This window comes from Natrinema sp. H-ect1 (genome assembly GCF_041821105.1).
GTDB classification, from domain to species: Archaea; Halobacteriota; Halobacteria; order Halobacteriales; family Natrialbaceae; genus Natrinema; species Natrinema thermotolerans.
Map to the genome: position 1 here is coordinate 555,771 of NZ_JBGUBA010000002.1, position 110,367 is coordinate 666,137.

The following is a 110,367-nucleotide window of genomic DNA, read 5'->3' on the forward strand; positions in this document are numbered from 1 at the left end:
ATGTAAACATCGCGGAGAGCCGAGTGTAATCGACGAACTCGGGTCCTTTCTCGAGCATAATTCCCGTCGTCGCCGTTGGTGTCCATTCCGTTTCATCACCGGTAGGACCGTTATCGTAGGCCATGTGGTAGCCATCGACCTCGATACCGACTCCCTTGCCCGAGTAGGTGCCTCCGATGAACCTCGTGTACGGCTTCTCTTCGGCGATCGCACACGGAACTGACTCGCAACCTTCCCAAGGAGGCATGTACGGCATCAGTCTATCGCCGTCATCCCAGGCTAATGTGAGGACATCCGTCGGCCATCTGGGCCCAATATATTCTTCATATGCGTTAGAACTTCTCCACAGACGGAGGTAGTCTTCCGGATCCTCGGGGTGATAGCCACTTTTGTAGTCTGACCTCCATCCATAGCGGTACTTCGTGTAAAACGTATAATCGAAAATCTCCCCTCTGGGGTTGTACGTCAACTGAAACTTGACGTCGATATTCGCATCCTCGCCACACACACGCGGTTTAACGCAATAGTTTGGTTGTGCTTCTTGACCACTTGTTCCGCTATGTTGAGCTTCGATACCCGTACCAGCACTTCCTACACCACTGTTCTGTATTCCTCCAATCTCATCGTCGTTCGCTAACCCGACTGTACCTTCGCTGTGTGGCAACCCAAGGCTATCGAGATAGTCATCCCGTGCATCCATACCTTCCTGTTTACCGATCCGTCTCGCTTCGTCCATTTGCCGTGCGAACTGTCGCCGTGGGTCCTCATCGTCGGTGGCGACTACTTGACCACTGGCCGAGAGCGCAGTAAGTGTAACACCTGTCGATCGAAGTATCGCACGTCTACTTGGTCTTTTTCTCATCGCATTCATACAAATAGTTAGTAATTATATAATAGTATCTATCTTATATTATAACACAGAATGAAATATATGAAGGTGAAAAACCAATTCTTATAGGTTTGGTGACCGTTTGGTTGCTAATGTCCCATTCGTTCTAGCTATTTCTAATCATGATAATTTCTGGTTGAGTGCGATGAAACAGTAGAGGATATCTACAACCGAGGCCCACTGATTCGTGACGACGCCCACAGCAGACATCGCTCGACGACTGTGCCGACCGACGAAAAGAGCATCGGTACCCTGGCGACACGTGGATATGAACGGACATGCTCGAGACGTTCGATCTCGATCATGAGCTGGCGCTGGTGACCGCTCTTTCGACGTCGTTCCGCAGTTATGGTGCCTCGAGCGTGATGAAACCCATCGGCCGGTGGAGACTCAGAATGATCACGGGGCATGTGATTTCGAGTCGGCTTGCCGGCGGCCGCCGCGGACAACACATATCTGTGGTGATCGACGGCACGTCTTCGATCGTAATACCCATAGTTACGGAATCGTGCATATCTGTATGAACAGAGCCGAGAAAGCAGCCCTCCAGTTGCGGGCCGTCGACGTGTTACGCATGTTGAAAGAGACTCGGACCTACGACGAACTCGCCGAGACGACCGGGCTTCCGGCGGGCGATCTCAATCGGTACGTCAACGGGCACGTTCTCCCCGGAACCGATCGCGCGCGCGAGGTCGTCGAGGAACTCGGTCGGGAGGCGCTGGCGGCGGAACTCGACGCGCGAATCGCCGTCGACGACGAGGGGTACGTCGACAACAGCGCGACCGTCTTCGACCAACCGTTCCTCGATCTGGCCGCGCCCGTCGTGGCCAACGGGTTCGACTTCGATCGACCGGACGTGGTTCTCACCGCCGCGACTGACGGGATCACGCTCGCGGCCGCGCTCGCGAGTTACTACGGGGTCCGCTGTGCCTACGCGAAAAAGAGCAAGGAGACCGCCGTCGAGGAGTTCATCGAGGCCCGCCAGCGCCTGCAGTCGGGGATCGAACTCACCTACTACCTGCCCGCCTCGGCCATCGATCCCGGCGAGTCGGTGCTGGTCGTCGACGACCTCATCCGTTCGGGCGAGACGCAGGAACTCCTGTTGGACATCGCTCACACCGCCGAAGCCGACGTCGCCGGCGTTTTCGCGCTCATCGCCGCCGGCGAGGACGGTATCGAACGCGCCCGCGGTCGGACCGACGCGCCAGTCGGTGCGCTCACGAGCGTCGCCCCGACGACGGACCGGGTAACGAACGACTGACCGCCCGCCCTGCATTTCGTCCGTCGACGGAACGAACGCGCAGTGTTCCAGACCGGAAACGTGAAAGCGTTGTTTTCGACGCCGCGTTCGTTAAAACGCCTCGAGAAACCGCCCGAGGGGAACCGTGTGAACGATTGGCACATTATTAATCATTAGGTTTATGGTGGTCCCTCCAGTTTGTGGTGGTACGCACATGACCGAGACAGTCATCCTCGGCGTGATCGGTTCCGACGCTCACGTCGTCGGGATCACCATCCTGGAACAGGCGCTGGAGGCAGCCGGATTCGACGTCGTCAATCTGGGGGTTCAGAGTTCCCAGGAGGAGTTCGTCGAAGCCGCGTCCGCCAACGATGCCGAGGCTGTACTCGTCTCGTCGCTCTACGGCCACGCCAAACAGGACTGTGAGGGCTTCCACCAGCGAATCGCCGAGTCCGATCTCGATGTCACGACCTACATCGGCGGCAACCTCGCCGTCGGACAGGACGACTTCGAGGAGACCCGCAAGTTCTTCCGCGAGATGGGGTTCGATCGGGTCTTCGACTCCGAGACCGACCCCGAGGAGGCCATCGACGCGCTGATGGCCGATCTGGATATGCGCTCGACCGAGAGCGAACAGGAAAGTCAGACCATCTCGGCGTAAGCCGACCGATCACGTCTTCTCCGCTGTCGCTATCGTACCCACTGAGCCGACGCTATCGTTCGGTAGTGGCCACTGTTCGTTCGATTCGTCTCGAGCGAGCGGCGGCCGGATCAGCGAACGATCGTCACCGGGACCGGCGACCGCCGAGCGACCGTCTCGGCAACGCTCCCGAGTAAAATGCGGCTCGCGCCGGTCCGACCGTGACTCCCGATCACGATGTGGTCCATGTCGTGTTCGGCCGCGTAATCCACGATCGTCCGCGAGACGCCGCCGACGACGTGGTCCGTCTCGATCTCGAGCCCGTGGTCGGCAGCCTGTTCTCGCGCCGTCTCGAGGATGTTCTCGGCCCGTTCCTCGTGGTGGTCCTGTATCTCGTCGTAGTTGGCCATCGCGGTCCCCTCCACACCGGTCACGGCGTAGAAGTCGCCCGGATCGAGGACGTGAATCGCGGTGATCGTCGCCTCGGGATACTCGCGACAAGCGAACTCGAGGGCTTCCGTCGATTGGTTCGAGTCGTCGACCGCCACGAGGACGTTGTCTGCCATGCGCGCTGGTACATCGGCCTACCGAATAAGTCCACCTCTGAATCCGACGGTACGGGAGTTGCCGCCAGCGTCCGTTCGGTCGCTTTCGGTGGGACTCGAAATCGTGCCCACCTCGTCCGCGCGGGCGGCCTCACGTGGACACGGCAGCGCAGCCGCTGTCGAAGTCGGTCGCGAAAGAAACGTGTTTGTTTACCGTCGTGACTGCGCGTTACTTCGCGCGTCCCTGACCGCCGGTGTTGGAGGGACGGACCTTCTCCGCGCCCTTGCCACGGTTGTTGAGGCCACGGTTGGCCTTGCCGGCGTTGGTGAGGCCGCGGAACGCGCGGTTGGTGTGATCGTCGTCACAGATCCAACTGAGGTCGTCGTCGTTCTCGATTGCGGGGTGGTTCGGATCCACGAGGATCGCTTCGAACCACTTCTGCGAGCCGTCTTCACCGACCCAGTAGCTGTTGAGAACGCGCAGGTTGGGGTACTTCCGGGAGACGCGTTCCTCGCCGATGCGCTGGATGTTCTTGCGCCGCCCGATGCGGTTGACACCCTGGCGCTTCGAGCGCCGACCGGCGGTGAACCGTTCCTTCCGGGCGGTCCCTTTGCGGACCGAGACCCGGACCACGACGATGCCCTGCTTGGCCTTGTAGCCGAGTTCGCGTGCCTTGTCCAGTCGCGTCGGGCGCTCGATGCGCTCGATAGCGCCCTGATCGCGCCACTCCTGTTTGCGCTGCCACTGTAGCTCCCCGAGCTTGCCGTCGTCGGGGTCCTTCCATGCGTCCTTGATGTGGGAATAGAAGCTTTCTGCCATTGTATTCACCCGCGGGCGTTTGCTGGTTCAATCCCGACCGGGGCCGAGCCCCGCGGATCACATCCCGACCTGTGACGCGGCGTCGTGCAGGTGCCCGCTGATGCCCGCGAACCAGCGAGTCTACCCTCTCTTCCCGGCTCTCGAGTATAAGCGCTTCGAACTCCGGGAACGCGGCGATCACCCCTCGAGAGCGGGCCTCGCGTCGCCGACCGATCACGTGGTATCTCTGCCGACGAGGACCCCAATTTCATATACCGAAATCTGGTTTATTCGGGACACGCTCGAGACGAATCGCCGGTCGCACCGGATCAGGGGACGACGGCCGTCGCGACGACCCGTCCGACCGCTCCCGTGGACGGTTCGAACGTCGGGTCCGCCGATCCTCGTCCGCGAGGAGCCGCCCGCTATCCGGGCGTTCTTCCGCGACCGGCTGGTACCGATCCATACCATCCGAGGCAACTCTATAGGGGTGCGCTCGAGGCGATGACAACGAAAATAGATCGTTCGACGGGCCGATCAAATCGCCGTGAACCGCGTTCCGGACTGGCAGTCCTCCGGTACCCGCGGCTACGCGTCGACCTCGAGCGAGTCGAACGCGCCGGCCTCGATCTCGCGAGCGAGATCGTCGGCCTCGAGGTCGTCGGGGACGTGCTGGGGGTACTTCCGCCGGAAGTAGCCCACGATGTTGGTCAAATCGCGCCGAAGGAACTCGCCGGCGTTCTCGTGGTCGGTCGGGACCGCCTGGGGCCAGTCGAAGATCGTCACGCCGCCCTCGTCGACGAAGACGTTGTACTCGCTCATGTCCGCGTGGACGTAACCCGTCTCGTAGGCTTCGGCGATCTCGCTGACGAGCAACTCGAGGACGCCCAGCACCTGCTCGCCCTCGAGTCGGGTCCGCGAGAGTTCGACGCCGTCCATCTTCTCCATGACGATGGCGTGGCGGTTCTGCCCGATCGGCTGGGGGACCGCCACGTCGGGGTAGAGTTCCTCGAGGATGTCGTACTCGCGTTCGGCCGCCTTCCGGGCGGTGTACATCCACGAGACGTGGTCGTTGTCCGAGGTATAGTCGCGTTCCTTGTGGACCTCCCGGAAGTTCGTATACCCCTCGCGGTGGTATTTCAGGGCCAGGGGCTTGTACGAGCGGACCTCGTAGACGTCGCTTTCCTTGCCGACGCCAAGCGGCGAGCCGAATTCCGAGATCGTATCCTGTTCGACCAGCGCCCGCAAGGCGAGGGTATCGTAGCCCTCGAACTGCAGTGTATACCCCTCGTACTGGATCGTCTTTCGCTCGACCAGCCCGCGCTTGAGACACCGCTCGAGGCGGTACTCGACCTCCTCGTCGGGCAGGTCGGCGAACTTCGGGAGCTTCTCCCGCTGGACCCACTCGGAGAAGCGCATCCCCTGCTCGACGCCCGAGAGGAGATAGAAGTCCTCGTCCTCGAGTTCCGGGAGCAACCCGGCGACGTTGCGCACCATACGCGCCGATAGCCGGCGTGTACGTAAAAACGGCGTGACGCGGCTCCGGTGTCGGCGACGCGACTCGGGCTGGTGATGCCGACTGGGACGGGATCGGCGCATGGGGTGGCTCGGAGCCACGGTGCCACCGCGGTTCGACCCGACGCTCGGCCGGGATAAATCGAATACCGATATACGAAAACCGAGGTACGTCGGAATCGATTTCCATCTCGTCCCCATTGCCTCACGTATGACCGACCGCACCGATCGGGACTGGCGGCTAATCCGGGACGAGCCCCGCGACGGGGCGACGCAGATGGCCCTCGAGGAGATCGCCGCGCGGACGGCCCTCGAAGACGGCCTGCGAACGGTACGGACCTACTCGTGGGAACCGAGTACGCTCTCGCTGGGATACCGACAGGACGCCGACACCGTCGACTGGGACTTTTGCGAGCGCGAGGGGATCGACGTCACCCGCCGACAGACCGGCGGCGGCGGGATCTATCACGACCGTTACGCCGACATTTCCTACACGATCGTCGCGCCCGCCGACGAGGTCCCGGGGGATCTGATGGACTGTTACGAACTGTTCTGCAAGCCGATCCTCGAGGCGTTCGACCGACTGGGCGTCGACGCCGACTTCGCCGCGGCCGAGCAGGACGCGATCTATCACCCGTCCTGCTATCTGCGCGATATCAACCCGGCCCACGACATCGTCGCGCCCGCCGGTGCGGGGGCGGACGCGAGGAAAATCAGCGGCAACGCCCAGTACCGCCAGCGCGACGTAGTCATCCAGCACGGCTCGATCAGCTACGACCTCGAGCCGCAGGCCCACGTCGGCGTCTTCGACACCGACCTCGCGGAGTCGACGTTCACCGACCGGGTAACGAGCGTCCGCGACGAAGTCGGGGTCGATCGCGAGGCGGCCGTCGACGCGATCGCGGGCGCGCTGGGTGACTGGTGTGACGCCGACGAATCGACCTGGCGCGAGGGCGAACTCGAGGCGGCCCGCGATCTCGCCGCCCGGAAGTTCGGGGCCGACGAATGGGTCCGTGATCGGGAGGTCCTCGAAGTGGGTGGGCAGTGACGGAAAGACGCCAAGCACGGCTCGAGCGGGCGGTTCGGTAGCGCGTGCCGTACCGCGATGGCCGACAGTAGATCGCAGGAGAACACCGCGCGACGGTTCGCTACCGGTGAACCGTCGCACAGCACGCGCCACGGCAGGTCCGGCGGCCGGTCGGAGCGACACCGTCAGTCGATCGAATCGGGGCGGTCCGTTATACCTATCACGGCCCGGTACTGACCGGCAGGCATGACGATGAAGGTCGGCGCACACGTCTCGATCTCCGGCTCGCGCGTCTCTTCCGACGACGAAACACCGCCGTACGACGATCTCCGCAACGCCGTCCACCGCCAACTCGCTTTCGGCGGCAACTGTGGCCAGATCTTTACCACCTCGCCACAAGTCTGGCAACAACCCGAAATCGGCGACGAGGCCGCTGACGGGTTCCGGGAAGAGACCGACGAGGAACTCGAGGGGCCGTGGGTGATCCACTCCTCGTATCTCGTCAATCTCTGCACGCCAAAAGACGACCTCCGCCGGAAGTCCAAAGAGAGCATGCAGGCGGAACTCGACGCCGCCGAGCGACTGGGAATTCCCTACGTCAACGTCCACCTCGGGGCACACACCGGCGCGGGCGTCGAGGGCGGCCTCGACAACGCGGCGAGCCTGATCGACGACCTCGAGGTGCCCGAGGACGTGCAGATCCTCATCGAATCCGACGCGGGCAGCGGGACGAAACTCGGCGGCGAGTTCGACCATCTGGCGGGGATCATCGATCGCACCGAGACCGATATCGGGATCTGTATCGACACCGCCCACACGCTGGTCGCGGGCAACGACCTCACGACGCCCGAGGCGGTCGACGAGACCGTCGGCCGGTTCGACGACGTGGTCGGCCTCGAGTACCTCGAGTACATTCACCTCAACGACTCGAAACACGACGTGGGCACCCACAAGGACGAACACGCCCACATCGGCGAGGGCTACATCGGCGAGGACGGAATGAAAGCGATCGTCAACCACCCCGACCTGCGGGAGCTTCCCTTTGCCCTCGAGACGCCGACCGAGGACGGCCGCGGCTTCGCGTGGAACATCGAAAAGGTCCGGGAACTGCGCGACGACGCATAGGCCGACGCTTCGCGAAACCGACCCGTTTTTACTCGAGACACCGCTATCGGGGCCCGTGCGCGAGTTCTCCGAATCCTACCTCAGCCGGACCCGCGAGGGGATGTGGGCCGACTCTCGCGAGGCCCTCGAGCCGCTGGCCCTCGACACCCGCGACCGGATCCTCGACGTGGGCTGTGGGACCGGCGAACTGAGCCGGGTCCTCGCGGCGGAGTCGTCGGGCGAGGTGATCGGCTGCGACGCCGACCCGGACCTGCTTTCGGCGGCCGACGCTCACATCCCGGTCGTCGCCGGCGACGCCTTCCAGCTGCCGTTTCCGGACGACACGTTCGACCTCGTTGTCTGTCAGGCGCTGCTGATCAACCTGCCCGATCCCGCGGCCGCAATCGCCGAGTTCGCTCGCGTCTCGACGGACCTCGTCGCGGCCGTCGAACCCGACAACGCCGCGGTCGAGATCGACTCGAGCGTCGACGCCGAAGGTGACCTCGAGCGGCGGGCACGCGGGGCCTACATCGATGGCGTGCCGACGGACGTCGCGCTCGGGGCTGACGCCCGCGAGGCGTTCGACGATGCAGGGCTCGCGGTCCTCGAGACGCGCCGGTACGATCACGTCCGGACGGTCGAACCACCGTACAGCGAAGGCGCGCTGCGGGACGCTCGCCGGAAAGCGACCGGTGCGGGGCTGGCAGACGATCGGGAGACGATGCTCTCGGGCCCGTTGACCGAGGCGGAGTACGACGACCTCCGCGGCTCGTGGCGGGAGATGGGACGGACCGTCATCGAGCAGATGGAAGCGGAGGAGTATCGCCGGATGGAAGCGGTCCCATTTTTCGTTACCGTGGGCAGAGTCCCCCGTTCGTAGCCACTGCCGGTCACGACGGACTGTTTCGCGCAAGGCGTTGCGAGTCCGAGTGAACCGTTTCGGTGGCGAGGATTGTCACCCGCGACGGCTGTGGCTGCGTTTGCGAGTCCGGATGTCCCGAGTGCCGTTTCTCACCACGGAGAGAGCGCCCGCAGTCCGCTGCCGACCAGTCCGCCGACGAGGCCGTCGATGGCAGTCAGCAGCGAGAAGGCGACGGCGAGTAGGACGACGCTCGGAAGCCCGAGCCCGGAGAGCCCCGGACTGACCGGCCCGACCGAGGAGAGGACGAACAGCGGCGGTTCGGTGTACAGCCCGGAGAGCGCGCCGAGAAACGCCATGAAGAAGCCCGCGAGGCCACCGACGAGCGCGCTCGCGACAACCGCGTACGCGAGGCCGGTCACGACCCGCCCGGCGGCGTACGCGGCGATAAATCCCGCGACGATACCGCCCCCGACCCGCGTTAAGACCGGTACCAGAAGCGAGGTAAAGGAAACGAACACCCCGACGGCGGCGGCTCCGAGGACGATCCGCGAGTCGATCGCTGCCAAGGACGGCGCGTACTCCTCGACGTCGTTCGTCTCGTGATCGCTCATGGTTCGCTTTCCCGCTCGTCACTGACTCCGTCGTCCGTCGATCGATTTCCAGTCTGCGCTGGCGTCTCCGTGTCGTTCTCGTCAGCCTCAGGGGAGGTCGGGGTTGCCGTCTGTTCATCGCCGTTCGGACGCTCGCTACCGGACTCGTTCGACGGCAAGTCGCCAGCCGAATCGCTCGTGGTCCCGTCGCTTTCGTTGGTCAGGCCGTCACTTTCGTTGTCCAGCCCATCGGTCTCGTTCCCTCGAGTTTCGGTTTCGTTGTCTCGGATATCACCGCCGTCGTGGCCGTCGTTTTCATTGTCTCTGCTATCGCTTTCATTTCCTCCAGCGTTCTCGGTTCCTTCTCCAACGCTTTCATTTCCTCCAACGCTCTCGTTTCCTCCTCCAACGCTTTCATTCCCTCCAACGCTCTCGTTGGCCGAACGGTCGGTCTCGTTGCTTCGGCTCTCGGTTTCGTCCTCTCGATCACCACCGTCGTTCTGCCCACCGATGTCGTGCGGTGGGTCGAACGGGACGGGTGCGGGGACGTCGCGTTCCGGGCCGACCTCGACGGTGTACCCGGTAACGGAGAGGTTTCGCAACTCGACCGAGTGGGCGTCGACGACGACGTCGGTCTGTTGTGCCGTGAAACACTCATCGGCCGCCGCGAGATCGTTGAGTGCCTCGTTTTGTCGGTCCGTTCGTAACACGATCTCTCCCTCGGCAGATCGCGTCTCCTCGAGTTCGACGCGTCTGGTTTCGTCGAAGTGAATCGTGACGTTTCCGTCGTCGCCTCGAACGACAATCCGGTTGGTGTCCGACGAAAGTTGCTGGACGCAGACGGTCGCGCCCTCGACCGTACCGAGGTCGACGGTGATGGCTTGCTCGTCGGCCTGCCCGGCCACGTGGGACGGGCCGACCATGACACCACCGAGGGCGACCGCGACTACGACGACGAACGCACCGGCCCGGGTCATACGTCGTGGCGGTCCCTCGGTCGGGTTCGTCTCGTCGTCACTCGTCGGTACCCCACCGTTTGATTCGGTCGATGCCCGCACGGCAACTCAGGAGTAGCCGTCCGACGAGACGACCGAACCCCGCGTCGATCCGGGCCGCCGCCTTGTCGACGACGCTCGGCTCCGAGACGGCGTCGTCGACGACTTCGTCGCGTGGCTTCCAGGCGAGACAGAGGTTCCCGCCTAGAATCCCAAGCAGCATGCCAACCAGCAACCCGCCGAGGGATCCGAACAGCGAGAAGATCGACAGGACGGTCCCGACGACGCCGGCGACGTCGGCGTGTGCCGGCTTGACCAGCACGTAGATCCCCGTCAGAAAGACGAACACGCCGAAGAGGGCACCGATCGCGAGAAAGCCCGCCATCTGCCCGCCGATAAAGGCGAGATCCGGCAGGATCTGCATCGGTACCCAGGTGATCAGGACCCCGGCCAGACACAGCAAGAGCCCACCGAGGAACGGCCGTCCGGCCCGCCAGGTGTTGAACCGGCCCCATCTGGTCCCGCTCCACTGGCTGACCCTGCTCCACCGGCTCCTGGCCCGTGCGGGAAGCGTATCGGTCTCGTCCTGCTCGTTTTCGGGCGACATGGGTGATCACCCGTCGGGGTGGTACTCCACGTCGACGTCGAGACCGGGGAGTGAGATCTCGTTCGAGGCGAGATACACCGCTTCCATCTCGACGTTTTCCTGCACCATTCCGGGCTGTTCCCCGGAGATGTTCGTGAGGTAGCCGTCCTCGGGATCGGCGTTGCCACCGGCCGTCTGCTGGAACTGCTGTTCCGGGTTGTCGGTCGCCTGTGCGTTGACGACCTGTCCGTTGAATTTCGCCTCTTCTGCCTTCAGGTCGGTGAGCTTGATGTACTGCTCGTCCGCTTTGACCGTCCCGTCGGCGGCGAAGGAAATCTCCATCGAGCCGTCGATCATGGGTATCGACTTCTCGCCGCTCAGTACCATGCCGTCGATCTCGACGCCGCGTTGTTCGACGACGGCGACCGGCGTCGTCCCCTCGGTGTCCTCCCCGATGCTGGGATAGAGGAGGAAGTCGTCCGATCTGATCTCGTCGGCCGTGACCGTAAAGCCGCTGCCACTGGCGGTAGCCATCGCCGTCGCGTAGGCCGTCCCCGACGAGAGGACGACGAGACCGACCAGGGCGACGACCAAGAACGACGCGACGGTCCCGGTCGCGAGTCGCTTTCGGCGGTACATACTACACCCACCTCCGAACGATCGGTTCGGCGGCTTTCGTTCTATTCGCTGCTCCCACACCGTTTCCGCTCCGATATCGCGGCCTCATTTCGAACGTCACAAGTCCACACCCAACACGATGTCCAATCATTTTTCCTCCTTGGATGCGGGGGCATTTATAACCAATTCGGAGAAAATATTATAGCAACGATGGATGTCTGCCGGCCGGGACGTATCGAACCATCGTCGTCCCGAACCGGCATAAAAGACCGTGGAAACGCGGGAAAACGTCTACTCGAGCGTACCGCTCGTATCGGAGCATGCGACCGAAACGGACTGGAATCGACGAACGCAACGACACCTGCTCCGAGTTCAACCCCGGCTCTCGTAACCCCCGAATCGGTGTCGGTCGTCGCGAAGCCGTTGTCAGTGGTCATACCGCCGGCGCGGTGGCTGTGACGGTCACGTCGGGGCTCGGCTCGAGACCGTCCCACCGAACTTCTATACTAACAATCGATACTGAAAAATACCTGTACGATGTCGTGACTGTCGAACGATGAGATACGCGAAATGTGTTATCATTCCCGATGAGGAGGGATTGCATCCGCTCGATCGACGGATCGCCGAACACCCGGACGTGACGCGTGAACTACTCCACAACGTCAACCTCCTCGTCGACGAGACGATCGTCGCGCTCTATCAGTTCTCGGGCGACAGAAACGCTCTCGAGTCGATTCTGTCGGCGTCGTCGATGGCTAATCAGCACCAGCTCTCGAGCGCCGACGGCGAACACCACGCCTACATCCACCTCGAGGCCGACGACCGGCTCGTCGGGCTGTTGAGCATGCTCAGGGAGTTCGAGTTCATCTACGATACCCCCCTCGAGTTCACGCGCCGTGGCGGCCTCCGGGTCACGATGATCGGTGACGTACAGAGCTTCCAGAAGGCCGTTCCGGACGTTCCCGACGGGATCAGGCTCAAACTCCTCAAGACCGGCCGGTACGAACCGAACACGGACCGGCTGTTCTCCCAGTTGACCGCTCGCCAACAGGAAATTCTGCGGACCGCCGTCGAGATGGGATACTACGACGTTCCACGGGCGGTGACACACGAGGACATCGGCGAGGCGCTTGGCTGTACCGGGGGGACGGTCGGCGGCCACCTGCGACGAATCGAGGCGACGCTGCTTACCCAGATCGTCCCCTGATGCGGTCGCGGGCGGTGTAAACGGTGAAACGTCCATCGTGACAGTCCGGCTCGAGTGGCGACTAGACTGACCGTCATATTACATAGGGATGGCTGCCGAGGATGCCGGTATGGCAGCAATCGAACTCGAGGGGCTCACGAAAGATTACGGCGAGGTACTCGCCAACGACGACGTGACGTTTTCGGTCGAGGAAGGGGAGATTTTCGGGTATCTCGGACCCAACGGCGCGGGGAAAACGACGACGATCCGGACGCTGCTCGGGTTCCTCTCGCCGACCGCGGGGACGGCTCGGTTGCTCGGCAACGACGTGACCGACGAGGCGCAACTGCTCGCGGCCAAACGCCGGCTCGGCTACCTCCCCGACGATCCGGGGTTCGACGAGACGGCGACCGGCCGGGCGGTCCTCGACCTCCACGCATCGCTCAAGGGCGACGAGCGAAGCGCGGAGTTGCTCGAGCTGTTCGATCCGCCGCTCGATCGCGAAATCAGGGAGTACTCGCGCGGCAACGTCCAGAAACTGGGGCTGGTAACGACGTTCATGCACGATCCCGACCTGGTGATTCTAGACGAGCCGACCAGCGGGCTCGATCCCCTCCTCCAACAGCGGTTCAACGAGTTCGTCCGGGCCGAACGGGAGCGCGGACTGACGGTGTTTTTCTCCTCGCACATCCTGAGCGAGGTGCGGAAGCTGTGCGACCGCGTCGGCATCATCCGTGACGGCCGGCTCGTCACGGTCGAGCCGGTGGAATCGCTGCTGGACAGGAGCGGCAAGTTCGTCCGGTTGCACGCCGCGGAGTCGATCCCGGTCGACGCCCTCGAGATCAACGGGGTCCACGGCATCGAGTCCGAGACGGAGCCAAGCGACGGGACCGACTACGCGTTCACGTTCACCGGCGATGTCAACGACCTGCTCGCGGCCCTCCGGGAGTACCGGTTGCACGATCTGTCGATCGAGGAAGCGCCACTCGAGGAGGTTTTCATGCGGTTCTACGACGATACCGACGGGAGCGAACGGAACGGGGCGGATCTGACCGTCGGGCCCGGTGCGGCGAGTGGGGGTGAAGACGATGTTTGAACTGACTGCCTACGACGGCCGCCGGCGGGTCCGGGGCAGCGTGTATCTCTCGATCGGGCTCTCCTTGCTCGCCGCGATGGTCATCTGGGTCTACCCCTCCTTCGAGGCCGAAATCGACCTCGAGGGGCTGCTGGCGGCCTATCCCGAGCCGATCCTGCAGGTGATGGGGGTCCAGACGATGACGAGCCTGGCGGGCTTTCTCTCGTTCGAACTCTACACCTTCGGCTGGATCATCATGCTGGGGCTGTATCTGGCCTACAGCACTGCGGGGACGATCGCCGACGACGTCGACCGCGGGCGGATGGACGTGTTATTGTCGATGCCGATCTCCCGACGGCGACTGGTCGCCGAGCGGTTCGGGGCGATGGCCGTCCCGATCGTCGGTGCTAACCTCCTCCCGCCGCTTGTCGTCTACGTCGGTGCCGAACTGATCGATTATCCGATCGCCGCCGCCGACGTCCTCGCGGTCCACCTGCTCTCGATCCCGTATCTGTTCGCCTGCGCCGGGATCGGCCTGTTCGCGTCCGTGATCGTCGACCGGGCGGCGATCGCCCAGCGGGTCGCGCTGGGCGTGACCTTCGCGCTCTTTCTCTCCGAATCGTTGCTGTCGGGGACCGACGCCGAGGCCGTCGGCGCGATCGCACCGATGCGGTACTACGATCCCAACGCCGTCCTGCTCGAGGGGAGCTACGACCTCATCGGCGCGGGGATCTTGGTGGCGATGACCGTCACGTTGCTGGTCGCGAGCCAGGCCTGGTTCCGCCGGCGCGACGTCTGAGGCGCGGTCATCGCTCTGGGTTCGAGTCGGGCCTCGAGCGCGACGCGCGGCTCCGCGCGCCCACAACGCCTTCGCTGCCCTATTCCGTGCCGGGGCCCAAGACCACACGATGTCACAGGAGTGGCTGCAGCGCCACCAGATCGCCGTCTACGCGGTCGCGGTGGCGGCTGCCGTCGGGATCGGGCTGGGCCAGCCGGCGTCGGCGTCGGTCTTCCAGCGACTCATCACGCCAGTGCTGGCGGTGTTGCTCTACGCGACCTTCCTCGAGATCCCCTTCGTCCGGTTTCGCGCGGCGATCACCAACGGCCGGTTCATGGCCGGGGCGCTCGTGTTGAACTTCCTCGTCGTCCCGATCGTCGTCTACGGACTCACCCGGTTCCTCCCGAACGAGCCCGTCGTTCTGGTCGGCGCGTTCATGGTGTTGTTGACGCCGTGTATCGACTACGTGATCGCGTTCACCGACCTCGCCGAGGGTGACGCCGAGCAACTCACTGCCGCGACGCCGGCCCTGATGCTCCTGCAACTGCTGTTTCTGCCCGCGTACCTCTGGCTGTTCATGGGCGAGCGGATCGCGGCCGTCGTCGAGCCCGGCCCCTTCCTCGAGGCGTTTCTCCTGTTGATCATGCTGCCGCTGGCGCTGGCGTGGGTCACCGAGATCGGGGCGACCCGCTCGCCGACCGCCCGCCGCTGGCAGTCGGCGATGGGGTGGCTGCCGGTCCCGATGATGGGCGCGACCCTGTTGGTCGTGATCGCCTCGCAGCTCCCGCGGGTACGGGACTCGATCGAGGGGATCGCGGCCGTCGTACCCGTTTACGTCGCCTTTCTGGTCGTCATGCCGCTTCTCGGCCGGCTCGCGGCCGGGCTGCTCCGGCTGGACACCGGCGCGAGCCGTGCGCTCGTCTTCACCGCCGTTACCCGGAACTCGCTGGTCGTTCTGCCGCTGGCGCTTGCCCTTCCGGCGAGGTACGAACTGGCACCGGCGGTCGTCGTCACCCAGACGCTCGTCGAACTGGCCGGGATGGTCGTCCTCACCCGCGTCGTGCCCGCGTGGCTCGTGCCCGACACCCCGGATCCGATCCCCGTCCCCGGCGTCACGCCCGAGGAGTGAGGTGGGCAAGACGGTCTCCGTCCCGGATCTCGCCCGCCTGACCCCGACTACGGCGACCGGTCGTCGTACACCGTGTTCTCGACGAGCGTCTCGACGCCGCGACGGAACCGCTCCGACGCCGCGTTCTGTGAGATGCCGAGTCGCTCGCCGAGTTCTGCCAGCGTACAGGACCGCGGAATATCCAGATAGCCCGCCTCGACGGCGGCGACGAGTGCCTCGCGCTGCCGGCTCGTCAGGCCGAACTGGGACCCGGCGTCCCCACCGCCGGCGGATTCGCGGGTGTCGCGGAGTTTCCGGACGTCGACCTCAAAACCGCGCTCGAGGAAGAACCCGTGGAACCGCTCGAGCGCCTCGTCACTGGGGAAGGCGACGCGAAAGAACCAGCCCTCGTGGGTCACGGACGCCTCCTGTAAGACGCCGCCCTCCTCGATCACGGTCGGATAGACGCTCGCCTCCGTTCCTTCGGGCGTCAACTCGAGTTGGTAGAGCCACCGGTCGTCGAACGCGGCCGTCTGCAGGGACGCTGTGACGGTCGGGTCCGCCTCGAGACCCGCCTCGAAGGCCGCCCGTTCGTCGTCGTCGCCGTCGATCCAGACGAGCATTCGGTGGTCGCCGTCCGCGGTGAGATCCGACTGCTCCCACGTGGCGGTCACACCGGGAGCGTGCGATAACGCGTTGCGAAGAATGGGGTAGTCGATCAGCAGCGTCGCGAGTAGCATCCGAGATACCGACGTAAGACACCGTGCCGTTTCTCGGTTTCGGCCGAACGCACGCCAGGGACTGATAAATAGCGTGAATACTGCCGCGCCGCAACTATCCGACGGGCTGTCCCAGTGACGGACGATGACTCACCGGGACGGGGCGAGTAGCGAAGCACAGCCGTTGATCGATCGGTCGCTCGCCGCGTTAAGCGATCCGTACCGCCGATCCGTCTGCCGGTACGCCATGCGAACGCAGACGACGCATCTCGACCACGCGGAGATCGCCGACTACATCGTCGACCGGGCATCGGCGGCGGACGACCTCGATCGGCGGACCGTCGCGACGGAACTGCGCCACCTCCACCTGCCGAAACTCGAAGACGCCGGGCTGCTCGAGTACGAGCGGGACAGCGGCGTCGTCCACGCCGACCGCGAGCGGATCGCCGACCGACTCGAGTTGCTCCGCGAGACGGTCGCTGAGATACAGGGCGCTTCGATCGATCGCTAACGGTCGTCAGACCACGTCGCCACGAACCGTCACGCCGTCCTGTTGCTCTCGCCACGCGTGGAGTTCCCGCGCCGCGGTCTCGGCCTCGGCGTCGTCCAGTCCGAGCATCTCGAGGGCCGCCGATAGCGTCGGCAGGGCCAGTTCGCCCTCCCGGAGCTTCCGGAACGCCTCGTCGCTTCGCGTGCCCTCGGCCCAGAGACAGACGCCGCGGGGGTCGAGCAACTGCGTGTAGTCTTCCCGCAGGCGCGCGCCGCGCAGCCGCTGGGTGACGTTGTCCTCGAAGGCGGCGTTACAGACCTCGAGATGGACCGGTTCGTCCTCCTTGAGGAGGTGGGCGGCGAGACACTGCTCGGGCGCGGCGTGGCCGTTCGCGTTGGCTCGCAGATACTCGGGGTGGTCGGCGGCCCAGTCGGCCCGGACCGACTTGCCGATCCCCTCGACGCCGTATTCGGCGGCGATCGCGTCGGCGTCTACCGCCCCGTTGTCGCTGTCGTCGCGCATGAGGACGTCCTTGGTCACGTAGACGTCCAGCCGCTCGACGGGATCGAGACCCAACGCGACGTCGCCGAACGTCCACACCTCCCGGACCGGGACCGGCATTCGCTCGTTCGCGACGGTCTCCACGAGGTCCTCGAGACGGTCGACCGCTCTCGCCCGATCGAATCCACTCATCGGTCGCCGTTGGGACCGGACGCGCAAAGTCGTTTCTCAGTCGCGACCGCATCGTTGTCCGGACCCGCGACCGACCTGCGGTCAGCGGCCACGACCGTCACGAGCGGTGGCCCGAGAGATCAGGTTTTTTACCGGTTCGCGGCGAACGCAAACCCATGCGACACCGGATCTTCAACGAGGACGGCGACGCGGAACTCGTCTTCGTCATGGGCTGGGGCAACCGCTGGACCCACGAGAACGTCAGCTGGCTCATCGGACAGCTGACCGCGGCCGACTATCGGGTCCACGCGTTCGAACTCCCGACGAACATCGACGATTTCAAAGCCGACTGGCTCGAGCCCGTCGCCGAGTACGTCCGCGACCTCGAGGGCTATCAGTTGCTTGGCCACAGCGCCGGCTCGCTGGTGGCACAGGCCCTAGACGGCGCGGACAACCACGTCTACCTGAGTCCGTGGTGGGGGTACGGCGAGGGCTTCCCGGAACCGGTGTTAGAGGCAGTCTCGAAGCTCCCGACGGCGTTCCCCTGTCTTCCGACCGGCGGCTTCGACCGCGAGGACCTGGGTCAGGAGGCGACCGATCACCAACTCGAGACGACCCCGTCGTGGGTGTCGCCGGCTTTCATTCGGGAGACCCGCCGCGCACAACGGGAGCTGCTGACGATCGATCACGACGCCGTCGTCTTCTGCTCGCTGCGCGATCCCGTCATCGACCTGCGACCGATCGGCGAGCGGGTGCCCGCCGACCACGTCGTCCTCTACGACGGCGGCCACGAACTGTTCTCCTCGCCGGGCCGCGACCGGTACGTCGACCCCCTGCTGGCCGCACTCGAGGACGGGGCCGATGCCGTCGAGGACCGGGAACGAGTTCCCGTCTGATCCGGTCGACGGAACGATCCGGATAGGTCGCGACGTGTGTCGACCGAGACGGCTGCCAGAAGCGGCGGTGGGACGGACGCCCGCTCACCGCCCGAGACGGCCGCCGCGCTCCGGCAGACGAAACCGTGATTGGCGGCGACCGACAACGGGCCGCTAATGGACTGTACCCGATGCGACGAGGACGCGGTCATGCACGCCGCCTACTCCGGCTCCCATCTCTGTGCGGATCACTTCCGCGAGTCGGTCGAAAAGCGGGTTCGGCGGCGCGTCCGACGGGACGATCTCGTCTCACACGACGCGACGCCCGAGGACCCCGAGACCTGGGTGATCGGCCTCTCCGGCGGGAAAGACAGCGTCGTCCTCACGCAGATCCTCCACGAAACGTTCGCCGAGGACCCCCGCATCGAACTCGTCGGGCTGACCATCCACGAGGGCATCGAGGGCTACCGGGACGAGTCCGTCGACGCCTGCGTCGAACTCAGCGAGGAGTTGGGCATCCGCCACGAACTCGTCAGCTACGCCGAGGAGTTCGGCGTCCGCATGGACGAGGTCGTCGAGGACGACCCCGAAAACATGGCCGCCTGTGCCTACTGTGGCGTCTTCCGGCGAGATCTCCTCGAGAAGTACGCCGAGGAACTCGGGGCCGATCTCCTCTTGACGGGCCACAATCTCGACGACGAGGCCCAGACCGCGCTGATGAACTTCCTCGAGGGCGACGTCGAACAGATCGCGAAACACTTCGACGCCAGCCTCGGCCCCCTCTCGGAACGGGGCGACCAGGAGGAGTTCGTCCCGCGCGCGAAACCGCTGCGTGACGTTCCCGAGAAGGAGGTCGCCCTCTATGCCCACATCAACGACCTGCCGGCCCACATCACCGAGTGTCCCCACGCCAGCGAGGCCTATCGCGGCGAGATCCAGCAACTGCTGTACGATCTCGAGGAGAACCACCCCGGTACCCGTCACTCGATCCTGGCTGGCTACGAGGATCTCGCGTCGATCGCCGCCGACGAGTACAGCGGCGACGACGGTGCCGACCTACAGGAGTGCGTCGAGTGTGGCTCGACGACGACGCGCGAGGTCTGTCGGAAGTGTTCGCTGCTCGAGTCGCTGGCCTGACTCGAGTCCGCCGATCCGTTCGTCGCGTTCGCTCCGTATACGGCCGTAAACAGCGGTTGTGGACGACGAAAGCCGATACGTTGTGCTGAGACTGCGATATCCGTCGCCACTCCCCGTGAGAATCGGACGCGAAGCCGGTCAAAAACGGAACCGATCGGCGGTGGTGTGTCGGTCGTGGTCCCGTCGCGATTACCGGATGACGTCGACGCCGTTCTGGCGGTCGACTTTCTCGCGGCCGCCGTCGCTTTGGGCACCGAAGCCGGAGCCGCCGGCTTCGACGTTGTTGCTCGCGTCGAAGTCAGCCTCGTTGATGCCCTCGATGCTCGCGCGGGACTTGTCGGCCTGCTTCTGGGTGGTGGGACCGAGTACCTGCGCGCTCTGGACGCCGGTCATGATCGCCATGACCCGGACCTTGCCCTTGTAGGACTCCTGGATGCGCGCGCCCCAGATCACGTTCGCCGAGGCCTCGAGGCGCTCGGTGATGTTGTCGGCGATTCCCTCGGCCTCTTTGAGCGTGAGGTCGGGGCCGCCGGTGATGTGGACGAGCCCGCCGCTCGCGCCGCGGTAGTCGACGTCAAGCAGTGGATGGTTCATCGCGTCCTTGACGACCTCGTCGGTCTTGTTCTTGTCCTGGGTCTCGCCGACCAGCATGACTGCGACCCCGCCCTGGTTCATGATCGTGGACATGTCGGCGTAGTCCAGATTGATCAGGGACGGTTGGGTGATCGTCTCCGAGATCCCCTTGACGGTCTCGGCGATGATCTGATCCATCACCGAGAACGCCTTCCCGATCGGCAGATTCGGGACGTAATCGAGCAGCCGGTTGTTGTCCAGCACGATGATCGAGTCGGCCTGCTCGCGCAACTTCTCGAGGCCTTCCTCGGCTTTGACCGTGCGGGCACGTTCGACGTTGAACGGCGTCGAGACCATGCCGACGACGATCGCACCCTGCTCTTTGGCGATCTCCGAGACGACGGGGGCGGCACCCGTGCCGGTGCCACCGCCCATCCCGGCGGTCACGAACACGAGGTCCGCGTCGCCGAGGACGTCCTTGATCGTCCCCTGGGCCATCTCGGTGGCGCGTTCACCCATCGAGGGGTCGCCACCGGCACCGAGCCCGTTGGTGAGGGATTTGCCGACGAGGATCTTCGTGTCGGCCTCGATCATCTTGAGGTGCTGTTTGTCCGTGTTGATCGCGATCGTGTCGGCACCGTCGACGCCGATGTTGTACAGGCGGTTGATGGTGTTGTTGCCGGCACCGCCACAGCCGACGATGACGATCCGTGGATCGCCGAACTCGTCGTCGTCCATCGAGACGTCCATCTCTCGGGCCTCTTCCTCCGCGTTCTCTAAGGCGTCCTGAACGATATCCTGCATCGTTACACCTTGGCCCAGTTGCGTTTGCCGGACTGCTCGTTGGGAGCCTCCCGCTGTTCGTTGATCATCTCGCGGACGGCCGACCGGATCGCCTCGCTCCGGTTCGGGAACTCGCCCGCGTCGACCAGTTGCTCTACTTCCTCGATCTGCTGTTTCGGGATTCGCAGTGTCACACGCTCCATGGTTGTATTCCCCGTTGGGGGTAAGACGGTGGCGCGCCCCTGTCAGACGCGGCGTGTCTTACGTCGAAACCACCCGAAGTCGGGCGATTTCCCGTCTTGTCGACGGGTGTAAGACAATCCGTCTTACGCGACTAAGTCGATGTTTGGCACAGATAATAAAACTTTCCCCGAGACTGACGTTCAGTGTCTTACACCGGTCAGCGCTGGCGAGTGTCCGCCTCGAGAACGTCCGCTGCCGGCGTCCGACGACCACAACCCGGACAGAACGACCAGTCCGAGCGGACCTCGTCGCCGCAGTCACAGAACAGCCGTCGGGCGGCCTTCTCGCCGCAGTTCGGACAGTAGACGTGATCGCCCTCGAGCGTCTCCCCACACTGGGTACAGGCAGCGTCCGTCTCCTCGCGTGGCTCCAACTGTCTGTGTTCGGCGTCGTCCGACGCCGGGTCGCGCGATCGGTCGGCCTCGAGTCGGACGTCGTCGACCGACTCGCCGTGAGCGCCCGTCAGCGAGACCGAGACGGTCACGTCCCGGTGGCCGTCGGACACGCGCGAGCCCGCGGCCTCGAGCCCCAACTCCCGCAGTCGGGCGTCGAGCCGTTCATCCACGCGTGCGCGAACCAGGTCGTCGATCGCCGTCTCCCCGTCACGTTCCGACGCCGACTCGCTCCCAGCTCCCTCGAGGTACTCCCGGAGCGCCTCCCGCATCGCCTCGCTCTTGGAGATCTCGAGGGCCTCGAGTCGATCGACGAGGTCGTCGTCGGCGCGGAACGTGATCTTGCTCATGCTCGAACTACCTCCCTGTTGTCACGCATCCCATATCAATCATGCTGCCGTTCACGCTCGTGACACGCCACAGCCGGTGCGAATAATAACCCTTATGTGTACGAGGGCGGCTACGTTGGAGTGCCCGCCCTTAGCTCAGACTGGTAGAGCAGTCGACTGTAGATCGACTTGCCCCCCGTTCAAATCGGGGAGGGCGGACTCGGATTCTCGCCGAAGCACAGTCGAACCGGATACTGACGTTTTCGTCACTCATAGCGACCTTACTGCTGATTTCGCGTTTCCAATATCGGAGGCCAAATTCGGAGTGGAACTTGGTTCCGGTGCCGGGTAGACGCCTGCGGGCGAATTTTGGAGTCGTCGGGGTGGTCAGCGTGACGATCATGCCAGGGCACTCGATAGCAGCGTCATCGACGCCCGTACAGAGCGTCGCATTTCGGTGGCGCCCCTTCCACTCGAGTTCAACGCGGCGGTCGCGTTCGGGGGAGTCCGACTGTCTGACGACCGCTTTCGGAGACGGATACCGGGGCTGCCCGTCGCGAAACGTGAGACGGGTTAGCGTCGTCTCCGCAGGAGGACTGCACCGATAACGGTGCCGAGACCGAGTCCGGCGAGAGCGATACTTCCGGAACCGAACCCGGCTTCGTCGGGCTGCTCGTCGTTGGGTTGGGAGTCAGTACTGTTGCCGGCGGCTTCCGATTCGCTGGCCGGGTATTCCAACTCGGCACGATCGGTGACCGTCTTTTCGAAGTGAGTGTGGACGTCGACTCCGTCGAGATGTCCCTCGAGGTGGACGACGTAGTCGCCCGGTTCCGCGAAGACGACCGGTGCTTCGTACACGCCGGGCTCCCCGTGTTTTTCGCTGAGGTCGAGCGGGGTTTTCTCGGCCTCGGACGTCTGGACGGAGACGGTTAGGTTCTCGGCGTGGCCCGCCGCTGGCGCGCCGGTCTCGGTGTCGACGATCTCGAACTCGAGCCACATCCGTTCGTCGGTGATGAGGGGTTCGTCCGCCCCACCGAAGGTGACGTCGTACCCGTCGACGGCCTGTGTTTCGTGTGCCAGTACCGGTGTGGCAATACCGGTGAGTAACACACTGAGTGCTACGAGCGCGAACAGCGGCTTTTTGATCGACATTCATGAATCGATTCGCCGAGTAGAGGTATGTACTATCTGGCCCATACGTCGAAAATATGGTTTAGTACTCGAAAGGAGGTGTGAATACCCGAACACGACTCGCGTATTTTGCAGATGTGGTCAGTTCTGTTACGGACGCAGTCGGTGTCGCTCCTACGGACCCGAGGAGCGGACGGGTGGTACGAGACGGAATCAGTGTCCTGATAATCCGGGGTGAGGGGACGGGTTCCACCGAAACGCGATCGACGTGGATCGAACACACCGCCATCCATGGGACGATATCGAGGTCCCGTGAGCGCGACGATTGAATCGCGGCCGCAAACGTCAATCGTCACTGATCTGTACGGCACCCTTTCGCGGGGTCCCGCCCACACAATCCCTGCCTACGGGTCGGTATCGTCGGCCGATGCGGGTCGATCGCGGATCCGATTCCAACGGCCCGGACAGTTCCCGAGCCCGGACACTCGAGCGACCCCGAGGCCCGCTCGTGTCGGCGAAAATTCCTGTAACACGGGGCTGACTGGGGTAGACGGGTCGAAACAATGAGCCGGGACGGCGTCGCTGTCGGTGAGATCGCCGAGGATGTCAAACCAGTCAGTACGCGGTTCGCGATCGTCGGTGAGGGATCGGACGGACGACCGCGAATCGGCCAGCGCCGTTCGCCTCGCGGACGTCAGACACGAGTACGGCTCGACGGGGGGACGGTTCCGCTCGGGCGGGGACCGGACGGTGACCGCGCTCCGGGGGGTATCCATCGACGTGCCGCGGGGAGCGATCGTCGGCCTCGAGGGGCCGAGCGGAAGCGGGAAGTCGACGATCTTGCACGCCGTCGCGGGGCTGCTGGTCCCGACGGCGGGCCGGGTCGAGGTCGCGGGAACCGACCTGACGGCGCTGTCGGACGCGGAGCGGACCCGACTGCGACGGCGCCACATCGGGATCGTCTTCCAGCGATTCTATCTCCTGCCGTCGCTGTCGGCCCGCGCGAACGTGGCCCTGCCGCTCGTGCAGGCGGGGGTTCCCCGCGCCGATCGCCGGGATCGGGCGGAGTCGCTGCTCGAGGCGGTCGGGCTCGGCGATCGGGCCACGCATCTGCCGGGGGAACTCAGCGGCGGCGAACGCCAGCGCGTGGCGATCGCGCGGGCGCTGTCGACCGATCCCGACGTGATCGTGGCCGACGAGCCGACCGGCGAACTCGACACGGCGACCGGTCGGACCGTCCTCGAGCTGTTGACCGATGTCGGGCGCGATCGGGCGGTGATCGTCGCCTCCCACGACGAGGGGGCGCTGTCGGTCGCGGACCGGATCGTCTCGTTACGCGACGGACGGGTGGACGATGTCCGATGAGGGCGACGACGTGTCGCCGGACGGATCGCGGCGACGGACGCGCTGGCGGGGACTCGTCGGTCTGACGGCCACGCGGTGGTGGCAGCGGGCGACTCGAACGACGGGCGGTCGGATCGCGTCGACGATCGCGACCGTCGCGCTGACCGTCGCCTTCCTGCTCGTCGTGACCGGCGTCGCGCTGGCGCTGGCCGACGGCGGGACGGCGAGCGACGACGACGCGACCGTGCGGATAACCGCCGAGGACGGCAGTACGCTCTCCGCGGTCGACGGAGTCGAGGGGCTGCGGCTCGGGGTGAGCAACGATCGCGCCCGCGAGCTTCGATCGGCGCCGGGGGTCGATCACGCCTCGCCCGTGCTGGTCGAGACGGTCCGCCTCGAGTCCGACGAGGGCGAGCCCCGACCCGTCCGGGTGGTCGGCGTCGTCCCCGACGGGGAGTCCCGGACCGTCGCCGGGCTGCCGACGGCGGCCTTAGAAGCGGGCGATCCCCACTACGCCAACGGCTCCTACGACGGCCCGCGGGCGGGCGGGATCGTCCTCTCGCCGACCGCGGCCGAGCGCCTCGAGGCCGCGGAGGGCGACGAGGTGGCGGTATCGATGCCGGGGCAGGATCAAGCGAACACGACCGCGTCCGCCCCGACGGTGACCGTGGCGGCCGTCGCCAACGACGGTGCCGACGGCGACGCGCCGGTCGCGCTCGTCCACCTGAGCGAACTGCAGTCGTTGTCGGGTGCCGACGACGGCCAACTCGCCGATCGGGTCCTCGTCTGGGGCGAGCCCGCCGCGGCGGAGTCGGCCGCCAGCGACGCCTATCCCGACGCGTCGGTGACGGTGGCCGGACAGACGGATCCGGCCGCGCTGTTCGACGACGGGCTGGCGTTCGCGGCGAGCGCCGTCGCGTTGCTCGTCGGCCTGACGATCTGTGCATCCTTCGTCGCGACGACCGCGGGAATGGCCGTCGACGAGGATCGGCGGACGCTTGCCGTCCTCGAGTCGGTCGGGGTCCCCGTCGGCGGCCGGCTGGCCGTCGTCGCCGTCTCGACGGGGCTCACCACGCTCGTCGGGGCACTCGCGGGCGTCGCGCTCGGCGCGGCCGGAATCGCCGGCGTCAACGCCGTCGCCGGTGCGACCGTCGCGCCCGGCGCGGTTGCGCAGTTCCATCCGCTGTTCGTTCCCTACGGGATCGCCGTGGCCCTCCTGGCGGGGCTGGTCGCGGTGCCGTACCCGCTCGCGGTGGCCGCGCGGACCTCGGTCTTGGCGGAGGTGGGACGATGAGCGTTCGCGGGGCGATCGTCCGGCTTCGGGCTGTTACGGGACTGGCGCTTGCACAGCTCCGACGCGCGCCCGGCCGGACGACGCTGACCGTCCTCGCGGTCACGCTCGCGGTGCTGTCGGTGACGGTCCTGGCCAGCCTCGGCGTCGGCGTCGTCGACAAGGGAGAGCAGGGGCTTGACAACGCCGGACGGGACATCTGGATCTCGCGGGAACCGGTCGATCCGTCGGCCAGCGGGACGGCGAACCCGATCTCGGGGGCACACGCGAGGGCGGCCGAACTCTCCGCACGGGAGGACGTCGACGCCGCGTCGCCGATCGCGATGTACGACGTCTACGTTGGAACCGAGCCCTCGAACTTGCAGCGCCACCCCGCGGTCGGCGTCCAGGAGACCCACGACGGGTTCGACTTCGAGGCCGGCAACGGGTTCGAGGTCGACCCGGAAACTGCGGCGACGCCGCCGCCCGACGACCCCCAGCGCGAGGAAATCGTGATCGACCCGCGGGTCGCCGAGGACCTCGGCGTCTCGGTTGGCGACACGATCCACGTCGGCACCAGCCGGGAGACGGCGGCGAACCACGAGTTCACGGTGATCGGAATCTCCGGCTACTACTCGCAGTATCTGGGCTCGCCGGCCGTGACGGCCCCGCTGGGCGACCTCCAGGCTGTCGCCGGCACCGAGGGGACCGATCGGGCGACGTTCATCACCGCCGACGTGGCGGACGATGCCGACCGCGAGACCGTCGCCGCCGACCTCGATGCCGAGTACCCCGAGTACGACGTTCGGACCAGCGATAACCAGATCCAGTCCGTCCTCGAGGAGCGATCGATCGTCCTCGCCAGCGGGATCACGCTGGTCGGGCTGGCCGTCCTCGGCGGGGCGGTCCTGACGGCCAACCTGTTCGCGCTGGTCGCCCACCAGCAACGCGAGCAGCTCGCGGCGCTGCGGGCGATCGGGCTCTCCCGCGGGCTGCTCGCCGGGGTGATCGGCACGCAGGGGCTGTTGATCGGGCTGTTCGGCGGCCTCCTCGGACTGGCGGCGACGCCGCCGGCCGTGATCGGACTGAACCGGCTCTCCGCGTCAGTGCTGGGCTTCGAAGAACTGCTCCGGACGCCGCCCGCGGTCTACGCTGGTGGCCTCGCGCTCGCGCTGGCCGTCGGGACGGTCGTTGCGCTCGTTGCCGGCTGGCGGGCCGGCCGCTACGCCCGCATTGAACACCTCGAGGCCTGAGTGCCGGCTGGAGTCCGACAACCCTGCCGGCGTATCCACGCCGAAGCCACTTGGGGGCCGGAGCCGTACGGGTCGCGATGCGAGTACGCACACCCGATAGCGAGCGACAGCGGACGGCCGGCGCGGGACCGACGACCGCGTCACGCCTGCGGGGGCTCGCCCGCCATCTCTTGACCGCAATCGGCCTTCTCACGGTCACGTACGCCGTGTTGCGACTACTCGGGCCACGAGACGACGTCCCGATCCAGTCGGTCGACGAGGCGAAGGAGGAAATGGAGGAGGTACTCCCCGAGGGGGTCACGGACCGCGCCGCCGATGCCGTCCCCGACGACCCGTCGGTCGACACGATACGGAGCCGCCTGCAGGCCACCGATCGCGACATCACGCCGACGACGATCGACGGCCCTCGAAGCGAGGCCTCGGCGTTCGACCCCGGCGTCACCCCGTCCGAAGAGGAACAGGGAAATGACGACGTGACCGGGTTCGAGGGCGACAGCGAAACCGAATCCGGCGGCTCCGAGACGGACTCGAGCGGCGCCGCCATCGACGACGGCGAGGCAACGGCCGACTCCACCGACGGCGATCTCTCCGACGCGGGGATCGCCGAACGGATCGAGCCCGATGCTGGGGACGAACCCGCGGAACCCGGCGAGATGGCGGTCGACGAGGGGGTCGTAGAGAACCTCGCCGACGAGATCGACGCCGACGAACCCGAAGAGTGAGACGGCCCTCGAGGGGCCCTCGGAGTCACCGGAAACGTGGTGCTTATCCGCCGCTCGTCCCTACCGTATTCCGATGACTGACGGGGACGTCGCGGCGTTTACGCACCTCGGAGCGACGGTCCGCGGGGCGCTCTCCGAACGCGGCTTTTCGCAACCGACGGCACCACAGCGGCTGGCGATCCCGCCGCTCGCCGCCGGCGAGAACACGCTGGTGATCGCGCCCACCGGGAGCGGCAAGACCGAGACGGCGATGTTGCCCGTCTTCGATCATCTGGTCGCCGAGGAAGGACCGCCGGAGGGGTTGGGCGCACTCTATATCACCCCGCTGCGGGCGCTCAATCGCGACATGCGCGAGCGCCTCGAGTGGTGGGGCGAGTACCTCGACCTCGCAGTCGACGTCCGCCACGGCGACACCACCGACTACCAGCGGCGCAAGCAGGCCGAGGACCCGCCGGACGTGCTGATCACGACGCCCGAGACGGTCCAGGCGATGCTCACCGGCGAGCGGCTGCGCGAGGCGCTTTCCGACGTCTCCCACGTCGTGATCGACGAGGTCCACGAACTCGCCGCCTCCAAGCGGGGCGCACAGTTGGCGATCGGCCTCGAGCGACTGCGCGATCTCGCCGGCCCGTTCCAGCGGATCGGACTCTCGGCGACGGTCGGCGATCCCGGCGAGGTCGGGCAGTTCCTGACGGGGGGACGATCCTGCGAGATCCGGGAGATCGACGTGGGGAGCAACGTCGACGTGACGGTCCGCGAGCCCGCGGTTACCGACGAGGACGAGCGGCTGGCCGGGGAACTGATGACCGAAGCCGATACCGCCAGCCACGTCCGGCTGATCCGCGATCTGGTCGCCGATCACGAGTCGACCCTGATCTTCGTCAACACCCGCCAGACCGCCGAGGCGCTTGGGTCGCGATTCAAGGAACTCGACCTCCCGATCGGTGTCCACCACGGATCGCTCTCGAAGGAGGCCCGGATCGACGTCGAGGATCGGTTCAAGGCCGGCGAGATCGACGGGCTCCTCTGTACCTCGTCGATGGAACTGGGCATCGACGTGGGACAGGTCGATCACGTGATCCAGTACAAGAGCCCCAGACAGGTCACCCGACTCCTCCAGCGGATCGGCCGCGCGGGCCATCGACAGGACGAGGTCTCGAGCGGGACGATCGTGACGACCCGCCCGGACGACACCTTCGAGGCGCTGTCGATCGCCCGGCGGGCCCGCGACGGCGAGGTCGAACCGGCGGCGATCCACGAGGGGAGCCTGGACGTGGTCGCCAACCAGTTGCCCGCGATCGTCCAGAGCCGCGGGGATACGTACCTCGACGAGGCGCTCGAGACGATCACTCGCTCCTATCCGTTCCGAAACGTACCCGAGGTGACGATCCGCGAGATCGCAGGGGAACTGGACCGCAATCGAATCCTCTGGTTCGACGAGGGCGAGGACCGCATCGAGACCACCGGCGGTACGTGGCAGTACGTCTACGCGAACCTCTCGATGATCCCCGACGAGGAGACCTACGAGGTCCACGACATCGCCTCAGGTGGCCAGATCGGGACCCTGGACGAGCGCTTCGTCGTCAACTTCGCCCAGCCCGGCGAGGTGTTCATCCAACGGGGCGAGATGTGGCGGATCGCCGAGATCGACGACGAGGAGAGGACGGTCAAGGTCAGCCCGATCGAGGATCCCGCGGGCGAAGTCCCCTCGTGGATCGGCCAGGAGATCCCCGTCCCCGCCGCCGTCGCGGGGGAAGTCGGCGAGATCCGGGCCGTCGCCGAACCCCAGTTCACAGCCGGGGCCGACGCCGCCGCGGTCGCCCGGGAACTCGCTCACCGGTACCCCGCGGACGAGTACACGCTGACCGAGGCCTGCACGCAACTCGCACAACAGGTCGAGGCCGACGCGCCGATGCCGACGGCCGACCGGTTGGTCCTCGAGCGCCGCGGGCGGACGATCGTCCTCAACGCACCGTTCGGCCACACGGCCAACGAGACCCTTGGCCGGGTGCTGTCGGCGCTGCTGGGCCAGCGGGCCGGCTCCTCGGTGGGCCTCGAGACGGATCCCTACCGGATCGAACTCGAGGTGCCGAACTCGATCGCGACCAGTGAGGTACTCGAGGTCATCGAGGAGACCGACCCGGACCACGTCGAGGCGATCGTCGAACTCGGACTCAAAAATTCCGACGCGCTCGCCTTCCGGCTGGCGCAGGTCTCGGCGAAGTTCGGCGCGTTAAAGCGCTGGCAGGGCTCGGGCCGACTCTCGAACGATCGCCTGCTGGCGGCCCTGGAGGACACCCCCATGTACGAGGAAGCGATCCGGGAGGTGTTCCACGAGGACCTCGATATCGAACGCGCGAGTGCGGTCCTCGAGCGGCTCCAGTCGGGCGACCTCGAACTGGTGACCCACCGCGGCCACACGCCGATCGGGAAGGGGGGCCGGTCGTCAGGCGGCAAGGAACTGCTCGCACCCGAAAACGCTGACGCCAGCGTCATCGAGACGGTCCGGGAGCGCCTGCAGAACGATCGGGTCATCCTGCTGTGTACCCACTGTACGGAGTGGAAGGTGAAGACGAAAGTCAAGCGGGTGGCCGACCAGCCCGAGTGCCCGGAGTGTGGCTCGACCCGGATCGCCTCGCTGAACCCGTGGGCCGACGAGGTCGTACAGGCCGTCCGAGCGCAAGAAAAGGACGAGGAACAGCAGAAGATGACCGAACGCGCGTTCCGGGCCGCGAGCCTCGTCCAGAGTCACGGCAAGCAGGCCGTGATCGCGATGGCTGCCCGCGGGGTCGGGCCGCACAACGCCGCCCAGATCATCAACAAACTCCGCGAGGACGAAGCGGAGTTCTATCGCGACATCCTCTCGAAAGAGCGGGAGTACGCCCGGACCCAGTCGTTCTGGGACTGAAAGCCCCTTCGTCTGTACCCGCTGTCCGGCTCGTGCCATCCGTAACGGCCATACGAGTCGGTCGCCTCAGTTCTCCCATGAACGTCGCGCCGGGGGCCTGGAAGTACGCTATCGTTCCGCTACTCGCCGCCCCGTTCGCACTCGTTATCAGCGTCACCGCGAGCCTCGTCGCGCTCGCGGTCGGCGCCGGTACTCTCGCCTTTTTCCGCGATCCCGACCGTACCCCGCCGCCGACCGGCGTCGTCTCGCCGGCCGACGGGAACGTCTCGGTCCTCCGGGAAGAGGGCGACCGCGTCCGGCTGGGAATCTTCATGAACGTCTGGCACGTCCACGTCGTCCGCGCCCCCTTCGCCGGCCGCGTTACCGATGTCGAACACGTCTCCGGTGCCAACCGCCCCGCCTTCTCGAAGGAGTCCGACCGCAACGAACGCGTCCACGTCCGCCTCGAGACCGATTCGCCGAACCTGCCGTCCGCGGCAGACGCCGACTCCGCTGCGGTCGAGACCGACGGGTCGACGTCTCACCCCGACGAACCCGACTCCGACGCCGAGGTGACCCTGATCGCCGGGGCGTTCGCCCGTCGGATCTACCCCTACGCCGAGCGTGGCGACGCCCTCGAGCGCGGCGACCGCATCGGCCATATTGCCTTCGGCAGCCGCGTCGACCTGCTCTTTCCGCCGACCGTCGACATCGAGGACGTTGCCGTCGATATCGGCGACTCGATGACCGCCGGCGAAACCGTCGTCCTCGAGTCGGGCCCCGGCGAACTCGGCGAGGGGTTCGACCTCGAGGTCGGTTCGGGCTCTGGCTCAGACGGTCGGGACGAGTAACGACTTCGCGGCCGCGCCTGCACCGATCCCGCTCGGCCGCGACCGGGAGCGGACCTTTATCCGACAGCGAGCGGCCAACGCGGCCGTGATCGACCTCGACTGGGAGATCGACCGCATCGACGGCGTAACGCTCGTGTCGGCGACGATCGAAACCGCCGCGACGACCCCACAGCGGGTCCGACTCGAGAGCCAACTCGACGGCCCCGTCTGGCCGCCGACGGACGGCGATCGGACTGCGGCGTGGACCGATGCCGTCTGGGAGGGCGTGATCGAACCCGACCGCCGTCACGGAATCGGCTTCGCGAGCCCGGCGTCGCCGGTCGAGCCGCCGCTCGCCGTGACCGACAGCCAGCGGGCCTCGAGCGACCGCTCCCCGCGGCCGGCGGCCATCCTCGCCTCGCTGACCGAGTGGAAACCGACACCGACCGTCGTCGGACGAGAGCGATGATCGTCGCGATCACCGGCGGGAAAGGGGGCGTCGGCAAGTCGACGCTCGCATTGAACCTCGCGTACGAACTGGACGGGGTCGTCGTCGACGGCGACCTCACGACTCCGGACCTTTCTCATGGCGGCGGCCCCGATCTACACGACGTCCTGGCCGACCGTACCGACCCGCTCGAGGCGGTCGACCGACGCGGTCCGGTTCGGCTGCTTCCCTGCGGTCGAACGCTCGCCGGTGCCCGCGCGGCCGATCTGTCGGCGTTCCCGCGGATCGTTCGACGGCTCGAACGCGAGTTCGGCCGCGTCGTGATTGACTGCCCCGCCGGGCTGGCACGCGACGTGGGCCGACAACTCGCGAGCGCCCACGCGGCCGTTCTCGTCACGACCACGACCGAACCCGCACTCGCCGACGCCATGCGAACGCGACAGGTCGCACTCGACCTCGAGACGCCGGTCGCCGCCGTCGCCCTCAACAGGACGTCCGGAGCGGTCCCCGACGGCATCGCCGAGCGCATCGAACGAACCGTCAGCGCCCCGGTACGCACCCTTGAGGAGCGGTCGGCTGTCGCCGACGCACAGCGGCGCGGACGTCCCGTTGCCGCCGTCGCTCCCGACTGCCCGGCGGTCGAACCCCTTCGGGCCCTCGCCCGGCGGCTCGAGCGCTGTACGACGCACGATCCCGATCGGAGCGACGCTCACGATCGATCGCCGGCCGTGCTGGACTAGCATAACCCGATACCGACCGTCCAGCCGATAACTGGACTCGGCTCTCAGGATCGGCTGTCGGTCGCCTCGATCGACGCCGGCGACCGGCCGTCGAACGCGAGCCGGATCCGTTCGGTCCCCGCGTTGTCACCTCTGAACTTCGAGATCGACAGTGTATGGTCGGTCCCATCCGCTGCCGGCTCCGACTCGAGTTCGAAGACCGCGTCGGCGGCGTGAAGCGTCGCCGTCCGATTCGCCGGCACCGCCGGCCCCTCGAGACAGTGCAACAGGCCGATGCTCTCCGTCGCGACCAGCCGTTCCGTGAGCGCGTCGAGAAAGGAGACGTACGTCGCCCGGTCCGTGGTCTCCATCGCATTCGTCGGATCGACGATGAGCGTCGACGACGCCGGCAGCGTCTCGAGCAACTCCGCCGCGTCGTCGAGCCCAGTCTCGCCACCGAGGCGGCGCACCGTCGGGTTCCCGGTCTCGATCGCCGCGGCCTCGAGCGCCCGCGAGACGTTCGCCGTCGACCGCTCGGTCGACAGATAGAGCGTCCCGCGGACGGCGGTCGTTCCGTAAAGCAACTGCTCCGACTGACTGGCGGGCTCCGCGACCACCGCGACGAGTGATCCCGGTTCCAGTCCGCCCCCGAGCGCGCGATCGAGCGCGTCGATCCCCGTCGGCAGCAACTCCTCGTCGTACGCTACCGGCGTCCGATCCGGAGCCAATCGTCGCTCTATCGTCCGTGCGATCCCCTCGTAGGCCTCCCGCGTCGCCTCGTCAGTCAGCGGTGCTTCCCCCTCCGGAACCCGCCCCAGAACCGGGACCCGCGTCCACGAGTCGACCGCCTCCGGCACGCGGTCACACCGATTCACCACCGCGCCGAGTATCGGCACCTCGAGCCGGCGCGCCATCTCGATCGTCGTCTCGGCGGCCGTGAGACTGCGTTCCGTCTCCGTCGTGACCACGATCACCCCGTCGGCGGCCGACAGCGCTTCGACGACGTCCGGGCCCGCACCCGACGGGCAGTCCACGAACGCCCGCTCGGCCGCCCTCTCGAGCCGATCGAACGCTGCCTCGAAGTCGACCCGGTCGGACGGCTCCGGTGCCGCGACCAGCCCCGCGTCGTCCGTCCGCGGGCTCGACTGGACGACCGTCTCGGCGACGGCCGACTCGGACTCGAGCGCCGCGAGCGTCGGCTCCCGATCGACACCACCGGCCACGTGGAGGTTCGGTAATTGGCGGTCGGCATCGACCGCGATCGCCGTCGTCGTCTCCCGTGTGACCGCCTCCGCGAGTCCGATCGTCGTCACCGTCTTTCCACAGCCGCCTTTCGCTCCTGCGATAGCGATCATAGCGACAGTCCCGCGGCTTCCTTTTTGAACGTCCGCCCGCTCCGTCTCGCCGTTCTCGAGTTGGTTTCGGTCGCTCGCTCAGTGCTGCCGGATCCGCGTATCATCTGTCGGTCCGTCACGGGCTGGTGTTACCTCTCGGAAATCACAGTCCGGATAGAGGATAAAGATTTTACAGTATGGGTTTAATTTTGAGATCATACTATGGGTTGGAAACCGAACCGAACTCGCCGGACCTGGCTGGCGAGTTGTGCCAGTACCGTTGCCGGCGTTTCGGTCCTCGCTGGCTGTACGAGCGACAGTTCCGAAACGAACGAGGACGAGCCCAAGGACGACGACGCGCTTTCAGCCGACACGTGGCCCATGTACGGCGTCGATCCACAGAACACGGGGTATCATCCGACGGCGACCGGCCCGACTAGTGAGGATGTTACAGCTAAATTATTATTTGAATCAAATGGAACAGTTAGCGATAGTCCAGCTGTTATTGGTGACACTCTCTACACCGCTGCTGACAACCAATTATATGCGATTAATACAGAGACTGGAGAAAACGAATGGCGGTCCGACTTCCCTGATATACGTGGTACCTACCCAGCCATCTCTGATAACCGCATATATGTCGGAATGAATGAGGGGATTGCTACAGTTAATCGAAATAACGGAAATCTCATTTGGCAAAATAGCGTTGGTATCAGTAATGTTTGTCCAGTAGTTGATAGCGGCGCGGTTATTGGTTCTGAAAACCTTTTGTTATATAAATTCGATACTAATAATGGTGAAGAAACAATCATTCATAACTTCAGAGATGAAAATCTTGGGCGGCCATATACAAGTATCCCAGCATATGACGACGGGAGTGTATACTTTGCGGGAGAACATGTTCTACACTCAGTAAATGCCAAAAACAGTTCTGTAGAGTGGACTTTTGAAAACCCTGAAGGAAAATCCATGGGAGAATGTAATCCAGCAACTGATGGTGAAAACATCTATATAAGCGGTGCGGACAAACGACTGTACGCGATTGATACTAAAGATGGCACACAAAAGTGGTCAATCAAAACAAAAAGTGAAACTCCTCAAAACCCTTCTCTCGCAAATGGGATTCTATACGTAGTCGCAAGTGATAGTGTCCTGTCAGGTGGTGGCAGTTGGCTACTCGCTATTGACACTAAAAAGGAAGAGGTGATTTGGGAAGATAGTTTGCAATCGAATATAAATTATAAGCCAGTTATTTCCAATAGTAGTGTATACTACGCGAACAGCAGACAGGTATTGGCATATGATAGGGAAACAGGAGACAGACGGTGGAAAATTGACGAATTCAATGAACCAATCGCTGGACCACCAACTATCTCTGATGATCATGCCTTTATATCTCTTAAGTCAGGAGAGATATATTTGATAACGTAGTGGGCCCAGATTTTGTGTCTATTTCACTGGAAGTGGTTGGGTAGCGTCATCTGATATGCACCCTTGTCCATTATTCATATCATATTTTGTGCCAGCATTTTTCCAACCTTCTGAACAATGTTCTCGAGGTGAATTTATATTTCTATAGCGCCACATGTCTCCAACACCCGGCGAACCCTTGGTTACCAATTGTGGACTTGGAACAATGACTGGCACTACAAGTTCATTCTCAAACGAGATCGGTTCGACAGAACCAACTGTAAGCTCGTCTTGTGCTGCCCGCGTAGGTGTCTCGATTGTTGTCTCAGTATCTTGCCGGACATACGTTAATCCAGTAGCGCTCGTTGGGTCACCGTCGGTAGCTCGCACCTCGAACCGGGCGTATTCGCCCTGGACACCAACATAATACGCGTCAAGTTGGAGGTAGAATAAAGGTGGCCACGGCATGAGAGGGAATCCGGGATAGCCGATTCCATCGAAATATCCGGCACCCATGGGCGCATGTTCCGTACTGTTACTGTCGTCGATTGAGAGCGTTTCACCACCGTCCGGACGCACCGCTGGAACGTCGGTGCGATTGACGGGTTCCAAGGTGAGGTAGGTCGGTGATGCTTCGACTTGATAGTTCACGTCCTCCATCAACGGCGAACTCTCGAGCGACCCCTGCGTCTTCTCGGGTCGCGTTTCGGGATCCATCATCCGATCGACGAAGTCCATCGGTCCGCCGAGAAGATCGTTACTTGTGTCGAGAAGTCCACCGAGGAGATCATTGAGTATGGCGCTACTCTCACCAAGTGTCGTGTCGTGCCATCTGCTAACTTTGTCGATGTTATCGTACGTATTCTCGAAGTACTGTTTGCGAACTTCCGCTCGAAGGAGATCTGCAGTGTTGGCGTATGGTTCGGACGCGTTTTGATACACTAGTTCGAGTTCGACATCTCTTACGTTGCTCTCGGCGTTCCTGAGCGGACTCGGTCGTTCGACCATATTCCAGAGGTCCGTTCGATGTGGCTCGACACGCGTGAGGACTTCGTAATGGGTATGGTTGAGTTCGGAAAGCGCCCATTCGTAGAGTTTATCCTCGTTTCGTGGGCTGACATCGATATCGGGATCCGCTGAGTAGGGTATCTCCTCTTCGAAGTCACGTTCCGTGATTATCGAAGTACTCGAGGCTTCAAGCGCTCGCTCAAGTTCCCGTTCTTGGGCGTGGAAAGTAGTCGAGTCGAGATTGAAGGTTTCGCTGACCGCTTTCGTCTTGACACCCTCAAAGTTTCCGACGAACTCATAATCTTCGTCCCAGGAGTCTGTTTGGAACGGGGATTCGATTCCACGACTTTCCCGCTCCACATCGATGTCATCAGAGACGAGATCGGTACTGATCGTATAGCTCGCGCTGTATGTGATATTGTCTTTCCAATTCCAGTCCGTATGAGGGGATCGGTTCTCGTCTTTATGTTCCCACTCAGTACTAACTCCGATAGAGTTCTCATATTCAACCTCAATTTTGGCGACATTACGATCATCAAAACTTGTATCCTGATCTTCTGTGAGGCTATCTATCGAAACGTCCGCATCGGCTTGAGATGTACTAGCGAAATATGTTGTATTATAAGGTCCAGACCAATTCCCCGGGTCTTGTGCCCATTCAGTAGGAGAAGAGGGGTTCGGTAAACTCCGATGCTTGTGTGGTCCAGACTCTCTCGTAGATACCTCAATATCATACACCTGTTCTATAATATCATTAATATCGTTTTCTAGCCTAACATCCTCATATAGCTGAGCTAGCCCTTCCAGTGGGTTATTACCGTCTGTAATTGATCCAATATCACCAGCTACGTCTTGATTACTCAATTTATTTGAGAAATAATGGTCCAGATATTGATTGCTGAAACGATTACTTTCTCCAAGAGACTGATTAAACTCCGCTTCTATCTGCGCCATATCCATCCCAGCCGCCATCTGCATATACCCCAAATCGGCGAACGGATGGGCCTGAATCTCGACATCGGTTTCGACGTTGTCCTCGAGCATCGTCAGTGCAATCTCCTGAACGGTCGGCGGATCAGGTAGCGCACCGTCTTGATCGAGTAGGTCGGTGTTACAGAGGTCGGTCTCGTTGGCGAGGGCACTGTCGTTAGCGACGAAGTCCTCGGTCTCGATGTCGCCCGCGTTCGAGGTGAGATCGCCGGCCATACACAGCGTCGGTTGGAGCATGGCGCGGTCCTTGTAGGGGTCGGTCGTGCCGAAGGTTCGCTCTTGCAGGCCGAAGATAGCGTCGTTGACCATGACCTCGGTGTGGTCGTTGGGCGTCAGGTTATCGAACGCCGGCTGGCCGCTCGAGAGGCGGTCGTAGTAGGCCTTGCCCCAGGTGTAGGGAAACAGCCGGGCAGCCGTATATCGACCGAGGCCGTCGTACTCGTCGGTTTCGAAAAAGCCGGTGTTGAGCTGGCGCTGGAACTCGTCGGTTCGGTCCTTGAGCTGGTAGAGCGGGGTCGCGACCGAGACGGTCAGATCGCGGCGTTCGGTGATCGGTTCGCCGTCGCTTTCGTTCCCGATGAGTTCGACGTCTGTGACCTCGACGGTAAGGACGCCGGTGTCGGGTCGCTCGAGCGAGATACGGTCGATCGCGGCTGCGAGATCGTCGCTGTCGTTCCAGTCGATACGGTCGATGGTGACGCCAGCGGCGGTATCGTGGCCGACCTGTTGCGGAGTGGTCGCGAACGATTCGGCTACCTCCCGGTAGACGAGGAGCTTGAGGTATTGGTCGAAGACGGGTTCGTCATCGTCGAACGCTGCTTCGACGGTCGGGCTCGCACCGTCGGTCGACGTGACGGGTGCGCTTGCGGCTGCCTCGGTCGCTCGGAGGACCGATCGCCGCAACTCCGAGACGGCGACCGATTCGGCGCGGTCGATGGCCACTGCTTGTTCGGTCTCGACCTCGGGTGTGTCTCTGGAGCCGAGGACGCCGACGATGGCGATGCTGCTGATCAACAGGAGAACTGCGATCAGGGCGAACGGAACTCGGGCGCGGTCGTCTGCTGCGATCGAAACTGTGGGTTGACTGTCGGTCATCTTACCAAGTCTGAATCGTGATGGTTACCTCGGCGGTCGATACCTCGTCGGCGAGCAGCGCTGCGATCCGCTCGTCGCGGGCGGCGCCGCTGTATTCGTCGTCGATCGTCGCGATTTCCTCGGCGAAGGCGTCCTGCAGGTCCTCTGCGAGCCACTCTCCGAGCCCGTCCCGGCCGAATCGGTCCGCGTCAGCGATCCCGCGGCGAACCTGTGCGTTCGCCTCGAGAGCGTCCGCTTTCTCGCGTTTGAGCGGGCCGTGATGGGCCGGGTTCGTCGTCCCGGTAAAGTCGTACTCGAGTGGCGCGACCATGCGCTCGTACTGGAAGACGGCGAGGTCGTGGGACAGCCCCTGACTCTCGAGTGCCAGTTGCGTCTCCTCGGGTGGGAAGTAGCCGCGAACGATCGCGTCCCCGAGGACCATACCCGCGGCTTCGAAACCGGCCGAGTCGGAATCCGCAACGAGGTCGGTTCGATCCCCAAGGCGGTCGTTCCAGTCGGTCCCGCCCTCGAGGGACGCGCGTTCGATCTCGTCGGCGTCGACGGCCGGCAGTCCGCTCGAAGCGGTCAGCGTCACGCTCGAGACGTCCGCGGTTGGTGGTGGCCGTTCGCCGGCGGTCGCCGTCCCGTTGATCGAGGCGTTCTCGTAGGGTTCCCACTCGGCGACGGCGTAGAACTCGCGGTCGGACCCGATCAGTGCGCTCCCGATGGCGGCGTCGACGGCGGCCTCGAACTCGTCGCCCGTGGGGCGGATCGGCGTCCCGTCGATGCGGGCGTTCGCGACGGCCGCGTCCGCGAGCAGGCCGGTCGCGGACCCGTACTCGGTTCGGTGGTATTCGCCGGGTCGTTCGGCGACTGGATCGGCGTCGGCGAGGCTGTACTGGACGCTGATGGTCGTCGCGCCGAGTACCGCGGCCGTGTGGTCGGCCCGGTCGCCGTCGGGGTCGGGCGTGGTCCCGTACAGGTGGGTACCGAGCAACAGGACGCTCGCGCTGACGAGCAGCAGCGCCATCGCGACGTCCATGACCGTACTCACCGCTCGATCCGACCTCATCCGTCCCACACCCCCACGAGCAGCGTGCCGCCGCGTACGTCGCCGGGAGCAGTCGACACGGCGACCGAGCGCTCGGCCACGCCGGCCTCCTCGGGCGGACCGTCGAGTTCCGCCTCATCGATCGCGTCCGGGCTCGACGTTCCGTCGGTTCCGAACACGGCAGTTCCGACGACGGTTTCGCGACCGTCGGCGACGATCGTGAGTCGGACGTAGACGTTCCGGCCGTGTGGCAAGGATCCGGTCTCGATTCCGTCCGCGAGATCGCCGTCGTAGGCGCGAACGACGCCGTCGCTCTCGAGGTCGTCGGCGATCCGCTCGAGCGCCGTCGTTTCGGTGGTTCGATCGGTCGTTCCGGGAAGGGTATCGGTGAGATAGAGCCCGTAGAGACCGATCCCGGCGATAAGCGCCGAGACGGCGACGAGTGCGGCGAGGGGGTCGGTTTGTCCCCGGTCAGACATCGACGAGCGTGACATAGAACGAATCGGCCTCCGTATCGCGACTCACGTAGCCTCGGTCGTCGAGATCGCTCGTCTCGAGGGTCTCCCCGCCGGGCGGACAAACCGCGACGGTCTCGTCTCCTCGCTCGGTGCGAACGGTTTCGGTACACAGTTCGGTACCGCCGGCCTCGACCCGCACGTCGATCGGAAACGACATCGAAGTAGTCTGCTCGAACTCGTCGTGGACGATCGTCTCGGTCTTCCTCGTCGATGTCGCGGTGACCGTTTCGTCGATGCGTCCTCGATCGCCACTCCCGTCTGCCCGCAGTCGTATCCCGGTTTCCGCGGTCGATTCGTACTCGATGGTTACTTCGTGGGTCTGGTCGCCGGGGACGCGCTCGATATCGACGGCAGCACTGACTGTCGGGAGCGGTCTCGTCGCGACGGTCCGGGTCCGTAACGGCCCGTTCGCGGGCCGCCACTCGTCGCCGTTCCTCTCGTATGCCGATTCGACGTCCGCGAGAAAGGCATCGATCGCGTTCCGACTCGGATCCCGGACTGCCGCCGCGTACTCGTCCTCGACGGCACGGCCGGCGGAGACGTTCTCGAGCCGTTCGTTCCCCGTGACGGGGACCACGTGGCCGTAGGTGAGCGTCGCCCGCGTCGTGCCGTGTTCGTTTCGCATCGCGACGGTGCGGCCGGTGACCTTGATCGCGGTCGCGTCGTGGTCGTAGGTCGAACTCGCCTCGTAGGGACTGCCAGCCGTCTCCTCGATGGCGTTCGCCGCTCGGTTCGCGTCCGGTGGCGGGCCGGTCGGTAGACCGAGCGCAACGGTACCGACGGCGGCGCTGACGATGGAGACGGCGAGCCAGACGTACCAGCCGTCGATCGGTGCTTCCAGGTGCATGCCCTCGCTGGCCGCGTGTTCGTATTTAAACCTCAGCCGCGGTGGGGAGCCGACCCGGGCCGGACGGAAGTGGGAGCGAGCGGTCAGAGGACGGCACCGATGAGGGCCACCGTCACGACGTACAGCACCATCGCGGAGACGAGCGTCCGACCGACGTGATAGCCGACGAGGGCACGGTCGACCCCGTGACGCAGCGCGATCGAGAGCGGCGTGATGATGACACACAGCAGTAGCAGGTAGACCCCGATGACGATCCCCAACGACTCCGTGGGGAAGGCGGCCGCGTCGACCTCGCCAGACGCGACGAGCGCGTCGCTGGCCATCATGTCGGCCATGCCGACGGTGGCACCGGCCACGAGCGGCGCGAAGTACGCCGCGGTGTTGTCGAGGGTCCCGGTCACCTGTTCGAGGTTCCGCTTGGTCTCGGCCTCGACGGTCTCGAGTTCCTCGAGGTGGTCGGCCATGGAGACGATGGCGCGACCCGCTGGTTTCCCCTCGTCGGCCGCGATCGCAAGCAGGGCGGCGGTCCCGCGAGCGCGCGGGCTGGGAACGTATCGGAGCGCGCCGTACTCGCCGAGGAAGGCCTCCCTGACGCCGGTCTGAAGCCGTCGCTGGAGGCCGGCCGCGCGCTCGAAGACGGCGCCGGTTTCGCCGGGGACCCGGTCGCCGGCGAGTTCGACGGCGGACTCGACGGACTCGCCTTCGGCGACCTGTTGGCCGACGACGTACAGCGCGTCGGTGAGGTGGGCCTCGACGTCGCGGACGTGGTGTCTGACCGCGAGGATCGGCCGGTAGGTAACGAGCAGCGCGACCCCGAGCCCGAGACCGACGGCGGCGACGGGCGCGAGGTGTGTAGGACCGACCGCGACGAGAACGGGATAGCTGCTGCCGCCGGCGGCGACACCCCAGAGCGGCCGCAGTCGGAGCCGATCGGGGAGCGAGGGGTGGTCGTGACCGATCGTCGGCGGCGGAAACGCGACCGGCCGGCGGACGAGCAGCCAGAGGCTGGCCCCGACGAGCCCACCGGGCAGCACGACGTTGTACAGGAGGACGACGAGCCAGATGTTGACGGCATAGCCGACCATCGGCACCGCCGGGACCAGCGAAACCAGCGCGAGCGGGAGCATGATCCCGAAGGCGAACAGTCCGGTCGCCGGCGCACGAATGGCCGACGTGAACTCGGCCATCTGGCTACGCGTGCCGTCGAGGACGGCCGACAGCGCGCGATCGAGCGTCCGCAACCGCTCGGCTTCCGGAGCGTCCTGGGCGGTCGCGAGTAGGTGTGCTGACCGCCGTAACGCCGGGAACCACTCGGCCCACTCCTCGGCGAAGGCCAGCAGCCCCGTCCCCGCGGTGCCCATCGTTCGATCGATGTGCGCGTCGAGACTCCGCGACAGCGGGCCCGAGCCGGTGTCGGCTGCGAACCGGATCGCGCTCTCGAGGGCGGGCTGGACCTGCATGCGCAACACCGCCCGGCCGATCAGGTTCGGGGTGTCGCCGAGGGCTTCGGTCCGTCGAAACGCCGCCCGCAGATGGGGGATCGAGTGAACCGTGTGGATCGCCGCGATCGGGGCCACGAGGACGAAAAACGCCACGAACGGGAGCGGTGCCGGCGTCAGCAACAGTCCCAGCGGGAGGACGGCAGCGATGATTCCGGCCCCGTACCCCGCTCTGACGACCGTCTCGGGGTCGTGGGGCGAACCGGTAAACGACAGCGACTCCGCGAGGCCGTCACTGGCGTCGACCTCGGCCGGGTACAGCGCCGCCAGCGTACGAACGACGGGCACGGACGTCATCGCGAGATCACTCGTCGGTCCGGTCCGCGTAGGCTCGCGTGACCGCGTCGGGACTCGTTCGGCCCTCGCCGGCGAGCCGCGAGAGCAGGTCAGTCCGGGCCGCGATCGCCCGGCGTACGTCGGCGTAGGACTCGGTCGGTCCGGCGAGCCGGTCCACCAGCCGGCTCTCGCCGCGGTCGATCCGACCGGTCGCGACCGCGTCCTCGCCCTCGAGTTCGTACAGCGGTTCGAACCGGTGGGTGTCGCCGTCGTCGATCACCTCCTCGATGGCGGCGAGGCGGCGGGTTCGGCCGTCGGGGGTCCGGTGGGTCTGGACGGTCACGATCAGATCCGTTGTGGCGAACGACGAGGGTTCGACGCCGAGGTCGGTGACGACCCGTTCGGCGACATCGTCGGCCCCGTCGCCGTGGATCGTACCGAGGACGGCGTTGGCGTTGGCCCCGACTCGCATCGCCTCGTAGAGAACTCCCGCCTCATCGCCACGGATTTCGCCGACGACGAGTGCGCCATCGCCCAGCCGGAGGGCCGTCCTGAGCGCGTCGTCCGGGGTGATCTCGGGACCGTCGCCGGTACCGGTCCGGAGCGCCTGTACGTCGCGACCGACCGACTGTAACGTGTCGACGGGCAGCTCCGGCGTGTCCTCTATCAGGACCGTCCGCGTCGCCGGCGGAAGTTCGTACAGCAGCGTGCCAAGCAGCGTCGTCTTGCCGGCCCCTCTCGTACCGGCGATCAGGGCGGCGGCGTTTCGCTCGACGGCCACCGAGAGCAACGCCGCGGCCGCCGCCGATACCGTTCCGTTCGCGACCAGCGCAGGGAGGGTGAACCGCTCGTCCGGCCGCTCCCGGAACGCGAACGCGATTCCGTCGGCGACCGGTTCGGTGACGCCGGCCACCCGGATGCCGGTCCCGTTCTCGAGCGCGGCCGTCGCGTCGACGGTCGGGCTCGCTCGGGAGAAGGCCCGGCCGCTGGTGCGTCGAACCCGGGACGCAAGCGCCTGTGCGCCCGCTCGAGTGAGCGAAACGTTTGTCGGCATCGACTCCCCGTCGACGACGACCCGGATCGGGTTCGCCGAGACCGGCGAGGTGACGAAGACGTCGGTCACGCGCGGGTCCGCGAACAGGTCCTCGAGGACGCCGTAGCCGGCCGTATGCTTCGTGAGAACGCCCGCCAGCTGGGGGGTGGCTGGCTCCCCGCTCGCGCGTTCGATCGCCCGCGGTCCCGCCCGGTCCCCCTCGACGACCCCCTCGGCGATCGCCTCGTAGCCCTCGAGGAGGAGCCGGCGGTCACTCTCGGAGAGAGTCGTATCGACGATCTCGAGGGCGTACTGCGGCGTCTCGTCGGGGCGGTCGTAGATCCGCGCCTCGCTGCCGGTCGACAGTGAGCGCGCATCGACGAGACGCGCTCCGTCGGCGATCGACCGATCGACGAAGTAGTGACCGATCGTGAGTCCGACGGTCGCGGTCAGGGCCGACTCGTAGCCCTCAGCGCGCTCGGCGGCCGCCACGAGTCCCGATTCGACGCCGATGTCCGCGACCGGACCGACTCGGGTCCGGAGTTCCTCGCCGACGGCGAGCGGGTCCCGAGCGGCGGCCGACGCCAGCCGGTCGTCGCGATGGCCACGCAGCGCGACGAACCGGCCGGCCGAACCGAGCAGGGCGACGCCGCAGTCTGCGTACCGGCGCTCGAGGCCGTTCGATCGCACGACGATTGCGTTCGCTTCGCGGTCGGCGAGTGCCTCGATCGCGGTCCGGCGACAGGGGACGGCCGACTCGAGGCGGCCGTCGCAGTCGCTCGCGTCGATCCGGAGCGTCTCCGCTTCGACGGCCGTTCGACACGTACACCCGGTGTCCGGTTCGTCGCTCCAGTTGTCGAAGAGGCCCCCGAGACCGAGCCGCGTGCCGTCGACGCGATCGACGACCGAGCGGAGCCGCTCGGGTGGGTTCTGTAACATACCGGCGCTGGCCGCGGCATCCGATTTAAACTCACAGGCGGCTCGCGACGACGACCGGCTTCCCGTCCGCGTCGGTCCGAAGCGTCAACGCGAGCCTGTTCTCGCCACGCTCACGGACTACGAACGGCTCGGTGTCGTCGGGATCGCCCCCGACGATCCGTTCGTCGATGATCGTCTCACGGACCCGTCCGTCCGCGAGCGCGTACCGGACGACGGTGGCGCGTCGGTCGGCCCGCGGAACGATCCGAACGTGGTCGACGGCGACGGTCGTAAGCGAGCGACGCGGGAGCGTCAACTCGACGACTCGTCGGGGGTTCGGGTGGCCGTCGGGCGACGGCTCCTCAGTGGCGACGAGATCGGTCGCGGCGTCGTCGACCGATGCGATCCCGGTCTCGACCTGCCGGTGCGTGTTCATCGTCGCACCCCGCTCGATCGCCGGTGCGGCGAGCGCAGCGAGCGCGACCGTCAGGACGGCGGCGACGACGTAGCGGTTCACGGGAGTCTGTCCCGGAGCGATCCGAGGATGCCGGTCGTCCCGTCCGCCTCGTCCGTGGCTGCCGCTCCGTCCGCGGCCGCCGCTCCGTCCACCTCGCCCTCCGACAGCGGGTCGCCGCTCGAGCGTCCGTCGTCGTCGGCCGTCGACACGATCGCCTCGACGGTCCGTTCGACGCCGGGGCGTTCACCGCTTTCCCCGGCCGCGTCCGACGACGCGATGGGCGGGCTCCCCGACTCGCGTTCGTCTCGAGCGTCGGCCGTCGATTTCGGCGCTGCTCGCTCGGCCGCCCCCTCGTCTCCCGGTTCGGAACCGGACCGCGAACCGTTTCGATCGTGGTGGCTCTCGAGGGCTCGCTCGAGGCCGTCGATGCGGAACTCGAGCCGGTCGACCGCCGCCACGGCCGCGTTGGCCCGCCGTTCGACCGCGTCGTCAACCGATTCGACGCCGCCGACGGCACCCTCGACCGCGTCGACGCGTCCCTCGAGGTCGGCGAGCCGTCGGTCGTGTGCCTCGAGGCGCTCGACGGCCGTTTCGAGGTCGGCGGCGAGCGACGCGCGGTCCTCGAGCGCCGGTACCTCGGGGTTGCCGTCGACGACCGCGCGCTCGAGCGCCGACAGCCGCTGTTCGATCCGTTCGATGTCGCTCATGGCGAGCGTTGCCCCGCGATCACGGATAAACCTCCGACCGAGTTCGTTCGGCACCGCCCGCTGGATCGATGAACGAGTCGTTTCCGTCGGTAAACAGACCGTTCCGTCGGCCGAGTCCGGCTGAATCCGGGGTAACCGACGAAACGGTCGACCCGGTATATACACCGCGGCGGGCAACGATCGATCGACGAGTTCGATGGCGAGTCCTCCCTCCCTCGACGACCGACGATCCGCGGGCCCGAACGCGCCGGACGGCCGCTCCGACGAGGACCACGGCCTCCTCGAGCGCGCCGTCCCAGGACTGGCGACGCCGATTCGCGCCGTCGGGTTCTGGGCGGCGATCGTTCTCCCCGCAGCCTACCTCCCCCTGCTCGCGACCGGTCTCTCCTCGGCGCTCGAGGGCGGGCTCTTTCTCGGCCTGCTCGCCGGCAACTTGCTATCGCTGTACGTCGGTCACGCCCATCGCCGGTAGGGGCCGCCTACTCGCTCGCCTCTCGGGACCGGACCTGCCCCAGCTCCCGGCGGATCGCCCGGCGTTTCACGAGGAGGAAGCCGACGACGATGACGCCGAACCCGACCAGTGCGGCGTCGTCGACGACCTCGCCGAGGTAGAGCCAGCCGACCACGGCCGCGACGATCGGAGCGACGTAGGACACCATGTTGATCTCGACGGCACCCAGCCGCTCGAGCAGTTCGAAGTAGATGAGGAAGCCGACGGCACTGGCCCCCACCGAGAGGTACGCGAGCGCGCCGATCGCCTCGGGGTGGATCCAATCGGCCGGCACGATCGGTTCGCCGAGCGCGAGACTCACGAGATGGAGCATGGCCGCGCCGCCGAGCATCGACCAGGCCTCCATCGTCTCGATCGGGAGGTCGGCGTCGATGCGGCGGGTGAGGACGCTACCGAGGGCAAAGGCCAGCGCGGCACAGAAGACCAGTCCCTTGGCCACGGCGTCCGCCGCGAGCAGGCTGCCCGGATCGGGGCGGACGACGATAGCAACGCCGACGAGTCCGACGACGACGCCGACGAGACCGACGGGAGAGAGGGCATCCGTGGGGACGAGCGCCCGAGCGAACCCAGTACTCAGGACCGGCGAGAGACTCACGACGATGGCGGCCGCCGCGGCGGTCGTGTGCAGTTGGCCGACGAACAGGAATGCGTGGTAGGCCGCGATCAGGAGCCCGGCACCGACGAGGACCTGCCACCAGCCGGCCCGATCGCGCGGTCGCCAGTCGGCGACGGCGGCCGCGTAGCCGAGCATCAGGAGCCCGGCGATGTCGTATCGAAGCGCCGCAAACAGTATCGGCGGGAGATGCGACAGCCCGGCACTGATCGCGACGAACGCTGCTCCCCACAACGCTGCAAGCACCAGAAAGAGCGAGAGGGTCTGATATCGGCTCACGGTGACTGTTCCGTGAGAAAGTGCCTATGAATTTCGGTTCGAGTCGACGCCAGCGGCGACTCCGGCGGTCGATCGGCCGCCACCGGGACGGGGTCTCAGAGCGAGGGCAGTTCGCGGATCTCGACTTTCTCCTCGGTCTGTTTGAACTGCTCGAGCAGGGGTTTGATGTCGTCGAACCCGTCATCGAGGACGACGTCGCCGCTGCGGAGGTCGTAATCGATGATATCGTAGTCGGCGAGCCGCGGGAGGTGGTTGTGGACCAGCGAGACGTAGATCCGCTGGCGCTGTTCCTTCCCGATCGTCGCGGGACGGGCGTCGAGTTCCCAAGCGGCGACCTGCGTGACGACGTCCTCGAGGTTCGCGGTGGTGTCCTCGGCCAGCTGATAGAGGAGATACCGGCGTTCGGACTCGGCGAGAAGGGAACAGGCCGCTTCCATCCGGCTCGCGTTCGTCTGGTTCATACGTCGAGCAGGCACCCAGTGGTATTACACCTACTGCCAATACAGATTGGGTCCGCTCGAGTCCCGATTCACCCTCGATTCCGGTGTCGGTCGTACGAGCCACGTATCGGACGATACCGCCGAATTAGCCGTTCGTACACCGTTTCGTGACAGTCTCGATTTCGAACGTGCAGCAATACCATCCCGATCGGCCGGGGTTCGACTGTCGTCGTCGCTCGCCCAGCTCGTCGCGACGAAGAACACTCGAGTGTGACCCGAGAACGACGGTTCGGTGCCGATTCGTCTCCGTATGCGTCTGTTTGGCACATGTTATCAGGGACAGAATAGTTAAGTCGGCGACCGGCCTACGTGGGCGTATGGCCGCTCACGGCCGGCCCGCACTGCGGGACCTGTTCGACGAGTCGCCCACGCCTCACATCGCCCACCCCCCGCGGACCCACCACCGAGACTTCTACGTCGCCACCGACGGGTCCTTCCGGGAGGCCGGTGGCGGGCTGGGTGCCGTTATCGAAACCCGCGACGGTACCCGCGTCGCACGGATCGCGACCGCGGATACGCCGCCGGACAACAACGTCGCGGAGTATCGGGCGTTGCATCTCGGGCTCGACGTACTGGCCGCTCGAGCGCCGCGGGACGCCTCCGTCGGCGTCCTCCTCGACCACGACGCGCTCGCCAGCAACGTCAACAGCACCATCCTCGCGACGCGCCATCCGGACGGGAAATCGCCCCGTCCCGTCTCCGTCCCGACCGCAACACAGTATCACTGGCGTGGCATCCGCGCCCGTCTCAACGGGTTCGACGAGGTGCGGGCCGCCCGCATCGACAGCGACCAGAACCCCGCCCACCCGCTCGCGAACGCGCCCGACCAGTACCGCCACGTCAACCGCGAGCCCGCCCGCTGCGTGCTTCCCGAAACGTCGGAGTCGACCGCCGGCGAGTTCCCGCCGCCGTCCCGGGCCGACCGCAACAGCAGTGGCGGCGGCCGCGCCTCCGACTGATCGCCGGCGACCGCCCGCGAGCGCGGACCGTCCGAACCGTCATCGTTTTCTCGCCGCTCGAGCAAGTCGTCGCCGATGAGTCTCCGCGTCGCGGTCGCGGCCCCGTTCATCCAGCACGGGAGCCGCCGGCTCGAGGAAAACGAGTTCGTCGTCGCGCTCTCGCTCGATCGGGACTGGTTCTCCCCCGATCAGGCCAAGCGACTGATCGACATCGCGACGGAGGAGGGGCTGTTGGACCGAACCGACGACGGACTCGCAGCGACCTTCGAGCCGGGCGAGGTGACGATCCCCGAGGAGTTCGACCCTGACGAGGACCTCCTGCGGAAACGGTCGGCGTTCGAACGCGTCCTCGATTCGCTGGTCGCCGAGGGCATGGAGAAACACGAGGCCGTCGGGGCGATCAACACCCTCCAGGGTGAACTTGGGCTGACCATCGAGGCCGCCGCGGTGGTCTACGCCCGCCGCGAGGGGATCGACGTCGACGACCTCGCCCCGGTCGCCCGCGAGGCCGTCCTCGACACCGAAGGGGACTGTTAGTACCGACTGAAAGTCATCGCCCACCTGCTCGCGATACGCCGGCTATGAGCGGCCGAGTTCGGCCGCTCATAGCGACTTCGCGTCCGAGCAGCGTGGAACCCGTTTCAGTTGGTACTAAATCCCGCCGTCACGACCGACTGGATATGGTCGAGGACCGGATCACCGACGGTCGCCGCATCGCCGAACTCCTCTCGAGCGAACTCGACGGCCGCGAGGACGGCCTGCTCGAGTGCGTCGCCGTGACCAACGCCGACCGGGACGTCGAGCCGTCGGCCGACGGCACTCGCGCGTACGATGTCACCTACCGCGACGAGCGTCTCGCCCGCGTGTTCGTTCACGAGGACCGGGCCCGCCTCGAGTTCGAGGCGGGACAGGACCGAGCGGCCGACGCGGCGTCGGCCCTCGAGCTTCGGGTCCGACCCAAGGCGACCGAGCCGCCGAAGACGCTGGTCTTCCTCGAGAGCGGGGCCGCCGTCAAGCGCGCAACCGACGTGGTCCAGCGGGTGGGGCGAGAACTCGAGGAGGCCGACGCATAGAATTCCAGCACATCGCAAACGCGGGTATTCCCGGCGGTGGCGCACGCTGGGACGCGGCTCGTCGTCGACGAACCGCGGCCTAACACCGTGCGAGGTCGTCGCGAGTGAAACGAGCGACTGCTCGGAAGACGCTTCGCGTCTTCCGTTGGATGAGTGAGCGACTGAAAAGAGCGAACGAATCGGCTGGGGAGGGTGTGGCAACTCCGTGTTGCCACGATAGCAAAACGACACGCTCGCTCAATCTGTACGCCGGTCGGGTGACGCGAATACTAGCTTCGTAGGTAGAGTACGACACTCTGGAAGCAGATCACTCGAGCCCCTCGAGAACCCCCGGTAACGCCGCCGCGAGATCGCCCTGCTCGAGGTGTGCGACGGCCCGCGGATCCGGTCCAGGCCCGTCCGACAGCAGCACCTGTACGGCCCGCATCCCGGCCTCGGTCGCGCCCCGAACGTCGGCCTCGACCTCGTCGCCGACGTAGACCGCCTCGTCGGGCGCGACGCCGAGTTCGTCCGTGATCGCCCCGAAGGCGCGGGAATCGGGTTTGCCCGCCTCGAGTTCGCCGGTCACCAGGGCGGCGTCGAAGGCGTCCTCCCAGCCCAGCGTCTCGAGTTTGTCCCGCTGGGCGCGGACGGGGCCGTTGGTCAGCAGGCCGACGCGGTAGCTCCTTCGGAGATCGGCGAGCATGGCCTCGACGCCGGGCAGGGGCTCGAGCGAGTCCGAAATCGTCTCCCGATACGCGGTCGCGACGGCGGCCGGATCGGCGTCGCTGTCGGTGTCCGCGAGCAAGTCCTCGAAAATGGGTTCGCGCGTCTCGCTGGTGAGGTTCCGGCGGTGGGCCTCGAGGTAGGCCTCGCGGGAGAGCGAGGGCGCGCCCGTCGCGGTCGCGGCTTCCTCGAGGATGGTCGTCCGGTCCCGCCGGGGGACGGCGAGCGTGTAGTCGAGGTCGAAGACGACCGCGCGTGGCATGGATATGTGAGGGGGCTCGAGCCGGTTGAAACTATCCCTTCCGGGCGACCGCCGTGGCTCTGCCGTATCGGGTCGTGGTAGTATACCGCCCCCGCGGCCCGGCGGTCGGCCGGCTACTCGGCCAGCCCTTCGATGAGGAACTCCGCGGACGAGCGGTTCGTCGCCAGCGCGACGTCGCGGACGTCACAGATCCGCAACAGCGCCGAGATATCGGGCTCGTGGGGCTGGGCCCGCAGCGGGTCCCGGAGGAAGACGATCCCGTCGAGTTCCCCTGCCGCGACTTCGGCACCGATCATCAGATCGCCGCCGAGCGGTCCCGACTCCTTGCGCTCGACCTCGAGGTCCGTCTCCTCGCGGAGCCGCTTCCCCGTCGTCCCGGTCGCGACCAGGTCGTACATTCGGAGCTGTGCTTCGTGGGTCTGGGCGAACTCGACGAGATCGGGCTTGGTCTCGTCGTGGGCGATCAGTGCGACGCGAGTCATACCGCACGGACGACTGCCGCGACAATAACGCTGGTCCGTGTTCGAGACGCCCGATTCAGAACGCCTCGACGTGGGGTCGCAGGTCCAACTCGAGCGTCCACGCCGACCGGTCCTGGGTCACGAGGTGCCAGTAGGAGTCCGCGATGGCGTCCGGATCGAGATACCCCGATGCCTCGGCGGCGTCGTCCATCTCGGGCGGACGGATCCCGCCGTCGATCACGACGTGGGCGACGTGGATCCCCTCGGGACCCAGTTCTCGAGCCATGGACTCGGCCATCCCCCGGACAGCGAACTTCGCCGCGCTGAAGCCGATCGCACCGTCGCGGCCCCGAACCGCCGAGGTCGCGCCGGTGAAGACGATCGTTCCGCCGTCCCCGGCGAGCATGTCGTCGACGGCCGCTTGCGAACACAGCAACGCACCGTGGGCCGAGACGCGCCACGCGCGTTCGAATTCGTCCGGCGAGATCTCTCGCAGTCCCTTCCACGAGCCGCCGCTGGCGTGGTTGATCAGGACGTCGACGGGGCCGAACGCCTCGCGAACCGCGTCGAACCCCGCTGCGACCGCCTCGGGGTCCGTGATGTCCGTCGGGACCGCGAGCGCGTCGTCGCCCAGCTCGGTTGCGAGGGCTTCGAGGGAGTCGTCCGAGCGGGCGAACAGCCCGACCCGACAGCCCTCGTCGACGAACTTGCGGGCGAGCGATGCACCGAGTCCGGGACCGACGCCGGCGATGACGGCCGTTCTCGTCATAGCAGTGCCACGGGAGCGGGCCACAAAACAGTGGCCCCGACACGGAAGGGATGGGCGGTCGGGCCGGCTATCGACTTTTGTGCGTGGCGACCGACCATCGGTCATGGAGGATCCGACGACGCCGACGACCGATCGGCGAGACACGTCTGGTCGGCCGGCCGGTACCCCGCGATGGCACCGAACATGCTACCGGCCATCGCACGACTGGTCAACGCCGCCGGCATCGATCCGGGCAACCGCGTCCTCGACGTCGGCTGTGGAACCGGCAACGCCGCGTTGACCGCCCGCCGGGCCGGTGCCGACGTGGTCGGTCTCGACCTCGCCCCCGAGATGCTCGAGCTGGCGCGTGACAACGCCGGACTCGCGGGCCACGACGATATCGGCTGGCTCGTCGGCGACGCCGAGACGCTCCCGGTTCCCGACGACGCGTTCGACGTCGTCCTCTCGAACTTCGGGCACGTGTTCGCGCCGGACTCGACCCGCGCCGGGGCGGAACTCCGGCGGGTCACGACCGCCGGCGGCCGGGTCTGTTTCACCGCGTGGTCGCCCACCGGCGTCGTCGGGGACCTCACCGAGGTCCTGACCGACCACGTCACGGCACCGCCGAGCGATCCGTGGGCCCACCTCGAGTGGGGCGAGCCCGACTTCGTCCGCGAGCAGTTTGCCGAGGTCGCCGATCTCTCCTTCCAGCGACGGTTGCTCGACTTTCGCTACGCCACGCCGCGGCATTTCTGGCGGGAGTTCGCCGAGGAGTCCGGGCCGCTCTCGCCGGTCCTGCGACGGATGGACGACGACGAGGCCCGGGCCGCGCTCCGCCGGGACGCCGTGGGGGCGCTCGAGGACTGGTTCGGCGACAACGCGATCCGGGTCGAGTACCTGCAGGTTCGAGCCGTCGTCGCATAGCGTACCGTTCCCGGTCCGGTACCTCGGGCTGACGGTCACGAACCGATTACAGTGACACGTCCCGTAACGGGCGTTTTTGGCTCTTCCGCCTGTTGCGGTTCCCATGGGCGTCTTCGATAGCTGGGACGGCAAGCGGGTCGCCTGGGTCGGACTCGGTCTCGTCCTCGCGGCGTTGATCGGCCTCGCGCTTTTCCGGTATATCGGGCCCCTCCTGTTTGCGGTCTTTCTCTACTACGCGACGCGGCCGCTTTACCGGCGGCTGGACCAGTACATCGACCATCCGAACGTGACGGCGACGGTCACACTCTTGCTGGTCATCCTCCCGATGCTGGCCGTCGTCGCCTACGCGGTCGTCGTCGCACTCAGGGAACTCGACCAACTCCTCGCTTCGAGCGATCTCGAGGTCGTCCGATCGACCTTCCAGCCGTACCTAGGGGTAGTCAGACGGGGGAACGTCGATCGACTGCGGGAGGCGATCGCCTCCGGTTCGGGCGGCTCGGTCGCGAGCGCCCTCCGGCAGGGTCTGCCGGGGGTCGTCGGCCGGCTGCAGTCGGTCGTCGCGGCCGGCTTCGGGATCCTCGCGCGGTTCTTCCTCATGCTCACCTTCCTCTTCTATCTCCTGCGGGACGACTGGAAGCTGCGGCAGTGGTTCTACGAGAGCATCGACCACGACGAGGATATCGTCTCGTACACGCAGGCGGTCGATGACGACCTCGAGACGGTCTTTCTCAGCAACCTGGCGGTCATCGCGGTCGCAGCCAGCGCGGCCGTCGTCGTCTTCTACGGGCTCAACTACGTCGCCTCGAGCGGGCCCGTCGTCCCGACGCCGGTCCTGCTCGCCCTGCTCATCGGGATCGGGACGCTGATCCCGGCGGTCGGAATGAAGATCGTCTACGTTCCTTACGGACTGGTCCTCCTCGGGGTCGCACTGACGACGCCGACGCCGCTCTGGCATCCGATCGCCTTCCTCGCGCTCACGCTGGTCGTCGTCGACACCGTCCCTGACTTCTTCGCGCGGTCGTTCCTCTCCGCGCGCAGCGGCGTCCACATGGGGTTGGTTCTGCTTGGCTACTTCCTCGGCACGCTCGCGTTCGGCTGGTGGGGGCTGTTCCTCGGCCCGATCGTCGTCGTCCTCGCGGTCCACTTCGGGGAGACGGTCGTTCCGGGTCTGGCCAGCGATTTCATGTCGGAGTGACGGTCCGCGGCGCTGCTGCCGAGTACTGACGGCGACGGCCCCGTTTTTGGACCCCGCGAATTATCGACCCGGGGCCGCATAGGGGGTGACATGGCGTTCGATTCCGACGCGGTCGAGACCGTGACGTTCGACTCGTACAGTACGCTCGTCGACGTCGACGCGGCCGAACGGGCGCTGGCCGACCGGGTCGACGACCCCGAACCGATCTCGCGGCTCTGGCGGCTCCGCTCGCTCGAGTACACGCTCGTCGCGAACTTCCTCGACGCCTACCAGCCGTTTTACGAGATGAACCGCGACGCTTTGCAGTACGCGCTGGACGTCCACGGCGTCGACGTCGGCCCCGACGAGCGCGACGAGATCCTCGCGGTCTATCACGAACTCGAGGTCTTCGACGACGTTCGCGACGGCATCGAACGACTCCGCGAGGGCGGTTACGACTGTTATGTCGTTTCGAACGGCGACCCCGACATGCTCTCCTCGATGGTCACACACGCCGACATCGGCGACCTCCTCGCGGACACGATCAGCGCCGACGAGGTGGAGACGTTCAAGCCGGCCGCCGAACTCTACCGCCACGCGGCCGCCCGGACCGGCACCCCGATCGACGGGATCGTCCACGTCACCGCCGGCTGGTACGACGTCATGGGCGCGAAACACGCCGGCATGCAGGGCGCATGGGTCGACCGGAAGGGCCGCCCGTGGGAGCCGGTCGCCGGCGACCCGGACCTGACCGTGGCGTCGTTCCACGAACTGGCCGACGCGCTCGGCTGCTGACGCTCCGCGGAGCCCCCTCGTTTTCCCCGCGTGATCGCCGGCGAAACGGGTCGAGCGCCGACTGACTCGAGCGACTCAGTCCTGCAGGGCCCCGCCGAGGACCTTCGCCGCCACGAGGACGGGGTCCCAGGTGGTGTTAAAGGGCGGCGCGTACGCGAGGTCGTAGTTCTCCACGTCGCCGACGGTCGCGCCTTCCGAGAGCGCGGCGACGACGGCGTGGCTCCGGTGGACCGCGCCCTCGCCGTACTCGCTTGTGAGGCTGGCCCCGAGGACGCGTCCGGAGTCGCGGTCGGCGGTCAGCGTGAGCCGGACGTTCCCGCCGTCGGGGTAGTAGCCAGCCCGCGACTTCGCCGTCACCGTCTCGCTGACGGGATCGAAGCCGGCCGCGCGGGCCTCGTCGTGGTCCACGAGTCCGGTACGGGCGGCTTCGACGTCGAAGGCCTTGACAGCGGCCGTGCCGGCGACGCCGCCGCCCTCGGTCGGGGTTCCGGTAACCGTCTGCCCGATCGCGCGCCCGTGGCGGTTGGCCGTCAGCGCGAGCGGGACGTAGGTCGGCTCGCCCGTAACGACGTGGGTCGCCTCGGCGCAGTCGCCGGCGGCGTAGACGTCGGGCGCACTCGTCTCGCGGTAGGCGTCGGCCGCGATCGCGCCGGTCTCGCCGCGTTCGATCCCGGCGTCTTCGGCGAGATCAGTTCGGGGTCGTACGCCGGTGCCGAGCAGGACCATCTCGACCTCGATCCGGTCGTCGGCGGTGACGACGGCCTCGACGCGGTCGTCGCCCGCGAGTTCCCTGACCTCCGCCCCTAAATGGAGCGCGACGTCCTCGTCCCGGAGGTGATCGGCGACGTACTCGCTGGTTTCGTCGCTGAAGCCTTTCAAGACGCGGTCACCGCGCTGGAAGAGGTTCACCTCGAACCCGTTTTCGGCCAGCGCCTCCGCCATCTCGATGCCGATGTAGCCGCCGCCGACGACGCCGACGGGGCCGGTACAGTCCTCGAGGAAGCGACAGGCCGGCCCCCGGTCGGGCTGTTGAAACCCCTCGCCGTCGCGGGCGCGGGCGACGTACTCGCGGAGTTCCTTCCCGTCGCTCATCGAGCCCAGCGTGTAGACGCCCTCGCGGTCGGTGCCGTCGATCGACGGGACGACGGCTTCCGCGCCAGTCGCGATCAGGAGATCGCCGTAGGATTGTGTGACGGTCCCCGACTCGCTCTCGGCGGTGATCGTCCGGGCCTCGGTGTCGATCGTGACGACCTCGTGGCCCGTCCGGAGATCGATGTCGCGCTCCTCGCGGAACTCCTCGGGCGTGACCGAGACGAGGTCCTCGAGCGACTGGATCTCCCCCTTGACGTAGTAGGGCAGCCCACAGGCTCCGTAGGACACCCACTCCCCCTTCTCGAAGACGATGATCTCGCGGTCCGGTGCCTCGCGTCTGGCCTTGCTCGCCGCGGACATTCCGGCTGCGTCACCGCCGACGACGACGAACGGATCGCGCATACCGACCGTATCGTTGGGGAGCTACATAACTACTGACCGGACTGTCTCGGCCCGGCACCGAACCGGACCGCAGGGACGCCGGATCTAGAGGACTACCGTCGGTCGTTTCCGATGTAACTGTGACCGCCTGCGGTTGCACCAGGACATCGTTCCAGCAGTCCGATCAGGCGATCGACTCCGATTCGTCCGCCGCGGCCGCGAGGTGTTCGCGCCCCCACTCACGCATCTCCGTGATGACGGGCTCGAGCGACTGGCCGAGGTCGGTCAGCGAGTACTCGACGCGGACCGGTTTCTCGCTGACGATCTCGCGGTTCACGAGCCGTTTCTCCTCCAAGTCCTCCAGGGCGTCCGAGAGGACCTTGCTCGAGATGCCGTCGACCTCCGTCTCGAGGGCGTTGAACCCGAGCGGGCCGTTGGCGAGCAAGCGGTGAATGATAACAGTATGCCATTTCTTGCCCAGCAGCGTCGCGGTCGAGGTGATCGGGCACCACTCTTCGCCAGCACACCAGACCTCGAGTTCCCGCGTCGACTCTTCCATGCATGTGAGTTGGTGCTGGAGTCGTTTATAGTTACCACCCGTTACTGACTTACTATCAGTTACCGTTCGACCCAGATAGTCGGGCTGGCGCGGGTCACTTACCGGCCAGTAACCGGGTTACCTCAACGATAGCTGACAGTTATACGTGAGCGGTCGTAACCGAGTTACCATGAGTGAGTCAGATGGGACGACCCGCGATTCGATCGCAGCGGACCGCCAGTACGACGTCGCCGTCGTCGGCGGCGGCCCGGCGGGGCTGACGACCGCGCTGTACGCCGCGCGACTCGGCCACGAGACCGCCGTCTTCGACCGCGGCGGCGGCCGTGCGGCCATGATGCAGGAGACACACAACGTCATCGGCACGCCGGAGTCGGTGTCGGGCAACGAGTTCCTCTCGACGGCCGTCGACCAGCTCCAGTCCTACGGAGCCGACTACCGCCGTGAGTTCGTGACTGGCATCGAACGGGCCGGCGACTCGTTCGCCCTCGAGACGACCGAGGGACCCGCCGCCGCGGAGCGCGTCGTCCTCGCGACCGGCTTCAGCGACGAGCGGCCCGACCCGCCGCTGCCCCGGACCGGCCGCGGGCTGCACTACTGTCTGCACTGCGACGCCTACATGTTCGTCGACGAGTCGGTCTACGTGATGGGATCGGGTGAGAGCGCGGCTCACGTCGCGATGATCATGCTGAATTTCACCGACGACGTCGACCTGCTGCTGCGGGGCGACGAGCCGACCTGGAGCGATGAGACCGCGACCCTGCTCGAGGGCCACCCCGTCGATATCGTCCGCGAGGACGTGACTGGCGTCCGCAACGGCGACGACGGCTGGCTCGAGGCACTCGAGTTCGAGGACGGGAGCGTCCGCGAGTATCGGGGCGGTTTCGCGATGTACGGCAGCGACTACAACAACGACCTTGCAGCGTCGCTCGGCGCTGCGATCAACGACGATGGCACGGTCTCCGTCGACGACCACGGGCGCACGAGCGTCGACGGACTCTACGCCGTCGGCGACCTGACGCCCGGCCACAACCAGATCCCCGTCGCGATGGGCCAGGGCGCGAAGGCCGGCCTCGCGATCCACAAGGAACTGCGGGCGTTCCCGAAGTCCCTCGACGAACTCGAGGCCGAAGGGGCGGTTTCGGCGAGCGACGTTCCCGCGATGCCGGCCGCGTTGCGACAGCAGGCGAGCGACCTCGCTTCGATGGCGGACGACTGATGGCGTAAAGCGGTGGACGCCGCCGCGCCGGCCCCCGACCGCTGCCCGCAGACGGAAGCGTTTTTTCTTCGCGCTGGGACGACCGACTCATGACAGACTGCAGTGCCCACCACGTCGGTCTCACGGTCAGCGATCTCGAGGCGACGCTCGCGTTCTACCGCGATACCCTCGATCTCACCGTCGTCGATCGGTTCGCCGTCGGCGGCGAGGCCTTTTCCGACGCCGTCGGGGTCGAGGGTGCGAGCGCCGACTTCGCACATCTCGAGGCCGGCGGCGTCCGGATCGAGCTCGTCGAGTACGAGCCGGAAGCCCGGGGCTCACCGGCGGCGGGGCTCAACCAGCCGGGGGCCTCCCACGTCGGGCTCTCGGTCGACGACCTCGAGGCATTCGCCGCCGACCTCCCCGACGACGTGCCGACGATCAGCGGGCCGCGGACGACCGAGAGCGGGACCACGATCATGTTCCTGCGCGATCCGGAGGGGAACCTGATCGAGATCCTCGAGGCCTAACTGCCCGGAGTTCGTTCGCGCTCTACCGGTTTGCAGGCGAGCGTCGATCGGATCCGTTCTACGTCAGTCTCGCCGCGGTTGAACGCGACGTGGTTGCCGACGGTGAACGCGCGGGCGTTGATGTCCTCGCAGGCGGTGGCGGTCTGTGGGCCGGTGTGAATCCGGACATCACCCAGGTTGTCACCCATGCGCGCTTCCATGGCGCGCTGAATCGACGTGTCGAGTTGCTGGCCGGGCGAGGAGATCACTCACGCACCGAGTCGGGGACCTTCGTGTCACCGGCTTTCGCGTGGTCGTTGTGCGCGCCACGCGAGCGCTGGACCGACTTGTTGTGCCGGCGCTCGATGTCGGTCGGCACCTCGGCGGGACTTCCATGTCCCAAGGTTTGCCTCTCGTGTCGGCAGTCATGCCCTCGTCGAGCCAGCGCTGGATCCGGTGGTACGAGTGTCCATGAGTAGCTACGGGAGCGGCGTTTCTGTGTCGGAATCGTGGTAGTCTGGGTACATTTCTAGGAGTTTGTAGGCGGCGACGGCTTCGAGTCGGCCGTTCCCCAGCACGCGGAACTCCTCGGGTGGTTCGACACCCATGCGGACGAAGCAGTCCCGAACCTGGCACTTGAGATGATGATCGAGGTAGTCGCGGAAGTCCTCGATCGAGCGGGGGTCGATCGGTGGCAGCTCGAGTACCGTATCCGGGTCGCGTTCGAACGGGTCGTATTCGGGGTCGCTCGTGTGCTGTTCGCCGCTATCGTCGAGGTAGGTGGCGTACAGTGAGGAGACCGCATCGACGTACGTACCGTCCGCGAGGGTGACGTTTTCGTCCGCGGCGAGGGAGGCGAGGTCGTCGGCGAACGCACGCCACTCGTCGAGGTCGGCCGAGGAAAGCGTGTCGACGGCTTGCTCAGTGACCGAGTCGTTGGCGAGATCTAAGCCGTAGGCGTCGGCCATCTCCTGAGCGCCAGCCACAACGTCTGTCTCGAGTGGGTCGAGACCGAGGTAGAGGTTCTGGCGGTAGAGGACGTGATCGGACGCCAGCGGGGGCTCGGAGATCGGCCGGTCGGTATCGTAGTCGTGATAACTCCGAATTTGGCGATAGAAGTCGCCGAACAACTCCTCGAATTCGGGATCGGATAGGTCCTGAATGGCGAGTCTCACCGCGTTGATGCGCCCTGGATGCTCGGCTCGCGGAAGCGTATCGTACCCCCGTTCCAGATACACGCAGTACCGCGCGTACTTCCGAGCCTGCTCGTTGTATTCGTTCTCCGTAGGTGTCCGGTTCGCGGCCTTGTCATCGTACGTCTCGCACTGGTGGTACTTAATTTCGCCATCGAACTCCATCTCGATGACGTGTTCAGTGTCGTTGTTATCGCGGAGGTTCACACCCACCCGCTCGTCATTCTCTCCAGTAATAATTGCTTTCATGATTAAACGTTCCCTCCTTTCCCAACACCTTGTGAGACGCCACCGTTGTCGGATTTACCGAGCAGGTCGGTGACGGTTTGCTCGACGAGTTGCTCGATCTGCGTGTTGGCTTTCGTGGCCAGTTCGCTGACGGTTTCGGTGCCTCTCTCGTAGGCTTTGCCGGTCAACGTTTTGGTGACGTCTCCAGCGACGCCTTTGGCGACCTCTTGGCCGACTGCTGCGCCACCGATGGTGCCGACGCCCGGCGATACCATCGTGCCGCCGATCGCACCAAGTAACCCCCCGACTGCGCCGACGGCACCCTGCGAGACGGCTTTGCCGACACTGTCCAGCGTCGACTCTCCGCCAACAGCCGCCTCGACCGACGAGAGTCGATCTTTGATCTGGGAGACCTCCTCGGCGAGAGTGAGGTGATCGCTGTCGGCAGCCACCTGCTCGCGTGCCTGCTCAAGATGCTCCGCATCAGGCATCCGCTGGACGTGGACCTCGGATTTCCGCATGCGATGGACGCCGATCTTCCCGCCACGCATGACTCGCTGGGCCGTTTCTTCGGCTTCGCGTTCGAGGCGCTCGTCCGGGTCGATCTCGAGGGTTCCCTCTTGGGGAAGCATCGAGATCGCACCACCGGTTTGCTGGCGGACGTGGGCGAGTTCGTGGGCGAGGACGTGCTGTCCTTCGGCTGATTCGGGGTCGTACTCGCCGTGGTTGAACGCGACGTGGTTGCCGACGGTGAACGCGCGGGCGTTGATGTCCTCGCAGGCGCTGGCGGCCTGTGGGCCGGTGTGAATCCGGACGTCACCCAGACTGTCACCCATGCGCGCTTCCATCGCGCGCTGAATGGATGTGTCCAGTTGCTGGCCGGGCGAGGAGATCACGTCACGCACCGAGTCGGGGACCTGCGTATCTCCATCCCTGCTCGGTGCGTTGTGTGCGCCACGCGAGCGCTGGACTGACTTGTTGTGCCGGCGCTCGATGTCGGTGGGGACTTCGGTCGGGCGTTCCTGTTGGCGTTCCCGGAACGCTTCCATGTCCCAGGGTTTGCCCATCGTCTCCACGGGCATCCCTTCCTCGGCCCATGACCGGACTTGCTGTGGACCGTGATCACGTGCGAGTCGCTGGAGCTTGATGTCCAACCCGTCCTTGTAGAGGTCGACACCGAACCGCTCCCCCGAAGACTGGGCGGACCGCAGGTCGGTAGATTGAGACGACCGAGACGCCTGCTCACGCTTCCGGGCCGTGCCGGGAGACCGTTCGGCATCCTCGGTCACCTCACTCAGTGAGCGAGATCCCATCGATAGATTGATTTGATGGCCCACCCATATATTTCTTTATTCCAGCCGGAGTAAAGGAACCCGCCGATCGATCCTCTCCCGGACGAGTGCGAGAACGATGACCTACCAGAACTCCACCGCACACATCCTCGACGAACTCGCCTGTATCGATCACCTCTTACGCGAACTCACTGACAGCAAGCACGATGTCGCTTCGGATGCGACCCTCGCGGACACTGACCGACTCAGTCCCGACGGGACAGGAGCGCCCCTTCCGGACGAACCCCAATTCGTCATTCCCGACGGAATCCACGAGGAACTCGAACGCGCCCGGAGCGACATCGAAGCCCGACGGACTGCCGCCCGTGCCGACGGCGTCGACCTTCGGCTGGCCACCATCGCGGACGCGTTCGAACTTACGCGACGGCATCTGGACGTCCTTCTGCTCGCGTTACTCCCGGATGTCACTCCAACCGTCAGTGAACTATTCGAGCGACTCCACAACGACGCGAGCAAACAACGGCCGACGGTGAAACTCGTCGCTGGGCTGTTCTCCGCGACACCCGATGAGTTCCTCGATGCCACCGAGTTGTTCGGACAGGGGTCACCCCTCTCCGAATACGACCTCGTCGTCCTTGACCCACCCAGCGGACCCGGACAGTCCGACTCACGTCTGAACTACGAACTCCGCGTCGAGGAGCGGATCTACGCCTACTTGCTCGGTCATGGGACAGTCGACAGTCGACTCCGGACACCTGCCGACGTCGACGCGATCGATTTCGTCGACGCCGTTCTGACCGAACAGACTGCCGATGCCAGCCTCGACGACCTGCTCGTGGGTGATGATACACGCTCGACACTACGATCCCTGAAAAATAGCGATAGCCGCGGACGAAGGCTCTACTTCCACGGACCCCGGGGAAGTGGCCCACGACGAGCCGCAGCAGCCCTCTGCGATGACGACACCTTCCTCCAGATTGACCTGCCGACGACACTCGACGCTGGCCTACTCGACACTGTCGTTCGAGAGACGGCCATTCAGGGGCGTCCAGTGGTGGTTCTCGGTGCCGACACGGCGATCGTTTCGAACCGGGACACGAACCGGTCGTTGACGGCTGTTGTCGACCGATTCGCGCCGGTCGTCGAGGACGTGTTTCTCGTGGGTGAGTCTGCCTGGACGCCTTCGGGGACCAGCCGTCAACCCGTTGACGCACTCGTCGAGTTCGAACGACCGACGATCCAACTACGGCGTGAGTTCTGGCACGATCGAGCTGATGACCTACCGGACGAACTGGACCCCGAGCAGATGGCGAGTACGTACGACCTGACACTGGGACAGCTGGAGGCAGCGATAGCGGCTGCAGAGACCCTCGCTGGTGACGACAGTCCGACAGTCCAACAGATCCGTCAGGGCTGTCGGGCACAGTCATCGAGTGACCTTGCGGATCTTGCCCAACACGTTACCCCGTCCGTCTCCCGTGACGATGTTATCCTCCGGGATGAAACCGACCGAAAACTCGACCAGCTCCAGGCACATATCTCGAATCGTGGCCGTATCTACGACGACTGGGGTTTCCGGACCAAAGAGCAGAACGCCGGCGTGGTCGCCCTGTTCAAAGGAAAGCCAGGCACCGGGAAGACGATGGCCGCGGAAGCGCTCGCCAACGAGGTCGGAATGGACATCTACAAGATCGACCTGTCAAGTGTCGTGAGCAAATACATCGGGGAGACCGAGGAAAACCTAGAGCAGATATTCAAAGCCGCCGAACAGTCCAACGCTATCCTCCTGTTCGACGAGGCGGATTCGGTGTTCGGTGACCGGGCCGAAGTGTCCGATGCGACGGATCGGTACGCCAACGCCGAGGTGAACTACCTCTTACAGCGTATCGAGACCTACGACGGCGTCATCCTCTTGACGACGAACTACGCATCCAACATCGACGAGGCGTTCACCCGTCGGATCAACCACACGGTTCGATTCGAGTACCCACAGGAAGACACCCGAGATGCGATCTGGTCGGCTGCGTTTCCCGACGAGACGCCGACCGATAATATCGACGCTGAGTGGCTCGCCCAGTTCGAACTCAGTGGTGGTGAGATCGCCTCGCTAGCCAAGCGAATCGCTGTCGAGGCTGCCAGCAGCGATGCTAACTCGATTCGGATGAAACACGCTGTCCGGGTTCTCGAGCGTGACTTCCGTGACGCCGGACGTGTCGTCCGAGAGTCCGCGTTTGCCCCCTACACTGATGGGCTCAGAGAACCACCACAAAACTCCGAAGACGGACGACGGAGCCGACGATGACCACGGCCTTTTTCCGACAGCCGACGAACGAACGCCGTATGCGAGGGGAAGGAGTCTCACTACTGGTTCTGGCTCTCGTGGAGGCTGATCGATGACGTACGAAGCGATCCGACATGTGACAGAAGCTCTCGTCGACCTACTCGCTGAAACCGCTGCCTATCCGGAACTCCCGGTCAACCCCGACGAGATCGAACTGATCTCACCCGGGGACATCGATGCGAACTCGACCGTCCGAATCGGGCTCTATCCGTATCAAGTTCGCAAGGATGGCTCTGTTGGTTCCATGAACAAGACGCAAGTGGGAGACTCCGCACGACGTGACCCACCGACCCCGGTCACCGTCGACTATCTCGTAACGGCCTATCCCAGAGAAGACGAAGACAACGTCAGCGGTACCCTCGGCCAGCAGCAAGCGCTCGGACTCGTCTTCCAGACGATAGACGACGTAGGCGTGTTCGAACCGACGGAGATCGATGCCATCGATCAGGATACCCGAATCGGTCTCTCGATCACCGACCTTCCGTTGGAGCAGTTACTCTCCCTCTATGCTCGGTTCGACGCGACGTATCAGCCGTCGATAACGGTGGAAGCATCTCCCGTAATGATCCAATCGATAAACGAAGCTGCGTTCACACGTGTTGCACAACGGGATGTCGGCGTCAAAAAACGACCTGATACTGACTAACAGTCTCGTCTCCGGTCTACAGCTGGACAAGGTGAGTGCCTCGAGACTTGACCCCGAGGCGGTTTACTTGGGTGCGCCGGACAGTTTATTGAAATTCTTGTAGGCGAGTTCGATCGTTTCGATAGCGACGCCACCCTGATTGCCACCGATGAGGTCGGGTCCACGCCAGGTCGTGGGGTATGCATCGAGGAACTGCCAGCCCCAAGTGTTCGGCCCCATGAAGTTCTCCTTGACTTTCACCGTCACGTTCTTCCTCGTCAAGTTACCACTCATGACGTCTTGGATCCACTCCCAGAACGTTACGTCGTCCGTCAGCCCTCGCTGGAGGACGAGGTTAGCGTGTGCGAACTGGTCTGGAAGTTGATGGACGTACTCGTCAACACCGCCTTCTTGATACGAGACGGTCTCTAACTGCATCGCGATCCCGGAGACTTCCGAGAAGCCGGCGACGGATTCCCCGTCGATTACGACTTCGAAATTGTACTGTTTGTAGGGGCTTCCGTCAGACGTATTCGCATTTGACATGGTTTATCCGTGTTCTATCGTGGGGGCTACTCCTCGCGGATTTCGTCGAGCGACTTCGACAGCACCTTGCCACTGTCCTCGGCATCGAGGAAGTTGGGAGTCTGCTGTTCGGGCTGACTCGTTGATTGGCTGCCCTTGCTGTTGTTCATCTGCTCGTTGATCTCGCTGATCTCCTCACACCACCGCTGACGTTCCCAGTGGGGCATCTCCAGTACTTCTTTACGGCTCCATCCGAAGTGATAGGCCACGAAGGCTGCTTCTTCGAACAACACGTCAGGGTCGTGCAGGTGGATCATTCCGGTTGATTTCCCGTATCCACGTCCTCCTCGGTGGGCGAATCTCCGGTATCGGAGACAGTCGAGATATCTCTAGACTGAGTGTCGACGTTCGCACCTGCTGGCGTCATACCCGTTTCGGCGTTCCCACTGGATGGGTCGGCGAGATGAGCTCCGGTCTCGACCTCAACGGCAAACTGCTCACCACAGTCGGGGCAGACCGTGTCGACCGCGTTCACACCGCCGTTGTTGACGCGTTCGTACATCGTCTGCAGGTACTCGAGATCCGAGACGAAGAGGTTCTGAATGACTTCCTCGTCGATGGTCTCGAGTGACCCGAGGTCGGTGACGGTCCGCGCGAGCAGAACGACCGTTAGATACGACGAGTTCGACTGGACGCGCGGATTATTCAGCGGCTGGATCTCGTCTGCAGCCGTTGCACGCCGCATACGACCCTCCTTATGGAGCGTCCCTTCGTCGTCTACGTATCCCTCTGGGAGGGTGAACTCGAACTCGGTCTGGAGTGTCTCTTGGGTCATCGGTTACCGGCGTTGTTCGTCCGTCTGGATGATTATTGTGTCGACATGCCCCGAGGACGTTCCGGTGTGGAGATACCCTTCACCGTCGACGTGGCACTCCTCACGGAACCGGTCGACAGCATACCCGTCCGTCGGGTCAGTCGTGGCGTGGTTCATTACGATCTGTCGATCTGCATCGTGTCGAAGTCGGCGACGAATGTCTCGACAGCGATCTGGTCTCCACCCGGAGTCGCGTTGAGTTCCGGGGGACTGTACTGGATGATCATGGCTCCTTCCATGTTGTACCGGGCAACCGTCTGTCCGGTACGGTCCTTGAGCATGACCGCGATTTGCTTCTTCGCGTCCTCCTCACGGCCCTCCTCAGCCGCCTTGAGCCAGTCGTCGAGGGTCTTGTTCTCTTTGTCCGCGGTACGCGCGAACTCGAGTTTGGTGTAGGTGACCTCACCCAGGTGCTTCGACCCGGAGGCCATATCCGTCCCCTCGCGGTAATTGTGGGTCTGTACGTTCTTTTCGGGAAGCTTGACTTCGACGACGCCCGGGATGTTCGTCCCGTCGAGTTCGACATCGAATTGCGTGTTCGAGATCGGTTGTGATTTGGACATTGGTAATTACGAATACAGCGGGTGTGGTTTGGAATCAGTTCTGGGTGTGTTGTTAGGCCTGGTCAGTGTCTTGGCTGATGCGGAAGATAACGAATTCAGCGGGCTTGACGGGCGCAACGCCGATCTCGACGATCAGACGGCCGTTGTCGATGTCGTCTTCGGACATCGTCTCCTCCCCACATTTGACGTAAAAGGCCTCGTCCTCGCTCTGGCCCTGAAGACCGCCGTTTCGCCAGACGGTGCGCAGGAAGTTGTTGACGGACTGGCGGATACGGCCCCAGGTGTCCTGGTCGTTCGGCTCGAAGACGGCCCACTGAGTCCCCTCCTGAATCGACTGCTCGATGAACAGGAAGAGACGACGGACGTTGAGGTACTTCCATTCGGGGTCCGTCGACGTGGTGCGAGCGCCCCAGACGCGGATCCCACGACCCTGGAAACTGCGGATACAGTTGATACCCTTCGGGTTGAGTATATCCTGCTCGCTTTTCGTGATACTGTTTTTGAGACCGACGATGCCGCGAATCGTCTCGTTTGCAGGGGCCTTGTGAACACCGTGTTCCTGGTCCGTTCGGGCGTAGATACCGGCGATGTGTCCGCCCGGCGGAACGAGTTTCTCGCGGTTCGTCACGGGGTCGAGTACCTCGACCCACGGGTAGTAGTACGCCGCGTAGGTGGAGTCGACCGGCGTCTCCATGTCGGAGATCGGACCGGGGTTCTGCGGTGACTGCAGGATAGCGAACCGGTCACCCATGTTCTCACAGTGGGCGACGATGGAGTCAGTCAGACCCTTGATGTCGTTTTCGTCCGGCGCACAGACCATCGAGATCTCGTCGATCGCCTCGAAGGCGGCGAGCCCAGTTCGAAGACCAGGCTTGTTGATACCCTCGTAGTCGTTCAGCGTGACGACGCCGTCTGCTTCTGGCTTTTCGGTGACGACCTGCGCATCGACATCGACTTCTCCTTCGCGGACGTCCTCGAGGTCGATGATGATCTCGTCTTTCTTCGCCCCACTGACGTCGAGTTCGAGGGAACCCGCGATGTCCTTGAGTTCGTCCTTCTTCAGATCATCGAGATCTTCGGGGACGTGGACGACCGTTTCTTCGCCGCCGGTCTCGACCAGACCGCCGTCGGTGAACGTATCCTCACCACTGTTGCGGTTCAGCCAGGTGAGCCCCTCGACGGGCATGCCGTCCTCTTTGTACTCGATGTCAACGAGGACGGATCCATCGAGTTGCTTCTCGTAGAAGTTGCTCGCCTGGGGATCAGCGGAAAGACCGTCGTAAACTTCTTCGACATCAGGTGATGGGTCAGGACGGTCACCACGCGGACTACTGACTGCTTCGAGGTCACCGGACCAGTACCGAACGACGATGTCGAACTGGCCGGGGTACTTGCTCTCCTGAACGATGACCGCCACGGACTCGCCCCACTGACCGGGACCGTTCGCTTCTACTGTAGCGACTTCGTTTTTGTCCTCGTCAATGAGAGTGCCCGTCGCTAGGTCGTCGACATCGGCACCGGTGACACGGCCAACGAAACAGCGGCTCCCCCCGTTCTTGAAGAACCCGTCGATAGCCGCGTCCAAACTGGACGAGTCCGGACTCGCACCGTAAAGCCGTTCGAAGTCGGAGTAACCCGTTACGAGTCGGGGTTCGACCGGGCCACGCTCGGTCTGTCCAAGGAAGCCAGCAGTACTCGTGCTGACTCCCTCAACGGATTTACTTCCGCCCTGAACCTCTTCAACATATACGCCTGGAGACTGGTATTCACTCATTTGTTTCTGGCCCCGGCGACCTATACTATATATTGATTAGTTATAAATCTTATTATTACGAATGTCAATCCAGATTGGAGTATTACTTTATCTATTAGTGTATTTGAGGGTCGTATTGGTGAATCCCGGTCATAGTGTGGGAATACGCACGGGCTAACATCGGAGTCCCCGATAGACAACGATATGCATCAGACCGTTGTTCGGAGGTGATTACTGGTCAGGCACGACATCCAGAAGGACCTCTAGGGAGTCCGCTGCTTCACACACTTCGTCATGGGCGTCGACCTGGTCAAGCAACGAGCGGTTTTCCTCGACTGCGGATTGTAGGTTCGAAACGGCTCGAAGGTAGTTCTCGAGGCTCTCCTCGGTAGTTACAGGTTCTAACTGATCGCCAAGCTCAACCAATGGGTCAATGAGTGCATCTAATTGTTTCTTATAATCGTCTTCGTGGACACGGACGTTTTGCAGGCTCGCTCTCGATTGATCGACGATCCCACGTGCGAGCCGGCTGGCTCCACCGCTTTGCTCTTGAACTCTGTCCGCCAATTGCTCGAAGAACCGGATCCGGTCCTTGATCGTCTTTCGCATGACGTACTTGGTGAGAGACTCCCGGTCTTTCTCCAGAGTCTCGACCTGCGCACGCAGCCCCTCGAGTGTATCCAGGATCTCATCGACGTCCTCCGGTACGTCCATCGGTTCTTTGTTCACTGGAGTCCGATGAGGATTGTCAAGGTCCGCAACATGATTGGCCAGGATGCCGAACAGGAACTCACTGTTGAACACGACAGGCCGCATCGGACCGTCGTTGAGGGGTACCCAGTTTCCGTCTGGTGTCCGCTCGTATGCTCCAATAAAGACGGCTGGGCCCGCGCTGTGGTGGTCCAGTTGGTATTGCTGATACTGTTCTGAGAGGGTTTGCCGCAGCGTCTGTGGATCGAACGCTTCCGACTGGAGTTCCGGAATTTCGACGTCCGGGACAGAGGACACTTCGTCGGGTGCTGCTTCGTGCGAGGTCAGTGCAAACGATTCGACTGCACGGTTAGGTGCCGTCTCGTTATCGACCGCACCCTCAGTATCGGGTACCGGAATCGTCTCCATCGCTGCCTCGGTGAATTCGATAAAAAGATATACCTCTTCACCTGCCGGCATAGGAATGGACTTCGTGGTAACCTGTTCGACGACTATTGGTCTTCCTTCTCCATCCAAGGCAAGACCTGGTGTCAGAGTAACGTCGAGACCTTCGTCGGTTTCGATCACCGATTGGATCTCAAGTCCATGGACGACTCCTTTTCCATTAAGGAATCGATTGATCGTATGCAGTCGCTTCGCGTGATACTCCTGTTCCGCTTCCATATCACGGGGCGTCATCAGTTTCCCCTTGAAGAACCGATTCTTTTGGAACTGCGACAGATCAGGTGTGTCAGTGTCAGAGTAGGAATCGTCGTGTGGCATCCGTGTGTAATTACACTGATTGTAACTTCACTTACTATAAAATATTCGGTCGGAATATATGGAAACCAACTCGGATTGCGATGCTTCCGGCTGCGGCACCTGACTGAACTCGACACCACACGGGATAATCCAGTACAATTATTTCTGTTACATTCCATGGGTGAAAAACAGTCGCACTGTCGACGAACCAAGATAGATTACACAACACCACAATGAACGTCACCGATGTCTCCGTAACCGACCGAACCGTCGAACTGCGAGTCACCACTCTCGACAATACACGACATCAGCTAACGCTAACCAAGGAAGGGCAGGTTACCGACCACTGGTCCGACCGCTACCCATCCGACAACAATATCTCCCCGATAGAACAGGAACGGATGGAGCGTGTCGAGCGTTTTTCGAAATACTACGTCCTTCGTACGCGCCAGTTCCCGTTACTTACTCCGTACAGTCAAGCCGACCAGATCGCAGACCCCGATCGGCTCGCTGTCACAGGACTCCTTTTCGGAGCGATAGCCAAAGAAACACTTGTCTCACAACTTCGGTCCTGTTACGATCAGCTGACTGCAATGAGACGAGGTGACGAACTACCCGTGACACCTCCACAGGCTGCCCCGGATGCGGAGTGGAAGCTCATCGAACAAGATATTCATCTCACATTAGACCTGGGCGAGATCCAGCGGCTTGTCGACGTTCTCAGGGAATTGAACGGGCTCGCAGAGATTCGACACGCACTCGATGTAGACCCTGACTACGAAGACGCGGCTCTGTTCGACCGCCTGAACCGCATACTCACGACCCAGGACTTCCACACCGACGAGCGTACGTCCAGCGAGCAGTTCCTGCAGGTTATCTCGCCGCTTCGAGTCCACTGGCAGGCAGATGAACCCACGCGCATCGAATACGGTGACGGGACACAACCAGATGAGGACGCCACGCTCGCTGCACGCATCCAACTCACTCCAAGCCATACACCGGTTATTTCGAAGGCGGCGTTCCAGCGAACTCTGGTTGACCATTTCCGTTCTCAAGTTCGTGATTGTTACGTCGGCATGGGACTTCGACCACCGACCGATGCACGGGTGACCGGTAGAGGGATCGCTGCATGCACTGATAGTTACGAACACCACGACGAACTGCAAAACTACCACGACGAGTACGCGATTATCGACTGGACTGGGTTGTCACCCTGTCCTGACTTTTCAAGTCATCAACTCTCCTGACGCGTTCGACGGTTCGTTCGGTTTCTCATTCTAGTCGTTCATCGGAACCGATTCGCAACTTACAGATACAGAATTAGTGAGACGCGGCGCTGGTTATGGGGAACGCGGATCACTTCAAGTATGGATGGGTCGAACTCGGTCGGGCCGGGCTAGAGGTATTTTTGCTGGAGTTCCTTGATCTGGGTTCGTACTCGCCGCGGTTGAACGCGACGTGGTTGCCGACGGTAAAGGCGCGAGCGTTGATCTCCTCGCAGGCGCTGGCGGCCTGTGGGCCGGTGTGGATCCGGACGTCACCCAGACTGTCTCCCATGCGCTCTTCGATGGGCTGCTGGATGTCCGAATCGAGGGCTTGATCAGGAGAACTGATGACGTCCCGGACGGAGTCGGGAGGCTGAGTGTCGCTAGCCTTTGCAGGGGCGTTGTGTGTCCCAGGAGCGCTGGCCCAAGTGGGCATTTCACCGTGTGATATCGGTCGGCACGTTCGGTGGGCGCTGCTGTTGGCGGTCGCGGAACGCCTCCATGTCTCGAGGCTTGTCCATCGTGTCGACGGGCATTCCCTCGTCGGCCCACTGGCGGACCTGGCCGGAACCGTGCTGCTGTGCGAACCGCTGGAGAACGAACTCCTGACCGTCACGATAGGGTTCGAGGCCGAACGTCCGTTCGTACTTGCGGGCCGAGAGTTGAAAAGCAAACCCACCGCTGGGTCACGCGGGGCCTCGTCGGACTCACGTGTCTTGGTGCCAGATCGCTCCGCCTCTGTGGCGCTCTCTCGTTCGGTCCGGAACCCCATCGTTACCCTGGCTTGACAAAATTCGCATGTATGTCGGTATTATTCACATAGGTGTGAAGTGGGCTCACCCGTACGACGCCCCGACTCAGCGGATGGTAAGTACGGTGATCAGCTCCCACTCGTCGACTCCTCGGGGCTCCGGGGTGTAAGGACCGTGTCTTCTCCGAGTCTCGCGTCTCCCATGGAGAACTCCCGCGACGTCAGGTGGCTGTTGAGCCCGAGGAACGAACTCTCGCCGAGTGAGAACGCATCCTCGAGTTCGACCACGGTCCCGTTGACGTGTGCCGGACGCTCCGCATCGATGATTTCTTGCAGCGTGGCGAGACGCTCGTCGGAACCGAGTGGGCCACAGAACACCGCGAACGACCGACTCCCGGAGAGGAACGACCCGTAGTGTCGTTGTACGGTGTCGGCGTCGACGGACTCGGTATCGGTCCGTTCGACGAAGAACAACCGATAGTCCGGTGTCCCTCCGTTGTCCGTCGCCCCGCTCGGTGTATCGGTAGTCTCCTGACTGCCCGGCGTACTGCCTTCGGGCTCCGTATGCCGGAGGTAGAGCCGAATCAGTTCGAGCAGTCCCGCTTTCGTTCCTCGCTTTTTGTACAGTTCGGGAGCACGGGCAAGCAGTTCACGCCGAGCGCTCTCCGGCCACTCCCGGCCGGTGTCTGCTGCCAGCCAACTCTCGAGCCACGCGAGCGACTTGCTGGACACCCCGTACGGGTCGAGGAGTTCCCCGACCGAGTCGAACTCGGCTTCGACGTCGACGAACGAACTCTCCATCACCGATAGAAATCGTTCGAGGAACTCCGCTGACTCCTGATCTTCCCGGTAGAGTTCCGGCATGTGCCGGAGGTACGACGTGCGCGGACAATAGGCTCGAACCGAGTCGAGGACCGGAGAGGCATCGGGTGTACCGAGCAGTTCGACAGCGACGTACAGGTACCGGCCACTCGCGTTCTCGACGAGGATATCCTCGGGGTCGATGACGTCACTCGTGGTCCACTCCGAGGCAGCGTGGACGGCCAGCTCGGTACTGGCCTGTTCCTGCCAGGATTCGACGTCCGTCTGATCAAACGACGCGTCCGAGGGGACGAGGGAAGCAGGGGTTGCAGTGGCGAACTCCCACATCGATTCGATACCCATGTCACGGATAGCCGCTGCGTCGTCCGATACCATATCTTCGAGGAGTTCGGGTTCGAACGCCAGCACTGTTGGATCGTCAGTTGCGGTGTAACGAACTCGAACTTGAGTACTAGCTGACGTCCGGACGATATCGAGTACGAGTCGGTGCCAATCGATAGCCGTGGCACCCGAGTCGAAGCGAAGAATCGCAGTCCCCAGGTGTCTGTTCCGTCGAGAATGATTGACGTATTCGGTCCGCGCGCGGAACCCGTGACAGGCGCGCTCGTCGTCCGTCACGACGTGTAACGTCTTTGTCTCCGGATCACCAGACTGCGCGACCATCCGTAGCGGTCGAGCGTCGAGTTGTACGCGCTGTTCGAACGTCTCCGTCGCTGCATCGTACACGAACACTCCGTACTCGTCCGTATCGTCGATTGCACCCGAGACGACTGCGTCATCACCCAGTGCCGTCACGCACGCTGGCGTGAACGGCTTGGTTCGGAACTCGATCCGCCTGTCTCGGTCGGCGGCTGTGTCGGAGTCGTCCACTGCTCGGTCCCCGAACGTTCGAAGCGAGGGCCCACTTGTGTCGTCGTCCAGTACGTAGATCGTGTTCTCCCGGACTGCGAAATCCCTCGGGGCGGTGAGTTGGTCATCGAACAGGCTGGTCGTAGTGCCGTTTCTGTCGACGGCGACGAGTCCGGAGGCCGTGAGCGCGTAGATCGTGCCGTCTGCGTACGCAAGCGCACGTGGTTCGGTCAGTCCTGCGCGAAGCGTCCCGACTACTCGGTGAAGTTGTGGGGTCAGTGCAGTAATCGTCCCATCGGCTGCATCACAGACGAAGACCCTGTTCGCACTCGCACAGATCGCACACGGATCCTGAACGGTTCTGTCGGTTCGCTTGAGGAGTCGTTCCCGCGACTCCATAACCGGATTGTACCGATACACGCCACCCTCAGTTCGGATCGTATACAGGATACCCTCCGGGTCGGCAGCGACGTCACGGATGCCCGGTGCGACTCGATATCGCTGGGTAGTCGTCTTCGAGGCCAGTTGCACCCTTCCGTTCCGGATTTCGACGTTATCCGCCACGCCGTTCGCCCAGTCCTCGTCACTCGTCGTCGTTGCGTACGAGAAATCCACGATTATGGTCCCCCATCATCAATCGTCGGTAGTGTCAGATTCGTTCTGACATCGACCACGGAAAACAGTTCTTGGTCACCGATCGCGACAGCATCGTCGATAGCCGTCCCGCCGTGGGCCGTAATCTCCACGTCTGAGACGTAGTCGATGCAGTCGAGTGCTGCAACCTGTTCGGCAATGTCGGAAGCTCGGATAGTCCGACCGAATGGCCAGCCGTCACCTTCGTAGCCGATCAGGGGGTGGACGAACGATTCGATAGCAGCCCGTACGTCTGCCTCGTATCCAGTACCCGTATATCGTGGTGCTGCCTGTCCCGTGACAGCGATATCGAGCCCCACATACGTCGGTCCGATCACGGTTACCCGGTCACCGAGAATGGCGCGTTCGGTAACGTGGTGACGAACGGCATCGAGGAAGCCGTCGCTCGGCTTTGGTGTTGGGATATCCGGCGGGGCGTACGGCACCACGACGACTGTTACCTGCTCGCCGTCTACGAGTACGTTCGTTTGGCCGACCCTGATCCCTGGTGTTTGCATCGCTATCGATTCGTAGTCATCCGCCGTCACGCCTCGATTCGGTGTACGGAGGTCCTGTCTGATACGCTCCAGCGCTCCGGTTATCGTTTCTCGATCATGGCCACCAGTTGCGGGGCCAAGGGGAGTGATACCGATGTCCTCGAGTGTCGTGGACTCGGTGAGTGGCCAGTCAGGCGTGTCGAACTGCCAAACTGCCGATGCTGGGACGTTGCCATCGTCGCCACCGCCGTAGACGTAATCTGCGCTAACAGTCGTACTGGCTGGTGGCGACCATCCGTGTTCGCCGTCACCGAACATCACTCGTCCAGTATCGTAGTCGAGTCGATAGTGAGGGTCGGCCGGACCGGATGCGTCAAAATCGGTCACTTCGACGAACCGTTCCCCATCAACGTATATCTCGGCCGAGAGAAGCGACGAGTGTTCAGTCTCGTAGATCTGTCCGTCGAGGGCAGTCGGTTCACCGAGGTCTGCTGCCTGGTCTAGCACTTCATTGCTGACCGCAATGCGGTTCCGTGCTGTGACGACGTTCGGTTCGATACTGTTCAGCTGTGGTGGTATCTCGTATCCGGGAGATTTGACCCGGCAGCGTAGCCAAGCGAGGTCCGAGGACGCGATGTCGAGAGGGTCGTATTTCCGTTCCAAGAACTGCCACTCACCGGGCTCCGTCAGCTCTATCAGTCCACCCTCGTAGAGTGCGTTCGTCTGGTCAGTAGCGGTCTTGAGTCGCGACCAGCCGTCACCGTTCGGTGGCCGGTACTCCCACTGGAGTTCGACCGACGGTTCGAACGACCCCTCATCTCTTCCGTCTGTGTTCGGGTCTGGGAGATCGTCGTCGTGGTAGTCAACGACCAGTGTGAATGATTCCGATGCGTCGAACGGATCGCCATCGAATCCGATGTACAGACTATCCCCCCGCTTGACGGTCTTGCCGAACGCACGATAGAACATCCCGTCGGTCTCGTTCTCCTGACTGTTGTCAGTGGAGTCGCTCCCGTCCACGGTGACGACACGTTCGAGCGAAACGTCAGTGAGTACGACGTCGTGAGCCGTCTCGAATCGATAGGTCTCGGTAGACCCATCGCTGACGACGAGTCGGGTCCCAGCGGGGAGCCGTTCCCCGGCTGTGTCGTCTGGTGGGGTCAACGAGAGCTGTGCGGACGCACACCCTTGCAGTCGTCGTTCGTGTCCCATCAACTGCAGGAACTTCTGCCGGTGGTCGTCGGTGATCCGGTCCAACTGGTAAGCGTGCGTCTCGGTCATCCAGGCGAGAACTTCGAGAATGGTGACCCCAGGGTCGTGTGGATTGAAATCCGTCCAGTCGTCTGAGTATGCAGGGATCAGCTTTTTTGCCTGGTCGAGATACTCTTCGTACGTTCTATCATCGAGTTCCGGAATGTCGATACCCACTGTGATCACCCTCTGTTCATCGTGATACTGAGATCGTGTTCACCGCTACACACGAGTGTGTCCTGTGGAAGCGCATCGTCAGCCGACTGTCCGATAAGAGCCCGCCGTTCACCGTTGACCTCTACATACACAGTCGTCTCGACCACTTCCTGGACTTCGTCGAGATCCTCCAGGCGAGCGACGAGCGAGGTCGAATCCGGGAGTTCCCCGAACGACCATCCGGACCTATCTTTTCCAGTGAGCGGATGGAGGTATTCATCGAGTTCCCGACGTATCGTCTGTTTTAACAGGGATACACTCTTGACGTTCGGTGCCCGAACCGTCGCCTGAACGGACAACTCAGCGTATCCTGGGCCCCGGACCACGATGTCCATGTCGTCCGGTTCGACGACGGTCGCCGGTGCACACTCGGTAAGCATGTCTCTGACCTCGTGTTTGAGTGCCATCGACGGAACCGGTTTAGCACGTTCCGTCTCGGGCACGATTATCACCGTCACCTGGGTCTCGTCTCCGTTACTCGTCGTTTCGCATTTCACCGTCGATAGTTCTCGAAACGCGGAGAGAGCGACCTGTTCGTAGTCCGAGGGTGTAACCGCCTTCCCCCGGTGTCTGATTTGATTCGCTGCCCGCGACACGAGCGCGTCCATCGATTCGATGTCGGCACCACCATCCGCCGATTCGGGATTCGAAACATCGTCGACGAGCGAGATCGAACTCTTCAGGTCCGACACAGTCGATGCATCGACGTTACCGTCGCGTCCTCCGTCAGTGGTGTACGTCGCTCGGATGTTGTCCTGCCCACTCGGTGGGATTGCCCCTCTGTCACCGTCGCCGAACGTGATCGTTCCCAGCGTTTCGTTGACGACGTAGTGTCGATCGCTTGGCCCTGAATCGAGGAAATCGTCGACTGCGCTCCATCGAACCCAGAACTCCGAGAGGTCACCACGGTCGTCGAACACCCGCTCGATGTCGTCCGGGCGCTCCTCGAGCAACGTCTGGCGCTCGTTCGCCGACAACGTCGATATTTCGTCGATCCACACGTCGATGGTCATCAGTGGGGCGTGTGCACATCGGAACGTCTGGTCGTGCGAGCCCTCGGAGGACCCAAGCACCTCGTCTTCGATCGTCCGCTTGTTGTACGCCCATCGGGTGTTCGGATGCAACCGCTCCAGAACTGGCGGCGTCGTCGTTCGAGTCGACTTGTCCGCGACGTTCGTCGACACGCCGCGGGTACGTTGTGCTATCTCTGGACGTTCGAACTCGTCTTGTGTGGTTCGGACTCGAATCCAGTGGCGTCTCCGACCGAAGAGTTCGAAGGCGGTCGTTTCTTCGGGGAATGTCAGGGTAACGATCCCCCGTTCGGTGAAGCCCCCAGTCCGGTCCCGGACATCGAGTTCAGTCCACGAGAAATCCGACGGAGCCGTGCAGTACTCCCACTCCATACCGGGGTCGAACGACTGTGGATACGTTACGTCCTCGACCGAGACGAACAGCGTGAGGGGACCGTCTTTCAGTGTGCCATCGAAACCGAGGTAGATCGTCTGTCCATCGTCGGGTAAGTCTTTGAACGGCGCGTACGCTTCAGTCCGTCCGGTGAGGTCGCCGCTAAAGGTTGCGTTGTTGTGCCGGAAGACGGTCTCGAAGGACTGTCCCTGATGCTCGTAGTGAATGGACACATCGCCGAATACCGGCGGGTCGGGCTCGGTATCCACTCCATCGAAACCCTCAGTATCGGGTATGTTGAGGGACGGTTGTCCGTAGTTTCCACTGACCAGCCGCGTTCGAATCCAGACGTTCTCGTGTCCCGAGACCGTCGTTCGCTCGATATCGTCGGGGACGTCGAACTCGACTGTTCCCGACTCGTGAAAGGTGTTCGTTCCGTCTTCGACGGAGTCGAGTTGTGCCCACCCTTCACCATTCCAGTACTCCCAAGAGAGCCGTGGTTCTCCTCCGATCACCCCGATGTCTGTCCCGCTTCTGGAGGGATCAGCCGTCGAGTTGCCAATAGCGTCTGATCCGTCCGATCCATCGGGCTGGTCCGCAGTGGCTGCTTCCGGCGTGTGGAATTCGAGCGTTATGCTGCCACCCGATTTCGTGAACGCTTCCTCACAAGCGACGTACAACGAGGTCGGTGGTTGGGGAAGCTGCCCGAGCGGTTTGATGTCTCCTTCGTCCGTCGACAGCGGAATGTCATTCGACAGGAGCAAGTCCGGTTCGAGACGATCCACATCGTCCGTACTCCCGACGTGGATGGACAGGTCTCGAATCGATGTCGAAAACAGATCTCGAGACCCCTCGGTGAGACGACAGCGAAGCCATCGACTCTCGATTCCGTTGACCGATCGCTCGGTGATAGTACCGGGGACCTCGAAGGTCGCTTCGTAGGCTGTTCTATCGCCCGTCACAGTTCGGGACACCGATTGCGACCGAACACCACCGCCGGACGAGCCACGTTCCCGGAGCTGCTCCCTGACGGCTTCGATACCACTCTCGGACGGTGCCGTGTCGGTGCCGGTACGCGGGGAAACGAGTGGATGCCAGCCTTCGTTGCCATCGTCGTCCTCGCCGTAGTACTCCCAGACTACTGCGTCAGCGAACACGTCAGTCTCGATATCCACGTGGGCACTGATCGAGAGACTAGACCCGGGCTGAAGGTTCAGAGCGTCCTCATTTGCGACGTAGAGCTGGTGTTGCTGGTGGTCTTCGCCGACGAAAAGTTCGGCCGGTGTCTCGTCCTCGAACACCGATGAGTGGTCGATTATAGAATCTTCGGATGGATCAACAGCGATGACGTCGGTCAGTGACGCGCCAGTCGCTTCGAACCCCTTGTCACGAGGGATTTCGAAGAGTTGCGAGGAGTCTCCTGTCCCCGCTACCGCTTGCGTTCCGCCGGGGATGACGACGTTTCTGTCGAGGTCATCCGGCACATGAAACGTAAGCGGGACTCTGGCGGCTTTCGGAGGACGACGGTCGAATCCGAGCGCGTCGAGGAACGCGATCCGCTGTTTCTGTGGAACACTGTTGAGGCGATTTCGAACGTCGGATTCGAACGTCGAGAAGATCCTGAGTATCGTCCGTCCAGTATCGGAGGTATGCGGGTCCCAGTCGTTCGTGTAGACGTCTGCCCGTTCGACAAGTTCCTCGAACAGTTCCTCCTCTTCACTATCGGTGAGCGTCGGCGGTTCGGTCATCCGTCACCCTCTGTGATGTGGAAAGGATAGACCATGTTTGCGAGTGCGTTCGTCGTCCGTACGCGATACTCGATGTTGATGAGTATCTTGTTCGGGTCGTCCTCGTCGGTGTAGGCTTCGACGTTCTCGAGGTCGATCCTCGGTTCCCACCGGACGAGCGCTTCTTCGACACTCGTCTCGATAACGTTCAATGTAGCGGGTGTTGCGGCCGAGTACACGTGTTCGTGGATATCGCATCCGAACTCGGGGCGCATGACCCGTTCACCCTTCGCCGTCCCGAGGATGATTTTGATGGCTTCCTTGATGTCCGTCTCAGTCTCGGACATCTCGATATCGCCACGATTGTCGGGACGAACCGGATACGCCAGACCTTTGCCGAGGAAGTCTTCAGACATATTCGGTCAACCAATGAGAACGGTTGTCTCTCCGCTGATGATGGTGTTCGGCGGGCCGCTCTCCATAACTTTGTCTCCCATCCTGACGGCCGGCATCCCGTTGATGAGTACGCTTGTACTACCCTTCGCGACGACGCCACCGACGTGGGGGACAGGTCCGCTGACTAACGGACAGACGTGCATGTCGACGCCTGCACGCCACGCCGGTTTTCCACCGATGAGAACGTTCGGACTACCCGTGCCACCACTGAGGGGTTTCCCATGTGCAGTCGAATCGCCGAGTCTGGCTGCTGGTTTCATTGATAGTGGTTAATTGAGCTGAATGATCGCACCCTTGATCTGGAGTGGTCCGGTGGCGTTGACGCTCATGAGACCACTACTTTTGATATCGAACTTTGCTTTGCTCGAGAGTTTCATCTGCCCTTTACTCTTAACCGTCACTCCCTTATTACCCGAAATATCGACGCTCTTCTTGCCGTTTATCGATATATTCTTGGCCGATAACTCGATCTCCTTTTTTGCATCGACTTTCACCGTCCCTTTGCCGGAATCGATCGCGAGACTGTTGTCGCCTTTCTCGTCACGGACGACGATCGTCTCGGAATCACCGGAGTCGTCGATTACGATCTCGTTTCCTTCGCTCGTCTGGATCGTGATGCTTCCCTTGTCGGCGTCGTCGAACGCGACTTTGTGGTCGCTCCGGGAGCGAATCTCGCGCGTGTCGTTCTTCCCGTCGCTGTTTTTCTGTGGTGGTTTCTGTTTCCCGTTCCAGAGCGATCCGACGACAAAGGGTTTGTGAATGTCGCCGTTCTGGAACGCGACGAGAACCTCGTCGTCGACTTCCGGGAGGAAGTAGGTCCCGTACTCTTTCCCCGCCATCTCGGTCGCGATCCGTGCCCAGTAGCTCTCGTCATCGGCGTCTCGCCACGGGAACCGCAACTTGACACGGCCGAGATCCTTCGGGTCCTCGTTATTGGTGACGATACCGACGGCTACCCCGCGGATGCCACCCTCACCTGACTGCTCGGGACCGAACAACTCTCGACGACTCATCCAGCTACCTCCGTGGCTTCGAAGGTCGTTCGATAGCCGCTTGTCCCCATCCGATGGGTCGCGTTCGTGACGTGGTACTTCCCCGAGAAGCGTTTCCCGAGTTCTTCTAACTGTACAGTAACCCCTGCGCGAAGGGCAGGAATACCGTCAGTTTCGCCGTGTGCTTGAACGATTCCATCCGAGAACGTACCGAGTTTCGTCTTTGCTATATGTTCGGCTTCGTCGCGTGACATGGCTGGGATTCTAAATACTTCCTTGTGTTTCGCGGTCTTACTGCCTGCAGTCGCTTTGATCTCCTCTTTCTTGTGGATATCCCACGATCGGACCTCCACCTGGTGGTTCCGTCGCTGTTCAGTGATTTCACCGAAGAAGTCGTGGAGGTCTTCACCGTACCACAGCTCTTTGACTGGCTCCGTATCGTTCGGTCGTGACGACCGTGGGATGAACTTTACAGTATCGCGTTCCGCGTAGAACTCGAACCCGTATGCAGATGCGAGTTGTTCGACGAACTTGTAGTCGCTACGGTCGTCTTGGATGAGTTTGTCTCGTTTGATGTTTGCGCTCTTGACCTTGGTCGTCGAGAACGAGTACGACGATAATACGTCTTCGACTGCGTCGCCGATCGTAGTCTTCTCCCACGAGTCCGAGTTCGTCCCCTGCATCATCTCCCAGAGCAGTCCGTACCCGGAGACCTGAACCGACGGCCCTCTATCGGTCGTGAACTCGGTGTTGATCGAGTGAATCTTTCCGTTCAAGAGATCCGTCAGCTGCCCCTCGTCGCCATACCCCATCGATATCTCGATATCGGTCCCAATACTGAATAGATCCCAATCGAGTCCGGCGAACTGGTCCCGCTCTTCATCAAAGGGGTAATTCAGTGTGAACGAGAAGCGATCGGCCCCATCGAAGGTCGTCTCGACGACGAGATCTGCTATCCGCCCCCCGGGTTCCTGGAACTTTTTGCTCCCGACCTGTACCTTGAACCGCGGCGAATAGGCGGGATGGTTGTTGATGCCGGATGCCATCGTTCACAGCGGAGGAAGTTCGAGCTTTCGACCCGTTTCAACGTCTCGTGGGTTGTCGAGGTTGTTGTGTTCGGCGATCGTTCGCCAGTGTGCTGGATCGCTGTACTCTTCGGATGCGATGAGCCAGAGGGTGTCACCTTCACTCACCGTCCAGACTTTGGTCTTGTCGGTGGACTCGGGAGAAACCTCTGATTTGTGGTAGTCCGCAGTTTTGAACTCCTTGAATACGATGGAAACACGGGAACGGACTGGAACTCCACTTGGAAGGAACTTAGTAAACTGCTTGTTCGCGCTGTGGACGAGTGCCGTGAAGTCGATACCTTTCCCCCAGACGAACCGACAGACCGGTGGAGCGTGGAGTTCACCGTCGACTGCGAGAAGTAGGTCGATGTACTTTGTGTACTGCTCCCTAACGTCGACTTCGTCCACCGAACTGGAACCTTCGACCTTATCAGTCGTATCGAAGAACAGTTCCATCGATAGCCTTTCCGCGTTTCCGTCGACGAACTGCTGGACGGATGCGCCCGAACCAGTAGCCTTCAGCTCCCCATAGTTGACGCTCTTTTCGAGCGTGTACGAGTTCGGATTGAACTTACAGTCGATAGTCGTGTTCTCGTGATTCCCGTTGAGGATGATGATCTGTGCCTTTTCGAGTTTGCCTGAGGTACCCACCTAGAATCCCCTCCGCTTACGTTCCATGCGACGTTTTCGTTCGAGCTTTCGATACAGAACGTCAACCAACCGGTCGACATCGGCGTTCAGTTGTAGCGACCGGTCGCTCAACTCAACGTCAAGATCGTCAACGCGCTCGCTCGCACGCTGTGAACTTCTCTCTTCAGCACCACTTCTGTGATCTCCTGTAGCTGATATCGCTGACCGCATGTCGTCGTTCGGTGTCGGACCGGAATCGAACAGCGAACCTCCGATACTGTCGCGATTCTGATTTTTAGTGCGGCCCCCCCGAATACTCTGATTACTGGCACCGAGTTGTTGCGGATTCGTGTCCGAGTTTGATCTCGGCTGATCGGGGAGAGCGGTTTCTCCCGTGTGTGCGTGTTGCTGTTGACTCGACCCGGACCGACTGTGGAGGCGGCTTCCTTCGGAACCAGAACTACCAGTGTCGCTCTGACTCCGGTTCTCGGCAGACCGATCCGTAGGGCCCTGCCGATACACGAATGTCGTCTCAGTGTGTGACTTCGGCATGTTCATCCGTTCAGTTCGACTACTCGTTCCGCTCGATCCCTCATCTGTAGTATTGTATTTAATCTTATCATTTTTATATTTAAACCTTTCGCTAAATGACGTTTTGGCCCTCGGTGCTATACCCTCCGTTGTCGCAGTTGAGATGCTACCCGTATCCGAGACGGTGGTACGTGACCGTGGAGTCTCACCCGCGTCGATCGCCGTTCGACTCGGGTCAGAAATACCCTCGTCACTCGTTCCCTCAACTGCTGCCTGAATTCTCACGTTCCGTGCAAACACGCGTTCAATGGGCGAAACGCTTGGCGGAGGACTCATTGTCTCGCCTTCGTCGTCCGTTATTGATGACTGTGGCTGACTAGAGTACACTACTGGGACGTTGGATGTGGGCTGGCGAGAGGGTATGAGACTATCAGTGGACTGTGACGCCTCTGCATGCCGCAAGGTAGTCCGGTTGGTGGAGGACGTGTCTCCCACGAGACCGACCGACGAATCCTTCCGGTTATCAGGCGTTGCTGGAACCTCTTCCGAGTCTCTGTCAGTCTCGAACGAGAGTCGCTCGGACGCTGTGAGGGACTCGTCTCGTGACTGCGACCGACTATCCAGCCCGAGTCGGTTCCCTCGACGAACCTGTCTGTGGACGTCAGTCGCATTACCCAAGATTTGGCTCTCTCCACGTCTCCGAGTACGGCCTACCTTCGACCTCGTCCGTTCTTGACGTGACGCGCTCAGGTCGCTGTGTTCATCAAGCCGACCTACGTTCGGATCCGTATTCGGACCGCCGTTCCGGGCAGCACGGCTCTCGTCGAGCGACCCGTTCGAGTCGGAGACACCAGACTCCCCGTTTTCATCGGTCCGTATACGGTCGTTCGTGCTGATCGCCGATGACTGATGGCGTCGCACGAGAGACCGCCCGAACGTAGCACTCTCGACGATGCGACGATACGTTCCGAGTCGGCTCCCCGACGAGGAGCTTGCTATGCGACTACCGATATCCCGTCGCTGTTCGTCCCGGGGAACCGACGCCACCGACAGGATGTCGTTTGCGGGATTTTTGATCTCTCTCGCGGGTTTTCTTGTGTGATCTTCTGATGTCGCTTCGGCCGAGGCGGAGTTCGCAGCGGTCTTCCCGGACTGTCGTTCTGGTGACCGGGGCCGCTGGGCGGTTGAACTCAGAGTTCGTTCGATACGGCGCCGCTCCGTCCGTGGAACTCCGGTAACTGGTGCGTTCGGTGTCCGAACCCCTTCGACAGACTGCGCACCTGTTCGTCGCTGGTCGGTGTCCTCCGCGGGGGTATCGCGTTGTGAGAGGACGTGCTGGACGGGTGAATTGATTCCGGAGTCCGCATCCACGTCGGGAACTCCCGGCACAGTGTCGGCCGACTCGCCACTCGCCGAATGAGGAGAACGGTCCGGTGCGTCCTCGAGTATCGTCCGTGTAGGCGACGATGCCGACTGGGGAATCCGCGATTCGTTCGGTGTTCTGATCGAACCGCGGCTTCGGCTGGCTTCCAGCCTACTGTTGTGTGCCTGATCCCGGCTGCGGGGCAGTCGTTGCTGCTGGTTCAATCGCCCCACCACCGTGCTACTGACAAACGACGACGTATCGCTTTCCGCATTGGACTCTTTGGGTGTGGTGGCCGAATGTAGTTGACCGGTCGTCCCAGTTGCCTGCAGTTCCGAACGATCAACATAGTCGAGTACAGTAGCATCGATCGGCTGGTGTTGTCTCGCCAACCGAGTCCTTGCGAGTCGAGCCCGGTCGAACGACTGAAGCCTAGTTCTAGAGCGCGATTCGGTGTGTTTCGCCCCGGCGGATGTCACGGAGTTCTCATACCGTTGCAACGAGACCGACGAAGGGTTGAATCGAGACGGAGACTCATCATTCCTTCTGCTGGCTGTCGCGTGTGAAGCGATTTGCCGGTTTACTACTCGCTGGTCTGGATCCGTGACAGTCGACGCTCGAGTACTCGATTCGCCGCCAAGTGTTTCCAAAGGTGGTGGATCTGTGTCGGATGTCGATCCCTCCACTGTCGACCAATTCCCAGTACTGGTCGGAGTGGCTCTAGTTGGACCGCTGTCGGTCCCCGTGTCGGTCTGGCCCGTAGTAGAGTAGTCACCAGTTTGTTCGCTCTCCTGGGTCTCTGCTGTTCGGACCCGCATTGGCGGAAGTCCAGCACCCTGATTTGCTTTCGTTTTCGTCCCACGAACCGGACTGCTGTCCGTATGTAGCCCAGCGGGAGTACGACCTGTCTCGATGGGTTCGACACCGGTTTCAGTACTTCTGCCCGTTTCTGCACTCGTTCTGTGCCATTGAGGCGGTTCCTCTGCCGTCTCTGGACGAACCGAGGGAGACAGTTCCGTGCCTCCATGACGAGTTGACGAGGCGGATCGGAACACCGTCTCATCCACGGTCTGCGTGTCTCGGTGATTCGGACGGGAGGCCTCATTCGTCGACTGAGTCCCCAATCGATGCACTGTCAGGTACTCTAGCGTTGCAGTCGAAGTTCCCGCGTCCCCAATCAGCGAGCGACGCTCATTTGTCGTCTGTGGACGTTTCTCTCGCGCCCGCTCCGAGCGTTGCCCTTCGACAGTCCCTGACGAAGGGGTCGACTCGATATCGTCCGTAGTCGATGGAACTGGCTGAAGAGCGCCTCCAAGCTCTCTCCCTACGGTGTCTGACGCGTCTTTCGTCCGAGTATCGAATCGATTTTCGACTGGATACGTCGATTCAGTCTCGGTGCCCGGTGACTGTGGCGTGGCGGCGTGTGTCCGTGTCATGACCGTTCGTCTCGGTGCCCTCTCAAGCGTGCTAATAGACCGTTTAGAGTGCTGTTGAGACGACCGAACAACCGTCCGACTTGGACGTTCGTCTGTGCCTGACCGGGTCATCGAGTCCGAACTCGGCTCGTCAGTACTGACTGTCCGTGTGGTCGGAACCGGCGATCCGGAGCCGGTGTTGACGCCAGTTCGTTCAGTACCCGTCATTTGCTGTTGGCTCTGAACGTCAGGCACCGTCGAACTCGATACGTCTAGCAACGACTGGAACGGAGTACTATCTGACTCATCGGTATCGGTTCGTGTGGAGAGTGATCGAGTTGATCGGTCAGTGCCACTACCACCCAGGGTTCGTCCAGTAGTATCGCGCCGAAGATGGGTGCTTTCCTGTTCTGCTTCGGGTCGAACCTGACGTCTGACCGTGTCGGTGGCTCCTTCTGTATCGGGTCCTGGAATGCTCGATGCCGTCACGCGAACTGACGAATCGCTCCGCCGTCGTTCCTGTAGTGGTGAGGGATGAGAGCGAGATTCGACAGTCTGTGGTGCATCCCTCGTATCCGATGTACGAACGGAGGGTGCTGTCCGACGACTCGAAGTGACGGCCGACTGCAACTGTGACCGAGAATCAGCCCGCTCCTCGCCCGGAGCGCGTCCGCTGACCGACCCGAAAATCGGACTATCAGCATCACCAATGGTCTGGGTTGGTGTTTGAGACGTAGATTGTCGGGTTTGGAGACGCGCGCTGTTACCGGAGTTCGCTGTTCCTGTCTGCTTATCCGCAGTTCCTCGAGTTTCTTCCACGGGACGACCCGATTTGTACACCGTCTCTCCGCTGTCACTGTCGAGGAGAACAGTTCGTGTATTAGTAGCTCGTTTCGTGATCCGTTCGTGTTGCTGGCGAGTCGCTTGAATCATCGCGTTGGTTCGCTCCACTGCCCCGTTCCGATTGTCGTACCCACCGGGGGAATCGGTCCGCCGAGCAGATTTCACATCAGCCGACGGAGCGACGCGAGTGCTGTCTCCGTCTGTGCCCGCCAGTGAATCAGTGTTCTCGCTGAGACTCTTTCGTGAATGCAGGTCCGGACCTACGTCCTCCTGTATGGTCGTTCGTCGTCCGTCGTACACGTACGAATCTGTACCCGATGTCCATTCCGCCTCGGAACCGGAGGTCCCGACCGGAGACGTCTGTAGTGGATCACCGATAGGAGGTGTGCCGACGCCCGGCATCTCTAATTCTTGACTCTCAAAGTTGGACTGTGGACGTGTTTCCTCGAGCGAGGGATACGTGGCGTCTGGGGAGTCCTCATCTAATCCAGTGTCGGTTGGTGCCCGTTCTCTGACGGCTGTCTGTCGAGTACGAAAAACGAGAGGAACTGCACCTCGCTTGTGCATGATCTGCTGTACAAACGTCCCGCTGAGCCGTGCTGTATCGAGTGTCGCGATCGTGTTGATGCGCTGCTCAATGTTACCCACTGTTTTGAGTGGTGTGATGGGCGGGTCCGTCATCCCGTCCGTGTCAGTGTGGGATAGCATACCGATGTCTCGACAGGACGGGTCGAGTGTAGGTTGTGAACTATCTCTGTTCATGTTCTTCTCGGTGGCTGTGGTCCGGCTTGTGGTCGTCTCGTCCCCATCGACACGCGGTGTTTCTATCACCAATCACGAGATATTACCTTACATATCTATTGGTTCGTGAACTATCCAGCGAAGTGACCGACGATATGGAGAGATTTGTCCCGCATATCTGAGGACATCGTTCCGGCTCAGTCTTGTGGTGATGGATCCGTCCCCGAGTCCTGCCCTGTGTGGCTATTACTCTCGGAACTGTCGGTCATATCTGAGTGATTTGCGCCAGTACTTCCTGGGATGTCTCCGCCGACGGCTTCGACACCATCACGCTGTAGTGCGTACATTTTCCCTGTTTGCGTCAAAATGACGGGGGTGTCCGACCCCTGCTTGAGCGTATATCCGAGCGGTAGTTCCCAGGAGTCGTCGGTCGGTGCCAGTCGAAACTCTTCGGGTGCGTTGAAGGTACAGACCGCACCAGGGCCAAGGTCCGTGTCCACGCCGAACTGGTAGAGGTCGAACTTCGTGTCACGAATCTTCGCAAGCGATAGATCGATAGTTTCGTTCGACTCGTTTTTGATCGCCATTTCCCACGTCTTGCGGTTATCAGGCTGATTGATATCACTGATCGTGAGGTCGGTCAGCTCCGAAGTCTGGGCGTCGTACCGATTGTAGACGAGAACGGTAACAAGTATCCACAGGAGGAGTGCGACGCTCGTAGCCAAGAGTACAGAATCCCAGTCAGCGACGCGGATAGAAGTGAGCCACGTAACGAAGCCACCGAGGACTGCAAACAACGAGCCGACGATAACCGACATCGTCCGACTTTCCAGTCCCCGTGCGTGCAGGTATCCGATTCGAATCGACGTTGACCGGTCACAGTCGTCGTCGACGATACATCTGCTTCGGAGAACGAATATCCCGGTTATTACTGGCCACGAGATCAGGAGGGTAAAGAGAACACTGAGGTCCGATACCAACCAGTAGGTCTGGATAACCACGAGAGTCAGCGTCAGTAGACTTGCTCCTACGAATCCGATCGTCGTCGCCTGAAGCCATGTCGGAACCTGCTGCCAGTACCCCTGAACCGTCTCGCGGTTCGGACGGTAAACGAAGTACCACGTCCCAACGAGTACGCCGAGAACGAACGTAGTTATGATGAGGACGTACTGTGGGGCGATTTTCCAGAAAAGGTCCCCTGAGAACACTCCACGAATTCGAACTGCAGGAACGTAACGGAAGAGACCGAAGAGATAGCTTGCTCCCCAAGCGAGGAACGAAACCAGTAGACCAGTCAGAAGGATCGGGAGAACTGACCCGAGACGGTTACGGATGCGGCCGGCTTTGCTTCGGGTTTTGGAGACCAGGCGAATCATTCTTTCACCGATGTACTGAATCGATACGCCGAGATTCACTTTTGTTTCTAAAACTTATGTTCTGGATCGATGTATTCACTGAAGATCCCCCATAGTATTCCTTCGAATCGCACATATACTTAGTACATTAAAACGCCCCTAAAGATATAAAGATGATGATCTTCATTCTCCAGTTATATTCACAATCTATAATGACACGAGGTGGTGGTGTTTAGTTAAGCGTGAAAAGTGAGGCGTGCTGATTTCCAGCTGGTTCATGGCAGAAATCGCACGCCTCAGCGGTAGTAGCGGCTGGATTGATTTGGATTTTGTGGAGCGTGAGCGGACACCGCGTCAACTGATGGAGTTGGGTATTCGACTCCATCTGTCCGGATTATCGCTTTCGAATACCGTTCGAGAATTAGAGAAGTTCGGTGTCCAGCGTTCACGGAAGGCCGTTCACGATTGGATCCACAAGTGTGATCTACAGCCCGCCACTGATGCGTCACCGAATCACGTTGCGCTCGACGAGACGGTGATTCGAATCGACAATCAACAGTACTGGCTGTATGCTGCTGTCGCTCCCAAATCGAACGAGTTGCTCCATATACGGCTGTTCTCGACAACTACGACCGCTCTTACAGAGCTATTTTTACAGGAACTGACCGAGAAACACGACGTCGAGAACGCCGTGTTTCTCGTCGATGGAGCAAAACATCTCCAGACTGCACTCCGTCGATCTGGGCTCCGATTTCGATACGAAAAACATGGAAATCGGAACGCTGCTGAACGTGTCTTTCGCGAGATAAAGCGTCGTACCTCTTCGTTCTCAAACTGTTTCAGTCACGCAAAACCGTCAACAGCTGAATCCTGGCTCCAAGCCTTCGCAGTCTGGCACAATGCTACAAACTAAACACGACCGTTACTTGACACCTAAAATATTTGGAGCGCTGACTGATCGCGGGGGAGCGGATAGCAACCTTTTCGACCGTCGCGGGGCCACTCCCGCCATGAACTTCTTCGACCGCCTGCACGACCGCATCCGAACGGTCGACAGCGTCGTCTCGGTCGGGCTCGATCCCGACCCGTCGCGGCTCCCCGACCACCTGCAGGACCGCGACCTCCCCCGGTGGGCGTTCAACCGCCGCATCATCGACGCGACGCACGAACACGCCGCCGCGTTCAAGCCCAACGCGGCCTTCTACGAGGATCCGGACGGCTGGGCCGCCTTGGAGGAAACCATCGCTTACGCCCACGGCAAGGACGTGCCGATCCTGTTGGACGCCAAGCGAGCCGACATCGGCAACACGACCCGCCAGTACGCGCAACTGCTCGAGAAGGTGGACGCGATCACCGTCAACCCCTACATGGGCCGGGACTCGCTGCAGCCGTTCCTCTCGAACGAGGAGGCCGGCGTCTTCGTCCTCTGTCGGACCTCCAACCCGGGCGGGGCCGACATTCAGGACCTCGAACTCGAGACGGGCGAACCCGTCTACGAGCGGGTCGCCGCACTGGCCGATCTCTGGAACGAGAACGACAACGTCGGGCTCGTCGTCGGCGCGACCAAGCCCGAGGAACTCGAGGACCTGCGCGAGCAGGTACCCGACCTGCCCTTCCTCGTCCCCGGCATCGGCGCACAGGGCGGCGACGCCGAGGCGGCCGTCGAGTACGGGCTGGCCGGCGGCGTCGGGCTGGTGAATTCCTCGCGGGGGATCATCTTTGCCGGCGAGGACGACGGCGAGGACTTCGCGAAGGCCAGCGGGCAGGCCGCCAAGCGACTCAAGAAGCGGCTCAATCAGTACCGAGAATAACGCGCAGTTGGCCGTTTCACGCTCGAGAATCAGTTCGTCAGCGCCGGTCAGGTCATCTCATCCATCTCGTCGAGGAATGCTTGGAAGTCGTCCGCCCCGGCCTGCTCCGCGATACTCCGGAGCGTTCCGACCGCGAGTTCGTCGTGCAGCGGAACGGTGACGTAGCGCGTCTCACCCGTCTCGGGGTGGACGTATTTCAGTTTGACGTGGCTCCCCGTCTGATCGACGCGGCGGAACCCCCAGTTCCCGAGAGCGCGAACGATATCGCGTCCGGAATACGTCCCGCGTGTCACTGCGCCGTCGTACTCGTGACCGCCACAAAAAGCCACCCGTTACGGACGGGCGATCGGTTAAAACCAGGGAGCAGTCGACGGCTCCGTCGGTTCGTCGTCGCTGTCCGGATCGGGTCGCTCGTGAAGCGCAAGTGCCTCGGCAAGGTTCTCGAGGGCTTCGGACTTCGTTTCGCCCTGACTGGCGATCCCGCTGGCTTCGTCCGTCGCGACGTACCACTGTCCCTCCTTGGTGACGGTAACGGTATCGTCGGTCGACTCGCCGCGGGATTGCGCACCCATACCTATTCACAGGACTAGCCGCGTGAAATGCTTTCCGACACCGGTACCCTCGCCGCGGCACAACCGATCGATTCTCGATCGTAGAGCGGGAATCTGTTCTCCGCTATCGTCGATCTAGTATGGGATGGCCGTCAGCAGCTACTGTCGTCCGCTCGACGATCGGACTCGACCACCCGCCCCGCGATCCGCCCGTCGACGACCCGACCGACGACCTCGACCGTCACCAGCTCCGTCGGTGGTCGTTCTGCAAGCCGATCCAGTCCCTCGACGACGGCGATGTCCATCGGACTCGAGTCGTTCGGGTGGGCGGCGACGAGGACGCCGTCGCGCTCCTCGAGGCGCAGGCGATACCGCCGGCCGACGCCGACCGCCTCGCCCAGCAGGTCGCGGATCGAGGTCACGCTCAGAACCGGTTGATCTCCACGTCGTCGTTGCCCGGCCCCGGCTGGGCCTGCGACGCGCAGTCGGCACACAGCTCCATGCTCTCATCGAAGTGAACCTCGCAGGCCAGTGTCCCGCAGTTTGAACACCGCTCCTGTGCGGGCCGGGACTCACAGATCTGACAGAGGCCGCTAACGCTCATAGCGAGGGTACGCGCTCGAGGGGCTTGAAACCGGGCCCGGCACGCTCGACTGGCAGACGTCGGCCGTCCCGAATCGGGCGGCCTACTGTGCTATACTGTCTCAAACCACGAGAAGGCTTTTGCCGTGTGCCTGCCTACCAGTGGACATGAGCCGTGACCGGGCCCTCCTCGAGCGGGCCCTGGACCGTGGCGAACAGGACGGTGGCAACGTCGAGTTCAAAGAGCGATTGTCACGGGACGTCCACCTCGAGGGTGGGCGGCGGGAGAGTCTGGCCGCGCAACTGCGACATCGGCTCCTCTCGGGCGACGGCGAGGCGACCTACGTCGTCGGCGTCACCGACGACGGCGGCCTCGCCGGTATCGATCCCGACACCTTCTCCGAGACGATGGACGTCCTCTCCTTGCTGGCCGAGGAGGCCGACGCACACATCGAGGACGTCCAGACGTGGGGCATTAATGACGGACTCGTCGGCGTCGCACAGGTCCGGGAGGGCGGCGTCCTCGAGACCGACGACGAACACGTCGTCGTCGGGACCGCCGGCCACGTCGACCACGGGAAGAGTACGCTCGTCGGGTCGCTGGTCACGGGCAAAGCCGACGACGGGGACGGCGCGACGCGGGCCTTCCTCGACGTCCAGCCCCACGAGGTCGAGCGGGGCCTCTCCGCCGATCTGTCCTACGCCGTCTACGGCTTCGACGATGAGGGGCCGGTCCGGGTCCGGAATCCGAATCGCAAGGCCGACCGCGCGGACGTCGTCCAGAACGCCGACCGGCTCGTTTCCTTCGTCGACACGGTCGGCCACGAGCCGTGGCTCCGGACGACCATCCGCGGACTCGTCGGCCAGAAACTCGACTACGGCCTGCTGGTCGTCGCCGCCGACGACGGCCCCACCCGCACCACGCGGGAACACCTCGGCGTCCTGCTCGCGACCGACCTCCCGACGATCGTCGCGATCACGAAGACCGACACTGTCGACCAGCAACGCGTCGACGAGGTCGAACGCGAGGTCGAGCGGCTCCTCCGGGAGGTCGACAAGTCGCCGCTTCGCGTCTCCCGTCACGGCGTCGACGCCGCCGTCGACGAGATCAGCGAGCGTGTCGTTCCGATCGTCGAGACCAGCGCGATCACCATGGACGGGCTCGAGACGCTGGATGAGTTGTTCGACCGACTCCCCAAGACGTCCCAGGACACCGGCGAGTTCCGGATGTACGTCGACCGCAGCTACTCGGTTACGGGGGTCGGCGCGGTCGCCTCCGGCACCGTCATGGCCGGCGAAGTCGAGGCCGGCGACGAACTCCTGATCGGGCCGATGGCCGATGGCCGCTTTCAGGAAGTCGAGGTCCGATCGATCGAGATGCACTACCACCGGGTCGACAAAGCGCAGGCCGGCCGGATCGTCGGCATCGCCTTGAAGGGGATCAAAGAGAGCGCCATCGAGCGCGGCATGGTCTTGCTGCCCCGCGAGGCCGACCCCGACCCCGTCCGGGAGTTCGAGGCCGAGGTCATGGTGCTGAACCACCCCACCCGGATCGGTGAGGGGTACGAACCCGTCGTCCACCTCGAGACGATCGGCGAGGCCGCGGCCTTCTATCCGGAGAACGGCCGGCTGCTGCCGGGCGATTCGGGGACGACCACTGTCCGGTTCAAGTTCCGCCCGTACCTCGTCGAGGAGGGCCAGAAGTTCGTCTTCCGTGAGGGTCGCAGCAAGGGCGTCGGGACGGTAACCGACGTCACCCCAATGGAGTGACCGGGCGTTCGGGTTTCGTTCGCTCCCTCGAGCGGCCGAATGACCGGGCTTAGATCGATCGGCGTTTGGATCGGGCAGGTTTTGCGCCCGTTCGTCCGCAAAACGTATTAATTAGACGCAGCTAAACCACGCCGTGACTGGTGTCGTCGTCGAGCGTCCGCAGTGGTTGGGACTCGTATGACCGGCTGGCTCGAGATCCTCGTCGCCGCGTTCGTCCTGCAGCTGTCGGTTCTTCCCGGCGAGAAGGTCCAGTTCATCATCGCGGGGCTGGCGACCAGATACGATCCCCGAATCGTCGTCGCCGCCGCAGCGACGGCCTTCGCCGGCTGGACGGCCATAGAGATCGTCTTCGGCGCGGCGATCCAGGGCGTGGTGCCCGCCGTCTACCTCGAGGCGATCACGGCGGGACTGTTCCTCGTCTTCGCGGCGTTGCTCGTCCGGTCAGCACCCGGCACGAGTCGGCGACCGGTGGCGGCAAACGGCGGCGCGGCGACGACCGACGCGGTCGACGTCTCGCTGCTCGGCTACGACGTGCCGCCGTACCTCCGGGGGTTCGTCCCGATTTTCGCCCTGATGGCCGTCGGGGAATTCGGGGACAAGACCCAACTCGTCACGATCGGACTGGCGCTCGAGTACGGGGCCCGGCCCGCGATCTGGGCCGGCGAGATGCTCGCGATCGTCCCCGTGAGCGCGGTCAACGCGTACTTCTTTCACCGGTTCTCCCACCGCTTCGACGCCAGGCTGGCCCACTTCGCCGGTGCGGGACTGTTCCTCTTCTTCGGGCTCGACACGCTGTTACAGCTCCTGACGGGGTTCTCAGTCTGGGAGACGATCGTCGAGGGAATCTCGACGGTCATCCTCGGGCTCGGCTGACCGCTCCGGGACGAGACGATCGCCGTCGGCTCCGGAAACGCGACGGTCCTCTCGACCGAACGAAACCAAAGTTGGTATGACCGCCTCGGTTCCTCCGTTAGAGCAAGATGGTACAGACGAGCGTTATCGGTTGTGGCAATATGGGGAGTGCCCTGATAAAGGGCCTCCATCGATCGGGGAATCACACGGTGACCGCGTGTGACCTCGATCCCGACGCACTCGAGTCGGTCGCCGACTACGTCGATCACACGACTTCGGAGGTCTCCGAAGCGGTGACCGACGCCGACGTCGTCGTCGTTGCCGTGAAGCCGGACATCGTGGGCGCGGTGCTTTCGGATCTCGATCTCTCGCCGGACCAGACGCTGCTCTCTATCGCCGCGGGCGTCCCGACCGACTACGTCGAGGCCCGGACCGACGCGAACGTCGTCCGGATCATGCCGAACCTCGCCGCCGAGACGGGCGATATGGCCGCGGCCGTCACCGGTGACGACATCCCCGGCGAGGTGCGGCAGCTGCTCGACGACGTCGGCGAGTTCGCCGAAATCGACGAGGGACAGATGGACATCGCGACCGCCGTCAACGGGAGCGGCCCCGCGTTCGTCTTCTATCTCATTCAGGCCATGGCCGAGGCCGGCGTCGAGGGCGGCCTCGAGGAGTCGGACGCGGAGACGCTGGCCGCCCAGACGTTCAAGGGCGCGGCCGAGACCGTCCTCCGGTCGGACCGCAGCACCGAGGAACTGATCGACGCCGTCTGCTCACCCAACGGGACGACCATCGAGGGCATGGAGGTCCTGTGGGACAGCGACGCCGACGCGGACGTCACCGCGGCGGTCCGGGCGGCCGAAGAACGATCCGCGGAACTGGCCGCCGAGTTCGGCGATGAGAACGATGCGTGAGGAACTCGAGGAGTCGGGCGTCGAGGAAGCACGACGGCTGGCGGCCGACGCCGACCGGGTGATCGTCAAGGCCGGGACCAACTCCCTGACCGACGAGGACTCGAATCTCGACGACGAGAAACTCGACAAGCTCGTCGACGACCTCGAGGACCTCCTGAAGCGGGACAAAGAAGTCATTCTCGTCTCCTCGGGCTCGATCGGGGCCGGGACGGGGCGAATCGAACAGTCGAGCGGCACCGTCGAGGAGTCCCAGGCCCTCTCGACCGTCGGCCAGAGCCTCCTCATGCACCGCTACACGGAGAGCTTCGACCGCTACGGCCGAAAGGTCGCACAACTGCTCTTGACCCAGCACGACCTCGAGAACCCCGAACGCTTCACGAACCTGCGGAATACGATCGAGACGCTGCTCGATTGGGGCGTCGTCCCGATCATCAACGAGAACGACGCCGTCGCGACCGAGGAGATCCGAATCGGCGACAACGACATGCTCTCGGCGGCGACGACGATGGGCGTCGACGCCGATCTGTTAGTGACGCTGACCGACGTCGGCGGCGTCTACACCGGCAACCCGAAGGAAGACGACGACGCCGAGCGCATCGACGCCGTCGGCACCAACTACGACGACGTTCAAGGGATCATCAGCGAGACCACGTCCGACGGCTTCGGCGGCATCAAGACCAAGGTCGAGGGGGCACGCGACGTCAGCGAACACGGCGTCCCGGCGGTCATCGCGAAGTCGACCGCGCCCGACGTCCTCGAGAAGATCGCTACTGCCAAGCCCGTGGGTACCATATTCGTTCCCATCAACGGTGTGAGCGATGACTGAAACCGACATCGAAGCCGACGTCGCGGAGGCACAGGGCGCGGCCCTCGAGCTGGCGAAACTGTCCGACGAGGAGCGGAAGACAACGCTGTACGAGATCGCCGACGCCATCGAGGCCCGAACCGACGAAATCCTCGCCGAAAACGAGAAAGACGTCGAAGAGGGCGAGCGGCTGCTCGAGGAAGGCGAGTACACGCAGGCGCTGGTCGACCGACTGAAGCTCTCGGAGTCGAAAATCGAGAGCATCGCCGACATGGTCCGCAGCGTCGCCGAGCAGGACGACCCCCTCGGGAGGACCCTCTCGGCGCGGGAACTCGACGACGACCTCGAGCTGTACAAGGTCGCAGTCCCGATCGGCGTCGTCGGCACCGTCTTCGAGTCCCGGCCCGACGCGCTCGTCCAGATCGCGTCACTGGCCCTGAAATCGGGCAACGCCGTGATCCTCAAGGGCGGCAGCGAGGCGCTGCACTCCAACCGGATCCTCTTCGAGACCATCGAGGAGGCCGCGGCCGACGCCGGGATCCCCGACGGCTGGGCCCAGCACATCGAGGCCCGCGAGGACGTCGATCGGCTCCTCGAGATGGACGATTCGATCGACCTCCTGATGCCACGGGGCAGTTCCGCGTTCGTCAGCTACATCCAGGACAACACGAGCATTCCCGTGCTGGGCCACACGGAGGGGATCTGTCACGTCTACGTCGACGACGCGGCCGACCTCTCGATGGCCGAAGACATCGCCTACGACGCCAAGGTCCAGTACCCCGCCGTCTGTAACGCCGTCGAGACCCTGCTGGTCCACGAAGACGTCGCCGCGGAGTTCCTGCCGGCGATCGCCGACCGCTACGAAACCGCCGACGTCGAGATCCGCGGCGACGAGCGGACCCGCGAGATCGTCGACGTCGCGGCCGCGACCGAAGACGACTGGAACACCGAGTACGGCGACCTGATCGTCTCGATCAGGGTCGTCGACTCGCTCGAGGCCGCGATCGACCACATCACGACCCACGGTTCGAAACACACCGAGTCGATCGTCACCGAGGACGACGAGCGCGCGCGGACGTTCATGCGCAGCATCGACTCGGCGAGTGTCTTCCACAACGCCTCGACCCGCTTCGCCGACGGCTACCGATTCGGTCTCGGTGCCGAGGTCGGCATCAGCACCGGTAAGATCCACGCCCGCGGTCCCGTCGGGCTCGAGGGCCTGACCACCTACAAGTACCACCTCGAGGGCGACGGCCAGCTCGTCGCCACCTACGCCGGCGAGGACGCAAAGCCGTACACCCACACGGAACTCGACGCCGACTGGTCGCCCGGCCGGCTCTCGGACGAGTAACGCCTCGGGAGACCTTTTTACTCGCGCGTGAGCGCGACCCGATAGCCGTCGTCCACTCGCTCGGCGAGCCCCAGCAGTACCGCCCACTCGAGGAGCCGCTCGGTCCGCTCCGGATCGACTCGAGGGCGGCCGGACCGCCGCCGATCGGCGCTCGAGCCATCCTCGCGGAGCCGTTCGACGACCTCGGCGACGGTCAGCGGCTCGTCGGCGTCCCGTCGAGCCTGCGAGTCGGGGCTCGTGGGACCGTGTTCCACGGCGTCCTGCCGAGCTTGCGAGTCAGGGCTCGTGGAACCGCGTTCCACGGCGTCCTCGAGCGCGGCACAGACTGCGTCGGCGCCGTCGACGCGTGCCCGGAACGCCCGGCCGAGCCGCTCGCGCTCGAGTACCGCCGGCTCGGCCGCGTCCCCGCTCGAACCCGTCTCACGGCGGCGAAAACTCCCCGACTCTTCGACCGCGAGTTCGAGCGCACGCAGGAAGGTGAGCCACGTCGCGGCTTCCTCGCGGTCCTCGAGGGGCGTCTCCTCGACGAGGTGGGCACAGCAGTCGTCGACGTCGTCGACCGCCGCGGGGAGGGCGCGGTAGACAGTTTCGAGGGTCTCGAAGTCGGCGAGCGGCTCGGGGACCGGCTTGAACCGCACGGCTACAGGTCGAAGGAGTCGACGAGCAGGTCCTCGTCGGTCTCGCCGTGGACGTAGGTGGGCCCGCCGATCACGTCGATCGTCACCGTCGCGGGCGCGAAGAGATCCGACGGCACCTCTTCGAAGTCCCAGTCGAGGTCGTCGAAGACCTCGCCGAAGGGACGGCCGTGGTCCTCGGCGGCCGTCGAAGGGATCGAGTCGAAGACGTCGGCGTCCTCGCGGACGGTGAGGTGGGCGCGGCCGCCGTAGGCGATGGCGTCGTTCGTGCGCGCGATGGCCGTGCGCTCGTCGCCCGCGACGGGCGCGACGGGCGCGCGCCCGGTCGCGGAGACGATATCAAGCGGGTCGTAGCCCAGTTCCGAGAGCCGGAAGGTCGCCAGTTCGGCCGCGCGGGCGGCGTTGGTGATCGAGCCGACGAGGCTCGCGGTCGGGTAGGCAAGCAGGAAGACGCTGCTCGTCTCGACCTCCGCGAGGTCGGCGACCTGCTCGGCCGCGGCCGCGGTCGGCTCCTGTTCGGTCTCGAGGGCCAGTGCCGTCAGATCGAAGGCGTCGGTGTAGCCGATCCGGCGGAACTCCTCCTCGCGGGCGACCAGCGCCCGGGCCGGACCGCTGCCCAGCCCCTCGAAGTCCTCGGTCGTCAGCTCCCAGCCGGCCTTCTGCGAGCAGAGCAGCGCGAGCGCCGGCTGGTCGGTCGAGAGTTCGACGTAGGGGATCGACGCATCGCCGAGTTCGCCCAGTTCGTAGCTCGGCGTCGCCATCCCGGCGGTCTGGATCTCGGTCAGCAGGAGGCCGGCCTCGATGCCGCCGTCGAATTCCAGGCCGAAGTCCAGGACGGTCGATTCGTTCTCGAGGTCGTAGCCTCCGATGTTCAACTCCTCGGCGTAGTCGAGGGCCTCGTCGACCAGTTCGATCGCCATGCGATTGAGACTTTCCATGGGGCGGGATTCAGCCTCCGGGGTAAAACCGTTTGTCCGTTCGTGTCCGACCAGTGGCTGACGGCTGTCAGATCGGTGCCGGGTGTTCCGCCTCGAGAACCTACCGTCGACCGGGTCGTCGATCGCTCACTCCTCCCGGCTTCGGGCCGGTCGGCCGAGGTGGTCCTCGACGACCGTGACCTTCTCCGCGGCGTCGACCTCACGAGTGCGCTTGTCGTCGATCTTCAGGACGGTACTCACGCGGTCGGCGTCGACCGCGTCGTGAGCCGCCTGCGCGGCCGCGAAGAGTTCGTCGGTACTCTCGGCCTCGATCACCGTCCCCATCGGATTCGTCTCGTAGCTCACGTCGAAGTCCTCGAGGGCGTCGACCGCCTTCGCGACCTCGCCGGCCATGCTGTCCTCGATCACCGGTGCGACGCTCAAGAGCGCGACTACCGTCATGGGCGGCGGTGATGATCGGGAGTACCCTAAAGCCGTGCCATGCGGCCGGCTTCGCCGCTGATCGCCCGCTCGAGCGTCGATTCGATCGCGGACGCTCGTCGGTTCGGCCGGTCGCGGCGCTGGGGAGTGAGCGTCGCCGGAAAAACGATCAGGACGGGACGTGTGACCTCAGTTCGTCGTCGGGGTTCGGGGCGTCTCCGCAGGTGGGTAGATGATGACGTCGCCGTTCGCGTAGACGTACACCTCGTGTTCGAGGGCAGTGAAGGCGATGTGGCCGCCGGTACGTTCGGTGCCGTCGGCCTTCTTGCCGAAGATTCGATCGAGCGCGTCCGGGTCGACGCTGTCGTAGAGGGAGAACTCCCCCTGGGAGACGTCGGTCTCCGCGATCGACGCGAGCGCGTGGACGATCGTCGTCGTGATCGTCGCGGTACCGTCGGGATCGTGGTGGAAGACGTACCGGTCGTTGGGCTGGTCGTACTGGAGATCGTCCGTTCCCGCTGCGGGTGAGATTTCTGTCTGCATTGCTATATCTGATCGTTCAATCGTGTATTAGACTGTAGTTACTCATAGTATAAAAGCCACTCGCAGGCGACAATAGTACTCATACGTGAAATACGTCCGCGGATTAGTAATTGAATGAAAACACGCTGGCATCCGTCTATCACGGTCGTTCACGACCGCTCGAGCGGGGGTAAGCACCGGTTCCCGTCCGCTGTCTCGGGGCAAATTCGAACTTTGCCCGCGAAAGCGCCGGTTAGGCTCGTCGATCTCCGCCGGTGGACTGGCGTCGAACGCCGATCGCGATCGTCTCGCTCGAGCGCGGCGATCCGTCCGCGCGTTCGCGACGCCTGCCGGCCATCGGCTCCCGACCCGTCGCCGGTACGATGCCCATCAATATCCCTGCCCGCTTGCCACGTCCGTCCGCGTCCTTATCCACACGGGCGTCCAATCGATCCCATGGCTTCCGACGCAACCGAGCGCCGTTCGGAACTCGAGACGCTCATCGACGACCTCCCTGCGGCCGTCGACGACGCGGCGGTCACGCGAATGCGCGTCGTCGCACACGCCCTCGACGAGGGGGTGCCGGTCCCGGGTACGGACTTCAGGATCGGTCTCGACCCGATCGTCGGCATCCTCCCGGGCGCGGGCGACACCGTCGCGGGGGCCGTCTCGCTGTATCTCGTCGCCGAGGCCGCGCGGCTCGGCGTCTCGCTATCGACGCTGGTGCGCATGATCGCGAACGTCGGCGTCGACACCGTCATCGGCTCCGTTCCCGTCCTCGGCGTCGCCTTCGACGCCGTCTGGAAGGCCAACAAATGGAACCTGAAACTGGCCCTGCAGGACCTCGCCGCCGAGGGCGGTGAGACTGACACCGGGCCCGACGTCGTGACGATCGACTAGCTGGCCGCCGCCGAAGCCGTCGCCCACGAACGGTCGCTACGACTCTCCGTGTGCCGATCCGTCGGAGCCGCGCCGACTCGAGGAGGTGTTCCGAACTCACCGCACCCGCGCGATCGCGTATCGCGGCCGCTCGAGGCGTCGGCTTCGGAGAAGTGCGCTGGCCGGAGTTCGAACGACACGGAGACGGTCCCGCTCGCTCGAGGACTGAGACACCTCTCGTTAAGATTCAGGACGATATCCGTCACTAACGGAGTTGAGTACGACAGAAATGCGCTGGCTGGGATTTGAACCACGCTCGAGAACCTGCTCGCTCTGCTCGCAGAACCTCGGTCTGATTCAAACCCAGAACGATTTTCGCTGAACAGACGACTCGCTTCGCTCGTCGTCGTTGGTGTTCAGCGAAAATGCGCTGGCTGGGATTTGAACCCAGGTTGTGACCATGGCAAGGTCACGTGATACCACTACACTACCAGCGCCCGCAGCGCCTCGCTGCACTCATACCTACTGTCGGATGGATGTATAAGGGTTGCGAATCGAACCCGCATCGCCATGCTGCAGCATGGCGATTCTCGAGTTATCGGGCCGACAGTTCCGCCCCAAAGGCGGCAACATGGGCCGGGTCGGACGTCGGTCGATCGTGACTAGTCGTCACACGCGAGTGTGTGTCCGTTCGGCACGAATTCGTCGGTGTGAGCCGTTGACAGCCGGGATCGAATCCGCTATTCTTTTAAGACCCTCTCCGCAATACATCGCTACAGTCTAGTGACGCGGCGCCGAAGCGTTTCGGCATGACCGTCAGCATACTCGTGCCGTCGTCGCTCAGCCGGGAAGCCGAGGACAAACGCGAGGCTACTCGCAAACTCGGATACGTCGCCCGCGCGGCGACGGTCTTCCGGGCCGACCGCCTGCTCGTCTATCCCGACCGGGACGGCGAGACGGGGCGGTTCGACGGCGGGTTCGTGGAAACCGTCTTGCGGTACGCCGCGACGCCCCCCTACCTCCGCAACGAGGCGTGGGGGATGCGGGACGAACTGGAGTATGCGGGCGTCTTGCCACCGCTCCGCGCGGTGTCACAGACCGGCTCCGAATCGAACGGTTCGGGGTCGTCAAGACAAGGGATCGTGACCGAGGTCGGACCTGAAGGGCGCGTCCGGGTCAATTGCGGACTGCAACACCCGATCTCCCTCAACGTACCGCCGAAAATGGCGGTCGAGGAGGGGGAGCGCGTGACCGTCAGGATCTCTTCGCGACGACCGGTCCGGGCGAAACTCGAAGACGTTCCCCTTCCGGGGCTCGCCGTCGAGCGGACGGACCTTTCGACAGCACTCGGCCGTGAGGACGCCGGCGTCCGTATCGCCGCCTCCCGATTCGGTGAAGAACTCACCGTCGGGCGGCTCGAGACGCTGGCCGGACGTATCGAGGGCGATGGGATGACCGTCGCGTTCGGTGCGCCCGAACGAGGGCTGCCGGATATCCTCGAAATCGAGGCATCCGCCGTCGGGGCCCCGAAGGACGCGGCCGCCGGCGAGGATGACGGAGTCGAACCCACAGCCGATCCGGGGTTCGACCTCTGGCTAAACACGGTTCCGGATCAGGGAAGCGAGGTCGTGCGAACGGAGGAGGCTCTGTTCGCTACCCTCGCGTCCCTCTCACTGCGAGAGTGAAAGCATGCCACAAGCAAATACACCACGCAAAGGCTCACTCGGGTTCGGCCCACGAAAGCGTGCGACCAGCGAGGTCCCGCGTTTCAATTCGTGGCCGGACACTGACGGACAGCCGACGCTGCAGGGCTTCGCGGGCTACAAGGCCGGCATGACCCACGTCGTCATGGTCGACGATAAAGCGAACTCGCCGACCGAAGGGATGGAAGAGACCGTCCCCGTGACGATCGTGGAGACGCCGCCGATGCGCGCGGTCGCGCTGCGAGCGTACGAAGACACACCGTACGGGAAGAAGCCGATTACCGAGGTCTGGACCGACGAGTTCGTTCCGGAACTCGATCGGGTTCTCGACATTCCCGGTGACGATTACGACGTCGACGCCGCCGAAGACGAGCTTCGGGGCCTCCTTTCGGAGGGACGCGTCGACGACGTCCGCGTCATCACGCATACGGTGCCCACCGAGATTCCCTCGGTACCGAAGAAGAAACCCGACGTGATGGAAACGCGCGTCGGCGGCGGCTCCGTCGAGGAGCGCGTCGACTTCGCCCTCGAGACCGTCGCCGACGGCGGCGAACACGTCATGAACGACGTGTTCCGCGCCGGCGAGTACGTCGACGCGAGCGGCGTCACGAAAGGGAAAGGGACCCAGGGTCCCGTCAAGCGATGGGGCGTCCAGAAACGCAAGGGCAAACACGCCCGGCAGGGCTGGCGTCGCCGCATCGGCAACCTCGGCCCCTGGAACCCCTCCCGCGTCCGCTCGACGGTCCCCCAGCAGGGCCAGACCGGCTACCACCAGCGGACGGAACTGAACAAGCGCCTCGTCGACATCGGCGAGGGCGCTGACGCGACGGTCGACGGCGGCTTCGTCAACTACGGCGAGGTCGACGGCCCGCACGCGTTGATCAAGGGCTCGCTCCCCGGGCCACAGCAGCGTCTCGTACGCTTCCGCCCGGCGATCCGACCCGGAGACCAGCCGCGCCTCGATCCCGAGGTCCGGTACGTCTCCACCGCATCCAACCAGGGATAACACATGGACGCAACAGTACGAAACCTGGACGGCTCGGACGCGGACACGATCGAGCTCCCGGCGGTCTTCGAGACCCAGTACCGCCCGGACCTGATCGCTCGTGCCGTTCGCGCCGCGCAGGCAAACCGAAAACAGGACTACGGTTCCGACGAGTTCGCCGGCCTCCGAACGCCGGCCGAATCGTTCGGTAGCGGCCGCGGGATGGCCCACGTCCCACGACAGGAGGGTCGCGCTCGCCGCGTTCCCCAGGCCGTCAAGGGACGCAAGGCCCACCCGCCGAAAGCCGAGAAGGACCAGTCCGAATCGATCAACACGAAAGCAAAGAAACTGGCCGTCCGCAGCGCCATCGCTGCGACGACCGACGCCGAACTCGTCGCCGAGCGCGGCCACGAGTTCGACGAAGACGCCGAGATCCCCGTCGTCGTCGACGACGAGTTCGAGGACCTCCAGAAGACCCGCGAGGTCGTCGACTTCCTCGAGGCAGCCGGCCTCGCGGACGACATCGAACGCGCCGACGAGGGACGCAGCGTCCGCTCCGGCCAGGGGAAAGCCCGTGGCCGCAAGTACAAGACGCCGACGTCGATCCTCTTCGTCACCGCCAGCGAGACCGGCCCGTCCCGAGCGGCCCGGAACCTCGCCGGTGCCGACGTGACGACGGCCGCCGAGGTCAACGCGGAGGATCTCGCACCCGGCGCCCAGCCCGGACGGCTCACCGTCTGGACCGAAAGCGCGCTCGAGGAGGTGGCCGAGCGATGAGTTCGGCCATCGAACACCCGCTGGTCACGGAGAAGGCGATGAACGACATGGACTTCGAGAACAAGCTCCAGTTCGTCGTCAATCCGGACGCGACCAAGCCCGAGATTCGGGACGAGGTCGAGGAGCGGTTCGAAATCTCCGTCGAGAACATCAACACGCAGGTAACGATGAACGGCAAAAAGAAGGCGATCGTCCGCCTCTCCGAGGAAGACGACGCTCAGGAAGTCGCTTCGCGAATCGGGGTGTTCTGAACATGGGACGACGCATTCAGGGCCAACGACGCGGCCGCGGGACCTCGACGTTCCGTGCCCCGTCCCACCGATACAAGGCGAAGCTCGACCACAAGAAAGAGGAAGACGACGACATCGTGCGCGGGACGGTCGTGGACATCGAACACGACCCGGCCCGGTCCGCACCGGTCGCCGCCGTCGAGTTCGAAGACGGCGACCAGCGACTGATCCTCGCCCCCGAGGGCGTTTCGGTCGGCGAGGAACTGCAGGTCGGCGTCTCCGCCGAGATCAAGCCCGGCAACACGCTGCCGCTGGCCGAGATCCCGGAGGGCGTTCCGGTCTGTAACGTCGAGTCCAACCCCGGCGACGGCGGCCGATTCGCCCGCGCCTCGGGGACCAACGCCGACCTGATCACCCACGACCGGTCGGCGGCGGTCATTCAGCTTCCCAGCGGCGAGGTCAAGCGCCTTGATCCGCAGTGTCGTGCCACCATCGGCGTCGTCGCCGGTGGCGGCCGCACGGAGAAGCCGATGGTCAAGGCAGGCAACAAGTACCACAAGATGAAGGCCCGGGGCACGAAGTGGCCCCGTGTCCGCGGTGTCGCGATGAACGCCGTCGACCACCCGTTCGGTGGCGGCGGCCGACAGCATCCCGGCCAACCCAAGTCCGTCTCTCGGGACGCCCCGCCGGGACGGAAGGTCGGTGACATCGCATCCCGAAGCACCGGTCGAGGTGGCAACAAATGAGTCAGGAGTACCGAACCGGCCGCGAAGGTGAGTTCACCTACCGCGGTCACACGCTCGAGGAGCTGCAGTCGATGGAGCTCGACGAGGTCGTGGAACTGCTCCCCGCACGACAGCGGCGAAGTATCGAACGCGGTCTCTCCGTCGAAAAGGAGAAACTGCTCGAGGAGGCCCGCGAAGCGGGCGAAGAGGAAACGGCGAACAACCCGATCCGAACGCATCTCCGGGACATGCCGATCCTGCCCGAGTTCGTCGGGCTGACCTTCGAGGTCTACAACGGACAGGCCTTCGAGCGCGTTCGCGTCGAACCCGAAATGATCGGCCACTACCTCGGCGAGTTCCAGCTGACACGGACCTCCGTCGAACACGGTCAGGCCGGCATCGGCGCGACCCGATCGTCGAAGTTCGTCCCACTGAAGTGATTATCGTATGGGAATCAACTACTCAGTCGACGCGGATCCCGACGCCACGGCGAAAGCCATGCTTCGGGAGCGTCATATGAGCCACAAGCACAGCAAGGAGGTCGCACGCGAGATCAAGGGCAAGACCGTCGGCGAGGCCCAAGCGTACCTCCGTGACGTAATCGACGAGAAGCAGTCGGTCCCGTTCAAGTCCCACAACGCCGGCGCGGGGCATCGCTCCGACGTCGACGGCTGGGACGCCGGCAAGTACCCCGAGAAGGTCTCGGGGGAGTTCCTCGACCTGCTCGAGAACGTCGAGGCCAACGCGGACCATCAGGGCTTCGACGGCGAGTCCATGGAGATCGTCCACGTCGCCGCCCACAAGATCGGCGAGTCCGTGGGCCGCAAGCCCCGTGCGATGGGGCGTGCGTCCTCGTGGAACACGCCGGAGGTCGACGTCGAGATCGTCGTCGAAGAACAGGAGACAGACGAGGAGGACGATAGCTAATGGCTGACGAACATCAATTCATCGAGAACGGCCTGCAGCGGTCCCAAATCGACGAGTTCTTCCAGGAAGAACTCGGCCGCGCGGGCTACGGTGGTATGGACGTCGCCAAGACGCCGATGGGAACCCAGATCGTCCTCAAGGCCGAAAAGCCCGGGATGGTCATCGGCAAGGGCGGCGAGAACATCCGGAAGGTCACGACGACCCTCGAGGAGCGGTTCAACCTCGAGGACCCCCAGATCGACGTGCAGGAGGTCGAGGAACCCGACCTGAACGCACGAATCGTCGCGGACCGACTGGCCAACGCACTCGAGCGTGGCTGGTACTTCCGGAAGGCCGGTCACACGACGATCGACCGGATCATGGAAGCCGGCGCGCTCGGTGCCGAGATCGTCCTGTCGGGGAAGGTCACGGGCGCTCGATCGCGCGTCGAGAAGTTCAACCGCGGCTACATCAAGCACAACGGCGAGCCCGCCGAGACGGTCGTCGACCACGGCCAGGGCGTCGCGGTCATGAAACTCGGCACCATCGGTGTCGACGTCAAGATCATCCCGCCGGGTGCGGAGCTGCCCGACGACTTCGAGGTCAGCGAAGACATGGACCCCGAAGAGATCGTCCCCGACGCCGTCGAGGTCAACGAGGAAGGCGGCGTCGAGGAACTCCTCGAGGGCGAACCCGAGGAGGCCGAGGCCGCTGAGGCCGCGGCTGACGCTGCGGACGCCGACGAGGCCGACGCCGAGGCCGACCTCGACGAAGACGTCGTCGAGGAGGTCATCGAGGAAGAGGTCGACGCCGACGAGGAGTTCGACGAGGTCGAAGTCCCCGGCGGCGACGAGGACGTCGAGGAAGACCTCGAGGAACTCGAGGAAGACGTCGAAGCCGAGGCCGAGGAACTCGTCGAGGAGATGGAAGAGGCCGACGACGACGCGGACGAGGGAGGTGACGCCTGATGGCGATCCTCCACGTCGAAGAGATCCGCGACATGACGCCCGCCGAGCGGGCGGAAGAACTCGAGGAACTCGAGACCGAACTGCTGAACCAGAAGTCCGTCCTCGCCGCCGGTGGGGCCCCGGAGAACCCGGGCCGCATCGGCGAGCTGGGTCGCACCATCGCGCGGATCAAGACGATCCAGCGCGAGGAAGGCGACGTAGCGGACGAAGCGACCGACGAATAACCACACACCAATGGCACTAACACCCGAAACGCTGCCGCGACACGAACTCAACGGGCTCCCCGTCCGAGTCGTCGAGAGCGACGACTCCTCGCGGGTGGGCATAGAGGGACGCGTCGTCATCGAGACGACCAAGACCCTCTCCGTAGAGATCCGTGACGGCGGCGAGTCTCGGGTGGTGATGGTGCCGAAATCGGGCTCGACGTTCGAGTTCGCGATCACAGATGACGCCGCCGACCTCACGAAGGGGTCGGGGACTGCGTCCAAACTGGCCGACACTCAACCTGCAGCGGGGGACGATTGCGCCGCCGCTGTAGATAGCGCCGGCGAGGATGTAGCCTACGTTACGGTCGATGGATCGCGCTTGCTCTCACGACCCGCCCGACGCACGGAAACGAATGGTGACTCACCATGGCAATAGGACTAGACGTTGACACCCCTCCGGAACCAGAGAACCCGGAGGAATACGACTACGAGAAGTGTCCGTTCTACGGCGAACTCTCCGTTCGAGGGCAGATCCTCGAGGGGACGGTCGTCTCGACGGACATGGACAAGACCGTAGTCGTCGAGCGAGAGTACGATGTGGCGGTCCCGAAGTACGACCGACACATGAAACGACGCTCGCGCATCCCGGCACACGTACCGGGCGTGCTCGAGCCGCTCTCGGTCGGTGACACGGTCAAGATCGCAGAGACCCGACCACTGTCGAAGACGAAATCGCACGTGGTCGTCGAAGTAACCGAGGAAGCGACCGCCGAGGACCTCGCGGAGCTGACCAGCCAGGCCGAGCCTGAGCCGGCGCTTTCCGACGAGGACCTCGCCGCCGCAGAAGAGGGTGATCAGTGATGGAGGCGATGAAGGCCGACGTCACGCAGGGCCTGAAGAAGGGCTCGCTGGTCACGTGTGCCGACAACACCGGCGCGCGTGAGCTGAAGGTCATCAGCGTCGCGGGCTACCACGGCACCAAGAACCGCCAACCGAAGGCGGGGATCGGTGACAAAGTGACCGTCTCGGTCACCAAGGGTACCCCCGAGATGCGCCGCCAGGTCCTCGAGGCCGTCGTCGTCCGCCAGCGGAAGTCGATCCGCCGGCCCGACGGCACCCGACTGAAGTTCGAGGACAACGCGGCGGTCATCATCGACGAGAACGAAGAGCCCCGTGGTACGGAGATCAAGGGGCCGATCGCCCGCGAAGTCGCGGAACGCTTCGGAGCAATCGCCAGCACGGCGACGATGATCGTATAGATATGACCGAGCAACCACACAAACAGCGAACGCAGACGGAACGCGCGCCGCTGCACAAGCGACAGAAGCAGCTGCACGCGACGCTGTCCGACGACCTCCGCGAGGAGTACGACACCCGTCGAACCCGCGTCAACGCGGGCGACACGGTCGAGGTCATGCGCGGCGACCACGCCGGCGACGAAGGCGAGGTCATCCGCGCGATCCTCGAGGACGGAACGATTCACGTCGAGGACGTGACCGTCGAGACGGCCGACGGCGAGGAAGTGCCGCGGCCGCTGGACCCGTCGAACGTCCGGATCACGGACCTCGACCTCGAGGACGAGCGTCGCGAGGCGCGTCTCGAAGGTGATAGCGAATGACGAAACACCAGAAACGACTATCGGTACCGAAGTCCTGGCCGGTCGAGCGAAAGACCGAGACCTTCACGGTCAAGGCCGACGCCGGTCCCCACGGTGAAGACGGCGTGCCGCTCGTCGTCCTCCTGCGGGACGTCCTCGGCTACGTGGACTCGCGGAAGGAAGCACGGTACGCCCTGAGCGAGGACGCGATCCTCATCAACGGCGACGCGATCAACGACGAACAGCGCCCGATCGGCATGTTCGACATCGTCGCGTTCCCCGGTCGCGGGGAGTACTACCGCGTCTTCCCCGACGAGGGCGGTCGGCTCGCGCTGACCGAGATCGACGAGGAGTCGGCCCAGAGCCGCCTCGGCAAGATCGAGGGCAAACAGCAGGTTCCCGGCGGCGACACGCAGCTCACGCTGCACGACGGGACCAACGTCCTCGTCGACGACGACGAGTACCAGGCAAACGACTCGATCGTCATCGACAACGACGACAAATCGATCGTCGCCCATTTCCCCTACGAGGAGGGGGCGCTCGTGACGGCCGTCCGTGGCAACCACGGTGGCAAGATCGGCGAGGTCGACGCGATCGACGTCACGCCGGGCAGCGGCTCGAACCGCGTCGGCGTCTCGACGGACGACGGCGGCTTCGAGACCGTCGAGGAGTACGTCGTCGTGATCGACGAGAACTTCACGGGTGATGACGAATGAGCGAAGCCGAAGCCGACTTCCACGAGATGCGCGAACCGCGTGTCGAGAAGGTCGTCGTCCACATGGGCGTCGGTCAAGGTGGTCGCGAACTCGGGAAAGCCGAAGACATCATCGAGGAGATCACGGAGCAGGAAAGCGTCCGGACCCAGGCGAAAAAGACCGAACCTGACTTCGGCATTCGCCAGGGCGATCCGATCGGCACGAAGGTCACCCTTCGTGACGACGACGCCTACGAGTTCCTCGAGAAGGCGCTGCCGCTGACGGAACTCTCCCCGGCCCAGTTCGACGACACGGGTAACTTCAGCTTCGGTGTCGAGGAACACACCGACTTCCCGAGCCAGGAGTACGACCCGAACGTCGGGATTTTCGGGCTGGACGTCACCGTCAACCTGGTGCGTCCGGGCTACCGGATCGCCAAGCGCGACAAGGCCACCCGGTCGATCCCGTCGAAGCACCGACTGACCCCCGAGGACGCGCTCGCGTTCATCAGGGCGAACTTCGACGTCAGCGTGGAGGCAGACGATGAGTGAAAGCGAAACAGAAGCGGACGACGACCGCACGGGCGAGCACGCCGCAAAGCGGACGGGACAGATCGAGTCCTGTCAGCGCTGTGGTCGCGAGCAAGGACTCGTCGGCAAGTACGACATCAATCTCTGCCGGCAGTGCTTCCGCGAGATCGCCCGCGAGATGGGATTCAAGAAGTATCGATAACATGACCGGAAACGATCCACTCAGCAACGCGCTCTCGGGACTCGACAACGCCGAGAGTGTGGGTCATCTCACCCACGAGGTAACGCCCGCCTCGAACGAGATCGGCAGCGTACTCGAGGTCTTCTACGACCGCGGGTACATCGACGGCTTCGAGTACGTCGACGACGGCAAAGCCGGTCAGTTCGAGGTCGAACTGAAAGGAGCGATCAACGAGTGCGGCCCTATCAAGCCCCGCTACGCCGTTGGCGCTGAAGACTTCGAGAAGTGGGAGAAGCGCTATCTCCCGGCTCGAGACTTCGGTGCGCTCGTCGTCACGACGAGCAGTGGCATCATGAGCCACTACGAGGCACGCGAGCAGGGTATTGGGGGCCAGGTGATCGCATACGTCTACTAACCATGCGAGTTGAACTGGAAATCCCCGAAAACGTAACCGTCGAGGTCGATCGGTTCGACGTGACCGTCGAAGGTCCGGAAGGTGCCGTTTCGCGGCGCCTCTGGTACCCCGACGTGACCGTCGAGACAGACGACGACCAGGTGGTCATCGAAAGCGGCGTCGAGGACGCGAAGACGAACTCGACCGTCGGCACCTTCGAGAGCCACATCACCAACGCCTTCCACGGCGTGACCGAGGGCTGGGAGTACGAGATGGAGGTCTTCTACTCTCACTTCCCGATGCAGGTCCGCGTGGAGGGCGAGGAGGTCGTCATCGAGAACTTCCTCGGCGAAAAGGCACCGCGACGAACGACTATCCACGGTGAGACGGAGGTTACCGTCGACGACGAGCAGCTCGTCCTGTCCGGCCCCAGCAAGGAAGACGTTGGACAGACGGCGGCCGACATCGAGCAGCTGACGAAGGTCAGCGGCAAGGACACCCGTATCTTCCAGGACGGGGTCTACATCACCAACAAACCCGCCAAGGG

Annotated in this window: 117 protein-coding genes, 2 tRNA genes and 2 pseudogenes (2 of these 121 running past the window's edge); 62 read left to right on the plus strand and 59 right to left on the minus strand. The window is 63.6% G+C overall.

Translation table 11 applies throughout. The features are described 5' to 3' along the window. A protein-coding gene (locus ACERIM_RS07010; protein WP_373631859.1) for a hypothetical protein crosses the window boundary here: on the minus strand, positions 1-700 show its 5' portion. 173 nt of this gene lie to the left of the window's left edge; 700 of the gene's 873 nt are visible here — the first part of the coding sequence; it begins with the start codon at positions 698-700; the stop codon falls past the left edge of the window. A 467-nt stretch (positions 701-1,167) separates the two neighbouring features. Between ACERIM_RS07010 and ACERIM_RS07015 the strand changes: the two genes are divergently transcribed. The 3 genes from ACERIM_RS07015 to glmS all read left to right on the plus strand — a co-directional run bounded on the left by ACERIM_RS07015 (position 1,168) and on the right by glmS (position 2,790). Beyond that, positions 1,168-1,413 (plus strand): hypothetical protein, encoded by a 246-nt coding sequence (locus ACERIM_RS07015; RefSeq protein WP_373631860.1) that lies wholly within the window; start codon positions 1,168-1,170, stop codon positions 1,411-1,413. Further along, a complete protein-coding gene (locus tag ACERIM_RS07020; protein ID WP_006650923.1) occupies positions 1,410-2,150 on the plus strand; it encodes a phosphoribosyltransferase family protein in 741 nt (246 codons plus the stop codon). The genes ACERIM_RS07015 and ACERIM_RS07020 overlap by 4 nt, the downstream gene beginning before the upstream one ends. 193 nt (positions 2,151-2,343) lie before the next feature. Continuing rightward, positions 2,344-2,790, plus strand: coding sequence for a methylaspartate mutase subunit S (glmS, locus tag ACERIM_RS07025; protein ID WP_006180101.1), 447 nt, complete (start codon positions 2,344-2,346; stop codon positions 2,788-2,790). Positions 2,791-2,900: 110 nt separating this feature from the next. Here the strand turns inward: glmS and ACERIM_RS07030 are convergent, their stop codons facing one another. The 3 genes from ACERIM_RS07030 to ACERIM_RS07040 form a co-directional block, all read right to left on the minus strand. Continuing rightward, positions 2,901-3,335, minus strand: a complete 435-nt coding sequence (locus ACERIM_RS07030) for a universal stress protein (protein WP_373631861.1) — start codon at positions 3,333-3,335, stop codon at positions 2,901-2,903. Positions 3,336-3,543: 208 nt separating this feature from the next. Further along, complete coding sequence (locus tag ACERIM_RS07035; protein ID WP_006180099.1) at positions 3,544-4,134, minus strand: 50S ribosomal protein L15e; 591 nt, start codon at positions 4,132-4,134, stop codon at positions 3,544-3,546. A 567-nt stretch (positions 4,135-4,701) separates the two neighbouring features. Beyond that, positions 4,702-5,610, minus strand: coding sequence for a serine/threonine-protein kinase RIO2 (locus ACERIM_RS07040; protein ID WP_373631862.1), 909 nt, complete (start codon positions 5,608-5,610; stop codon positions 4,702-4,704). A gap of 229 nt (positions 5,611-5,839) precedes the next feature. Here ACERIM_RS07040 and ACERIM_RS07045 point away from each other — a divergent pair, with 229 nt between their 5' ends. The 3 genes from ACERIM_RS07045 to ACERIM_RS07055 all read left to right on the plus strand — a co-directional run bounded on the left by ACERIM_RS07045 (position 5,840) and on the right by ACERIM_RS07055 (position 8,639). Beyond that, positions 5,840-6,676 carry a biotin/lipoate A/B protein ligase family protein gene (locus ACERIM_RS07045; protein ID WP_373631863.1) on the plus strand — a complete coding sequence of 279 codons (837 nt, stop codon included), beginning with the start codon at positions 5,840-5,842 and terminating at the stop codon, positions 6,674-6,676. A 231-nt stretch (positions 6,677-6,907) separates the two neighbouring features. Continuing rightward, positions 6,908-7,780, plus strand: coding sequence for a deoxyribonuclease IV (locus ACERIM_RS07050; protein ID WP_373632012.1), 873 nt, complete (start codon positions 6,908-6,910; stop codon positions 7,778-7,780). 55 nt (positions 7,781-7,835) lie between these two features. After that, complete coding sequence (locus ACERIM_RS07055; protein ID WP_373631864.1) at positions 7,836-8,639, plus strand: class I SAM-dependent methyltransferase; 804 nt, start codon at positions 7,836-7,838, stop codon at positions 8,637-8,639. A gap of 131 nt (positions 8,640-8,770) precedes the next feature. Here ACERIM_RS07055 and ACERIM_RS07060 read toward each other — a convergent pair whose 3' ends face one another. The 4 genes from ACERIM_RS07060 to ACERIM_RS07075 are packed head-to-tail and all read right to left on the minus strand — an operon-like array spanning position 8,771 to position 11,431. Next, on the minus strand, positions 8,771-9,232 hold the full coding sequence (locus tag ACERIM_RS07060; RefSeq protein ID WP_373631865.1) for a hypothetical protein: 462 nt from the start codon (positions 9,230-9,232) through the stop codon (positions 8,771-8,773). Next, on the minus strand, positions 9,229-10,188 hold the full coding sequence (locus ACERIM_RS07065) for a hypothetical protein (RefSeq protein WP_373631866.1): 960 nt from the start codon (positions 10,186-10,188) through the stop codon (positions 9,229-9,231). The genes ACERIM_RS07060 and ACERIM_RS07065 overlap by 4 nt, the downstream gene beginning before the upstream one ends. Positions 10,189-10,225: 37 nt before the next feature. Next, positions 10,226-10,813, minus strand: coding sequence for a DUF6114 domain-containing protein (locus ACERIM_RS07070; protein ID WP_373631867.1), 588 nt, complete (start codon positions 10,811-10,813; stop codon positions 10,226-10,228). A gap of 6 nt (positions 10,814-10,819) precedes the next feature. Further along, on the minus strand, positions 10,820-11,431 hold the full coding sequence (locus ACERIM_RS07075) for a DUF6230 family protein (protein WP_373631868.1): 612 nt from the start codon (positions 11,429-11,431) through the stop codon (positions 10,820-10,822). A 535-nt stretch (positions 11,432-11,966) separates the two neighbouring features. Here ACERIM_RS07075 and ACERIM_RS07080 point away from each other — a divergent pair. The 4 genes from ACERIM_RS07080 to ACERIM_RS07095 all read left to right on the plus strand — a co-directional run bounded on the left by ACERIM_RS07080 (position 11,967) and on the right by ACERIM_RS07095 (position 15,578). After that, a complete protein-coding gene (locus tag ACERIM_RS07080) occupies positions 11,967-12,617 on the plus strand; it encodes a helix-turn-helix domain-containing protein (RefSeq protein ID WP_373631869.1) in 651 nt (216 codons plus the stop codon). 109 nt (positions 12,618-12,726) lie between these two features. Further along, positions 12,727-13,692: an ABC transporter ATP-binding protein gene (locus tag ACERIM_RS07085; protein WP_373631870.1), complete on the plus strand. Its 966-nt coding sequence runs from the start codon at positions 12,727-12,729 to the stop codon at positions 13,690-13,692. After that, positions 13,685-14,470, plus strand: a complete 786-nt coding sequence (locus ACERIM_RS07090) for an ABC transporter permease (protein ID WP_373631871.1) — start codon at positions 13,685-13,687, stop codon at positions 14,468-14,470. The genes ACERIM_RS07085 and ACERIM_RS07090 overlap by 8 nt, the downstream gene beginning before the upstream one ends. Before the next feature lie 109 nt (positions 14,471-14,579). After that, a complete protein-coding gene (locus ACERIM_RS07095) occupies positions 14,580-15,578 on the plus strand; it encodes an arsenic resistance protein (protein ID WP_373631872.1) in 999 nt (332 codons plus the stop codon). A 47-nt stretch (positions 15,579-15,625) separates the two neighbouring features. Here the strand turns inward: ACERIM_RS07095 and ACERIM_RS07100 are convergent, their stop codons facing one another. Further along, positions 15,626-16,297 carry a helix-turn-helix domain-containing protein gene (locus tag ACERIM_RS07100; RefSeq protein WP_006650938.1) on the minus strand — a complete coding sequence of 224 codons (672 nt, stop codon included), beginning with the start codon at positions 16,295-16,297 and terminating at the stop codon, positions 15,626-15,628. A gap of 124 nt (positions 16,298-16,421) precedes the next feature. Between ACERIM_RS07100 and ACERIM_RS07105 the strand changes: the two genes are divergently transcribed. After that, positions 16,422-16,787, plus strand: a complete 366-nt coding sequence (locus ACERIM_RS07105; protein ID WP_373631873.1) for a hypothetical protein — start codon at positions 16,422-16,424, stop codon at positions 16,785-16,787. Between the two features lie 6 nt (positions 16,788-16,793). Here the strand turns inward: ACERIM_RS07105 and ACERIM_RS07110 are convergent, their stop codons facing one another. Then, positions 16,794-17,459: a hypothetical protein gene (locus ACERIM_RS07110; protein ID WP_373631874.1), complete on the minus strand. Its 666-nt coding sequence runs from the start codon at positions 17,457-17,459 to the stop codon at positions 16,794-16,796. 155 nt (positions 17,460-17,614) lie between these two features. On the opposite strand from ACERIM_RS07110, the gene ACERIM_RS07115 reads away from it, so the two are divergent. Both ACERIM_RS07115 and ACERIM_RS07120 read left to right on the plus strand, forming a co-directional pair. Then, complete coding sequence (locus ACERIM_RS07115; protein WP_006650941.1) at positions 17,615-18,334, plus strand: alpha/beta fold hydrolase; 720 nt, start codon at positions 17,615-17,617, stop codon at positions 18,332-18,334. Between the two features lie 156 nt (positions 18,335-18,490). Next, complete coding sequence (locus ACERIM_RS07120) at positions 18,491-19,450, plus strand: TIGR00269 family protein (protein ID WP_373631875.1); 960 nt, start codon at positions 18,491-18,493, stop codon at positions 19,448-19,450. A gap of 189 nt (positions 19,451-19,639) precedes the next feature. On the opposite strand, the gene ftsZ is transcribed toward ACERIM_RS07120, so the two are convergent. From ftsZ to ACERIM_RS07135, 3 genes are all read right to left on the minus strand, one after another. Next, entirely contained in the window at positions 19,640-20,827 is a 1,188-nt protein-coding gene (gene ftsZ, locus ACERIM_RS07125; protein ID WP_006180080.1) for a cell division protein FtsZ, read from the minus strand. A 2-nt stretch (positions 20,828-20,829) separates the two neighbouring features. After that, a complete protein-coding gene (locus tag ACERIM_RS07130) occupies positions 20,830-21,009 on the minus strand; it encodes a ribbon-helix-helix domain-containing protein (protein ID WP_006180079.1) in 180 nt (59 codons plus the stop codon). A gap of 197 nt (positions 21,010-21,206) precedes the next feature. Then, complete coding sequence (locus tag ACERIM_RS07135; protein WP_373631876.1) at positions 21,207-21,791, minus strand: zinc ribbon domain-containing protein; 585 nt, start codon at positions 21,789-21,791, stop codon at positions 21,207-21,209. Positions 21,792-21,915: 124 nt separating this feature from the next. Here ACERIM_RS07135 and ACERIM_RS07140 point away from each other — a divergent pair. After that, positions 21,916-21,989, plus strand: a tRNA-Tyr gene (locus ACERIM_RS07140). Positions 21,990-22,343: 354 nt separating this feature from the next. Here ACERIM_RS07140 and ACERIM_RS07145 read toward each other — a convergent pair. Continuing rightward, positions 22,344-22,922, minus strand: a complete 579-nt coding sequence (locus ACERIM_RS07145) for a hypothetical protein (protein ID WP_373631877.1) — start codon at positions 22,920-22,922, stop codon at positions 22,344-22,346. Between the two features lie 582 nt (positions 22,923-23,504). Here ACERIM_RS07145 and ACERIM_RS07150 point away from each other — a divergent pair. From ACERIM_RS07150 to ACERIM_RS07185, 8 genes are all read left to right on the plus strand, one after another. After that, positions 23,505-24,266, plus strand: coding sequence for an ABC transporter ATP-binding protein (locus ACERIM_RS07150; RefSeq protein ID WP_373631879.1), 762 nt, complete (start codon positions 23,505-23,507; stop codon positions 24,264-24,266). Next, positions 24,256-25,539 carry an FtsX-like permease family protein gene (locus ACERIM_RS07155; protein ID WP_373631880.1) on the plus strand — a complete coding sequence of 428 codons (1,284 nt, stop codon included), beginning with the start codon at positions 24,256-24,258 and terminating at the stop codon, positions 25,537-25,539. Before ACERIM_RS07150 ends, ACERIM_RS07155 begins: the two co-directional genes overlap by 11 nt. Next, positions 25,536-26,768 carry an ABC transporter permease gene (locus ACERIM_RS07160; RefSeq protein WP_373631881.1) on the plus strand — a complete coding sequence of 411 codons (1,233 nt, stop codon included), beginning with the start codon at positions 25,536-25,538 and terminating at the stop codon, positions 26,766-26,768. Before ACERIM_RS07155 ends, ACERIM_RS07160 begins: the two co-directional genes overlap by 4 nt. A gap of 77 nt (positions 26,769-26,845) precedes the next feature. Next, entirely contained in the window at positions 26,846-27,490 is a 645-nt protein-coding gene (locus ACERIM_RS07165) for a hypothetical protein (RefSeq protein WP_373631882.1), read from the plus strand. Between the two features lie 73 nt (positions 27,491-27,563). Next, positions 27,564-30,398, plus strand: coding sequence for a DEAD/DEAH box helicase (locus tag ACERIM_RS07170; RefSeq protein ID WP_373631883.1), 2,835 nt, complete (start codon positions 27,564-27,566; stop codon positions 30,396-30,398). 77 nt (positions 30,399-30,475) lie between these two features. Further along, positions 30,476-31,228 (plus strand): protein sorting system archaetidylserine decarboxylase, encoded by a 753-nt coding sequence (locus ACERIM_RS07175; protein WP_373631884.1) that lies wholly within the window; start codon positions 30,476-30,478, stop codon positions 31,226-31,228. Positions 31,229-31,313: 85 nt separating this feature from the next. Next, on the plus strand, positions 31,314-31,676 hold the full coding sequence (locus tag ACERIM_RS07180) for a hypothetical protein (protein WP_373631885.1): 363 nt from the start codon (positions 31,314-31,316) through the stop codon (positions 31,674-31,676). After that, the gene (locus ACERIM_RS07185) at positions 31,673-32,395 is read left to right on the plus strand and encodes a chromosome partitioning protein ParA (RefSeq protein WP_373631886.1); all 723 of its coding nucleotides are present in this window, start codon (positions 31,673-31,675) and stop codon (positions 32,393-32,395) included. The genes ACERIM_RS07180 and ACERIM_RS07185 overlap by 4 nt, the downstream gene beginning before the upstream one ends. Positions 32,396-32,439: 44 nt before the next feature. Here the strand turns inward: ACERIM_RS07185 and ACERIM_RS07190 are convergent, their stop codons facing one another. Next, complete coding sequence (locus tag ACERIM_RS07190; RefSeq protein ID WP_373631887.1) at positions 32,440-33,729, minus strand: AAA family ATPase; 1,290 nt, start codon at positions 33,727-33,729, stop codon at positions 32,440-32,442. 360 nt (positions 33,730-34,089) lie between these two features. Between ACERIM_RS07190 and ACERIM_RS07195 the strand changes: the two genes are divergently transcribed. Further along, entirely contained in the window at positions 34,090-35,139 is a 1,050-nt protein-coding gene (locus ACERIM_RS07195; protein WP_373631889.1) for a PQQ-binding-like beta-propeller repeat protein, read from the plus strand. Positions 35,140-35,157: 18 nt separating this feature from the next. Here ACERIM_RS07195 and ACERIM_RS07200 read toward each other — a convergent pair whose 3' ends face one another. The 8 genes from ACERIM_RS07200 to ACERIM_RS07235 all read right to left on the minus strand — a co-directional run bounded on the left by ACERIM_RS07200 (position 35,158) and on the right by ACERIM_RS07235 (position 45,496). Further along, the gene (locus ACERIM_RS07200; RefSeq protein ID WP_373631890.1) at positions 35,158-38,211 is read right to left on the minus strand and encodes a hypothetical protein; all 3,054 of its coding nucleotides are present in this window, start codon (positions 38,209-38,211) and stop codon (positions 35,158-35,160) included. A gap of 1 nt (position 38,212) precedes the next feature. Next, positions 38,213-39,262, minus strand: a complete 1,050-nt coding sequence (locus ACERIM_RS07205) for a hypothetical protein (protein WP_373631891.1) — start codon at positions 39,260-39,262, stop codon at positions 38,213-38,215. Next, positions 39,259-39,735 carry a hypothetical protein gene (locus ACERIM_RS07210; RefSeq protein WP_373631892.1) on the minus strand — a complete coding sequence of 159 codons (477 nt, stop codon included), beginning with the start codon at positions 39,733-39,735 and terminating at the stop codon, positions 39,259-39,261. The genes ACERIM_RS07205 and ACERIM_RS07210 overlap by 4 nt, the downstream gene beginning before the upstream one ends. Next, positions 39,713-40,606, minus strand: coding sequence for a hypothetical protein (locus tag ACERIM_RS07215; RefSeq protein WP_373631893.1), 894 nt, complete (start codon positions 40,604-40,606; stop codon positions 39,713-39,715). The genes ACERIM_RS07210 and ACERIM_RS07215 overlap by 23 nt, the downstream gene beginning before the upstream one ends. 83 nt (positions 40,607-40,689) lie before the next feature. Continuing rightward, the gene (locus ACERIM_RS07220) at positions 40,690-42,402 is read right to left on the minus strand and encodes a secretion system protein (protein WP_373631894.1); all 1,713 of its coding nucleotides are present in this window, start codon (positions 42,400-42,402) and stop codon (positions 40,690-40,692) included. Between the two features lie 7 nt (positions 42,403-42,409). Then, positions 42,410-44,353, minus strand: a complete 1,944-nt coding sequence (locus ACERIM_RS07225) for an ATPase, T2SS/T4P/T4SS family (protein WP_373631895.1) — start codon at positions 44,351-44,353, stop codon at positions 42,410-42,412. Between the two features lie 31 nt (positions 44,354-44,384). Further along, positions 44,385-44,849: a hypothetical protein gene (locus ACERIM_RS07230; RefSeq protein WP_049966051.1), complete on the minus strand. Its 465-nt coding sequence runs from the start codon at positions 44,847-44,849 to the stop codon at positions 44,385-44,387. Further along, entirely contained in the window at positions 44,846-45,496 is a 651-nt protein-coding gene (locus ACERIM_RS07235) for a hypothetical protein (protein WP_373631896.1), read from the minus strand. The genes ACERIM_RS07230 and ACERIM_RS07235 overlap by 4 nt, the downstream gene beginning before the upstream one ends. A gap of 196 nt (positions 45,497-45,692) precedes the next feature. Between ACERIM_RS07235 and ACERIM_RS07240 the strand changes: the two genes are divergently transcribed. Then, entirely contained in the window at positions 45,693-45,968 is a 276-nt protein-coding gene (locus ACERIM_RS07240; RefSeq protein ID WP_006650963.1) for a hypothetical protein, read from the plus strand. Positions 45,969-45,975: 7 nt separating this feature from the next. Here ACERIM_RS07240 and ACERIM_RS07245 read toward each other — a convergent pair whose 3' ends face one another. Both ACERIM_RS07245 and ACERIM_RS07250 read right to left on the minus strand, forming a co-directional pair. Continuing rightward, a complete protein-coding gene (locus ACERIM_RS07245) occupies positions 45,976-46,899 on the minus strand; it encodes a DMT family transporter (protein ID WP_049966053.1) in 924 nt (307 codons plus the stop codon). 95 nt (positions 46,900-46,994) lie between these two features. Beyond that, a complete protein-coding gene (locus ACERIM_RS07250; RefSeq protein ID WP_049966054.1) occupies positions 46,995-47,360 on the minus strand; it encodes a hypothetical protein in 366 nt (121 codons plus the stop codon). Between the two features lie 356 nt (positions 47,361-47,716). On the opposite strand from ACERIM_RS07250, the gene ACERIM_RS07255 reads away from it, so the two are divergent. The 3 genes from ACERIM_RS07255 (at position 47,717) to ACERIM_RS07265 (ending at position 49,431) form a co-directional block, all read left to right on the plus strand. Then, positions 47,717-48,358 (plus strand): hypothetical protein, encoded by a 642-nt coding sequence (locus ACERIM_RS07255; protein ID WP_006650966.1) that lies wholly within the window; start codon positions 47,717-47,719, stop codon positions 48,356-48,358. A 75-nt stretch (positions 48,359-48,433) separates the two neighbouring features. Further along, entirely contained in the window at positions 48,434-48,895 is a 462-nt protein-coding gene (locus ACERIM_RS07260; RefSeq protein ID WP_006650967.1) for a DUF2240 family protein, read from the plus strand. Positions 48,896-49,038: 143 nt separating this feature from the next. Further along, the gene (locus tag ACERIM_RS07265) at positions 49,039-49,431 is read left to right on the plus strand and encodes a hypothetical protein (RefSeq protein ID WP_373631897.1); all 393 of its coding nucleotides are present in this window, start codon (positions 49,039-49,041) and stop codon (positions 49,429-49,431) included. Between the two features lie 307 nt (positions 49,432-49,738). Here ACERIM_RS07265 and ACERIM_RS07270 read toward each other — a convergent pair whose 3' ends face one another. The 3 genes from ACERIM_RS07270 to ACERIM_RS07280 form a co-directional block, all read right to left on the minus strand. Continuing rightward, entirely contained in the window at positions 49,739-50,398 is a 660-nt protein-coding gene (locus tag ACERIM_RS07270) for an HAD family hydrolase (protein ID WP_006650969.1), read from the minus strand. Positions 50,399-50,511: 113 nt separating this feature from the next. Next, positions 50,512-50,880: a methylglyoxal synthase gene (locus tag ACERIM_RS07275; protein ID WP_006650970.1), complete on the minus strand. Its 369-nt coding sequence runs from the start codon at positions 50,878-50,880 to the stop codon at positions 50,512-50,514. Positions 50,881-50,935: 55 nt separating this feature from the next. Further along, positions 50,936-51,628 carry an SDR family NAD(P)-dependent oxidoreductase gene (locus ACERIM_RS07280; protein WP_373631898.1) on the minus strand — a complete coding sequence of 231 codons (693 nt, stop codon included), beginning with the start codon at positions 51,626-51,628 and terminating at the stop codon, positions 50,936-50,938. Positions 51,629-51,799: 171 nt separating this feature from the next. Between ACERIM_RS07280 and ACERIM_RS07285 the strand changes: the two genes are divergently transcribed. From ACERIM_RS07285 to ACERIM_RS07295, 3 genes are all read left to right on the plus strand, one after another. Beyond that, positions 51,800-52,531, plus strand: coding sequence for a class I SAM-dependent methyltransferase (locus tag ACERIM_RS07285; RefSeq protein ID WP_373631899.1), 732 nt, complete (start codon positions 51,800-51,802; stop codon positions 52,529-52,531). Between the two features lie 103 nt (positions 52,532-52,634). Beyond that, on the plus strand, positions 52,635-53,726 hold the full coding sequence (locus tag ACERIM_RS07290) for an AI-2E family transporter (protein WP_373631900.1): 1,092 nt from the start codon (positions 52,635-52,637) through the stop codon (positions 53,724-53,726). 90 nt (positions 53,727-53,816) lie between these two features. Then, complete coding sequence (locus tag ACERIM_RS07295) at positions 53,817-54,500, plus strand: haloacid dehalogenase type II (protein ID WP_373631901.1); 684 nt, start codon at positions 53,817-53,819, stop codon at positions 54,498-54,500. 75 nt (positions 54,501-54,575) lie between these two features. Here the strand turns inward: ACERIM_RS07295 and ACERIM_RS07300 are convergent, their stop codons facing one another. Then, on the minus strand, positions 54,576-55,994 hold the full coding sequence (locus ACERIM_RS07300) for an FAD-dependent oxidoreductase (RefSeq protein WP_373631902.1): 1,419 nt from the start codon (positions 55,992-55,994) through the stop codon (positions 54,576-54,578). Between the two features lie 163 nt (positions 55,995-56,157). After that, the gene (locus ACERIM_RS07305) at positions 56,158-56,532 is read right to left on the minus strand and encodes a helix-turn-helix domain-containing protein (RefSeq protein ID WP_049966065.1); all 375 of its coding nucleotides are present in this window, start codon (positions 56,530-56,532) and stop codon (positions 56,158-56,160) included. 169 nt (positions 56,533-56,701) lie between these two features. Between ACERIM_RS07305 and ACERIM_RS07310 the strand changes: the two genes are divergently transcribed. Next, positions 56,702-57,748, plus strand: coding sequence for an NAD(P)/FAD-dependent oxidoreductase (locus ACERIM_RS07310; protein WP_373631903.1), 1,047 nt, complete (start codon positions 56,702-56,704; stop codon positions 57,746-57,748). An 89-nt stretch (positions 57,749-57,837) separates the two neighbouring features. After that, on the plus strand, positions 57,838-58,257 hold the full coding sequence (locus tag ACERIM_RS07315; protein WP_373631904.1) for a VOC family protein: 420 nt from the start codon (positions 57,838-57,840) through the stop codon (positions 58,255-58,257). Between the two features lie 62 nt (positions 58,258-58,319). On the opposite strand, the pseudogene ACERIM_RS07320 reads toward ACERIM_RS07315, so the two are convergent. The 3 genes and pseudogenes from ACERIM_RS07320 to ACERIM_RS07330 form a co-directional block, all read right to left on the minus strand. Beyond that, positions 58,320-58,689: pseudogene (locus ACERIM_RS07320) on the minus strand (DUF4157 domain-containing protein); the annotation flags it as partial. Between the two features lie 26 nt (positions 58,690-58,715). Then, entirely contained in the window at positions 58,716-59,678 is a 963-nt protein-coding gene (locus ACERIM_RS07325; RefSeq protein ID WP_049906009.1) for a hypothetical protein, read from the minus strand. A 2-nt stretch (positions 59,679-59,680) separates the two neighbouring features. Beyond that, positions 59,681-60,970, minus strand: a complete 1,290-nt coding sequence (locus tag ACERIM_RS07330; protein WP_084813337.1) for a DUF4157 domain-containing protein — start codon at positions 60,968-60,970, stop codon at positions 59,681-59,683. Positions 60,971-61,067: 97 nt separating this feature from the next. Between ACERIM_RS07330 and ACERIM_RS07335 the strand changes: the two genes are divergently transcribed. Then, entirely contained in the window at positions 61,068-63,251 is a 2,184-nt protein-coding gene (locus ACERIM_RS07335) for an ATP-binding protein (RefSeq protein WP_373631905.1), read from the plus strand. A 91-nt stretch (positions 63,252-63,342) separates the two neighbouring features. After that, positions 63,343-63,936 (plus strand): DUF4255 domain-containing protein, encoded by a 594-nt coding sequence (locus tag ACERIM_RS07340; protein WP_006650982.1) that lies wholly within the window; start codon positions 63,343-63,345, stop codon positions 63,934-63,936. A 63-nt stretch (positions 63,937-63,999) separates the two neighbouring features. Here the strand turns inward: ACERIM_RS07340 and ACERIM_RS07345 are convergent, their stop codons facing one another. From ACERIM_RS07345 to ACERIM_RS07375, 7 genes are all read right to left on the minus strand, one after another. Further along, entirely contained in the window at positions 64,000-64,461 is a 462-nt protein-coding gene (locus tag ACERIM_RS07345) for a phage tail protein (RefSeq protein ID WP_006650983.1), read from the minus strand. Between the two features lie 26 nt (positions 64,462-64,487). Beyond that, positions 64,488-64,757, minus strand: coding sequence for a DUF6760 family protein (locus ACERIM_RS07350; protein WP_006650984.1), 270 nt, complete (start codon positions 64,755-64,757; stop codon positions 64,488-64,490). Further along, positions 64,754-65,275 carry a hypothetical protein gene (locus ACERIM_RS07355; RefSeq protein WP_006650985.1) on the minus strand — a complete coding sequence of 174 codons (522 nt, stop codon included), beginning with the start codon at positions 65,273-65,275 and terminating at the stop codon, positions 64,754-64,756. The genes ACERIM_RS07350 and ACERIM_RS07355 overlap by 4 nt, the downstream gene beginning before the upstream one ends. Before the next feature lie 3 nt (positions 65,276-65,278). Then, positions 65,279-65,431 (minus strand): hypothetical protein, encoded by a 153-nt coding sequence (locus ACERIM_RS07360; RefSeq protein WP_373631906.1) that lies wholly within the window; start codon positions 65,429-65,431, stop codon positions 65,279-65,281. Then, positions 65,431-65,877, minus strand: a complete 447-nt coding sequence (locus tag ACERIM_RS07365; RefSeq protein WP_373631907.1) for a phage tail protein — start codon at positions 65,875-65,877, stop codon at positions 65,431-65,433. The genes ACERIM_RS07360 and ACERIM_RS07365 overlap by 1 nt, the downstream gene beginning before the upstream one ends. A gap of 52 nt (positions 65,878-65,929) precedes the next feature. Beyond that, positions 65,930-67,651: a phage tail sheath family protein gene (locus ACERIM_RS07370; RefSeq protein ID WP_049906010.1), complete on the minus strand. Its 1,722-nt coding sequence runs from the start codon at positions 67,649-67,651 to the stop codon at positions 65,930-65,932. Positions 67,652-67,861: 210 nt separating this feature from the next. Then, positions 67,862-69,103, minus strand: a complete 1,242-nt coding sequence (locus tag ACERIM_RS07375; protein ID WP_006650989.1) for a hypothetical protein — start codon at positions 69,101-69,103, stop codon at positions 67,862-67,864. 212 nt (positions 69,104-69,315) lie between these two features. Here ACERIM_RS07375 and ACERIM_RS07380 point away from each other — a divergent pair, with 212 nt between their 5' ends. Then, positions 69,316-70,329 carry a hypothetical protein gene (locus ACERIM_RS07380; RefSeq protein ID WP_049906012.1) on the plus strand — a complete coding sequence of 338 codons (1,014 nt, stop codon included), beginning with the start codon at positions 69,316-69,318 and terminating at the stop codon, positions 70,327-70,329. Positions 70,330-70,504: 175 nt separating this feature from the next. On the opposite strand, the pseudogene ACERIM_RS07385 reads toward ACERIM_RS07380, so the two are convergent. From ACERIM_RS07385 to ACERIM_RS07400, 4 genes and pseudogenes are all read right to left on the minus strand, one after another. Then, positions 70,505-71,119: pseudogene (locus ACERIM_RS07385) on the minus strand (DUF4157 domain-containing protein); the annotation flags it as partial. Positions 71,120-71,227: 108 nt separating this feature from the next. Further along, positions 71,228-73,168, minus strand: a complete 1,941-nt coding sequence (locus ACERIM_RS07390; protein ID WP_373631908.1) for a phage tail protein — start codon at positions 73,166-73,168, stop codon at positions 71,228-71,230. A 218-nt stretch (positions 73,169-73,386) separates the two neighbouring features. Then, positions 73,387-75,327: a putative baseplate assembly protein gene (locus ACERIM_RS07395; protein WP_006650993.1), complete on the minus strand. Its 1,941-nt coding sequence runs from the start codon at positions 75,325-75,327 to the stop codon at positions 73,387-73,389. Between the two features lie 5 nt (positions 75,328-75,332). After that, positions 75,333-77,555: a putative baseplate assembly protein gene (locus ACERIM_RS07400; protein WP_373631909.1), complete on the minus strand. Its 2,223-nt coding sequence runs from the start codon at positions 77,553-77,555 to the stop codon at positions 75,333-75,335. Between the two features lie 306 nt (positions 77,556-77,861). Between ACERIM_RS07400 and ACERIM_RS07405 the strand changes: the two genes are divergently transcribed. After that, positions 77,862-78,077, plus strand: a complete 216-nt coding sequence (locus tag ACERIM_RS07405; RefSeq protein WP_373631910.1) for a hypothetical protein — start codon at positions 77,862-77,864, stop codon at positions 78,075-78,077. 437 nt (positions 78,078-78,514) lie between these two features. Here ACERIM_RS07405 and ACERIM_RS07410 read toward each other — a convergent pair whose 3' ends face one another. From ACERIM_RS07410 to ACERIM_RS07435, 6 genes are all read right to left on the minus strand, one after another. Next, positions 78,515-78,913 (minus strand): GPW/gp25 family protein, encoded by a 399-nt coding sequence (locus tag ACERIM_RS07410; protein ID WP_006650995.1) that lies wholly within the window; start codon positions 78,911-78,913, stop codon positions 78,515-78,517. Between the two features lie 6 nt (positions 78,914-78,919). Continuing rightward, positions 78,920-79,213: a PAAR domain-containing protein gene (locus tag ACERIM_RS07415; RefSeq protein ID WP_006650996.1), complete on the minus strand. Its 294-nt coding sequence runs from the start codon at positions 79,211-79,213 to the stop codon at positions 78,920-78,922. 9 nt (positions 79,214-79,222) lie between these two features. Continuing rightward, complete coding sequence (locus ACERIM_RS07420; protein ID WP_006650997.1) at positions 79,223-79,966, minus strand: phage baseplate assembly protein V; 744 nt, start codon at positions 79,964-79,966, stop codon at positions 79,223-79,225. After that, positions 79,963-80,991 (minus strand): phage late control D family protein, encoded by a 1,029-nt coding sequence (locus tag ACERIM_RS07425; RefSeq protein ID WP_006650998.1) that lies wholly within the window; start codon positions 80,989-80,991, stop codon positions 79,963-79,965. Before ACERIM_RS07425 ends, ACERIM_RS07420 begins: the two co-directional genes overlap by 4 nt. Positions 80,992-80,994: 3 nt before the next feature. Further along, positions 80,995-81,663, minus strand: a complete 669-nt coding sequence (locus ACERIM_RS07430) for a LysM peptidoglycan-binding domain-containing protein (RefSeq protein ID WP_373631911.1) — start codon at positions 81,661-81,663, stop codon at positions 80,995-80,997. Positions 81,664-86,732: 5,069 nt separating this feature from the next. Continuing rightward, positions 86,733-87,950 carry a hypothetical protein gene (locus tag ACERIM_RS07435; protein WP_373631912.1) on the minus strand — a complete coding sequence of 406 codons (1,218 nt, stop codon included), beginning with the start codon at positions 87,948-87,950 and terminating at the stop codon, positions 86,733-86,735. Between the two features lie 217 nt (positions 87,951-88,167). On the opposite strand from ACERIM_RS07435, the gene ACERIM_RS07440 reads away from it, so the two are divergent. Together ACERIM_RS07440 and pyrF are read left to right on the plus strand one after the other, a co-directional pair. Next, positions 88,168-88,803 carry an IS6 family transposase gene (locus ACERIM_RS07440; protein WP_084813341.1) on the plus strand — a complete coding sequence of 212 codons (636 nt, stop codon included), beginning with the start codon at positions 88,168-88,170 and terminating at the stop codon, positions 88,801-88,803. Between the two features lie 97 nt (positions 88,804-88,900). Beyond that, positions 88,901-89,701, plus strand: a complete 801-nt coding sequence (gene pyrF, locus ACERIM_RS07445) for an orotidine-5'-phosphate decarboxylase (protein ID WP_006651002.1) — start codon at positions 88,901-88,903, stop codon at positions 89,699-89,701. Positions 89,702-89,748: 47 nt separating this feature from the next. Here the strand turns inward: pyrF and ACERIM_RS07450 are convergent, their stop codons facing one another. The 4 genes from ACERIM_RS07450 to ACERIM_RS07465 all read right to left on the minus strand — a co-directional run bounded on the left by ACERIM_RS07450 (position 89,749) and on the right by ACERIM_RS07465 (position 90,856). Beyond that, on the minus strand, positions 89,749-89,994 hold the full coding sequence (locus ACERIM_RS07450; RefSeq protein WP_049906033.1) for a type II toxin-antitoxin system HicA family toxin: 246 nt from the start codon (positions 89,992-89,994) through the stop codon (positions 89,749-89,751). A gap of 57 nt (positions 89,995-90,051) precedes the next feature. Further along, positions 90,052-90,273 carry a type II toxin-antitoxin system HicB family antitoxin gene (locus tag ACERIM_RS07455; protein ID WP_006651004.1) on the minus strand — a complete coding sequence of 74 codons (222 nt, stop codon included), beginning with the start codon at positions 90,271-90,273 and terminating at the stop codon, positions 90,052-90,054. A 131-nt stretch (positions 90,274-90,404) separates the two neighbouring features. Further along, the gene (locus ACERIM_RS07460) at positions 90,405-90,674 is read right to left on the minus strand and encodes a hypothetical protein (RefSeq protein WP_373631913.1); all 270 of its coding nucleotides are present in this window, start codon (positions 90,672-90,674) and stop codon (positions 90,405-90,407) included. A gap of 2 nt (positions 90,675-90,676) precedes the next feature. Beyond that, positions 90,677-90,856, minus strand: coding sequence for a hypothetical protein (locus ACERIM_RS07465; RefSeq protein ID WP_015298763.1), 180 nt, complete (start codon positions 90,854-90,856; stop codon positions 90,677-90,679). Between the two features lie 146 nt (positions 90,857-91,002). On the opposite strand from ACERIM_RS07465, the gene ACERIM_RS07470 reads away from it, so the two are divergent. The 5 genes from ACERIM_RS07470 to ACERIM_RS07490 all read left to right on the plus strand — a co-directional run bounded on the left by ACERIM_RS07470 (position 91,003) and on the right by ACERIM_RS07490 (position 96,529). Next, complete coding sequence (locus ACERIM_RS07470) at positions 91,003-92,604, plus strand: GTPBP1 family GTP-binding protein (RefSeq protein WP_006180033.1); 1,602 nt, start codon at positions 91,003-91,005, stop codon at positions 92,602-92,604. A 177-nt stretch (positions 92,605-92,781) separates the two neighbouring features. Beyond that, entirely contained in the window at positions 92,782-93,477 is a 696-nt protein-coding gene (locus ACERIM_RS07475) for a TMEM165/GDT1 family protein (protein ID WP_373632014.1), read from the plus strand. A 107-nt stretch (positions 93,478-93,584) separates the two neighbouring features. After that, positions 93,585-94,373 carry a pyrroline-5-carboxylate reductase gene (gene proC / locus ACERIM_RS07480; RefSeq protein WP_084813338.1) on the plus strand — a complete coding sequence of 263 codons (789 nt, stop codon included), beginning with the start codon at positions 93,585-93,587 and terminating at the stop codon, positions 94,371-94,373. Continuing rightward, positions 94,366-95,199: a glutamate 5-kinase gene (gene proB / locus ACERIM_RS07485; protein WP_373632015.1), complete on the plus strand. Its 834-nt coding sequence runs from the start codon at positions 94,366-94,368 to the stop codon at positions 95,197-95,199. The genes proC and proB overlap by 8 nt, the downstream gene beginning before the upstream one ends. Continuing rightward, positions 95,192-96,529: a glutamate-5-semialdehyde dehydrogenase gene (locus ACERIM_RS07490; RefSeq protein ID WP_373631914.1), complete on the plus strand. Its 1,338-nt coding sequence runs from the start codon at positions 95,192-95,194 to the stop codon at positions 96,527-96,529. Before proB ends, ACERIM_RS07490 begins: the two co-directional genes overlap by 8 nt. Positions 96,530-96,546: 17 nt before the next feature. Here ACERIM_RS07490 and ACERIM_RS07495 read toward each other — a convergent pair whose 3' ends face one another. The 4 genes from ACERIM_RS07495 to ACERIM_RS07510 all read right to left on the minus strand — a co-directional run bounded on the left by ACERIM_RS07495 (position 96,547) and on the right by ACERIM_RS07510 (position 99,065). Further along, positions 96,547-97,167 carry a hypothetical protein gene (locus ACERIM_RS07495; protein ID WP_373631915.1) on the minus strand — a complete coding sequence of 207 codons (621 nt, stop codon included), beginning with the start codon at positions 97,165-97,167 and terminating at the stop codon, positions 96,547-96,549. 2 nt (positions 97,168-97,169) lie between these two features. Further along, positions 97,170-98,102 (minus strand): methenyltetrahydromethanopterin cyclohydrolase, encoded by a 933-nt coding sequence (gene mch / locus ACERIM_RS07500; protein WP_373631916.1) that lies wholly within the window; start codon positions 98,100-98,102, stop codon positions 97,170-97,172. A 126-nt stretch (positions 98,103-98,228) separates the two neighbouring features. Further along, complete coding sequence (locus ACERIM_RS07505; RefSeq protein ID WP_006651013.1) at positions 98,229-98,543, minus strand: MTH1187 family thiamine-binding protein; 315 nt, start codon at positions 98,541-98,543, stop codon at positions 98,229-98,231. 168 nt (positions 98,544-98,711) lie between these two features. Further along, positions 98,712-99,065, minus strand: coding sequence for a HalOD1 output domain-containing protein (locus ACERIM_RS07510; protein ID WP_006180025.1), 354 nt, complete (start codon positions 99,063-99,065; stop codon positions 98,712-98,714). A 435-nt stretch (positions 99,066-99,500) separates the two neighbouring features. Between ACERIM_RS07510 and ACERIM_RS07515 the strand changes: the two genes are divergently transcribed. Continuing rightward, on the plus strand, positions 99,501-99,944 hold the full coding sequence (locus ACERIM_RS07515) for a DUF4112 domain-containing protein (protein ID WP_373631917.1): 444 nt from the start codon (positions 99,501-99,503) through the stop codon (positions 99,942-99,944). Positions 99,945-100,349: 405 nt separating this feature from the next. Here ACERIM_RS07515 and ACERIM_RS07520 read toward each other — a convergent pair. Then, positions 100,350-100,420: transfer RNA gene (locus ACERIM_RS07520), tRNA-Gly, on the minus strand. Positions 100,421-100,732: 312 nt separating this feature from the next. Here ACERIM_RS07520 and ACERIM_RS07525 point away from each other — a divergent pair. The 18 genes in view from ACERIM_RS07525 to ACERIM_RS07610 are tightly spaced (at most 10 nt apart) and all read left to right on the plus strand, a layout consistent with a single transcriptional unit that may run on beyond the window. Then, complete coding sequence (locus tag ACERIM_RS07525; protein ID WP_006651016.1) at positions 100,733-101,608, plus strand: putative RNA uridine N3 methyltransferase; 876 nt, start codon at positions 100,733-100,735, stop codon at positions 101,606-101,608. Between the two features lie 4 nt (positions 101,609-101,612). Then, positions 101,613-102,632, plus strand: a complete 1,020-nt coding sequence (locus ACERIM_RS07530; RefSeq protein ID WP_006651017.1) for a 50S ribosomal protein L3 — start codon at positions 101,613-101,615, stop codon at positions 102,630-102,632. Positions 102,633-102,635: 3 nt separating this feature from the next. Continuing rightward, positions 102,636-103,388 (plus strand): 50S ribosomal protein L4, encoded by a 753-nt coding sequence (gene rpl4p, locus ACERIM_RS07535; protein ID WP_049966078.1) that lies wholly within the window; start codon positions 102,636-102,638, stop codon positions 103,386-103,388. Further along, positions 103,385-103,639, plus strand: a complete 255-nt coding sequence (locus tag ACERIM_RS07540; RefSeq protein ID WP_006651018.1) for a 50S ribosomal protein L23 — start codon at positions 103,385-103,387, stop codon at positions 103,637-103,639. The genes rpl4p and ACERIM_RS07540 overlap by 4 nt, the downstream gene beginning before the upstream one ends. A gap of 2 nt (positions 103,640-103,641) precedes the next feature. Next, complete coding sequence (locus ACERIM_RS07545; RefSeq protein ID WP_006651019.1) at positions 103,642-104,364, plus strand: 50S ribosomal protein L2; 723 nt, start codon at positions 103,642-103,644, stop codon at positions 104,362-104,364. Next, positions 104,361-104,783 carry a 30S ribosomal protein S19 gene (locus ACERIM_RS07550; RefSeq protein ID WP_006180018.1) on the plus strand — a complete coding sequence of 141 codons (423 nt, stop codon included), beginning with the start codon at positions 104,361-104,363 and terminating at the stop codon, positions 104,781-104,783. The genes ACERIM_RS07545 and ACERIM_RS07550 overlap by 4 nt, the downstream gene beginning before the upstream one ends. Before the next feature lie 7 nt (positions 104,784-104,790). Beyond that, the gene (locus tag ACERIM_RS07555; protein WP_006651020.1) at positions 104,791-105,270 is read left to right on the plus strand and encodes a 50S ribosomal protein L22; all 480 of its coding nucleotides are present in this window, start codon (positions 104,791-104,793) and stop codon (positions 105,268-105,270) included. Further along, a complete protein-coding gene (locus ACERIM_RS07560) occupies positions 105,270-106,217 on the plus strand; it encodes a 30S ribosomal protein S3 (RefSeq protein ID WP_373631918.1) in 948 nt (315 codons plus the stop codon). Before ACERIM_RS07555 ends, ACERIM_RS07560 begins: the two co-directional genes overlap by 1 nt. Beyond that, complete coding sequence (gene rpmC, locus ACERIM_RS07565) at positions 106,217-106,441, plus strand: 50S ribosomal protein L29 (RefSeq protein WP_006651022.1); 225 nt, start codon at positions 106,217-106,219, stop codon at positions 106,439-106,441. Before ACERIM_RS07560 ends, rpmC begins: the two co-directional genes overlap by 1 nt. A 10-nt stretch (positions 106,442-106,451) precedes the next feature. Then, positions 106,452-106,859, plus strand: coding sequence for a ribonuclease P protein component 1 (locus tag ACERIM_RS07570; RefSeq protein ID WP_049966080.1), 408 nt, complete (start codon positions 106,452-106,454; stop codon positions 106,857-106,859). Beyond that, positions 106,850-107,284 carry a 30S ribosomal protein S17 gene (locus ACERIM_RS07575; protein WP_006180013.1) on the plus strand — a complete coding sequence of 145 codons (435 nt, stop codon included), beginning with the start codon at positions 106,850-106,852 and terminating at the stop codon, positions 107,282-107,284. Before ACERIM_RS07570 ends, ACERIM_RS07575 begins: the two co-directional genes overlap by 10 nt. Continuing rightward, entirely contained in the window at positions 107,284-107,682 is a 399-nt protein-coding gene (locus ACERIM_RS07580; RefSeq protein ID WP_006180012.1) for a 50S ribosomal protein L14, read from the plus strand. Before ACERIM_RS07575 ends, ACERIM_RS07580 begins: the two co-directional genes overlap by 1 nt. Positions 107,683-107,684: 2 nt before the next feature. Beyond that, complete coding sequence (gene rplX / locus ACERIM_RS07585) at positions 107,685-108,041, plus strand: 50S ribosomal protein L24 (RefSeq protein WP_006651024.1); 357 nt, start codon at positions 107,685-107,687, stop codon at positions 108,039-108,041. Next, positions 108,038-108,736, plus strand: coding sequence for a 30S ribosomal protein S4e (locus ACERIM_RS07590; protein ID WP_006651025.1), 699 nt, complete (start codon positions 108,038-108,040; stop codon positions 108,734-108,736). The genes rplX and ACERIM_RS07590 overlap by 4 nt, the downstream gene beginning before the upstream one ends. Next, positions 108,733-109,266: a 50S ribosomal protein L5 gene (locus ACERIM_RS07595; RefSeq protein ID WP_006180009.1), complete on the plus strand. Its 534-nt coding sequence runs from the start codon at positions 108,733-108,735 to the stop codon at positions 109,264-109,266. The genes ACERIM_RS07590 and ACERIM_RS07595 overlap by 4 nt, the downstream gene beginning before the upstream one ends. Beyond that, positions 109,259-109,447, plus strand: coding sequence for a 30S ribosomal protein S14 (locus ACERIM_RS07600; RefSeq protein ID WP_006651026.1), 189 nt, complete (start codon positions 109,259-109,261; stop codon positions 109,445-109,447). Before ACERIM_RS07595 ends, ACERIM_RS07600 begins: the two co-directional genes overlap by 8 nt. Before the next feature lies 1 nt (position 109,448). Then, positions 109,449-109,841: a 30S ribosomal protein S8 gene (locus ACERIM_RS07605; RefSeq protein ID WP_006180007.1), complete on the plus strand. Its 393-nt coding sequence runs from the start codon at positions 109,449-109,451 to the stop codon at positions 109,839-109,841. Between the two features lie 2 nt (positions 109,842-109,843). Further along, positions 109,844-110,367: the 5' portion of a 50S ribosomal protein L6 gene (locus ACERIM_RS07610; RefSeq protein ID WP_006651027.1), read on the plus strand. The gene runs 10 nt beyond the window's last position; the window shows 524 of its 534 coding nt (coding positions 1-524); the start codon lies at positions 109,844-109,846; its stop codon lies off the right edge, out of view.

What these genes read in the sequence shown, in the direction of transcription:
- ACERIM_RS07015 (WP_373631860.1), top strand. Translation starts at nt 1,168, where the DNA reads ATGCTCGAGACGTTCGATCTCGATCATGAGCTGGCGCTGGTGACCGCT.
- ACERIM_RS07020 (WP_006650923.1), top strand. Translation starts at nt 1,410, where the DNA reads ATGAACAGAGCCGAGAAAGCAGCCCTCCAGTTGCGGGCCGTCGACGTG.
- glmS (WP_006180101.1), top strand. Translation starts at nt 2,344, where the DNA reads ATGACCGAGACAGTCATCCTCGGCGTGATCGGTTCCGACGCTCACGTC.
- ACERIM_RS07030 (WP_373631861.1), bottom strand. Translation starts at nt 3,335, where the DNA reads ATGGCAGACAACGTCCTCGTGGCGGTCGACGACTCGAACCAATCGACG.
- ACERIM_RS07035 (WP_006180099.1), bottom strand. Translation starts at nt 4,134, where the DNA reads ATGGCAGAAAGCTTCTATTCCCACATCAAGGACGCATGGAAGGACCCC.
- ACERIM_RS07040 (WP_373631862.1), bottom strand. Translation starts at nt 5,610, where the DNA reads ATGGTGCGCAACGTCGCCGGGTTGCTCCCGGAACTCGAGGACGAGGAC.
- ACERIM_RS07045 (WP_373631863.1), top strand. Translation starts at nt 5,840, where the DNA reads ATGACCGACCGCACCGATCGGGACTGGCGGCTAATCCGGGACGAGCCC.
- ACERIM_RS07050 (WP_373632012.1), top strand. Translation starts at nt 6,908, where the DNA reads ATGAAGGTCGGCGCACACGTCTCGATCTCCGGCTCGCGCGTCTCTTCC.
- ACERIM_RS07060 (WP_373631865.1), bottom strand. Translation starts at nt 9,232, where the DNA reads ATGAGCGATCACGAGACGAACGACGTCGAGGAGTACGCGCCGTCCTTG.
- ACERIM_RS07065 (WP_373631866.1), bottom strand. Translation starts at nt 10,188, where the DNA reads ATGACCCGGGCCGGTGCGTTCGTCGTCGTAGTCGCGGTCGCCCTCGGT.
- ACERIM_RS07070 (WP_373631867.1), bottom strand. Translation starts at nt 10,813, where the DNA reads ATGTCGCCCGAAAACGAGCAGGACGAGACCGATACGCTTCCCGCACGG.
- ACERIM_RS07075 (WP_373631868.1), bottom strand. Translation starts at nt 11,431, where the DNA reads ATGTACCGCCGAAAGCGACTCGCGACCGGGACCGTCGCGTCGTTCTTG.
- ACERIM_RS07080 (WP_373631869.1), top strand. Translation starts at nt 11,967, where the DNA reads ATGAGATACGCGAAATGTGTTATCATTCCCGATGAGGAGGGATTGCAT.
- ACERIM_RS07085 (WP_373631870.1), top strand. Translation starts at nt 12,727, where the DNA reads ATGGCAGCAATCGAACTCGAGGGGCTCACGAAAGATTACGGCGAGGTA.
- ACERIM_RS07090 (WP_373631871.1), top strand. Translation starts at nt 13,685, where the DNA reads ATGTTTGAACTGACTGCCTACGACGGCCGCCGGCGGGTCCGGGGCAGC.
- ACERIM_RS07095 (WP_373631872.1), top strand. Translation starts at nt 14,580, where the DNA reads ATGTCACAGGAGTGGCTGCAGCGCCACCAGATCGCCGTCTACGCGGTC.
- ACERIM_RS07100 (WP_006650938.1), bottom strand. Translation starts at nt 16,297, where the DNA reads ATGCTACTCGCGACGCTGCTGATCGACTACCCCATTCTTCGCAACGCG.
- ACERIM_RS07105 (WP_373631873.1), top strand. Translation starts at nt 16,422, where the DNA reads ATGACTCACCGGGACGGGGCGAGTAGCGAAGCACAGCCGTTGATCGAT.
- ACERIM_RS07110 (WP_373631874.1), bottom strand. Translation starts at nt 17,459, where the DNA reads ATGAGTGGATTCGATCGGGCGAGAGCGGTCGACCGTCTCGAGGACCTC.
- ACERIM_RS07115 (WP_006650941.1), top strand. Translation starts at nt 17,615, where the DNA reads ATGCGACACCGGATCTTCAACGAGGACGGCGACGCGGAACTCGTCTTC.
- ACERIM_RS07120 (WP_373631875.1), top strand. Translation starts at nt 18,491, where the DNA reads ATGGACTGTACCCGATGCGACGAGGACGCGGTCATGCACGCCGCCTAC.
- ftsZ (WP_006180080.1), bottom strand. Translation starts at nt 20,827, where the DNA reads ATGCAGGATATCGTTCAGGACGCCTTAGAGAACGCGGAGGAAGAGGCC.
- ACERIM_RS07130 (WP_006180079.1), bottom strand. Translation starts at nt 21,009, where the DNA reads ATGGAGCGTGTGACACTGCGAATCCCGAAACAGCAGATCGAGGAAGTA.
- ACERIM_RS07135 (WP_373631876.1), bottom strand. Translation starts at nt 21,791, where the DNA reads ATGAGCAAGATCACGTTCCGCGCCGACGACGACCTCGTCGATCGACTC.
- ACERIM_RS07145 (WP_373631877.1), bottom strand. Translation starts at nt 22,922, where the DNA reads ATGTCGATCAAAAAGCCGCTGTTCGCGCTCGTAGCACTCAGTGTGTTA.
- ACERIM_RS07150 (WP_373631879.1), top strand. Translation starts at nt 23,505, where the DNA reads ATGTCAAACCAGTCAGTACGCGGTTCGCGATCGTCGGTGAGGGATCGG.
- ACERIM_RS07155 (WP_373631880.1), top strand. Translation starts at nt 24,256, where the DNA reads ATGTCCGATGAGGGCGACGACGTGTCGCCGGACGGATCGCGGCGACGG.
- ACERIM_RS07160 (WP_373631881.1), top strand. Translation starts at nt 25,536, where the DNA reads ATGAGCGTTCGCGGGGCGATCGTCCGGCTTCGGGCTGTTACGGGACTG.
- ACERIM_RS07165 (WP_373631882.1), top strand. Translation starts at nt 26,846, where the DNA reads ATGCGAGTACGCACACCCGATAGCGAGCGACAGCGGACGGCCGGCGCG.
- ACERIM_RS07170 (WP_373631883.1), top strand. Translation starts at nt 27,564, where the DNA reads ATGACTGACGGGGACGTCGCGGCGTTTACGCACCTCGGAGCGACGGTC.
- ACERIM_RS07175 (WP_373631884.1), top strand. Translation starts at nt 30,476, where the DNA reads ATGAACGTCGCGCCGGGGGCCTGGAAGTACGCTATCGTTCCGCTACTC.
- ACERIM_RS07185 (WP_373631886.1), top strand. Translation starts at nt 31,673, where the DNA reads ATGATCGTCGCGATCACCGGCGGGAAAGGGGGCGTCGGCAAGTCGACG.
- ACERIM_RS07190 (WP_373631887.1), bottom strand. Translation starts at nt 33,729, where the DNA reads ATGATCGCTATCGCAGGAGCGAAAGGCGGCTGTGGAAAGACGGTGACG.
- ACERIM_RS07195 (WP_373631889.1), top strand. Translation starts at nt 34,090, where the DNA reads ATGTACGGCGTCGATCCACAGAACACGGGGTATCATCCGACGGCGACC.
- ACERIM_RS07200 (WP_373631890.1), bottom strand. Translation starts at nt 38,211, where the DNA reads ATGACCGACAGTCAACCCACAGTTTCGATCGCAGCAGACGACCGCGCC.
- ACERIM_RS07205 (WP_373631891.1), bottom strand. Translation starts at nt 39,262, where the DNA reads ATGAGGTCGGATCGAGCGGTGAGTACGGTCATGGACGTCGCGATGGCG.
- ACERIM_RS07210 (WP_373631892.1), bottom strand. Translation starts at nt 39,735, where the DNA reads ATGTCACGCTCGTCGATGTCTGACCGGGGACAAACCGACCCCCTCGCC.
- ACERIM_RS07215 (WP_373631893.1), bottom strand. Translation starts at nt 40,606, where the DNA reads ATGCACCTGGAAGCACCGATCGACGGCTGGTACGTCTGGCTCGCCGTC.
- ACERIM_RS07220 (WP_373631894.1), bottom strand. Translation starts at nt 42,402, where the DNA reads ATGACGTCCGTGCCCGTCGTTCGTACGCTGGCGGCGCTGTACCCGGCC.
- ACERIM_RS07225 (WP_373631895.1), bottom strand. Translation starts at nt 44,353, where the DNA reads ATGTTACAGAACCCACCCGAGCGGCTCCGCTCGGTCGTCGATCGCGTC.
- ACERIM_RS07235 (WP_373631896.1), bottom strand. Translation starts at nt 45,496, where the DNA reads ATGAGCGACATCGAACGGATCGAACAGCGGCTGTCGGCGCTCGAGCGC.
- ACERIM_RS07240 (WP_006650963.1), top strand. Translation starts at nt 45,693, where the DNA reads ATGGCGAGTCCTCCCTCCCTCGACGACCGACGATCCGCGGGCCCGAAC.
- ACERIM_RS07250 (WP_049966054.1), bottom strand. Translation starts at nt 47,360, where the DNA reads ATGAACCAGACGAACGCGAGCCGGATGGAAGCGGCCTGTTCCCTTCTC.
- ACERIM_RS07255 (WP_006650966.1), top strand. Translation starts at nt 47,717, where the DNA reads ATGGCCGCTCACGGCCGGCCCGCACTGCGGGACCTGTTCGACGAGTCG.
- ACERIM_RS07260 (WP_006650967.1), top strand. Translation starts at nt 48,434, where the DNA reads ATGAGTCTCCGCGTCGCGGTCGCGGCCCCGTTCATCCAGCACGGGAGC.
- ACERIM_RS07265 (WP_373631897.1), top strand. Translation starts at nt 49,039, where the DNA reads ATGGTCGAGGACCGGATCACCGACGGTCGCCGCATCGCCGAACTCCTC.
- ACERIM_RS07270 (WP_006650969.1), bottom strand. Translation starts at nt 50,398, where the DNA reads ATGCCACGCGCGGTCGTCTTCGACCTCGACTACACGCTCGCCGTCCCC.
- ACERIM_RS07275 (WP_006650970.1), bottom strand. Translation starts at nt 50,880, where the DNA reads ATGACTCGCGTCGCACTGATCGCCCACGACGAGACCAAGCCCGATCTC.
- ACERIM_RS07280 (WP_373631898.1), bottom strand. Translation starts at nt 51,628, where the DNA reads ATGACGAGAACGGCCGTCATCGCCGGCGTCGGTCCCGGACTCGGTGCA.
- ACERIM_RS07285 (WP_373631899.1), top strand. Translation starts at nt 51,800, where the DNA reads ATGGCACCGAACATGCTACCGGCCATCGCACGACTGGTCAACGCCGCC.
- ACERIM_RS07290 (WP_373631900.1), top strand. Translation starts at nt 52,635, where the DNA reads ATGGGCGTCTTCGATAGCTGGGACGGCAAGCGGGTCGCCTGGGTCGGA.
- ACERIM_RS07295 (WP_373631901.1), top strand. Translation starts at nt 53,817, where the DNA reads ATGGCGTTCGATTCCGACGCGGTCGAGACCGTGACGTTCGACTCGTAC.
- ACERIM_RS07300 (WP_373631902.1), bottom strand. Translation starts at nt 55,994, where the DNA reads ATGCGCGATCCGTTCGTCGTCGTCGGCGGTGACGCAGCCGGAATGTCC.
- ACERIM_RS07305 (WP_049966065.1), bottom strand. Translation starts at nt 56,532, where the DNA reads ATGGAAGAGTCGACGCGGGAACTCGAGGTCTGGTGTGCTGGCGAAGAG.
- ACERIM_RS07310 (WP_373631903.1), top strand. Translation starts at nt 56,702, where the DNA reads ATGAGTGAGTCAGATGGGACGACCCGCGATTCGATCGCAGCGGACCGC.
- ACERIM_RS07315 (WP_373631904.1), top strand. Translation starts at nt 57,838, where the DNA reads ATGACAGACTGCAGTGCCCACCACGTCGGTCTCACGGTCAGCGATCTC.
- ACERIM_RS07325 (WP_049906009.1), bottom strand. Translation starts at nt 59,678, where the DNA reads ATGAAAGCAATTATTACTGGAGAGAATGACGAGCGGGTGGGTGTGAAC.
- ACERIM_RS07330 (WP_084813337.1), bottom strand. Translation starts at nt 60,970, where the DNA reads ATGGGATCTCGCTCACTGAGTGAGGTGACCGAGGATGCCGAACGGTCT.
- ACERIM_RS07335 (WP_373631905.1), top strand. Translation starts at nt 61,068, where the DNA reads ATGACCTACCAGAACTCCACCGCACACATCCTCGACGAACTCGCCTGT.
- ACERIM_RS07340 (WP_006650982.1), top strand. Translation starts at nt 63,343, where the DNA reads ATGACGTACGAAGCGATCCGACATGTGACAGAAGCTCTCGTCGACCTA.
- ACERIM_RS07345 (WP_006650983.1), bottom strand. Translation starts at nt 64,461, where the DNA reads ATGTCAAATGCGAATACGTCTGACGGAAGCCCCTACAAACAGTACAAT.
- ACERIM_RS07350 (WP_006650984.1), bottom strand. Translation starts at nt 64,757, where the DNA reads ATGATCCACCTGCACGACCCTGACGTGTTGTTCGAAGAAGCAGCCTTC.
- ACERIM_RS07355 (WP_006650985.1), bottom strand. Translation starts at nt 65,275, where the DNA reads ATGACCCAAGAGACACTCCAGACCGAGTTCGAGTTCACCCTCCCAGAG.
- ACERIM_RS07360 (WP_373631906.1), bottom strand. Translation starts at nt 65,431, where the DNA reads ATGAACCACGCCACGACTGACCCGACGGACGGGTATGCTGTCGACCGG.
- ACERIM_RS07365 (WP_373631907.1), bottom strand. Translation starts at nt 65,877, where the DNA reads ATGTCCAAATCACAACCGATCTCGAACACGCAATTCGATGTCGAACTC.
- ACERIM_RS07370 (WP_049906010.1), bottom strand. Translation starts at nt 67,651, where the DNA reads ATGAGTGAATACCAGTCTCCAGGCGTATATGTTGAAGAGGTTCAGGGC.
- ACERIM_RS07375 (WP_006650989.1), bottom strand. Translation starts at nt 69,103, where the DNA reads ATGCCACACGACGATTCCTACTCTGACACTGACACACCTGATCTGTCG.
- ACERIM_RS07380 (WP_049906012.1), top strand. Translation starts at nt 69,316, where the DNA reads ATGAACGTCACCGATGTCTCCGTAACCGACCGAACCGTCGAACTGCGA.
- ACERIM_RS07390 (WP_373631908.1), bottom strand. Translation starts at nt 73,168, where the DNA reads ATGGAGTCGCGGGAACGACTCCTCAAGCGAACCGACAGAACCGTTCAG.
- ACERIM_RS07405 (WP_373631910.1), top strand. Translation starts at nt 77,862, where the DNA reads ATGCCAGCCTTCGTTGCCATCGTCGTCCTCGCCGTAGTACTCCCAGAC.
- ACERIM_RS07410 (WP_006650995.1), bottom strand. Translation starts at nt 78,913, where the DNA reads ATGTCTGAAGACTTCCTCGGCAAAGGTCTGGCGTATCCGGTTCGTCCC.
- ACERIM_RS07415 (WP_006650996.1), bottom strand. Translation starts at nt 79,213, where the DNA reads ATGAAACCAGCAGCCAGACTCGGCGATTCGACTGCACATGGGAAACCC.
- ACERIM_RS07420 (WP_006650997.1), bottom strand. Translation starts at nt 79,966, where the DNA reads ATGAGTCGTCGAGAGTTGTTCGGTCCCGAGCAGTCAGGTGAGGGTGGC.
- ACERIM_RS07425 (WP_006650998.1), bottom strand. Translation starts at nt 80,991, where the DNA reads ATGGCATCCGGCATCAACAACCATCCCGCCTATTCGCCGCGGTTCAAG.
- ACERIM_RS07440 (WP_084813341.1), top strand. Translation starts at nt 88,168, where the DNA reads ATGGCAGAAATCGCACGCCTCAGCGGTAGTAGCGGCTGGATTGATTTG.
- pyrF (WP_006651002.1), top strand. Translation starts at nt 88,901, where the DNA reads ATGAACTTCTTCGACCGCCTGCACGACCGCATCCGAACGGTCGACAGC.
- ACERIM_RS07455 (WP_006651004.1), bottom strand. Translation starts at nt 90,273, where the DNA reads ATGGGTGCGCAATCCCGCGGCGAGTCGACCGACGATACCGTTACCGTC.
- ACERIM_RS07465 (WP_015298763.1), bottom strand. Translation starts at nt 90,856, where the DNA reads ATGAGCGTTAGCGGCCTCTGTCAGATCTGTGAGTCCCGGCCCGCACAG.
- ACERIM_RS07470 (WP_006180033.1), top strand. Translation starts at nt 91,003, where the DNA reads ATGAGCCGTGACCGGGCCCTCCTCGAGCGGGCCCTGGACCGTGGCGAA.
- ACERIM_RS07475 (WP_373632014.1), top strand. Translation starts at nt 92,782, where the DNA reads ATGACCGGCTGGCTCGAGATCCTCGTCGCCGCGTTCGTCCTGCAGCTG.
- proC (WP_084813338.1), top strand. Translation starts at nt 93,585, where the DNA reads ATGGTACAGACGAGCGTTATCGGTTGTGGCAATATGGGGAGTGCCCTG.
- proB (WP_373632015.1), top strand. Translation starts at nt 94,366, where the DNA reads ATGCGTGAGGAACTCGAGGAGTCGGGCGTCGAGGAAGCACGACGGCTG.
- ACERIM_RS07490 (WP_373631914.1), top strand. Translation starts at nt 95,192, where the DNA reads ATGACTGAAACCGACATCGAAGCCGACGTCGCGGAGGCACAGGGCGCG.
- mch (WP_373631916.1), bottom strand. Translation starts at nt 98,102, where the DNA reads ATGGAAAGTCTCAATCGCATGGCGATCGAACTGGTCGACGAGGCCCTC.
- ACERIM_RS07505 (WP_006651013.1), bottom strand. Translation starts at nt 98,543, where the DNA reads ATGACGGTAGTCGCGCTCTTGAGCGTCGCACCGGTGATCGAGGACAGC.
- ACERIM_RS07510 (WP_006180025.1), bottom strand. Translation starts at nt 99,065, where the DNA reads ATGCAGACAGAAATCTCACCCGCAGCGGGAACGGACGATCTCCAGTAC.
- ACERIM_RS07515 (WP_373631917.1), top strand. Translation starts at nt 99,501, where the DNA reads ATGGCTTCCGACGCAACCGAGCGCCGTTCGGAACTCGAGACGCTCATC.
- ACERIM_RS07525 (WP_006651016.1), top strand. Translation starts at nt 100,733, where the DNA reads ATGACCGTCAGCATACTCGTGCCGTCGTCGCTCAGCCGGGAAGCCGAG.
- ACERIM_RS07530 (WP_006651017.1), top strand. Translation starts at nt 101,613, where the DNA reads ATGCCACAAGCAAATACACCACGCAAAGGCTCACTCGGGTTCGGCCCA.
- rpl4p (WP_049966078.1), top strand. Translation starts at nt 102,636, where the DNA reads ATGGACGCAACAGTACGAAACCTGGACGGCTCGGACGCGGACACGATC.
- ACERIM_RS07540 (WP_006651018.1), top strand. Translation starts at nt 103,385, where the DNA reads ATGAGTTCGGCCATCGAACACCCGCTGGTCACGGAGAAGGCGATGAAC.
- ACERIM_RS07545 (WP_006651019.1), top strand. Translation starts at nt 103,642, where the DNA reads ATGGGACGACGCATTCAGGGCCAACGACGCGGCCGCGGGACCTCGACG.
- ACERIM_RS07550 (WP_006180018.1), top strand. Translation starts at nt 104,361, where the DNA reads ATGAGTCAGGAGTACCGAACCGGCCGCGAAGGTGAGTTCACCTACCGC.
- ACERIM_RS07555 (WP_006651020.1), top strand. Translation starts at nt 104,791, where the DNA reads ATGGGAATCAACTACTCAGTCGACGCGGATCCCGACGCCACGGCGAAA.
- ACERIM_RS07560 (WP_373631918.1), top strand. Translation starts at nt 105,270, where the DNA reads ATGGCTGACGAACATCAATTCATCGAGAACGGCCTGCAGCGGTCCCAA.
- rpmC (WP_006651022.1), top strand. Translation starts at nt 106,217, where the DNA reads ATGGCGATCCTCCACGTCGAAGAGATCCGCGACATGACGCCCGCCGAG.
- ACERIM_RS07570 (WP_049966080.1), top strand. Translation starts at nt 106,452, where the DNA reads ATGGCACTAACACCCGAAACGCTGCCGCGACACGAACTCAACGGGCTC.
- ACERIM_RS07575 (WP_006180013.1), top strand. Translation starts at nt 106,850, where the DNA reads ATGGCAATAGGACTAGACGTTGACACCCCTCCGGAACCAGAGAACCCG.
- ACERIM_RS07580 (WP_006180012.1), top strand. Translation starts at nt 107,284, where the DNA reads ATGGAGGCGATGAAGGCCGACGTCACGCAGGGCCTGAAGAAGGGCTCG.
- rplX (WP_006651024.1), top strand. Translation starts at nt 107,685, where the DNA reads ATGACCGAGCAACCACACAAACAGCGAACGCAGACGGAACGCGCGCCG.
- ACERIM_RS07590 (WP_006651025.1), top strand. Translation starts at nt 108,038, where the DNA reads ATGACGAAACACCAGAAACGACTATCGGTACCGAAGTCCTGGCCGGTC.
- ACERIM_RS07595 (WP_006180009.1), top strand. Translation starts at nt 108,733, where the DNA reads ATGAGCGAAGCCGAAGCCGACTTCCACGAGATGCGCGAACCGCGTGTC.
- ACERIM_RS07600 (WP_006651026.1), top strand. Translation starts at nt 109,259, where the DNA reads ATGAGTGAAAGCGAAACAGAAGCGGACGACGACCGCACGGGCGAGCAC.
- ACERIM_RS07605 (WP_006180007.1), top strand. Translation starts at nt 109,449, where the DNA reads ATGACCGGAAACGATCCACTCAGCAACGCGCTCTCGGGACTCGACAAC.